Source organism: Pseudomonas sp. GP01-A4, from assembly GCF_058780865.1.
In genome coordinates this window covers 1-84,358 of sequence record NZ_JBYSWF010000026.1, presented here as the reverse complement: position 1 = coordinate 84,358, position 84,358 = coordinate 1, and the positions used below count along the sequence as shown (strand labels likewise).

At 61.6% G+C, this 84,358-nt stretch carries 76 protein-coding genes; 37 read left to right on the top strand and 39 right to left on the bottom strand.

The features are described from left to right. The 4 genes from AC3WKX_RS16775 to AC3WKX_RS16760 all read left to right on the top strand — a co-directional run. On the top strand, positions 1–656 hold a 656-nt coding region (locus AC3WKX_RS16775; RefSeq protein WP_102605923.1), incomplete at its 5' end, for an SDR family NAD(P)-dependent oxidoreductase. 142 nt (positions 657–798) lie between these two features. Then, the gene (locus tag AC3WKX_RS16770) at positions 799–1,176 is read left to right on the top strand and encodes a response regulator (RefSeq protein ID WP_003210361.1); all 378 of its coding nucleotides are present in this window, start codon (positions 799–801) and stop codon (positions 1,174–1,176) included. 101 nt (positions 1,177–1,277) lie between these two features. Continuing rightward, complete coding sequence (locus AC3WKX_RS16765; protein ID WP_102605924.1) at positions 1,278–1,892, top strand: biliverdin-producing heme oxygenase; 615 nt, start codon at positions 1,278–1,280, stop codon at positions 1,890–1,892. Continuing rightward, complete coding sequence (locus AC3WKX_RS16760; protein WP_102605925.1) at positions 1,889–4,117, top strand: ATP-binding protein; 2,229 nt, start codon at positions 1,889–1,891, stop codon at positions 4,115–4,117. Before AC3WKX_RS16765 ends, AC3WKX_RS16760 begins: the two co-directional genes overlap by 4 nt. A gap of 360 nt (positions 4,118–4,477) precedes the next feature. Here the strand turns inward: AC3WKX_RS16760 and AC3WKX_RS16755 are convergent, their stop codons facing one another. Both AC3WKX_RS16755 and AC3WKX_RS16750 read right to left on the bottom strand, forming a co-directional pair. Next, complete coding sequence (locus tag AC3WKX_RS16755; RefSeq protein ID WP_102368174.1) at positions 4,478–5,797, bottom strand: ATP-binding protein; 1,320 nt, start codon at positions 5,795–5,797, stop codon at positions 4,478–4,480. Further along, positions 5,794–6,504, bottom strand: a complete 711-nt coding sequence (locus AC3WKX_RS16750) for a response regulator (protein WP_023659139.1) — start codon at positions 6,502–6,504, stop codon at positions 5,794–5,796. The genes AC3WKX_RS16755 and AC3WKX_RS16750 overlap by 4 nt, the downstream gene beginning before the upstream one ends. Positions 6,505–6,668: 164 nt before the next feature. Here AC3WKX_RS16750 and AC3WKX_RS16745 point away from each other — a divergent pair, with 164 nt between their 5' ends. The 4 genes from AC3WKX_RS16745 (at position 6,669) to AC3WKX_RS16730 (ending at position 10,900) form a co-directional block, all read left to right on the top strand. After that, positions 6,669–7,457, top strand: coding sequence for an MlaA family lipoprotein (locus AC3WKX_RS16745; RefSeq protein ID WP_003210369.1), 789 nt, complete (start codon positions 6,669–6,671; stop codon positions 7,455–7,457). Continuing rightward, the gene (locus AC3WKX_RS16740; protein ID WP_003210371.1) at positions 7,447–7,692 is read left to right on the top strand and encodes a hypothetical protein; all 246 of its coding nucleotides are present in this window, start codon (positions 7,447–7,449) and stop codon (positions 7,690–7,692) included. The genes AC3WKX_RS16745 and AC3WKX_RS16740 overlap by 11 nt, the downstream gene beginning before the upstream one ends. 137 nt (positions 7,693–7,829) lie before the next feature. Beyond that, positions 7,830–9,749: an alkaline phosphatase D family protein gene (locus AC3WKX_RS16735; RefSeq protein WP_102605926.1), complete on the top strand. Its 1,920-nt coding sequence runs from the start codon at positions 7,830–7,832 to the stop codon at positions 9,747–9,749. 137 nt (positions 9,750–9,886) lie between these two features. Beyond that, complete coding sequence (locus tag AC3WKX_RS16730) at positions 9,887–10,900, top strand: sensor domain-containing diguanylate cyclase (protein WP_102605927.1); 1,014 nt, start codon at positions 9,887–9,889, stop codon at positions 10,898–10,900. A 4-nt stretch (positions 10,901–10,904) separates the two neighbouring features. Here the strand turns inward: AC3WKX_RS16730 and AC3WKX_RS16725 are convergent, their stop codons facing one another. Next, entirely contained in the window at positions 10,905–11,933 is a 1,029-nt protein-coding gene (locus tag AC3WKX_RS16725; RefSeq protein ID WP_003210376.1) for an amino acid ABC transporter substrate-binding protein, read from the bottom strand. A gap of 144 nt (positions 11,934–12,077) precedes the next feature. Here AC3WKX_RS16725 and AC3WKX_RS16720 point away from each other — a divergent pair, with 144 nt between their 5' ends. Next, complete coding sequence (locus tag AC3WKX_RS16720; protein ID WP_102605928.1) at positions 12,078–12,974, top strand: LysR substrate-binding domain-containing protein; 897 nt, start codon at positions 12,078–12,080, stop codon at positions 12,972–12,974. A 106-nt stretch (positions 12,975–13,080) separates the two neighbouring features. After that, positions 13,081–14,331 (top strand): 2-aminoadipate transaminase, encoded by a 1,251-nt coding sequence (locus AC3WKX_RS16715; protein WP_102605929.1) that lies wholly within the window; start codon positions 13,081–13,083, stop codon positions 14,329–14,331. A gap of 44 nt (positions 14,332–14,375) precedes the next feature. Here the strand turns inward: AC3WKX_RS16715 and AC3WKX_RS16710 are convergent, their stop codons facing one another. Continuing rightward, a complete protein-coding gene (locus tag AC3WKX_RS16710; RefSeq protein WP_102605930.1) occupies positions 14,376–14,759 on the bottom strand; it encodes a DUF1640 domain-containing protein in 384 nt (127 codons plus the stop codon). 1 nt (position 14,760) lies between these two features. Beyond that, positions 14,761–15,018, bottom strand: a complete 258-nt coding sequence (locus AC3WKX_RS16705) for a hypothetical protein (protein ID WP_003210383.1) — start codon at positions 15,016–15,018, stop codon at positions 14,761–14,763. A 294-nt stretch (positions 15,019–15,312) separates the two neighbouring features. Between AC3WKX_RS16705 and AC3WKX_RS16700 the strand changes: the two genes are divergently transcribed. The 4 genes from AC3WKX_RS16700 (at position 15,313) to AC3WKX_RS16685 (ending at position 21,742) form a co-directional block, all read left to right on the top strand. Further along, entirely contained in the window at positions 15,313–16,650 is a 1,338-nt protein-coding gene (locus tag AC3WKX_RS16700) for a carbohydrate porin (protein WP_102605931.1), read from the top strand. A 113-nt stretch (positions 16,651–16,763) separates the two neighbouring features. Next, a complete protein-coding gene (locus tag AC3WKX_RS16695; RefSeq protein ID WP_008438499.1) occupies positions 16,764–19,181 on the top strand; it encodes a glucose/quinate/shikimate family membrane-bound PQQ-dependent dehydrogenase in 2,418 nt (805 codons plus the stop codon). A gap of 244 nt (positions 19,182–19,425) precedes the next feature. Continuing rightward, the gene (locus tag AC3WKX_RS16690; protein ID WP_003210388.1) at positions 19,426–20,283 is read left to right on the top strand and encodes a 2OG-Fe(II) oxygenase; all 858 of its coding nucleotides are present in this window, start codon (positions 19,426–19,428) and stop codon (positions 20,281–20,283) included. A 34-nt stretch (positions 20,284–20,317) separates the two neighbouring features. After that, entirely contained in the window at positions 20,318–21,742 is a 1,425-nt protein-coding gene (locus AC3WKX_RS16685; protein WP_008438501.1) for a pyridoxal phosphate-dependent decarboxylase family protein, read from the top strand. A gap of 30 nt (positions 21,743–21,772) precedes the next feature. Here the strand turns inward: AC3WKX_RS16685 and AC3WKX_RS16680 are convergent, their stop codons facing one another. The 9 genes from AC3WKX_RS16680 to AC3WKX_RS16640 form a co-directional block, all read right to left on the bottom strand. Further along, positions 21,773–24,109 (bottom strand): putative bifunctional diguanylate cyclase/phosphodiesterase, encoded by a 2,337-nt coding sequence (locus AC3WKX_RS16680; RefSeq protein WP_008438502.1) that lies wholly within the window; start codon positions 24,107–24,109, stop codon positions 21,773–21,775. Between the two features lie 201 nt (positions 24,110–24,310). Further along, positions 24,311–25,486: an ABC transporter substrate-binding protein gene (locus AC3WKX_RS16675; RefSeq protein ID WP_102368164.1), complete on the bottom strand. Its 1,176-nt coding sequence runs from the start codon at positions 25,484–25,486 to the stop codon at positions 24,311–24,313. Continuing rightward, positions 25,483–26,457, bottom strand: a complete 975-nt coding sequence (locus AC3WKX_RS16670; protein WP_102605932.1) for a CobW family GTP-binding protein — start codon at positions 26,455–26,457, stop codon at positions 25,483–25,485. The genes AC3WKX_RS16675 and AC3WKX_RS16670 overlap by 4 nt, the downstream gene beginning before the upstream one ends. 85 nt (positions 26,458–26,542) lie before the next feature. Beyond that, entirely contained in the window at positions 26,543–26,836 is a 294-nt protein-coding gene (locus tag AC3WKX_RS16665; protein WP_003210398.1) for a hypothetical protein, read from the bottom strand. Positions 26,837–26,849: 13 nt separating this feature from the next. Continuing rightward, complete coding sequence (locus AC3WKX_RS16660; protein ID WP_102605933.1) at positions 26,850–27,599, bottom strand: SDR family NAD(P)-dependent oxidoreductase; 750 nt, start codon at positions 27,597–27,599, stop codon at positions 26,850–26,852. Between the two features lie 73 nt (positions 27,600–27,672). Beyond that, positions 27,673–28,434 (bottom strand): SDR family NAD(P)-dependent oxidoreductase, encoded by a 762-nt coding sequence (locus AC3WKX_RS16655; protein ID WP_003210402.1) that lies wholly within the window; start codon positions 28,432–28,434, stop codon positions 27,673–27,675. A 12-nt stretch (positions 28,435–28,446) separates the two neighbouring features. After that, positions 28,447–29,787, bottom strand: coding sequence for an MFS transporter (locus AC3WKX_RS16650; protein WP_003210404.1), 1,341 nt, complete (start codon positions 29,785–29,787; stop codon positions 28,447–28,449). 42 nt (positions 29,788–29,829) lie between these two features. Next, complete coding sequence (locus AC3WKX_RS16645) at positions 29,830–30,708, bottom strand: polysaccharide deacetylase family protein (protein WP_003210406.1); 879 nt, start codon at positions 30,706–30,708, stop codon at positions 29,830–29,832. Positions 30,709–30,720: 12 nt separating this feature from the next. After that, positions 30,721–32,064 carry an amidase gene (locus tag AC3WKX_RS16640; protein WP_102605934.1) on the bottom strand — a complete coding sequence of 448 codons (1,344 nt, stop codon included), beginning with the start codon at positions 32,062–32,064 and terminating at the stop codon, positions 30,721–30,723. Positions 32,065–32,400: 336 nt separating this feature from the next. Between AC3WKX_RS16640 and AC3WKX_RS16635 the strand changes: the two genes are divergently transcribed. From AC3WKX_RS16635 to cmoB, 6 genes are all read left to right on the top strand, one after another. Further along, positions 32,401–33,390 carry a GntR family transcriptional regulator gene (locus AC3WKX_RS16635; protein WP_003210410.1) on the top strand — a complete coding sequence of 330 codons (990 nt, stop codon included), beginning with the start codon at positions 32,401–32,403 and terminating at the stop codon, positions 33,388–33,390. A gap of 222 nt (positions 33,391–33,612) precedes the next feature. Next, the gene (lon, locus tag AC3WKX_RS16630; protein ID WP_003210412.1) at positions 33,613–36,033 is read left to right on the top strand and encodes an endopeptidase La; all 2,421 of its coding nucleotides are present in this window, start codon (positions 33,613–33,615) and stop codon (positions 36,031–36,033) included. Between the two features lie 199 nt (positions 36,034–36,232). Then, positions 36,233–36,625, top strand: a complete 393-nt coding sequence (locus tag AC3WKX_RS16625; protein WP_003210413.1) for a protease inhibitor I42 family protein — start codon at positions 36,233–36,235, stop codon at positions 36,623–36,625. Between the two features lies 1 nt (position 36,626). Further along, a complete protein-coding gene (locus AC3WKX_RS16620; protein ID WP_102605186.1) occupies positions 36,627–37,271 on the top strand; it encodes a lysoplasmalogenase in 645 nt (214 codons plus the stop codon). A gap of 136 nt (positions 37,272–37,407) precedes the next feature. Beyond that, entirely contained in the window at positions 37,408–38,151 is a 744-nt protein-coding gene (gene cmoA, locus AC3WKX_RS16615) for a carboxy-S-adenosyl-L-methionine synthase CmoA (protein WP_102605185.1), read from the top strand. Beyond that, positions 38,148–39,104, top strand: a complete 957-nt coding sequence (gene cmoB, locus AC3WKX_RS16610) for a tRNA 5-methoxyuridine(34)/uridine 5-oxyacetic acid(34) synthase CmoB (protein WP_003210420.1) — start codon at positions 38,148–38,150, stop codon at positions 39,102–39,104. Before cmoA ends, cmoB begins: the two co-directional genes overlap by 4 nt. Positions 39,105–39,242: 138 nt before the next feature. Here the strand turns inward: cmoB and tadA are convergent, their stop codons facing one another. The 10 genes from tadA to lptF all read right to left on the bottom strand — a co-directional run bounded on the left by tadA (position 39,243) and on the right by lptF (position 49,716). Then, positions 39,243–39,734 (bottom strand): tRNA adenosine(34) deaminase TadA, encoded by a 492-nt coding sequence (gene tadA, locus AC3WKX_RS16605; RefSeq protein WP_003210422.1) that lies wholly within the window; start codon positions 39,732–39,734, stop codon positions 39,243–39,245. Next, on the bottom strand, positions 39,734–41,113 hold the full coding sequence (locus AC3WKX_RS16600) for a multicopper oxidase family protein (protein ID WP_087695164.1): 1,380 nt from the start codon (positions 41,111–41,113) through the stop codon (positions 39,734–39,736). Before AC3WKX_RS16600 ends, tadA begins: the two co-directional genes overlap by 1 nt. Positions 41,114–41,331: 218 nt before the next feature. Continuing rightward, on the bottom strand, positions 41,332–42,075 hold the full coding sequence (pdxJ, locus tag AC3WKX_RS16595) for a pyridoxine 5'-phosphate synthase (RefSeq protein ID WP_003210427.1): 744 nt from the start codon (positions 42,073–42,075) through the stop codon (positions 41,332–41,334). Between the two features lie 52 nt (positions 42,076–42,127). Then, entirely contained in the window at positions 42,128–42,817 is a 690-nt protein-coding gene (gene recO, locus AC3WKX_RS16590) for a DNA repair protein RecO (protein WP_003210428.1), read from the bottom strand. Between the two features lie 164 nt (positions 42,818–42,981). Continuing rightward, positions 42,982–43,884 carry a GTPase Era gene (era, locus tag AC3WKX_RS16585; protein WP_003210432.1) on the bottom strand — a complete coding sequence of 301 codons (903 nt, stop codon included), beginning with the start codon at positions 43,882–43,884 and terminating at the stop codon, positions 42,982–42,984. After that, complete coding sequence (gene rnc, locus AC3WKX_RS16580) at positions 43,877–44,566, bottom strand: ribonuclease III (RefSeq protein WP_003210434.1); 690 nt, start codon at positions 44,564–44,566, stop codon at positions 43,877–43,879. Before rnc ends, era begins: the two co-directional genes overlap by 8 nt. A gap of 147 nt (positions 44,567–44,713) precedes the next feature. After that, complete coding sequence (gene lepB / locus AC3WKX_RS16575; RefSeq protein ID WP_102605184.1) at positions 44,714–45,568, bottom strand: signal peptidase I; 855 nt, start codon at positions 45,566–45,568, stop codon at positions 44,714–44,716. 5 nt (positions 45,569–45,573) lie between these two features. After that, a complete protein-coding gene (gene lepA / locus AC3WKX_RS16570) occupies positions 45,574–47,373 on the bottom strand; it encodes a translation elongation factor 4 (RefSeq protein ID WP_003210439.1) in 1,800 nt (599 codons plus the stop codon). 152 nt (positions 47,374–47,525) lie between these two features. Then, a complete protein-coding gene (gene lptG / locus AC3WKX_RS16565; protein ID WP_003210440.1) occupies positions 47,526–48,605 on the bottom strand; it encodes an LPS export ABC transporter permease LptG in 1,080 nt (359 codons plus the stop codon). Next, entirely contained in the window at positions 48,598–49,716 is a 1,119-nt protein-coding gene (gene lptF / locus AC3WKX_RS16560; protein ID WP_003210442.1) for an LPS export ABC transporter permease LptF, read from the bottom strand. Before lptF ends, lptG begins: the two co-directional genes overlap by 8 nt. A gap of 282 nt (positions 49,717–49,998) precedes the next feature. Here lptF and AC3WKX_RS16555 point away from each other — a divergent pair, with 282 nt between their 5' ends. From AC3WKX_RS16555 to rlmF, 5 genes are all read left to right on the top strand, one after another. Beyond that, the gene (locus AC3WKX_RS16555; RefSeq protein ID WP_003210444.1) at positions 49,999–51,489 is read left to right on the top strand and encodes a leucyl aminopeptidase; all 1,491 of its coding nucleotides are present in this window, start codon (positions 49,999–50,001) and stop codon (positions 51,487–51,489) included. A gap of 51 nt (positions 51,490–51,540) precedes the next feature. After that, positions 51,541–51,969, top strand: a complete 429-nt coding sequence (locus AC3WKX_RS16550; RefSeq protein WP_102605183.1) for a DNA polymerase III subunit chi — start codon at positions 51,541–51,543, stop codon at positions 51,967–51,969. A gap of 7 nt (positions 51,970–51,976) precedes the next feature. Next, entirely contained in the window at positions 51,977–52,381 is a 405-nt protein-coding gene (locus tag AC3WKX_RS16545) for a DNA polymerase III subunit chi (RefSeq protein ID WP_102605182.1), read from the top strand. 185 nt (positions 52,382–52,566) lie between these two features. After that, positions 52,567–55,413 carry a valine--tRNA ligase gene (locus AC3WKX_RS16540; RefSeq protein ID WP_087695167.1) on the top strand — a complete coding sequence of 949 codons (2,847 nt, stop codon included), beginning with the start codon at positions 52,567–52,569 and terminating at the stop codon, positions 55,411–55,413. 248 nt (positions 55,414–55,661) lie between these two features. After that, entirely contained in the window at positions 55,662–56,684 is a 1,023-nt protein-coding gene (gene rlmF / locus AC3WKX_RS16535) for a 23S rRNA (adenine(1618)-N(6))-methyltransferase RlmF (protein ID WP_087695168.1), read from the top strand. A gap of 64 nt (positions 56,685–56,748) precedes the next feature. Here the strand turns inward: rlmF and AC3WKX_RS16530 are convergent, their stop codons facing one another. Beyond that, the gene (locus AC3WKX_RS16530; RefSeq protein WP_003212743.1) at positions 56,749–57,030 is read right to left on the bottom strand and encodes an HU family DNA-binding protein; all 282 of its coding nucleotides are present in this window, start codon (positions 57,028–57,030) and stop codon (positions 56,749–56,751) included. A 397-nt stretch (positions 57,031–57,427) separates the two neighbouring features. On the opposite strand from AC3WKX_RS16530, the gene yejK reads away from it, so the two are divergent. Together yejK and AC3WKX_RS16520 are read left to right on the top strand one after the other, a co-directional pair. Beyond that, a complete protein-coding gene (yejK, locus tag AC3WKX_RS16525; RefSeq protein ID WP_003212745.1) occupies positions 57,428–58,432 on the top strand; it encodes a nucleoid-associated protein YejK in 1,005 nt (334 codons plus the stop codon). After that, positions 58,432–58,782: a glutaredoxin family protein gene (locus AC3WKX_RS16520; protein WP_003212747.1), complete on the top strand. Its 351-nt coding sequence runs from the start codon at positions 58,432–58,434 to the stop codon at positions 58,780–58,782. Before yejK ends, AC3WKX_RS16520 begins: the two co-directional genes overlap by 1 nt. A gap of 135 nt (positions 58,783–58,917) precedes the next feature. Here the strand turns inward: AC3WKX_RS16520 and AC3WKX_RS16515 are convergent, their stop codons facing one another. The 6 genes from AC3WKX_RS16515 to AC3WKX_RS16490 form a co-directional block, all read right to left on the bottom strand. Then, positions 58,918–61,158, bottom strand: coding sequence for a TonB-dependent receptor (locus AC3WKX_RS16515; protein WP_102605181.1), 2,241 nt, complete (start codon positions 61,156–61,158; stop codon positions 58,918–58,920). A gap of 273 nt (positions 61,159–61,431) precedes the next feature. Continuing rightward, positions 61,432–62,421, bottom strand: coding sequence for a FecR family protein (locus AC3WKX_RS16510; protein ID WP_102605180.1), 990 nt, complete (start codon positions 62,419–62,421; stop codon positions 61,432–61,434). Next, positions 62,418–62,978: an RNA polymerase sigma factor gene (locus AC3WKX_RS16505; protein WP_003212753.1), complete on the bottom strand. Its 561-nt coding sequence runs from the start codon at positions 62,976–62,978 to the stop codon at positions 62,418–62,420. Before AC3WKX_RS16505 ends, AC3WKX_RS16510 begins: the two co-directional genes overlap by 4 nt. Before the next feature lie 11 nt (positions 62,979–62,989). Then, positions 62,990–63,316 (bottom strand): DUF3325 domain-containing protein, encoded by a 327-nt coding sequence (locus AC3WKX_RS16500; RefSeq protein ID WP_003212755.1) that lies wholly within the window; start codon positions 63,314–63,316, stop codon positions 62,990–62,992. Then, positions 63,317–64,891, bottom strand: coding sequence for a PepSY-associated TM helix domain-containing protein (locus tag AC3WKX_RS16495; protein WP_102605179.1), 1,575 nt, complete (start codon positions 64,889–64,891; stop codon positions 63,317–63,319). It lies immediately after the preceding gene. After that, complete coding sequence (locus AC3WKX_RS16490) at positions 64,888–65,190, bottom strand: DUF3649 domain-containing protein (RefSeq protein WP_003212759.1); 303 nt, start codon at positions 65,188–65,190, stop codon at positions 64,888–64,890. Before AC3WKX_RS16490 ends, AC3WKX_RS16495 begins: the two co-directional genes overlap by 4 nt. 159 nt (positions 65,191–65,349) lie before the next feature. Here AC3WKX_RS16490 and AC3WKX_RS16485 point away from each other — a divergent pair, with 159 nt between their 5' ends. From AC3WKX_RS16485 to fecA, 3 genes are all read left to right on the top strand, one after another. Next, positions 65,350–65,838 carry a sigma-70 family RNA polymerase sigma factor gene (locus AC3WKX_RS16485; protein WP_087695173.1) on the top strand — a complete coding sequence of 163 codons (489 nt, stop codon included), beginning with the start codon at positions 65,350–65,352 and terminating at the stop codon, positions 65,836–65,838. Next, positions 65,835–66,776, top strand: a complete 942-nt coding sequence (locus AC3WKX_RS16480) for a FecR domain-containing protein (RefSeq protein ID WP_102605178.1) — start codon at positions 65,835–65,837, stop codon at positions 66,774–66,776. Before AC3WKX_RS16485 ends, AC3WKX_RS16480 begins: the two co-directional genes overlap by 4 nt. Positions 66,777–66,866: 90 nt before the next feature. Beyond that, a complete protein-coding gene (gene fecA, locus AC3WKX_RS16475) occupies positions 66,867–69,212 on the top strand; it encodes a TonB-dependent Fe(3+) dicitrate receptor FecA (protein ID WP_102605177.1) in 2,346 nt (781 codons plus the stop codon). Here fecA and AC3WKX_RS16470 read toward each other — a convergent pair whose 3' ends face one another. Continuing rightward, positions 69,213–70,085, bottom strand: coding sequence for a LysR family transcriptional regulator (locus AC3WKX_RS16470; protein ID WP_008438547.1), 873 nt, complete (start codon positions 70,083–70,085; stop codon positions 69,213–69,215). A 104-nt stretch (positions 70,086–70,189) separates the two neighbouring features. Here AC3WKX_RS16470 and AC3WKX_RS16465 point away from each other — a divergent pair, with 104 nt between their 5' ends. Next, on the top strand, positions 70,190–71,698 hold the full coding sequence (locus AC3WKX_RS16465) for an MFS transporter (RefSeq protein WP_102605176.1): 1,509 nt from the start codon (positions 70,190–70,192) through the stop codon (positions 71,696–71,698). Positions 71,699–71,770: 72 nt separating this feature from the next. On the opposite strand, the gene AC3WKX_RS16460 is transcribed toward AC3WKX_RS16465, so the two are convergent. Further along, positions 71,771–72,181: an HPF/RaiA family ribosome-associated protein gene (locus tag AC3WKX_RS16460; protein WP_003212772.1), complete on the bottom strand. Its 411-nt coding sequence runs from the start codon at positions 72,179–72,181 to the stop codon at positions 71,771–71,773. A gap of 211 nt (positions 72,182–72,392) precedes the next feature. Then, complete coding sequence (locus AC3WKX_RS16455; protein WP_003212775.1) at positions 72,393–73,340, bottom strand: LysR substrate-binding domain-containing protein; 948 nt, start codon at positions 73,338–73,340, stop codon at positions 72,393–72,395. A gap of 137 nt (positions 73,341–73,477) precedes the next feature. On the opposite strand from AC3WKX_RS16455, the gene AC3WKX_RS16450 reads away from it, so the two are divergent. The 3 genes from AC3WKX_RS16450 (at position 73,478) to AC3WKX_RS16440 (ending at position 76,828) form a co-directional block, all read left to right on the top strand. Then, complete coding sequence (locus AC3WKX_RS16450) at positions 73,478–74,854, top strand: L-serine ammonia-lyase (RefSeq protein WP_008438553.1); 1,377 nt, start codon at positions 73,478–73,480, stop codon at positions 74,852–74,854. Positions 74,855–74,914: 60 nt separating this feature from the next. Then, positions 74,915–76,210 (top strand): serine/threonine transporter, encoded by a 1,296-nt coding sequence (locus tag AC3WKX_RS16445; RefSeq protein WP_102605175.1) that lies wholly within the window; start codon positions 74,915–74,917, stop codon positions 76,208–76,210. A 300-nt stretch (positions 76,211–76,510) separates the two neighbouring features. Then, positions 76,511–76,828 carry a DUF3509 domain-containing protein gene (locus tag AC3WKX_RS16440; RefSeq protein WP_003212781.1) on the top strand — a complete coding sequence of 106 codons (318 nt, stop codon included), beginning with the start codon at positions 76,511–76,513 and terminating at the stop codon, positions 76,826–76,828. Here the strand turns inward: AC3WKX_RS16440 and AC3WKX_RS16435 are convergent. Together AC3WKX_RS16435 and AC3WKX_RS16430 are read right to left on the bottom strand one after the other, a co-directional pair. Then, positions 76,825–77,313 carry a phosphate-starvation-inducible protein PsiE gene (locus AC3WKX_RS16435; protein ID WP_003212783.1) on the bottom strand — a complete coding sequence of 163 codons (489 nt, stop codon included), beginning with the start codon at positions 77,311–77,313 and terminating at the stop codon, positions 76,825–76,827. The two genes, AC3WKX_RS16440 and AC3WKX_RS16435, sit on opposite strands and share 4 nt — an antisense overlap. Positions 77,314–77,600: 287 nt before the next feature. Continuing rightward, on the bottom strand, positions 77,601–77,858 hold the full coding sequence (locus tag AC3WKX_RS16430; RefSeq protein WP_008438570.1) for a DUF6124 family protein: 258 nt from the start codon (positions 77,856–77,858) through the stop codon (positions 77,601–77,603). Between the two features lie 305 nt (positions 77,859–78,163). On the opposite strand from AC3WKX_RS16430, the gene AC3WKX_RS16425 reads away from it, so the two are divergent. Then, positions 78,164–78,424: a YebG family protein gene (locus AC3WKX_RS16425; protein WP_003212789.1), complete on the top strand. Its 261-nt coding sequence runs from the start codon at positions 78,164–78,166 to the stop codon at positions 78,422–78,424. Between the two features lie 245 nt (positions 78,425–78,669). On the opposite strand, the gene AC3WKX_RS16420 is transcribed toward AC3WKX_RS16425, so the two are convergent. Further along, entirely contained in the window at positions 78,670–79,395 is a 726-nt protein-coding gene (locus AC3WKX_RS16420; RefSeq protein WP_102605174.1) for a dienelactone hydrolase family protein, read from the bottom strand. 217 nt (positions 79,396–79,612) lie between these two features. Between AC3WKX_RS16420 and AC3WKX_RS16415 the strand changes: the two genes are divergently transcribed. Beyond that, entirely contained in the window at positions 79,613–80,920 is a 1,308-nt protein-coding gene (locus tag AC3WKX_RS16415; protein WP_102605173.1) for an acetamidase/formamidase family protein, read from the top strand. Between the two features lie 6 nt (positions 80,921–80,926). Here AC3WKX_RS16415 and AC3WKX_RS16410 read toward each other — a convergent pair whose 3' ends face one another. Then, the gene (locus tag AC3WKX_RS16410; RefSeq protein ID WP_010176963.1) at positions 80,927–81,946 is read right to left on the bottom strand and encodes a Leu/Phe/Val dehydrogenase; all 1,020 of its coding nucleotides are present in this window, start codon (positions 81,944–81,946) and stop codon (positions 80,927–80,929) included. Between the two features lie 186 nt (positions 81,947–82,132). Here AC3WKX_RS16410 and AC3WKX_RS16405 point away from each other — a divergent pair, with 186 nt between their 5' ends. Beyond that, positions 82,133–82,936, top strand: coding sequence for a SirB1 family protein (locus tag AC3WKX_RS16405; RefSeq protein WP_003212796.1), 804 nt, complete (start codon positions 82,133–82,135; stop codon positions 82,934–82,936). Here the strand turns inward: AC3WKX_RS16405 and AC3WKX_RS16400 are convergent. Beyond that, positions 82,860–84,245, bottom strand: a complete 1,386-nt coding sequence (locus tag AC3WKX_RS16400; protein ID WP_087695182.1) for an MFS transporter — start codon at positions 84,243–84,245, stop codon at positions 82,860–82,862. The two genes, AC3WKX_RS16405 and AC3WKX_RS16400, sit on opposite strands and share 77 nt — an antisense overlap. Between the last annotated feature and the right edge of the window lie 113 nt (positions 84,246–84,358).

The window sequence follows — 84,358 nt, the reverse complement described above, 5'->3', positions numbered from 1 at the left end:
GGGTTGGGGATACGCTGATCGGGGTGTCCCGCAGTCGCCCTGATCCCTTGATGTGCAGCACTGGCGCCGAGGTGCGCTGGGTGGAAGCAGACCTTGGCGTGCCTGGCCAAGCGGCGCACGTCATCGAGCAGGCGGTGGCGGCAGGCGGGCTGGACACACTGATCTATAACCTGGGCATCTGGGAGGCGCGGGCGTTTGATCCGGCGTACAGCTATCTCACCGACGAGGACACGCAACTGGAAGCCATCGTCAGTTGCAACATCACCGCACCGCTGTTGTTGATCAAGCGGCTGCTGCCGGTGTTATTGAAGAGCCCACAGCCGCGCATCATCCTCACAGGCTCGACCTCAGGACTGCCCCAGAGCGGCCGGCCCGAAGTGGCGTTCGGCGCCTCGAAATTCGCCTTGCGCGGCATCGCCGATGCGCTGCGAGAAGGCTATCGCCAGCAGCGCCTGGGCGTCACTTGCCTGAACCTGGGTTATCTGAATACCGAAGATTCCTTGAGCACCTCACGCACCCAGGCCGAACAGCGCGGTGAGGGCCAATTGATTCCGGTGCATGACGTGGTGCAGGTGGTGCGTATGGTCTTGAGCCTGTCCGGCGCCAGTTTCGTCAAGGAGCTGACGTTGCCGGCGCTGCTGGATGAACGCTTCTAGCAGGTTTCGCCAGTGGGGCGCCCTGCCCTGACGCAATTCAAAGACAACCAAATGACCACCCATCGCAAAAAAAACATCCAATCGAACCTAATCGACGGCGCCCCACTCCACCTTACTTAACCCGGATGGTGGAGTAAGGATCATGGCTCAGCCATCGATATTGGTGCTGGAAGACGACGAAATCATTCGCTCGTTGATGGTAGATGTACTGGAGGATTTCGGCGCGGTGGTGACCTCGTTCCCGTCCGCAGACGAAGGAATGATTTTTCTTGAACGAGCCAGTGATCCGGTAGACTTGATTGTCAGCGATATCCAGATGCCCGGCCTGCTCAATGGCTACGACTTGAGCAAAGTAGTCGCCCATCGCTGGCCGACGCTGCCGGTGGTGCTGACCTCGGGCAACACCGCAATGGCCTCGCAGTTGGGCAGCACCGTGCGGTTCCTGCCCAAGCCGTGGACCACCAAGCGCCTGATCGACTGCGTGCAGTCGGCCCTGGTGCAGGGTTCGCCCATGCACTGATAGCATCGCGATATCAGCCAAAGCGAACTTCACGGCGACTCCTGCGGTCAGTTATTAAGCAACCTTACATGGCCAGCAGGCCCCCAGTTCGAGTTTACTGAATGCATTCACAGGCCCATGACGTTGGTGCGCCCCCTGTACTTGAAGCCCTGCGCTCGGGTACCGCTTTACTGCACGTCGCCCTGGAAAAGCGCTTGCCGTTTTTCTCCCCGCAGCTGGATCACACTCGGTATAAACGCCTGCTCCAGGCCTATTACGGGTTCTACAACCCTCTGGAAACGACGCTGCACGACAGCGGCTTGATACCCGTGGGGTTTGATCAGGTGCTGCGTCGCAAAACTCCCACCTTGCTGACGGATCTTCACGCCCTGGGCCTGGACGCCCGAGCCATCGCCGCCCTTCCCCATTGCATGTCGCTACCGCTCCTCGACACGCCGGCCGCCTGCCTGGGCGCGCTGTATGTGTTGGAAGGCGCCACCCTGGGCGGGCAAATCCTGCGCCGGGAAATGGCCCAGCGCCTGGGACTGGATGCCGACAACGGCGGCGCGTTTCTCAACGTGTACGGCGCTGAAACCGGTCGGCGCTGGAAAGACTTTCTCGACTACCTGAGCCATGTGCCCCTCGATGCGCACGCCAAACTGCGCGCCGTGAACGCGGCCCGCTCGACATTCAGCTGCTTTGAGCAATGGCTCGACAGCCAGGAGGTACTGCTATGAAACCCGAAGATTTTGAAGAGTTGCTTGCCAACTGTGCAGACGAACCCATCCGCTTCCCGGGGGCCATCCAGCCCCACGGTGCGCTGCTGACCCTGTCCGAGCCGGACCTGCATATCGTGCAGGTGAGCGCCAACGTAGCCGAACTGTTCAACCACTCACCGGAATCCTTGCTAGGCCAGCCGCTGCACACATTGATCGGCATTGAACATGCCGAAGCCGTCCGGGCCATGGTCACGCAAAACAGCTTTTTCGACGCCGCACCGCTGCACATGACCCTCAACGGCGCCGAGTTCGAAGGCTTGCTGCACCGCCATCAGGATGTACTGGTGCTGGAGTTCGAACCACGGCTCAAGGACTTCCAGCCGCGGGCACTCAATGGCCGGACCAGCAACCTGGGCAAGATGCTGCAACGCCTGCAGGCGGCGAAAACCCTGCAAGCATTGTATGAAATCAGCGTCAACGAAATCCAGGCCATGACCGGCTACGACCGGGTGCTGATTTATCGTTTCGAAGAGGAAGGCCACGGCCAGGTGATCGCCGAAGCGTCCGCCCCGTCGATGGAATTGTTCAACGGCCTGTTCTTCCCGGCGTCTGACATCCCCGAACAAGCCCGGGAGCTGTACCGCACCAATTGGCTGCGGATCATCCCCAATGCCGATTACGAGGCAGTGCCGCTGGTGCCCAGGTTGCGCCCGGACACCGGCCAGCCCCTGGACCTGAGCTTCGCCACCCTGCGCAGCGTGTCGCCGATTCACTGCCAGTACATGAAAAACATGGGGGTGCTGTCGTCCATGAGCATCTCCCTGATGGCCGGCGACAAACTCTGGGGCCTGATCAGTTGCGGCAACCGCCAGCCGCTGCTGGTGCCCAATGATTTGCGCACCGCGTGCCAGACCATCGGCCAGGTGCTGTCGTTGCAGATCAGCGCCATGGAGGCCCTGGACCTAAGCCGCCAGCGCGAAGAAAAAGTCGAGGCCCTGGCCTTGCTCAGCCAGGCCATGCAGGCCTCGCCCGCAAACGTCTTCGATGGCTTGGCGCAGCGTCCGCAATTGCTGATGGACCTGACCCTCGCAGGCGGGGTGGCGATCATCGAAGACAAGCAACTGCACCGTTACGGCAATTGCCCGGAACCTGCGCAGATTCGCGCCCTGCACAAGTGGCTGCAAGAGACCGGGCAGCCGGTGTTTGCCAGCCATAACCTGGCCTCGGTTTACCCGCCGGCGGCTGAATACCAGCACGTAGCCAGTGGCGTGCTGGCCATGAGCTTGCCCAAGCCGGTGGACAACGGCGTGTTGTGGTTTCGTCCCGAAGTGAAGGAAAACATCAACTGGAGCGGCGACCCGAACAAACCCCTGGACCTGGAAAGCACCGACGCGGGCCTGCACCTTCGCCCACGCACCTCGTTTGAAATCTGGAAGGTGGAGATGGCCGGCATTTCCACCAAATGGAGCCACGGTGACCGCTTCGCCGCCAACGACCTGCGCCGCTCGGCCCTGGAAAATGACCTGGCCCGCCAGGTGCTGCGTGAACAACAGGCGGTGCGCGCCCGGGATGAACTGGTGGCGGTGGTTTCCCACGACCTGCGCAACCCGATGACGGTGATCTCGATGCTCTGCGGCATGATGCAAAAGGCCTTCAGTTCCGATGGCCCACACACCTCGCGACGGATTTCCTCGGCCATCGATACCATGCAACAAGCCGCCGGGCGCATGAATGTGCTGCTGGAAGATTTGCTCGACACCTCGAAGATCGAAGCCGGGCGCTACACCGTCAAGCCGGTGGCCCTGGACGTGAGCCAGATGTTCGAGGAGGCCTATTCACTGCTCGCGCCCCTGGCGATGGAAAAGGGCATCGACCTGTCCTTCAATGCCGAACCCGGGCTGCAAATCCATGCCGACCCGGAACGGTTGTTCCAGGTGCTGTCGAACCTGATCGGCAACGCCATCAAGTTCACCCCGCGCCAGGGCAATATCGGCATCAGTGCGTTGAGCAATGGCGAAGAGATCGTGTTTTCGGTGCGTGACTCCGGCGAAGGGATCGCCCCTGATCAGTTGCCTCACGTGTTTGATCGCTACTGGACGCAAACCGAAAACAATCCCACCGGCAGCGGCCTGGGCCTGTACATCACCCAAGGCATCGTGCAGGCCCACGGCGGGCGGATCGAGGCTGAGAGTGAGTTGGGGCGAGGCAGCGAATTTCGGTTTACGGTGCCCAAGCCGGCTTGAAACGGCGCCTCATCGAGACGGCGAAGCATATGGAAACCCAAAGGCCCGGAACGCCGGACCGGGCCAGGGCCACTGATCAGGACGCACTCAAAGGGAGGTGAATGCGCACACTTCACGTCCTTTCTAATGAGAGCCAACATCTATGTCCTTTCCAATCATTGGCAGCGCTTTCCATATCCAATCCTTCAATCAACCCACTCATTCGCCTCAAGCCACTCAACCCGTCCAACCTGTTCAGCCGGCCCTCAAACCAAACGATGAGCCCTCGCGTAGCAGCTCCAACCAGCAAATTTTTCAGTCGAATAGCGGTAATCTGACTGATCTGGGAAAAGGCAATTTGCCGTGAGGGTTTAAGCCTTCCTAAACCGGCAACACCACCACGGCGGCCAACCCGCCACACGGGCGATTCTCCAACGTCAGCGTTCCACCGTGTTCCAGGACAATCGCCCGTGCCGTGGAAAGGCCCAAACCGACCCCGCCGGTACTTTTATTGCGTGAGCCTTCCAGCCGAAAGAACGGCAGGAACACCTGCTCATGCTGCTCCTGCGGGATGCCCGGGCCACGGTCCAGTACCCGTATCGTCACCACGCCCGGACTCTGTTGCAGTTCGATTTCCGGCGCCCGCCCGTAGTGGATCGCATTGTCCATCAGGTTGGTCATCACTCGCTTGAGCCCCAGCGGGCGACCGAAATACACCAGCCGTGGCGGGCCATTGAAGGTGATGTCGATGGACTGGTCGCGGTAATCGTCAATCAGCGTTTGCAGCAACTCAGCGAGGTCAAGTTGGGTAGCCTGTTCCAGACGCGCATCGTCGCGAAAGAATTCCAGCGCGGTGTTGATCATCGCCTGCATCTCGTCGACATCCCGGAACAGGCGGTGCTGCTGGTCGGCATCTTCGATGAATTCCCCCCGCAGGCGCAGGCGGGTCAGCGGCGCACGCAGGTCATGGGAAATCGCGGCGAGCATCTGGGTGCGGTCCTGGATGAAGTGCTGCAACTGCGCCTGCATGCCGTTGAACGCGAGAATCGCCTGGCGGATTTCCTGGGGGCCGACCGGCTCGATAGGCGGCGCACGAAAGTCGGCGCCGAAACGTCGCACACCCTGGGCGAAATACTGCAGCGGCCGGGCCAGGCGCCGGGTGGCGATCAGCGTGACCAGCGCGGTGGAAATCAGTACCAGCATCAGCACGATCAGGCTTCGCGGGCCTTCCGCCAGGCCCCAGCTGCGCGACGGCGCGCTGAACATCAGCCAGGATTCATCCACCAGCTGCACCACCAGCGCATAGCGCCCGCCGGGGCCAGGCCAGTCGGACGGTTCGTAGGCTTCCATTCGCCGCTCCGGCCCCTTGAGCAGCTGCTTGAACACCTGGTCGGAGTGAAACCCCGGGTCTTCCAGAACCGGCACATCAATGCCTGTGCGGGTGGCCGACCAACTCACATTGAAGCTGTCATCGGCCACTGCCCGAGTCAGTTGCGCGCGCTGGGACGGCTCTGCCGCTTCGATCATCCGCACGATCACCGCGACCTTCTCCAACAGGCCGGTTTCACCCAACGGCGGCCTGGCCCAAACGCCAGCCAGTTGCACAAACAGCGCATTGAAGGCCAGCGCAGTGAGCATCGCAATCAGGATAGTCAGGGCAATCCAGCGGGCCACGGTGTCCCGGGGTTTGAAGCGGCTCATGAGCGGGTCACCGCGACGGTGAACTGGTAACCACCGTTGCGCACCGTACGAATCATCGCCGGGCGCTTGGTGTCGAACTCCAGCTTGCGTCGCAGGCGGCTGACCTGCACGTCGATGCTGCGGTCGAACGCGTCGTGGCTATGGCCCCGCGCCAGGTTCAGCAATTGCTCGCGGGTGAGCACGCGCTGCGGGTGTTCGACGAACACCAGCAGCAGGTCGAACTCCCCGGACGACAACGGGATCATCACCTGGTCCGGCGAGCGCAACTCACGGCGCGTCAGGTCCAGTTGCCAGCCGGCGAAACGAATCAGCGGGCGCGACACGTCGCCCAACGTCGGCCGGTTTTCACCCGCCCGACGCAGTACGGCGCGCACCCGGGCAAGTAATTCACGGGCATCGAAAGGTTTGCTCAGGTAATCATCGGCGCCCATTTCCAGGCCCACCACGCGATCACTCAGTTCGCCCATGGCGGTCAGCATGATCACCGGTGTTGCGTATTGCTGGCGCAGGCGCTGGCACAGCAACAGGCCGTTATCCCCCGGCAGCATCAGGTCGAGGATGATCAGGTCGGCAGGTGTACGCTCCATGGCCGCCCACAGCTCGGCGCCATTGGCGGCGGTCTCGACCGTGTAGCCATGTTGCAGGAAGAATTTCTTCAGCAGGGCGAGGACCTCGAGGTCATCGTCCACGATTAAAAGATGGCTCACCGATGGGCATCACTTGGTCTTGTCGATGCGCCATCTAAAACCATTCGACGCGGCCCGTCATATATTTCAATCGTGCAATAAAGCGTCAACGGCGCAATAAAGCAGACATCTTTGCGCAAGCTGCGGCTGCCAGCATCGGCTTCCTTTTCCCGGAGACTGACCCCATGCGCTCGCTGACGTACCCCCAGCACCTGGCTCGCCAGGCGGTGTTGTTGCTGACTGTGTCTTACCTCACAGGCTGCGCGAGCCCGGCCAACGTAACGAGTACCACACGCTGCGCACAGGTTTCCTACCCGGTGTATGACCCCGCCGAACCAGTCAACCGGGGCGTGTTCGCCTTCAACCGCGCGGTGGATGACTACGCCCTGGCGCCTGTAGCCCGAGGCTACCGATACATGCCGGAGTTTTTCCAGCAGGGTGTGCATAACTTCGCCAGCAACTTCAGCGAGCCCAAGGTCTTCATCAACGACCTGCTGCAAGGCAACCCACGGCGCTCGATCAACACCCTGGGACGTTTTGCGGTGAACACCACCGTGGGGATCGTCGGCTTGATTGATGTCTCGGACCCGCTGGGCATCCCTCGCCACACCGCCGACTTCGGCCAGACCTTTGGCGTGTGGGGGATTGGCAACGGACCGATTGTCGAACTGCCGTTGCTGGGCACCGGCAACAGCCGCGATGCGGCGGGCAAGGTCCTGAACTTCCTGGTGGCGCCGCTGGGCGACAGCGATACCGTGCAAACCCTGGGCACCATCAGCCTGGTGGGTGGCACAGTGGACACGCGCGCCTCGTTGCTGCCGCTGACCGACAGCCTGCAAAAGCTGCCGGACTACTACAGTGCCTTGCGTAACGTGGTGGCCGAACACCGCGCGGCCTTTGTGCTGGAGGGCAAGCAGGGGGCGACGTCGCCTCAGGCCGATAATTGTGCACAGGGAGCCGGCGATGATTTCTGAATCAAGCTCACTGGTCCTGCAACGTCAGGTTCGTAAACGCGGGACCAGCGCCCTGCTCTGCCGGGAGACCCGCCTGAGCCTGTCGTCGGAGCAGGGCCGCCTGGTGCTGAGCCGCTATGTCGAACGGTACAGCCCGCAGGGTGTGCGCTGGGTCGAGCGCCAGCACAGTGTGGCCCTGGCCGAAGTGCTGCGCTGGATGATTGCCGAAGGCGAGACCTGCGCCACGCAGTCATGATTTGAGATGAAAGGTTTATAGCCCGGGCCAGTGGGCGCCGGGTAATTTGCCGCTCGCCCGGGTATCGCGCCTTAACAAAACGCTGACATTCAATGCGTTACCTTTTCGGCCCAACCTTGCCCAGAGCCGTTGCCTTGATGCCTCACCCCGACACACTTCTCGCTGTACTCGCCGGCCCGTTGCTGCGACGCCTGGAACCGCGGCGCCTGGTGATGTGGCTGGTGGGAAGTCGTCCCCTGGCATTGACCCTGAGGCTGCAAGTCGCCCAAGGCGCGGCGCTCGATATCGAGTTGGACGCCAGCCAATGCAAGGTGGTGCCCGTCGGGCGCCAGGCCTTTATCCACCTGATCGACGTACCGCTGGCGGAAGCCCTGCCCCAGGACGTGAGCATCGGCTACGACCTGCTGGTAAACCGTGCCGGTATCGCCGAATGGGCGCCGCACCTGCTCTACCCGGGCGCACAAGGCCCGCATTTCGTCCTGCACAGCCGCATCCACCAATTGGTCCACGGTTCCTGCCGCAAGCCCCATCACAGCGCAGCCGACGGTTTGCTGTGTGTCGACCGGCTGCTGGCCGCATCGAACACCCTGGAGGAACGCCCGGCCTTGTTAATGATGAGTGGCGACCAGGTCTACGCCGACGATGTCGCGGGGCCGATGCTGCGGGCCATTCATGCGCTGATCACGCGCCTCGGCCTGTTCGACGAACACCTCGACGGTGCCGTCGTCGACAACAGCGCCGCGCTTTATGAGCATGCCGCCAGCTACTACCATCGAGCCGACCTGTTGCCCGCCCTGAAGAGCAACGAGACCCTGCGCGAGCGTTTTTTTGGCGGGGTGAAGAAGCCTATTTTCACCAGCAGCAGCGCCGACAACCACCTGGTGACTTTTGCCGAAGTCATGGCGATGTACCTGCTGGCGTGGTCGCCCGTACCGTGGCAGCTGATCACCCCGCAAGCGCCGCAACTGCGCGCCGAAGGGCACGTACGCTATGGGCACGAGCAAGTGCAGATCGACACGTTCCGTGACGGCCTGGGTGGCGTGGCCAGGGTGTTCGCCCACCTCTCCTGCCTGATGATCTTCGACGATCACGACATCACCGACGACTGGAACCTCAGCGCCCAATGGGAAGAAACCGCCTACGGGCATCCGTTCTCCAAGCGCATCATCGGCAACGCACTGCTGGCCTACATGCTGTGCCAGGGCTGGGGCAATAACCCGGATGCGTTCGATACGGTGATCGGCAAAACCCTGGCGCTCACCACACAGGCCCACGACAACTACCTGCAGCCTGACGCTCAAGATGAGCTGGTGGATGACCTGCTGAAGTTCCAGCAATGGCATTACGTGCTGCCCACCACCCCCGCACTGGTAGTGCTCGACACCCGTACCCGGCGCTGGCGCAGCGAGTTCAACCTCAAGCAACCCTCCGGCCTGCTGGACTGGGAAGCACTGAGCGAACTGCAACAGGAGCTGCTGGATCACCCTTGCGCGATCATCGTTTCACCGGCGCCGATCTTCGGCGTCAAGCTGATCGAAACCGTGCAGAAGGCCTTCAGCTGGTGCGGCTACCCGCTGTTGGTGGACGCGGAAAACTGGATGGCCCATCGCGGCGCGGCACAGGTGATCCTCAACATCTTTCGTCACTCCCGCACACCGGGCAACTATGTGATCCTCTCGGGAGACGTGCACTACTCGTTCGTCTATGAAGTGCTGATTCGCCACCGCAATGCCGGTCCAAAAATCTGGCAGATCACCAGCAGCGGCATCAAGAACGAATTCCCGCCGCGCTTGCTGGAATGGTTCGACCGTCTCAATCGATGGCTCTACTCACCGCGCTCACCGCTGAACTGGTTCACCCGTCGCCGACTCATGCAGGTAGTGCCGCATATTCCGGAACACGCTGAAGCGGGCGAACGGCTCTGGAATTCTGCCGGGATCGGGCAGGTGTTTTTTAACCGGCAGGGGCAGCCTGAGGCGATTTATCAGCACAATGCCAATGGGGCGCCCAGGACCAGGATGGCGGCGCCTGATCAGAAGCTGAACCCAAGCAAGTAGTGGCTTTTAGCCACATTCTCACTAGACCAAAGACCCCCTTCTAAGCGCCAAGGCGCCGTTGTACAGTACCGCCAGCCACGGAGTATCGGCATCAATTTTGGCTGGCCCCAGGAGCCAGTCCACGCAGGGAGTGCGCAATGGACGATACATCCGGCAGCGAACCGTCAAGGAAGGACTTTTGCGACCTTAACGCCGACATGCTGCATGCCATCATGGAGCTGGTCAGCGACGGGATCTGGGACTGGAACGCCAACACCGGGTTCGTCTACCGCAACCCCGGCTGGTACGAAATGCTCGGCTATGCCCATCACTCCCTGGAAAACAGCGTATTCACCTGGGAAAACGTGATTCATCCCGATGACTATCCCCAAGTGATGGTGCTGTTTGATAACTACATCAACCGCCGCACCACTCACTATCAAGCCGAATACCGCTGCCGCAAGAAAGACGGCTCCTACCTGTGGATCGAAGACCGCGGCTACGTGATCGCACGTAACAGCGACGGCTCGGTGGCACGCATGGTCGGCGCCCACCGCAGTATCCAGGCGCGCAAACAGTCCATCGAACAGCTGGAGCGCCGCAATCAATCCCTTGAAGCCCTGGTGGCCGAGCGCACCCGCGAGCTGTCGCGGGTCAATCAACAACTGCAGTTGCAACTGGACGAGAATCGCTCCCTGGCCGAACGCGACGCCTTGACTCGCGTGGCCAATCGTTACCGCCTTGAACGCGTCCTGCTGGAAGAGTGCGCTCGCGCCCAACGGTTTCGCCTGCCGCTGTCGCTGATCGCCATGGACATTGACGACTTCAAGCCCATCAACGATCAGCACGGCCATGCCGTAGGCGATGAAACCCTGGTGCGCGTGGTGGAATGCCTGGAGGCCTGCATTCGCCACGGCGACTTGCTGGCCCGCTGGGGCGGCGATGAATTCATGGTCATCGTGCCCAAAAGCACGTTGGAGACCGCGCGGGAATTGGCCGAGCGGATGCGCTGTGCGCTCAAGGACTTGCCCGCCGTGGGCAGCTTCAAGGTGACGTTGAGCCTCGGCGTGGTAGAGCGACGCAACGATGAGTCACCCGCCTGCCTGATGGCCAGGGCCGATCAGGCGTTGTATCGCTCCAAGGCGGCGGGCAAGGACACGGTTTCTTCGTGAAACCTCAGCGAACCGGCGGCGCGTACTGGATCCCGCCGTTGCTCCACAGGGCATTAAGGCCGCGCTTGATCTTCAGCACGCTGCCCTGGCCGATGTTGCGCTCGAACACCTCGCTGTAGTTGCCCACTTGCTTGACGATCTGCACGACCCAGTCCTTGCGCAGTTTCAGGTCCTTGCCGTAGTCACCGTCTGCGCCGAGCAAACGGGCGACGTCCGGGTTCTTGCTGGACTTGGCTTGCTCTTCAACGTTCTGCGAAGTGATGCCCATTTCCTCGGCATTGAGCATGGCGAACAACGTCCACTTGACGATGCTGAACCACTCGTCGTCGCCCTTGCGCACCAGCGGGCCCAATGGCTCCTTGGAAATGACTTCAGGCAATACGACGAACTCATCCGGGTGAGCCATCTTGATCCGCTGGGCGTACAGCCCCGACTGGTCGGTGGTAAGCACGTCGCAGCGGCCCGCTTCGAGGCCCTTGGCACTTTCGTCAGCAGTATCGAAGGTAATCGGCGTGTACTTCAGGCCGTTGGCGCGGAAGTAATCCGAGACGTTCAGCTCGGTGGTGGTGCCGGCCTGGATGCAGATGGTCGCGCCGTCCAGGTCCTTGGCGCTCTTCACACCGAGCTTGGTGTTCACCAGGAACCCGATGCCGTCGTAGTAGGTCACGCCGGTGAACACCATGCCCATGCCCGCGTCACGGGAACTGGTCCAGGTGGTGTTGCGGGAAATCAGGTCGATCTCGCCGGATTGCAACGCAGTGAAACGCTCCTTGGCGGTCAACTGGCTGAACTTCACTTTCGACGCGTCACCAAAGAGTGCTGCGGCGACGGCGTGGCACACGTCCACATCAATGCCGGTCATCTTGCCGTTGGCGTCCGGCACGCCAAAACCCGGCAACCCATCACTGACCCCACACTGGATAAAACCCTTCTTCTGGATCGCATCCAGGGTCGCCCCTGCGTGGGCGCTCCCTGCCAGTCCCAGTAATGCTGCGGCGGTGAATGCCGCCAACGTGGATTTCATGTGCTTCATGCAAGGCGCTCCCTGTCGGTCTTTATTATTCGGCGCCACAAACCCGCGCCGTTTATAGTGTTGCCGGTCAGTATCAACGGCTTTACACCTTGGCCACAAACGACGTTTAGGCAAAGGCTCCTTCCGATTTGGAATGAACTTCTCATGATCTCGAAACGCTTGACCCCTTCGATGACCGCCCTGCAGTGCTTCGAAGCCGCCGCCCGCCACCTGAGTTTCACCCGCGCTGCCGAAGAACTGCACCTGACCCAGAGCGCGGTGAGCAAGCAGGTGGCACAGCTCGAAGAGATGCTCTGCCACCCGCTGTTCCAGCGAGTGCGCCAGCGCTTGTACCTGTCGCCGGCGGGCTCGCTGTACCTGGAGGAAGTACGCAAGATCCTCAACCAGGTAGATATTTCCAGCCGCTACATCCTCACCTACGGTGGCGAGACCGAAGTGCTGCGCATCGCCACCCAGCCGACCTTCGGTGACCGCTGGCTGGTGCCCAAGCTCAAGGATTTTGCCGCGCGCCATCCCAATATCCACCTGGACGTGCGCAACGAACTGGAGCCGTTCGACGTGTTGCAGGCCAAGGCGGATATCGCGTTTTTCTTCGGCCAGGGAGCGTGGCCGGGGGCAACTTGCATCGAGTTGTTTCGCGAAGCCGTGGTGCCGGTCTGTGCCCCCGGGTTTGTTGCCGCTGGCAGCGACGCCTCGTCCCGCCACACCTTGCTGCAATGCACCTCGCGCCCGGAAGCCTGGCACGAGTGGTTTCTGGAACAGGGCCTGCACTCGCAAAACAGCTACCACGGGCCGCGTTTCGACACGTTCTACATGTGCATCCGCGCCGCGCAATCGGGGTACGGCGTGGCGTTGGTGCCGCAGTATCTGGTGGCCGAGGAATTGGCGAACGCCAGCCTGATGATCCCCTGGGATTACAGAATGCCGAGTGCCGGCGCGCACTTTATCGCCCATGCCGAACATGCCGGGGAGATCCCGAAAGTGAAGGCGTTCCTGAACTGGATGGTGGATGTGGCGAAGGAGCTTGCTCCCTCGCCATAGCACATCCCGACTTTTAATAATGACCCGGCGACTTTATTTCGTTTGCGGGGCAAGGCGGCTCACGGCTTAGATAAAAGGACGCATCCTATTCTTGAGTCCCGGATCCATGAGCCGCGAAACCATCAGCCAGTCGATTTCCATCGTCCACCCCATCAGTCTCAGCCATGGCCGGAACGCCGAAGTCTGGGACACCACCGGCAAGCGCTTCATCGATTTCGTCGGCGGCATCGGCGTGCTCAACCTGGGCCACTGCCACCCGCGTGTGGTGGAGGCGATCCGCGACCAGGCCACCAGGCTCACCCACTACGCCTTCAATGCTGCGCCTCACGCGCCCTACATCGAACTGATGGACCGTCTTACCGCATTCATCCCGGTGGATTACCCGGTCAGTGGCATGCTCACCAACAGTGGTGCGGAAGCGGCGGAAAACGCCCTGAAAATTGTCCGCGGCGCCACTGGCCGCACCGCCGTCATCGCCTTTGACGGTGCGTTTCATGGGCGCACGCTGGCGACGCTCAATCTCAACGGCAAGGTCGCACCCTACAAGCAAAAAGTCGGCGTATTGCCGGGGCCGGTGTTCCACCTGCCCTACCCCAGCCGCGACAACGGCGTGACCTGCGGCGAAGCACTCAAGGCGATGGACCGCCTGTTCAGCGTGGAAATCGACGTCGACGACGTGGCCTGTTTCATCATCGAACCCGTGCAGGGCGAAGGTGGTTTCCTGGCGCTGGACGTGGAATTTGCCCAGGCCCTGCGACGCTTCTGCGATGAGAAAAACATCCTGTTGATTGCCGATGAAATCCAGTCCGGCTTCGGCCGCACCGGCCAGCGCTTCGCCTTCTCACGCCTGGGCATCGAACCGGACCTGATCCTGCTGGGCAAAAGCATCGCCGGCGGTGTGCCGTTGGGTGCGGTGGTGGGTCGCAAGACATTGCTCGACAACCTGCCCAAAGGCGGCCTCGGCGGCACCTACTCCGGTAACCCGATTGCCTGCGCGGCGGCCTTGGCCACCCTGGATGAAATGACGGACGAGCACCTGCAAGGTTGGGGCACGCAGCAGGAAGAAGCGATCATCAGTCGCTATGAATCATGGTGTTCGAAAAGGCTCTCCCCCTACCTCGGCCGCTTGACCGGCGTGGGCGCCATGCGTGGCATCGAACTGGCCAACGCCGACGGCAGCCCGGCGCCACAACAACTGACCCAGCTGCTGGCACTGGCCCGCGAGGCGGGTTTGTTGCTGATGCCCAGCGGCAAATCGCGGCATATCATCCGCCTGCTGGCGCCGTTGACGATTGAAGCGGCGGTGCTGGAGGAAGGGCTGGATATTCTTGAAGAGTGTTTGGCGAAGTTGGCTTAAAAACCAGAAAGCCCGGCGGGAAGCCGGGCTTCGAACGGAAAACGTCAGTGGACGAGTCGGGCGACGCCAAAGGCGATGGCAGACAAGGCGCCAGCTGTTCCGACAAACCATTTCAGCAGTCGGGTTTCCAACGATTGCATATCCGTTCTGAAATTGGCGATTGAGAGATTCAACCTGGAGGTTGCTTCGAGCAGGTCGATTTTGGTCTGCATCAGATCGGACTTGGTGGCCATGTGCTCCTGCATGCCATCCAGCTTCGTCTCGACGCGCTCCAATCTTGCCTCAACTTGTGAAATACGCTTTTCCAAATCGTTTTCTCCTCCGTTGCCCCCACCGCCTGCGCCGCCTTTGCGGTCGTAGCCTGATGACGAACCTTGACGGTACTCCTGGCGAAGATAGCTCACATTATCCTTGAGGTCATTCGCCATTTCAGGCCTCCTTCTTTTGGGTCAAAGCATTCAGTCCATCAGCTACACCTTCCATGCAGTCGATAAACTCATTCAGCTTCACCCATGCTTCATCTGCCGCCTGTTTTACATCCACGTCTTCACTATGTTTGAGCGCACCGGACAAGCTAATGATGCCGGAGCCGAGCCTAGCAATTGCACTGTGATACTGACCGAGAATAATGACTAGTTCCCCGGCTGTTACGGCCTTTGCCTCACCTACGTTGTCGTCGCCTTCCATGTCGACCCCCCATCTGTTTTGGTGACGCAGATAACCACGCCCTCAAACACAAACCAACGCACAGATTGCTACCAAATCCGACGATCCAGCGCACTATTACCAATTCCGAAAGAATCCATCTTCCGTTTAGCCCTTTCTCTCCCCGCGCCAGGGCTTTATCCTTGTCAGCAACAAACTGAAACGTTTCATCATTCCACCAAACCATCGACCGCCCGTGTTCAACGCCCTTGTGCGAACGCGCCAGGCCGCTGTTTGCGTTTCAAAACCATAAAATATTAAGACCCCATTTTGCCTATGCCTGCTTTCCCAAACCTGCGCCTGTGCGCTGCGCTGTTACCGTTCGGCCTGATCAACTGTGCCCAGGCCGCACCTGCCTTTGACGCTGAATCACCGTGGATGCTGGGTGATTTCGGCGGCACTCGGACAGCGCTGTCTCAACAAGGCTACGACTTCAAATTCGACTACACCGGCGAAATGGGCAGCAACCTGCACGGCGGCTCGGATCACGACCGCACTGCGCGCTACAGCGACCAATTCGGCCTGGGCACGCACCTGGATCTGCAGAAGATCCTCGGCTGGCACGACGCCGAGTTCCAGTTGACGGTAACCGAGCGCAGCGGCAACAACATCACCAATGACCGGGTCAACGATCCGCGTGTGGGCGGTTTTACCTCGTCCCAGGAAGTCTGGGGCCGTGGCCAGACCTGGCGCCTGACGCAGATGTGGTATCAGCAGAAATTCTTCGACCAGAAGCTCGACATCAAGGCCGGGCGCTTTGGCGAAGGTGAAGACTTCAACAGCTTCCCCTGCGACTTCCAGAACCTCGCATTCTGCGGCTCGCAGGTCGGTAACTGGGTTGGCAGCATCTGGTACAACTGGCCGGTGAGCCAGTGGGCGTTGCGGGTCAAATATCACCTGACGCCCGAGTTGTACGCCCAGGTCGGCGCCTACGAACAGAACCCGTCCAACCTCGATCGCGGCAATGGCTTCAAGCTCAGCGGCAGCGGCACCCAAGGCGCCCTGCTCCCGGTTGAACTGGTATGGACGCCTACGTTGAACGGCCTGCCCGGCGAATACCGCGCCGGCTATTACTACAGCAGCGCCAAGGCCAGCGATGTGTACAAAGACCGCAACGACCAGCCGGCAGCCCTCAGCGGCGAGGCCTATCGCAGCGCCTCCAGCAAGCACGGGGTGTGGCTGGGGGTGCAGCAGCAAGTCACCAGCCTGGCCAGCGACCATTCGCGGGGCTTGAACGTGTTCGCCAACGGCACGATGCACGACAAGAAAACCAACGCTGTGGATAACTACGTGCAAGCCGGCGTGGTCTACAAGGGCCTGTTCGACGCTCGCGCCAAGGACGATATCGGTTTCGCCGTGGCCCGGGTGCACGTCAACCCGGCCTACCGCAAGAATGCCGAGGCAAGCAACCAGGCCCACGCGGTATACGACTTCGATGACCCATCCTACCTGCCGATTCAACACACGGAATACAGCGCTGAGCTCTATTACGGCATCCATGTCACCCAGTGGCTGACGGTGCGCCCGAATCTGCAATACATCCGTCACCCCGGAGCCGTGGCCCAGGTGGATGACGCGCTCATCGGCGGGATCAAGCTGCAAAGCTCATTCTGACGGTGTAAGTAAATTCTGAAGAAAACGAATTAGCCCTGAACCAAGCCTGCGCCGGAACGTCATCTACAGTGAACTGTGCGCAATCAATTCAAAACGTAACGGAGAACCACACTATGAGCACTGATGGTGCTTCAAGTCCAAGTCGCCTGCTGCCCAGGCTGCTGGGGATCTTGCTGCTGATAATGGGCCTGGCCTTGTTGGCCGGGGGGATCAAGCTGAGCATGCTCGGCGGGTCGCTGTATTACCTGCTGGCCGGTCTCGGCATCACCGTCACAGGCCTGTTGCTGCTGGCTACACGCCGTGCGGCGCTGGGCTTGTACGCACTGGTGCTGTTTGCCAGCACCGTATGGGCGCTGTGGGAAGTCGGCCTGGACTGGTGGCAACTGGTACCGCGCCTGGCCCTGCTGTTTGCCCTCGGCATCGTCATGCTGCTCCCGTGGTTCCGCCGTCCGTTGCTGCGTGGCCAAGCCTCGCCGCTGGGCACTGGCGCGCTGAGCGTCGCCGTCGTACTGGCCGGCGCCGCTGCATTGGCCAGCCAATTCACCGACCCGGGCGCCATGGTCAAGAAAGGCCAGCTGGACCGCGATGCGGTACCGGGCATGGCCAGCACTGCGCCGGCCCAGGCTGATGGTGACTGGAACTCCTATGGCCGTTCGGCCTTCGGTGATCGTTACTCGCCACTCGCACAGATCACTCCGGAAAACGCCCACAAGCTGGTTCCAGCCTGGACCTTCCGTACGGGCGACATCCCTGGCCCAGGCGATCCCGGTGAAACCACCGCGGAAAACACCCCGCTGAAAGTCAACGGCATGCTCTACGTGTGCACGCCTCACAGCCAGGTGATTGCCCTGGACCCGGACACCGGCAAGGAAATCTGGCGTTTCGACCCGAAGATCAGCAGCGAAGGTGCTGCCAACTTCAAGGGTTGGGCGCACATGACCTGCCGTGGCGTGTCGTATCACGATGACGCGGTCTATGCCTCGGAACAGAGCCCGACTGGCAGCGCCAGCCCGGCCGCCGCGCCGAATGCCTGCCCGAAACGCATCTTCGTCCCTACCGCCGACACCCGTCTGATCGCCCTGAACGCCGACACCGGCAAGATGTGCGAAGACTTCGGTGACAAAGGCCAGATCGACTTGCGTGCCAACATCGGCACCTTCGCCCCGGGCGGTTACTACTCCACCTCGCCACCGGCCGTCACCAAGAACCTGGTGGTAATCGGCGGTCACGTGACCGACAACGTCTCCACCGACGAGCCTAGCGGCGTGATCCGTGCGTTCGACGTGCACACCGGCAAGCTGGTGTGGAACTGGGACAGCGGCAACCCGGACGACACCACCCCGTTGGCCGAGGGCAAGACTTACACCCGCAACTCGCCAAACATGTGGTCGATGTTCGCGGTGGACGAAAAACTCGGCATGCTCTACCTGCCGATGGGTAACCAGATGCCCGACCAGTACGGCGGCGACCGGACTCCGGACTCCGAGAAGTACAGCGCCGGCCTGACTGCCCTGGACATCGACAGCGGCCACGTGAAGTGGACCTTCCAGTTCACTCACCATGACCTGTGGGACATGGACGTGGGCGGCCAGCCTTCGCTGATCGACATCAAGACCGCTGACGGCGTGAAGCAAGCGGTGATGGCGTCGACCAAGCAAGGCAGCATCTACGTGATCGACCGCTCGAACGGTCAGCCTGTAGTGCCGATCAATGAAATCCCTGTACCGCAAGGCGCAGTGGCCGGCGATCACACCGCACCGACCCAACCGAAGTCCGACCTGAACTTCATGCCACCGCCCCTCAAGGAGCGTGACATGTGGGGCGTGACGCCGTTCGACCAGATGCTGTGCCGGATTGACTTCAAATCCATGCGCTACGACGGTCCGTTCACCCCGCCGTCGCTGCAGGGCTCGATCGTTTACCCAGGTAACTTCGGCGTGTTCGACTGGGGTGGCATTTCCGTCGACCCGGTTCGCCAGATCGCGTTCGTGAACCCAAGCTACATGGCGTTCAAATCGAAACTGATCCCGGCCGCCGACATTGCCAAGCAAGGTCCGCGTGTCAGCGAAACCGAAGGCGTGCAGCCGAACAAAGGCGCGCCGTACGGTGTGATCCTCGAAGCCATGCTGTCGCCACTGGGCCTGCCGTGCCAGGCGCCGGCGTGGGGTTATGTGGCCGCGGTCGACCTGACCAACCACCAGACCATCTGGATGCACAAGAACGGCACCGTGCGTGACAGCTCGCCGGTTCCGATTCCACTGACCATGGGCGTGCCAAGCCTGGGCGGGACTTTCACCACCGCCGGTGGCGTGTCCTTCCTCAGCGGTACCCTTGACCAGTACCTGCGTGCCTATGACGTGAAAAACGGCAAGCAGTTGTGGGAAGGCCGCCTGCCAGCAGGCGCGCAAACCACACCAATGACCTACACCGGCAAGGACGGCAAGCAGTACGTGCTGGTCATGGCCGGCGGTCATGGTTCCCTGGGCACCAAGCAGGGTGACTATGTGATGGCGTTCAAACTGCCGGATTAAGCAAAACCGGCAGTAAGAAAAAGGCGGCTACCTAAGTGGGTAGCCGCCTTTTTTTATGCGTGAAATAAAGCGATCCGATAGCGCCGATGTATTTAAAAGTTTACTCGGAAAAGTCCTATACCTCCCCAAAAGTCTTTCCCTCAACTTTGGCCCTGCGCCATCCGACGCTCACTGTCGCCAGTAAATCCCCAGCCAAACAAACGTTATCTATATGACGTGCTGTAACTAACATGGAGTTTTCATCATGACGGACCTCAACAGCGTTGAATCAATACCTGCAGTCCCGCATAGCCAGGTGCCCGGGATCCTGGCGCTCGAGCAACTCGACACACTCAGCCTGGAAAAACTTATTCGCGGAGAAATACTTGCCATCCGGGTACCTGACTACGCGAATGAACAAACCAGCGAAGTACTAAATAAACATATCAACGAAACGGCGACGCTCCAGGAATATAACCACGAGACCTATGAGCACGGAAAAGTTGTCCAGCATTTCTATGGTGTCCATCGCTGGGGAACACCGTTCAACTCCACCTACGGCAAGGCCGCAGACAGCTATTCGCAACAGAAATACTACGCAGACGCCACCCACATGCGCTGCGTGATCGATGACCTCTGTGCCCCGCGCAAACCACCCATCCATCTACTGATGGAGCATATCCGGCAGGTGTGGCCAGAAGGTGCGACAACCGCGGCGTTCCAGGGCCAGCCGATGTTCTGCGGCATTATCCGCGCCATGTTCCCGGAGACAGCCCACCTCTCCGAAACAGTCCCCCATGTCGATTGCCTGCCCTTGTCGATTGCCGAACTGGAACATCAATTCAGCGCGAATATTTACCTCGAAGTACCACCTTCCGGAGGTGAACTGGTCATTTGGGATACCGAGGCGTTTACCTACGACGAGGTCATCCGTTTCGAAGGGGCGGAACTGCCCGAAGATCGTTTGCAAAAACCGCTGCGCATCCAGCCGCAGAAAAACGAACTGGTGATTATCAATACTCGCCGTCCCCATGCCATTTGCGGTTTCGATTCAGGCAAGCGCATCAGCATCCAGTCGTTTATCGGCTATACCACTGGCCAGCCGTTTTACTTCTGGTGCTAACGCCTTTATTTCTCTTCCTGACGGACACCCTGATATGACACCTGAAGAATTCCGCCGACATGGCCACGCCATGATCGACCTGATTGCAGACTATCGACAAAACATCGAGCAACGCGGTGTGCAACCCACCACGGCCCCGGGCGAAATCAGGTCCGCATTGCCGGCCAGCCCGCCTGAGACAGCCGAACCGTTCGAACAGATCATGGGCGACGTCGAAACACTGATCATGCCCGGTCTGTTGCATTGGCAGCATCCAAGCTTCTTCGGGTTCTTCCCGTCGAATGTGGAACTGTCCTCCGTCCTCGGCGATTGCTTGAGTACCGGCCTGGGCGTAGTGGGATTGTCGTGGCAATCGAGCCCGGCCCTGACCGAAATCGAGGAAGTCACCACCGATTGGCTGCGCGACATGATCGGCCTGAGCGCCAACTGGAGCGGAGTGATCCAGGACTCGGCCTCGACCTCCACCCTGGTGGCGCTGATCAGCGCCCGCGAACGCAGCTCCCACTACGCGCTGATGCACGATGGCCTGCAAAACAGCGGCGCCCCCTTGATCGTCTACACCTCGGCCCACGCCCATAGTTCAGTGAACAAGGCCGCGATCCTGGCGGGGTTCGGCCAGAACAATATCCGTACCGTGGCAACCGACGAACACAATGCAATGTCACCGCATGCATTGGAGCGGGCAATCGAACAAGACCTGGCTGCCGGGAACAGACCCTGTGTGGTGATTGCGACCACCGGCACAACGGCAGCCATGGCCATCGACCCCCTGGAAGCCATCGGCGCCCTGACGCAACGCCACGGCCTGTGGTTGCATGTCGACTCAGCCATGGCCGGGGCCGCGATGATCCTCCCGGAATGCCGCGCGCTGTGGCACGGCATCGAGAACGCCGACTCGCTGGTCCTCAACCCTCACAAATGGCTGGGGGCGGCGTTTGATTGCTCGGTGTACTTTGTACGCGACCCCGAGCACTTGATTCGCATCATGACCACCAACCCCAGCTATCTACAGTCCAAGGCTGACGGCCAGGTCAGGAACTACCGCGACTGGCGGATCTCCCTGGGCAGCCGGTTCCGCGCGCTGAAGCTGTGGTTCCTGATCCGCGAGCAAGGCGTCAGCGGCCTGCAGGCCCGGCTGCGGCGTGACCTGGCGAATGCCCGCTGGCTGGCAGAACAGATTGAAGGCAGCAAACACTGGAAACTGGTAGCCGCCGTCACCCTGCAAACCTTGTGCATTCGCCACGAGCCACCAGGCCTTGATGGTGAGGCGCTGGATAACTACACCCGGGCCTGGGCGGAAAAGCTCAACCATTCAGGCAGCGCCTACGTCACTCCCGCCGTGCTCGACGAGCGCTGGATGGTACGCGTGTCCATTGGCGCGCTGGGGACGGAGCGCCACCACGTCGAAGGCTTGTGGGAACGGTTGCAAAGCCTGGTCGATGCAACGGTGGAACACTGAAAGACCGGCGTCGGTGCAGCCACCGACGCCCTAGACCGGCACGCGCTCGCGGCGCATCCACATCTCAAACGCCATGGCATTCAACGGCCGGCTGATCAGATAGCCCTGGGCCGTGTCGCACTTCCAGAGCTTGAGCAGCTTGAGGCTGGGCTCGAACTCCACCCCTTCGGCCACCACCTTGAGCCCCAGGTTGTGGCTCATTTCGATGGTCGAGCGCACGATCACGCCGTCGCCGGAAGTGCTGTCGAGGTTGCGCACAAACGACTGGTCGATCTTCAATTCCTGCACCGGCAGGCGTTGCAGTTGCGCCAGGGATGAATAGCCGGTGCCGAAGTCATCCACCGACAGGCTGATGCCACAAGCGCGCAGTTGCTCCAGCACGCTGAGGGCCTGGGCCGGGTTGTGCATGATCGCGCTTTCGGTGATTTCGAAAATCAGTTGCCGGGCCGATACCCGGTAGTGCGCCAGCAACTCGGTCACCCGCGGGGCCAGGCCGTCATCGGCGAGGTCATCCACCGAGATGTTCACCGACAACTGCACCTCCAACCCGCGCACCGCCCACTCGGCCAGTTGGCGAATGGCTTCTTCGATCACCCACTGGGTCAGGCTGCCCATGCTGCCGGTGCGCTCGGCCAGGGGAATGAACTCGGCCGGCGACACCAGGCCCAGGGTCGGGTGCTGCCAGCGCAACAGCGCTTCGGCCTGGCGCACATGGCCATGGTGCAGGTCGAGCTTGGGCTGGTAACACAGGTACAACTCGCCCTCCGTCGGCGCCCGGCGCAGGTCACGAATCAGGCTGATCTGGCGTTGATGGGCGAGGTCGCGGTCCTGCTGGTAGATCTGTAAGTAACCCGGGAACGCTGCCGCATCGTGGCGGGCAATCGCGGCGCGGCTGATCAGCTCTTCAACCTGCTGGCCGTCGGCCGGGTAGGCGGCGATGCCGATGCTCACTTCGTGGCGCAATTCATCGCCACCAATGCGCTGGGGTTCGGTGAGCAGCCCATACAAGCGGTCAGCCAGGGCCACCGCGCGGTCGATCGCAGTGTTTTCCAGCAGCAGCAAAAACTCGCTGCCGGTGATGCGCGCGGCGGTGTCGCTGGCCGACAGGCTCGACAGCAGGCAGCGGCTGGCTTCGCGGAGCATTTCTTCCACGCCTTCCGGGCCGTAGCCTTCGTTGATCACCCGGTAGTTTTCAATCCCCAGGTACAGCAACACCACCGGCCGGCCAGCGCTGATGGCGCTGCCCAGGCGCTCCATGGCCAGCGCGCGGTTAGGCAGGCCGGTGAGCGGGTCGTGCAAGGCGTTGTGGGCCAGTTGTCGCTCGCGTACCGCGATCCCGGTTTGCATGGCGTTGAAGGCCTGGGCCAGCAGGCCGAATTCATCGTGGCTGCGCACCTGTACCGGTGTGCGGTAGTCACCGGCCCCGATGCGTTCGGCCGCCTGCACCAACGCATTGAGTGGGCGTGAAACCCGCCGCGCCAGAAACAACGCACCCGCGAGCGACACCAGCAGCACCACCAGGGCGATCGCGAGAAATTGCCGGTCCAGCGGCGCGAAGGATTCAAGGGCGTGGTCCAGCGGGCTTTGCAGCAGCACCCGGACCTCGCCACCGTCTGCCGTGTTGCCCAACGGCAGCACCTGGCTGAGATAGCGCTGGCCGTGGAACAGGTTCAATTGCGCCACCGGAGTGATGTACGCGCCCTGCAGGTCGCTGGCAATCGAGGCCTGTAGCGCCTCGGGCTGAGTACTGAACAATTCGCCGGGCTGACCATGCTGCGCGCTGATGAACGACACTTCCAGGTTGCTCATGGAGCGCAATTCACTGGCAAAGATTTCGTCCATGGGAAAGCCCATGGCGACACGGGCGATCGGCGCGGGGTCGACGACTTCCTGTTGCACCAGCAGGAAAGGCCGGCCATCCAGGGCCACGATCAACATTTGCAGGCCGCTGCGCCGGGCCTGGCGCAAGGCATCGTTATAGGGAAAGGCCTGGCCGGACGTCAGCGCCGGTAACGTGCTGACCATCACGCGGCCGTCGAGCCCCAGCACAAATACCTCGCTGGAACTCAGGCCGGTACCATGCCGGCGCAGGGTCGCGAGAATCGCGTCGGGCTCGCCATCGGCGACAGCCTGGCGAAACGGCAGGTCCGCCGTCAGCCAGTTCAAGCCGTATTGCAGGCGCCGGCCACGCAGGTCGAGCAGGCGTTCGAACACCTGGCTGCCGGTTTCCAGCTGCACCTGGGCCTGGTTTTCCACGGCGCGATTGGTGGCGGTCTTCACCGCGAAATACACCGCCGCCACGACCACCAGCAACAGCAGCGCCAGCACCCCGGCAATCCGGGTTTGAAACGTATGGCGCCACCTCATTCTGTTGCCCTCTGGCAGCGCCTGCCCCCTCCAGCCGAAACGTCCCTTCGTCATACGCGTCCCTCGCGACAGCTGAACCGGCGTCAAATAAATATCCTTTTTACAGGGATATTTGAATTATCCAGATTAGCTGCGCAAGAGAAGAAGTGCACCCAATAAATACGGGAGTTTATATGTCATTAATTTGGCGACAGGCTGCCGTTACGACGTTCGCGCCCGCATGAAGTCCCCCCAACGCCGCACGAGATAGTTGTGCTCATCCATCACCGAGTTCCACACCGCGATATGCCCCATGCGCTGTTCATAGGAACCGCCGTCGCGCACGTCACCCACATCGATCAGCGGCAAGCCATCGCTGCCCAACAGCTCTTCCCGAGCGGGCAGCCCGGCGTACCAGTAGTCCCATTCGGCACTGCTCAGGTGATCACGGCTGCGAGCCGGGTTGCCGATGTAATAACCCTGGCGCGCCATCACCGCACCCGGCCAGCCGGACAGCCACCAGTTGAGGTAGGCATAGGCCGCATCCAGCACCGGGCCCTTGGCATGGCGCGACAGCGACAACCCGCCGAACCAGGCGCGATAGCCTTCACGGGGCACCGCCAGGCGGTATTTGACTCCGGCCCGATGCAGGCGCATCAGGGTCGGTGACCACAGGCTCTGGATATCGATGCTCGGGCTGAGCATCAGTTGCGCGGCTTCCTCGTCATCGGACCAGAACGCCGCGAAGTGGCCTTCCTTCTGTTTACGCACCAGGATATCGGCCAGTACATCGATCTCTTCGATGCTCATGTTGCCGATGTCCTTGAAGCTCGCGAGGCCCGCGCCTTGCACGGCCAGCGCCGCGTCCAGGGCGCCGATGGCGGCGTCGCTCTGCAACGCAGTGCGTGCGCCCCAGGCCGGGTCCAGCAACCAGCCCCAACTCTCGTTGCCGCGGTTGAACCCTTCGGGCAAGCGCTCGGGGCGGTAGGCGAAACTGTCGGCGTTGTGGGTCAGGGGCAGCATGCTGATGCGTTCGGTGACGGTGCTGCCGAGGCTGCCGTCGTGCTGCACGAAGAGGCGCTCGCTGGGCACACTGCCGCTGCCCAGACGGTCGTTGGCGGACAAGCGTCCGCGCTTGGGCAGGTCGTTGATCTCGTGCCACAGCGCAATGCGCCGGGTGTCGATCGGCTGGATCGCCCGCGCCGGCCACACGAAGTCGACGTTGTGAAACCACTGGTCGTAGAGGTCGTAGCTGTCAGGCTGCATCACCGCAATGCGCTGGGCCTGCTCGACATCATGCACCTGGTACACCAGGCGAATGCCCAGCTCTTTTTCCGCTCGCACACGCAAGGTTTCGAGCAAGGTCACCGAGGTGCCGAGGACGCGAAGCGTGATCATGCGGCGAACCTTCTGGAGAACACTTCAAAGGAGCGCCGCAGCAGAGTCGGGTCGAGCCCGCGCAGGATAAACACCAGGCGCGATTGCCGATCGGTCCCCGGCCAGGCAGGCAGGTGAACCGGGGCATGCAGGCAATGCTGCACGCCATGAATGACGATGGGAGCGTTACTGGCGTTCACGTTGAGCAGTCCTTTGACGCGAAGAATACGTTCGCCGTGGCATCTTAACAGCATCGATAACCAGACCCCGAAACCGACCCAATCCAGTGGCTGATCGAAGGTCAGGCAACAGACTTGCGCAGCGCCGTGGTTGGCGGCGGTGGTTTGATGGAGTTTCCAGCGGCGGACTTCTGCAGCGGGCTCGGCACTGCGCAGGCCTTCGCCAAGCAGCAGTTGTTCACCGCTGTCGATATCGCAGGTATTGAGGATCGGCGTGCCGGCGTTCAGTGCCTGCAAGTGCAAGCGCAACGGGCCACAGTCTTCGACGAGGTCGGTCTTGCTCAACAGCAGGCGATCGGCAGCGGCCACTTGCGCCAGCCATTCCGGGTGCAGGCGCTCTTGCAGGGCGGCGTGGCTGGCGTCCACCAGCGTCACCACCAGGCCGATATGAAAGCGCCCGCGCAGTTGCACGTCGTTGTTCAACGTGGCGAGGATTGGCGCCGGGTCGGCCAGGCCGGTGGTTTCCAGGATCACCCGCTTGAAGGGCGGAATCTCGCCCCGCTCACGACGCTGCAACAGGCCGAGCAAGGCGTCTTTCAACTCGCCGCGAATCGAACAGCACACGCAGCCGCTGGGCAGCAGTACGGTGTCGGGCGCGACTTCCTCCACCAGCAGGTGGTCGATGCCGACGTCGCCGAACTCATTGATCAGCAACGCTGTGTCGCCGAGGCTTTCACCTTGCAGCAGGCGCTTGAGCAAGGTGGTCTTGCCGCTGCCGAGGAAGCCGGTGATGACGTTTAGCGCGATGCTCATAGTTCTACCTCAATGATGCCCCTGCAGGAGTCCGGCTTGCCGGCGATGGCGATATCAAGGACGCCATCGCCGGCAAGCCGGGCTCCTACAGTTCCAGATGATCGAGCAGGCGCGGGTCCAACGGGTCCAGCGGTCGACCGAGCATGGTCTCTGCCGCCTGCCACAATTGATCCAGGCCGCTGGCCAGTTCCTGTTTGCCGGTGGCGCCCAGCAGCAGATAGGACGCGCCCTGGAAGTCTTCGACCTTGAGCCGGAACACCGCCAGCACCTGGTTGATCGCCGCGATTCGGCGCAGACGTTCGCGTCGGCGCGGCAATTCATCGCCCAAAGGGTCGCTCCAGTGCAGGTCTTCGCCCAACAGGCCGCAGAGTCCGCACATGCTTAATACCCGCTCATGGCATGACGTCGCCGGAGTTCGGGCCAAGGGTCTGGCCGACGAACAGATTGCCGCCCGGCTCGCTGGCCAGCAGCACGGCAGTCGGCGCGACTTCGTCCGCCAGGCCGAAACGACCCAGGGGCAACTCGGCGGCCTTGGCGCGTTTCCAGGTGTCGCTGATGCCGCCTACCAATGGCGTTTCGATGGGCCCGGGTGCGATGGCGTTGACCAGTACGTTGTCCTTGGCCACTTCCAGGGCCAGGGATTTAGTGAAGCCGATCACCCCGGCCTTGGCCGCCGCATAGTGCGTCAACTCGGCGCCGCCCTTGATCCCCAGTTGCGAGGCGACATTGATGATCCGGCCCCAGCGCTGGGCGATCATGTGAGGCAAGGCGCGCTGGCTGGCGACGAACACGCTGGTGAGGTCGACGCGCAGCATGTCGTTCCACATGTCCAGGGTCAGGTCGACGCAACGGGCCTGGGTCAGCATGCCGGCGTTGTTGACCAGGATGTCGATGCCGCCGTAGTGGGTGACGCAGGCATCGACGCTGGCCTGGGCGCCGTCGACGGTGCCGACATCGGCCACGCATTCGAGGACTTCGGCGCCGAGGTTGCGGCAGGTGATGGCGGTTTCGGCGAGGGTGGCGGCATCGCGGTCGGCCAGCAACAGGTGCGCGCCTTCGACGGCGTAGGCACGGGCGATGGCGGCGCCGATGCCGCTGCCGGCACCAGTGATCACGGCACGGCGGTTAGCGAGTTGGGGCATGGTGAACTCCTGAAATAATCAAACGGCGAACGCGGTCAAAAATGTGGGAGCGAGTCCGGCTTAAAACTGGGGGTTAGTCCGGCCAGCGCACGGTCAAGCCACCATCAATCACAATGCTCTGCCCGGTCAGGTAGCTCGACTCCTCACTGGTCAAAAACCGCACCAGGGACGCCACTTCATCCGCCCGCCCGACCCGGCCCAGCGGAATCGCCCGCGCCGCTTTCGCCAGCCCTTCCGGCCCGAGGGAGTTCTTCGCGTCCAGCGACTGGGGCGTCTCGATCAACCCCGGAATCACCGCGTTGCAACGAATCCCCAACGGCGCCAATTCCACCGCCAGCGACCGACACAACCCCGGCACACCGGCCTTGGCCGCCGCATAGTGCGCGTGCTCCTGCCAGCCATACACGCCACCGGCAATCGACGAAATCGCCACCAGCGCACCGCCTTCATGCATGTGCCGGGTTGCCGCCCGGAAGGTGCGCATCACCCCGGTCAGGTCGACGTTGAGCATCTCGTTCCACAGCTCGTCGGTCATTTCCAGCAGTGGCGCACGGCGTAACAAACCGGCGTTGGCCACCGCGTAATCGAGGCGACCGAAGTGCTGGACCGCCTGCGCCGCCAGGTTATCCACAGAGGTTGTATCGCCCACGTCCAGCGGCAACATCAGGCATTCACCGCCCGCCTCTTCCACCAGCGCAACCGTGTGATGCGGGTCATGGGGATCGGCCGGGTAATACCCACCCACCACCGCCACGCCGCTGCGGGCATACGCCACCGCGAGGGCCTGGCCGATGCCGCTGGCGGCACCGGTAATCAATGCAACTTTACGACTCATCGAATCAACTCCTTACTGGACGGTTTCCGGACGCACATGGCGCGCGGCAAACATCAACGCACCGGAGAGGAAGCACGGCACTGCGCCAAACCACAGCGCAGCGGTCTGCCAGTCACTCCCGGCCGACAACACCTGGGTCGCGCCGAACCCGGCGACCACCGCACCAATCGGCCCCATGGCATGGATGATCGCGCCACCGGTAGCCCGGATGCTGGTGGGGAAACTTTCACTGATGAAAAACAGCGCCGCCGAGTACGGCCCGATCAGGAAGAACAGGCCCAGGCTGTACAGCCCCACCACCATCGCCATGTTGCTCGGGCCAAACAGCATCCCGGCAAACGACAGCCCGCCGAGCATCCAGCCCAGGCCGATGACATTGCGCCGGCCGATCTTGTCGCCCATCCAGCCGTGGCTGAGGTAGCCGCAGTAGCCCACCAGGTTCGACAGCACGAGGATGATCAGCGAGTTCTCGAACGAGATGTGGTGCACGCTGACGATCACCGACGTACCCAGCACGCTGAACACCTGGATCGCCGCCCAGTTGAGCAGCAGCGCCGCACCGATCACCAGGGTTGCACGGCGGGCCGGGCCACGGAATGCGGCCTTGAGGCCGGCCTTGCTGTGTTCGTCATAGTCCACGCCGTAGGTCACGGCGACGTTTTGCGCTTCCTTCACCGCGCCGCTTTTACGCAGCTCGCTGATACGCTGGTGAATCTGGAACTGCGGGCTTTCCTTGAGCTTGCGCGCCATGACCGCGATCACAATCGCCGGGATCGCCGCAAACACGAAGCACCCCTGCCAGCCAATCACCGGCAGCAACAGCGCGGTCAAACCCGCCGCGATCAACGCGCCCACCGGCCAGCCGCCCTGCACCAGGCTGTAGATAAAGCCGCGACGCTTGGCCAATTTTGGATCATCGGAAGCCGCGTACAGCTCGCTCAAGTAAGTCGCGTTGACGGTTTCCTCGGCATAACCCAGGCCTCCCAGCGAACGGATCAGGATCAACGACGACTTGCCCCACGCGCCGCCAATGGCGGTGAGCGCCGAGCAGATCGCCGAACCGGCCACAGTGAAAATAATCCCTTTGCGCCGACCCAGTTTGTCCACGATCGGACCGATGGCCAGCGCGACCACGGCGGTGCCTACCGCCACCCATGTCGCAATCTCCGCCTGCTCCACTTCACCCCAGTTAAAGTGCCGCCCGATTTCCGGCAGCAAGGTGCCGAAAAGGATGAAGTCATACACCGCAAACACCCAGGCGAAAAACGCGATCCAGGTGGCGAAACGCACTTCCTTGGGCGTCAGTTGCCGGGGTTTCCAGCCAGTCAGATCAAGCTTGTTGTAGATAGACATGAATCGCGCCTCGGGAGGTTGGCCAGGGTTTAGGTACGGGTGTCAGGTACGCGGTTGGCGGCGGATAAAGTCATCGGCGATTTCGTCGAAGGTGACGAAGCGCACGCCGGCATGGCTCTGGATGTGTTCGATCAGCCGCTCAAGCATCAGCAGCACTTGCGGGCGGCCGGACACGTCGGGGTGGATGGTCATGGTGAACACCGCGTGTTCGTGCTCGCGGTAGACCCAGTCGAACTGGTCGCGCCACATTTCTTCGAGGTGACGCGGGTTGACGAAGCCGTGGCTGTTGGGGGCTTTCTTGATGAACATCATCGGCGGCAGGTCGTCGAGGTACCAGTTGGCCGGAATCTCCACCAGGTCGGTTTCTTCGCCGCGCACCAGGGGTTTCATCCAGGTGTCGGGGTGCTGGCTGTAGTCGATCTTGGTCCAGGTGTCGCCCTTGCGCACGTAGTACGGGTGGAAGTCGTTGTGCATCAGGCTGTGGTCGTACTTGATGCCTTTTTTCAGCAGCAGTTCGTTGGTGACCTTGCTGAATTCCCACCACGGCGCGACGTAGCCGGTGGGGCGTTTGCCGGTGACCTGGGTGATCAGCTCGATGGACTTGTCGAGGACGATTTCTTCCTGCTCGGCCGTCATCGCAATCGGGTTTTCGTGGCTGTAGCCGTGCACACCGATTTCGTGACCGGCGTCGGCCACCGCCTTCATCTGCTCGGGGAAGGTTTCCATCGAGTGGCCGGGAATAAACCAGGTGGTGCGCAGGCCGTAGCGCTCGAACAATTTGAGCAGGCGTGGCGCACCGATTTCACCGGCGAACAGGCCGCGGGAAATGTCGTCCGGGGAATCTTCGCCGCCATAGGAACCGAGCCAGCCGGCGACCGCGTCGACGTCGACGCCAAATGCACAGAGGATGTCTTTAGCCATGATTGTGTCTCCTTAAAAAATGAGTGCGGTTTCAACTGACAGCGCGGCCCGAAGCAACCGCGCGTCTTCGCCGCTGGGGGCGCTGAGCAGCAGGCCGGTGGGCAGGCCCAGGGCATCGCGGCCGCTGGGCAGGCTGACGCCGGACATGTCCAGCAGGCTGCCGGGCATGGTCAGGCGCAGGGTGGCGAGGTTGGTGCTGACGAACAGCTCAAAGTCGGCTTCCAACGGCGCCAGGGCCGGGGCCACATGGGCCACGGTGGGGGTGATGAGGATCGCGCCGTCGAGTTCGTCGACAAGCTGCTGTTGCAGACGGCGACGGGCGTCGTACAGCGCCAGCAGTTGGCTGGCCGGCAGTGTGCGGGCCGCTTCAAGGCGACGGCGAACGCGGGGGTCGAGTTGCTCGGCATCAGGGCTGTCGAGCAGGGCTTCGTGGAGGGCGAAGGCTTCGAAGGCGCCGAGCCAGCCCTGGTGCTGGATCAGGTCGAGGGTGGCCTGGAAGGTCTTCGAGGGGCGCACATCAATCAGTGCGCCGTGCGCCTTCAATCGGTCCACACAACGTTGCAGGTTGTCGCGCACCGCAGGTTCAACCCGTGCGTCTTCCAGCACACTTTGCTCGACCCAGAACCGCTGGCCATTGAGGCTGCGGGCCGGGCGTGGCGGGCGCTGCTCGCGACCATTGAGCAGGTCGTCGATGGCCAGTGCATCGCGCACGCTGCGGGTCAGCGGGCCGAGGCTGTCGAGGGTGTGAGCCAGCGGAAAAACGCCGTCGCGGCTGTAGCGCCGGCAACTGCTGCGATACCCCACCACGCCATTCAGCGCAGCGGGAATACGGATGGAGCCCGCGGTGTCGGTGCCCATGGCGATCGGCACGATGCCGGCCGCCACCGCGACGGCTGAACCCGACGACGAACCGCCGGGAATCCGCGGTTGGTCGACGCTGCTCGGGTTGTGCGGCGTGCCGAAATGCGGGTTCAGGCCCAGGCCGGAATAGGCCAGCTCGCTGAGGTTGGTCTTGCCGACGCTGACCATGCCGGCGCGGCACAACAGGCCCACACTTGGCGCGTCCAGCAAGGCGGCCGGCGCATTACGGCGATAGGCCGCGCCCGCCGTGGTAATGCTGCCGGCCACATCGAACAGATCTTTCCAGGCCAGTGGCACCCCGTCGAACACGCTCAACGGCTGGCCGGCACGCCAACGGGCGGCCGACGCTTCGGCCTCACGGCGAGCGCGCTCGGCGGTCAGGGAGATGAACACGCCGGGGGCCATGCTCGCGTGGGCAAGTGCCTGTTCCAGGACCTGCACCGGGTCGCTGCGACCGCTGGCGAAATCCTCGGCCATTGAAGTGGCGTCTGACATGGGAACGACCTTTAAAAAATGTACATATTAATAAAATGTACATTTTACAAAGGCAGCTTTCGTGCCAGTCTTGTGGACAGCTCGGTTGCCACACCTGGCACTTTGGAGCAGATCCACGGGCTAGATGGGTTTCAGGCATTAAAAGAAATATCGGCTGGTGTTTAAGGCTCGCCAGGAATGAAATAATGTATCTTTTATTAATAAATACATTTTGGTGCAGAAAAGTAACATCAACCCTCTGAAGGCCCCAAAAAAGTGCCACCGACGTGGCGCAGAGTGACAGGCGCAACTATGAGAGAATCCCCGGCCACCGACCCGTTTGCTCCAGAGAGCCCGATGAAAGCAGTGTCAGCCTCGGCTTCCCGTTACGCGATGATTCACCAGGTTCTGCGCGACGCCATCACCCACGGCACCGCCCGCCATGGCCTGGTGTTGCTGGAAGCGCCGCTGGCCGAATTGTTCGGCACCAGCCGGGTGCCGGTGCGCAAGGCGCTGAACCTGTTGCATGACGAAGGACTGATCTGCCGCTTCGATGGCCGGGGTTACCTGATCAACCCCGACGGCCTGGACATGGAGCCGCTGCGCCTGCCCCTGAGCCATGCGCACCTGGGCCTCAACGGTGAAGATGAATTGGTGGACACCCGGCCACTGGGGGAGCGCATCGTCGAGGAAATCGGCGCAGCGCTCTCGACCTGTATCGCCTTCGGGCATTATCGCCTCGATGAACAGGCCGCCGCCGAGCACTACAACGTCAGCCGCGCGGTGGTGCGTGAAGCGCTGATGCGCCTGCGGGACCGTGGCCTGGTAGAAAAGGAACCCTATTCCCAATGGCTGGCCGGGCCACTGACTGCCCGGGAAGTCACCGAAGACTACGAACTGCGCGCCTGCCTGGAGCCCGAAGCCCTGCGCCAGAGCGCGCCGAACCTCGACCGCGACCTGCTGCACGCCATGTTGCAGCGCGTGCTCGATGCGCAAAACAGCGCCCATTGCAGCCTGGAAGAGATCGAGCAGATCGAGGAAGACCTGCACCAGCACTGCCTCGCCGGCCTGCAAAATCGCAAGATCGCCGCGCTGATTCGCCAGGGGCAGAGCCCGATGATCATCAGCCGGATTTTCTACCGGCTGCTGGGCATCGGTGCCGATCCGGCGATGCTGGCCGAGCACCGGCTGATCCTTGAGCTGTTGCTGCATGGCGCCTTCGACGCCGCCGCACTGAACCTGCGCGAGCACCTGCAACGGGCCCGGCAGCGGATGTTGCAGCGTTTGAAGGTGCTGTCGGTGCTGCCTGAACAACCTTTACCGGCCTACTTGCACAAACTCAGCTGACGAAATGCAATCGAAAATGTGGGAGCGGGCTTGCTCGCGAAGGCGGCGCATCAGTCACAGATGCATCGACTGACAGACCGCCTTCGCGAGCAAGCCCGCTCCCACATTTGTTCAGCGGTGCTTTTGAAAATATTGTGCAATATGTTGCTATCTCACCCCCCCCATTGAAACCACTGCCGACCCGCCCCATCTAACTTGCATACTTCCCTATGCAGGTGCCCCATGAGCGACCAGCAAGAATTCCCGGACATCGACCTCAACGACTACGCCGACCCGGAAAACGCTGAACACACTTCCGCAAACACTGGCTTGGCCCTCCCAGGGCAAAACCTGCCCGACAAGGTCTACATCATCCCGATCCACAACCGGCCTTTCTTCCCGGCGCAAGTGTTGCCGGTGATCGTCAATGAAGAGCCGTGGGCCGAAACCCTGGAGCTGGTGAGCAAGTCCGACCACCACTCCCTTGCCCTGTTCTTCATGGAAACCCCGCCCGAAGATCCGCGCCACTTCGACACCTCCAGCCTGCCGCTGTACGGCACCCTGGTGAAGGTGCACCACGCCAGCCGCGAAAACGGCAAGCTGCAATTCGTCGCCCAGGGCCTGACCCGTGTGCGGATCAAGACCTGGCTCAAGCACCACCGCCCACCGTACCTGGTGGAAGTCGAATACCCGCACCAGCCGACCCAGCCGACCGACGAGGTCAAGGCCTACGGCATGGCGCTGATCAATGCGATCAAGGAACTGCTGCCGCTCAACCCGCTGTACAGCGAAGAACTGAAGAACTACCTCAACCGCTTCAGCCCCAACGACCCGTCGCCGCTGACCGACTTCGCCGCCGCCCTCACCTCGGCCACCGGCACTGAACTGCAGCAAGTGCTGGACTGCGTGCCCATGCTCAAGCGCATGGAAAAAGTCCTGCCGATGCTGCGCAAGGAAGTCGAAGTCGCGCGCCTGCAAAAAGAAATCTCCGCCGAAGTGAACCGCAAGATCGGCGAACACCAGCGCGAGTTCTTCCTCAAGGAACAACTCAAGGTCATCCAGCAAGAGCTGGGGCTGACCAAGGACGATCGCAGCGCCGACGTCGAGCAATTCGAACAACGCCTGGTGGACAAGGTCCTGCCGACCCAGGCGCAGAAACGCATCAGCGAAGAAATGAACAAGCTGTCGATCCTGGAAACCGGTTCGCCGGAGTACGCGGTCACCCGCAACTACCTGGACTGGGCCACCTCGGTGCCGTGGGGCGTGTATGGCGAGGACAAACTTGACCTCAAGCACGCCCGCAAAGTGCTCGACAAACACCACGCCGGCCTGGACGACATCAAGAGTCGCATCCTCGAGTTCCTCGCCGTCGGCGCCTATAAGGGCGAAGTCGCCGGCTCCATCGTGTTGCTGGTGGGACCGCCGGGCGTGGGCAAGACCAGTGTCGGCAAATCGATTGCCGAATCCCTCGGCCGGCCGTTCTACCGCTTCAGCGTCGGCGGCATGCGTGACGAGGCCGAGATCAAGGGCCATCGCCGCACCTACATCGGTGCGATGCCGGGCAAGTTGGTGCAAGCCCTCAAAGATGTGGAAGTGATGAACCCGGTGATCATGCTCGACGAGATCGACAAGATGGGCCAGAGCTACCAGGGCGACCCGGCCTCGGCCCTGCTCGAAACCCTCGACCCGGAACAGAATGTCGAATTCCTCGACCACTACCTGGACCTGCGCCTGGACCTGTCCAAAGTGCTGTTCGTGTGCACCGCCAACACCCTGGATTCGATCCCCGGCCCGTTGCTGGACCGGATGGAAGTGATTCGCCTGTCGGGCTACATCACCGAAGAAAAGGTCGCGATTGCCAAGCGTCACCTGTGGCCAAAGCAGCTGGAAAAAGCCGGCGTGTCGAAAAACAGCCTGTCCATCAGCGACGGCGCCCTGCGCGCCCTGATCGATGGTTACGCTCGCGAAGCCGGGGTGCGTCAGTTGGAGAAACAGCTGGGCAAACTGGTGCGCAAGGCGGTGGTCAAGCTGCTGGATGAGCCGGACTCGGTGATCAAGATCGGCAACAAGGACCTGGAAGCCTCCCTGGGCATGCCGGTGTTCCGTAACGAGCAAGTGCTGTCGGGCACCGGTGTGATCACCGGCCTGGCCTGGACCAGCATGGGCGGCGCGACCCTGCCGATCGAGGCGACGCGCATCCACACGCTGAACCGTGGCTTCAAGCTCACCGGGCAACTGGGTGAAGTGATGAAGGAATCGGCCGAGATTGCCTACAGCTACATCAGCTCGAACCTGAAGTCGTTTGGCGGTGACCCGAAGTTCTTCGATGAAGCCTTCGTGCACCTGCACGTGCCGGAAGGCGCCACGCCGAAAGACGGCCCGAGCGCGGGCGTGACCATGGCCAGTGCGCTGCTGTCGCTGGCGCGTAACCAGCCGCCGAAAAAAGGCGTGGCCATGACCGGTGAACTGACGCTGACCGGGCATGTGCTGCCGATTGGCGGGGTGCGCGAGAAGGTGATCGCGGCGCGGCGTCAGAAGATTCACGAGTTGATCTTGCCGGAGCCTAACCGGGGGAGCTTTGAAGAGCTGCCGGAGTACCTGAAGGAAGGGATGACGGTGCACTTTGCCAAGCGCTTTGCGGATGTGGCGAAGGTGTTGTTCTGATAGTTATGTAGCGCCTGAGCTGGCCTCTTCGCGAGCAAGCCCGCTCCCACACTTGACCGAGTCCATGCTTTGGAATGCGGTCGAATGTGGGAGCGGGCTTGCTCGCGAAGAGGCCGGTGCAGCCAACACAACGCCATCTGTCACACCTTGTCTCATCTTCGGTTATGCTCGCCCTTCGTCGTCAAACAACGGAGCCTCCATGACCGCTGCCCGTCTGCTTCTCCCCCTGAGCCTTTGCCTGCTCGCCGCCTGCGCCAGTGCGCCGAAGCAAAACGTCACCGTGGAAAAACAGAGCGCCTGCCCGCTGCAACTCAAGACCGGGCAAAACCTGATCCTGACCCTGCCCAGCAATCCCACCACCGGTTACCGCTGGGCCATCCAGGACTCGGCCGGCGGCGTGCTGCGCAGCCTGAGCCCCGAGGTCTACAGCAACACCGACGACACCGGCGTGGTCGGCAGTGGCGGCCAATCCACCTGGCGCTTCCAGGCCTTCAACGCCGGCCAGGGCCGTTTGCGCCTCACCTCACAACAACCCTGGGAGCCGGAAGCTGAACCGGCCGAAACCTTCGACTGCGCCATTACGGTGAACTGATATGCCATGGATGATCCTTGCGTTGATGGGGGCGGTAACCTTTATCTACGGCCTGAGCACCCACGCCACCCTGCTCTGCCTGTTGGTAAAGCCATTGCCGGTACTGGCGCTGCTGGGCTGGCTGCATGATGCGCCGCCCACTGACTATCGACGCTGGATCAGCCTGGGGCTGATTTTTTCCCTGGTGGGCGACGTGCTGCTGGCCTGGCCCGGCGACCTGTTCATCTTCGGCCTCGGTGCGTTTTTGTTCGCACACCTGGCGTACCTGAAAGCCTACTTGAGCGACTGCCGCCGCCCGGCGATTTTGCCGCTGGTACTGGCGCTGGTGGTGGGCGCGATCTTGCTGAGCATTCTGATTTCCCATGGCCTGGGCCCATTGCTGGTGCCGGTGGTGGTGTATGCGCTGGTGATCAGCGCGATGCTGTGGCGAGCGTTGGCGCGCTTGGGCAGCGAAGTGCCCAAGCGATCGGCGTACCTGGCGGCGGCAGGTGCGGCATCGTTCGTGTTCTCCGACACGCTGATCGGGATCAATCGGTTTGTGGTGGCGTTTGAAGCGGCGCCGTATTTGCTGATTGTCAGCTACTGGCTGGGGCAGTGGGGCATTACGGCCTCTTCCTTTCCTCAGAAAAAAACCGTCAACCTGTAGGAGCTGGCTTGCCAGCGAAAAAACCCACAGTTGCCGCGTTCATCCAGAAAGTCCGCGTCATCGTTAACGAACATCGCCGGCAAGCCAGCTCCTACGCTAAAATGCCCGGCTTTCCCCCTTCGTCGCCGGAACAGCCGTGAGCAAAGAACCCGATCGCCTATTCGCCCAGCCCCTGCCCCAGGTGCCGGACTTCGCCTTCAACGAAGACGTGGTGCGGGTTTTCCCGGACATGATCAAGCGCTCGGTGCCCGGCTACCCGACCATCGTCGAGAACCTCGGCGTACTCGCGGCGCAGTTTGCCCAGCCCAATAGTGTGCTCTACGACCTCGGTTCATCCCTCGGCGCGGTGACCCAGGCCCTGCGCCGTCACGTGCGCACCGACGGTTGCCGGGTGATCGCGGTGGATAACTCGGCGGCGATGGTCGAGCGTTGCCGCGAATACCTCAACGGCCAGGACTCGATGTTCCAGGAGTTGCTGCCGGTGGAGGTGATCGAGGGCGATATCCTCGCCCTGCAATTCCAGCCGGCTTCGGTAGTGGCGCTGAACTTCACCCTGCAATTTATCGCCCCCGAACAACGCCAGGCGTTGCTCTCGCGCATTCGCCAATCGCTGCTGCCGGGCGGAGCGCTGATCCTTTCGGAAAAGCTGCGCTTCAATGACCCGGACGAACATGCGCTGCTCACCGATTTGCACATCGCCTTCAAGCGTGCCAACGGCTACAGCGAACTGGAAATCGCCCAGAAGCGCAGCGCCATCGAAAACGTCATGAAGCCCGACAGCCTCGAAGAACACCGCGAACGCCTGCTGGCGGCCGGGTTCTCGAAAGTCGTGCCGTGGTTCCAGTGTCTTAACTTTGCCTCGTTGATTGCCTTGCCATGATTGATCTTTCTCCCCTCGCCCGCCACCTGGTCGGCACTCCCCTGGCCGTCTGGGCCCAGGGCCTGCAAGCGCAACTCGATGCGAAGATGGAAAAAGGCCATGGCGACCTGGAACGCTGGCAGAGCGCGCTGGATGCGCTGCCGAAGATCATGCCCAGTGAAATCGACCTGCTGAACGGCCTGGTGCTGGATACCGATTGCGACGACGACACCCGTGCGCAAATGCGTACTGCGCTGATGGGCCTTTGCCCGTGGCGCAAGGGGCCGTTCGATCTGTTCGGCGTGCACGTGGACACCGAATGGCGCTCGGACTGGAAGTGGTCACGGGTCGCGCCGCACCTGGACCTCAAGGGCAAACGCATCCTCGATGTGGGTTGCGGCAACGGCTATTACATGTGGCGCATGCTCGGCGCCGGCGCCGACAGTGTGATTGGCGTCGACCCGAACTGGTTGTTCTTCTGCCAGTTCCAGGCGGTGCAGCGTTATCTGCCGACGCCCAAGGCCTGGCACCTGCCGTTCCCGTTTGAAGACCTGCCGTCGAACATGGAAGGCTTCGACACGGTATTTTCCATGGGCGTGTTCTACCATCGCCGCTCGCCCATCGAGCATTTGCTGGCGCTGAAGGATTGCCTGGTCAAGGGTGGGGAGCTGGTGCTGGAGACGCTGGTGGTTGAAGGCGATCAGCAGCAAGTGCTGGTGCCGGAAGACCGCTACGCGCAGATGCGCAACGTTTGGTTCCTGCCGTCGGTGCCGGCGCTGATGCTGTGGCTGCGACGTGCGGGCTTCAGTGAGGTGCGCTGTGTGGACGTGAGCGTGACCACGGTCGAGGAACAGCGCGGCACGGAGTGGATGAAGTATCAGTCCCTCAGCGACTTCCTGGACCCTGAAGATCACAGCAAGACCATCGAAGGGCTGCCGGCGCCGATGCGGGCGGTGATTGTCGCGAAGAAATAAGACTGCTGTTGTGTTGAAGAAATAAGACTGCTGTTGTGGCGAGGGAGCTTGCTCCCGCTGGAGTGCGCAGCGCTCCCCAGATTTTGGGGCCGCTACGCAGCCCAGCGGGAGCAAGCTCCCTCGCCACAGGGTATCGCGTCAGCCTTTGGCTCTTCGCGCCTTGAAGAACTCGCTCAACACCGTCCCGCACTCCTCGGCCAACACCCCGCCCTCATACAGCACCCGATGGTTGAGAAAGCCCTGGGTAAAAAACTGCCCCTGGCTTTGCACAATCCCGGCTTTCGGCTCCAGCGCGCCGTACACCACCCGGGCAATCCGTGAATGCACGATCAGCCCGGCGCACATGCTGCACGGCTCCAGCGTGACGTAGAGCGTGCTGCCCGGCAGCCGGTAATTGCTGACAGCCTGAGCAGCGGCCCGAATCGCGACCATCTCGGCATGCGCACTGGGGTCGTTGCCGCTGATGGGGCAGTTGAAGCCGCGCCCGATTACTTCGCCATCCTGCACCAGCACCGCGCCCACCGGCACTTCGCCCAGCGCGGCACCCTGGGCAGCCAGGGCCAGCGCTTCACGCATGAAGTCCTGGTCGCGGCTGCGGTCGATAATCGCCGTGGGGCGAAACTGGCGCATCACGCCACCTCGATGGCGGCCATCAGGCCGGTTTCCATGTGGTCGATCACATGGCAGTGGAACATCCAGACACCCGGGTTATCCGCCACCAGCGCCACGCGGGCACGCTCGTTCTTGCCCAGCAGGTAGGTGTCGGTGAAGTACGGAATCACCTTGTGGCGGTTCGAGGCGATGACCTTGAAACTCATGCCGTGCAGGTGGATCGGGTGTTGGTACTGGGTCATGTTCTTCAATTCGAAAATGTAGCTCTTGCCCTTTGCAAGCTTGGCAATCGGGCGGTCGGCGCAGGTCTTGTCGGTGATGTCCCAGGCCTGGCCGTTGATCTGCCACAGGCTCGGTGGCTTATTGTCCACGTTCACCGAGACCGATCCAACCCATTCGAAATTGAAGTTGAGTTTCTCGGCATTGGCCAGGTCCGGCTCGGCAATCGGGTTCGCCGGCAACGCAGGCGGCCATTCGGTCGCCGTGTCGGTGCTGGCCACCGAGCGGAAGGTGCCCAGGCGTACCGGGCCGTTGCGGATCGACAATTCTTCACCGGCGGGCGGCGCCTTGATCGCCAGGCAGATGCGCATGCCAGGGCCGAGCCAGTATTCCTTGCCCAGCGGGCGCGGTTCGATGGGGTTGCCGTCCAGGGCATAGATCTGCGCTTCAACGTCGGGGATGTTGATGCGATAGGTCAGGGTGTTATCGAGGTTGAGCAGGCGCACACGGGTGATCTGCCCGGCCGGCAAATCGATCACCGCCTGGGACACGCCATTGATGGTCGACAGGCGTCCGGCGGTGCCGCCCCGGGCCGCTTCGCGGGGAATGCTGAAGGCGACAAAGGCGCCCTCTTCGTCCACGTGCCAGCTTTTCAGGCTCAGGGTGCGTTCGTGCTTGAAACCGGTGGGTTCGCGCTCCTCGATGATCAGCGGGCCCACCAGGCCACGGCCCAGTTCTTCGCTGCTGTTCACGTGGGGGTGATACCAATAGCTGCCGGCATCGGGCACGCGGAATTTGTAGTCGAAGTATTCGCCCGGCAGTACCGGCAATTGCGAGACATACGGCACGCCGTCCATTTCCAGCGGCAGGCGTATGCCATGCCAGTGGATGGTGGTGGCGACCGGCAGGTGGTTGATAAAGCGTACCCGCAGCCATTCACCCTGGCGCACTCGCAACTCGGTGCCCGGCGCCGAAGGGCCGAAGGCCCAGGCCTGGGTCTTGTGCCCCGGCACCAGCTCCACGTCCAGCGGCGCGGCGATCAGCTCGTAATCGTGCCCCGCCTCGGCCTCGGCCACCTTCCCGAGCCAGTAGCGATAGGCGCCACCGGCACCGACGCCCACCACCGCGAGACCGGCAAGACCACCCAGGATTTGTCGACGGGAAAACGATTGGGACACAACAACCTCACGTATCTGCCGCGGGTCCGAGACCCGCAAAGGGCAGATACCATACACCGGCATCACCTAAACAGTAAGGGTTCGCATTGCCACATGTGGGAGCGGGCTTGTGTGGGAGCGGGCTTGCTCGCGAAGGCGGTGGGTCTGTTACTCATGCATCGCCTGACACGCCGCCTTCGCGAGCAAGCCCGCTCCCACATTGGATCTTCAGCGCTCTTTTAATGTTTGGCGGCGGCCAGAATCAAGGCTTTCATCTCGGCGACGGCGCCTTTGAAGCCGACGAACAGCGCATGAGCCACCAGTGCATGGCCGATGTTCAGCTCGTTGATGCCCTTGATCGCAGCCACGGCTTCGACGTTATGGTAGTGCAGGCCGTGGCCGGCGTTGACGATCAGGCCTTCGCCCAGGCCGCAGTTGACGCCGTCGATGATGCGCTGCAATTCGTCGGCAACTTCGGTCGGCGTGGTCGCGTCGGCATAACGGCCGGTGTGCAGTTCGATGGCCGGGGCACCGACACGGCGCGAAGCTTCGATCTGGCGCTCATCGGCATCAATGAACAGCGAGACTTCACTGCCGATCTTCGACAGGCGCTCCACGGCAGCCTTGATCCGCGCTTCCTGGCCAGCCACATCGAGGCCGCCTTCGGTGGTCAGTTCCTGGCGGGTTTCCGGCACCAGGCATATATGCGCCGGGCGGATGCGCTCGGCGAACGCCATCATTTCCTCGGTGACGCCCATTTCGAAGTTCATGCGGGTTTGCAGCACGTCCTTGAGCAGCAGCACGTCGCGCTCCTGGATGTGGCGCCGGTCTTCGCGCAGGTGCACGGTGATGCCGTCGGCGCCCGCTTCTTCGGCGTCCAGCGCGGCCTTGACCGGGTCCGGGTAACGGGTGCCCCGGGCCTGGCGCAGGGTGGCTACGTGGTCGATGTTCACGCCGAGAAGAATGCGATTGCTGGTGGTCACGAAAAGCGCTCCTGAAGAGGGAAGGAATCGCTGTACAGCATACACGGGGATGTCAGGGCTTTCGAAACAACTCGCGGCTGACCAGTGGCCGACCGCCCAGATGCACGGCCAGGGCTTGGCGCATCAGGCGCTTGGCGGCGGACAGGGCGCCGGGGGCGGTCCAGTCGGCTTCACTCATGGCGAGCAATTCGGTGCCCTGGAACAAGCCGGGTTGCAGCAGGTAGACCCGCTCCAGGCCTGCGTCCACTTGCAGGCGATACATGCCGTCGGCGGCGATGGGCTCGCCGTGCAGGTCGTTGCTCAGTTCGAAGCCGTAGCCCAAGTCATCCAGCAGGCGCCATTCGAATGCGCGCAGCAGCGGCTCCAGGGGACGGCCTTCGGCGAGGGCGAGCAAGGTGGCGGCGTAGTGATCGAAGACGCCGGGGTGCGGGTCTTCGGCGGGGAGCAGGCGGATCAGCAATTCGTTGAGGTAAAGGCCGCTGAACAGCGCCTCACCGTTGAGCCAGTTGGAGGCGCCGGCAGCTTCCATGCGGCCGACGTTCTTCAGCTCGCCGCGTCCACGAAACTCCACTTCCAGGGCCACGAAGGGCCGCGCCAGGGTGCCGGCCTTGCCGCGCGCACTGCGCAAGACCGCGCGCAGGCGGCCTTGGGGCGTGAGGAAATCCACCAGGGCGCTGGTCTCGCGGTAGGCGCGGCTGTGCAAGACGTAGGCGGGTTGGCCGGTGGGTGGGGTTTGAGACATGGGGTTCTCGCTGCGGGAACACGGTCTGGAAAACAACGACTATCCAATGTGGGAGCGGGCTTGCTCGCGAATGCGGGGTGTCAGTCAACACATCTAGTGACTGATCCACTGCATTCGCGAGCAAGCCCGCTCCCACATTTGTCCTGCGGTGTTCCGGAGACCTGTTACAGGTCGCCGTAACCCAACGAACGCAACGCGCGCTCATCATCGGACCAACCACCCTTAACCTTCACCCACAGGTTGAGCATGATCTTGGAATCAAACAGCAATTCCATGTCCTTGCGCGCTTCGGTGCCGATGCGCTTGATGCGCTCGCCCTTGTCGCCAATGATGATTTTCTTCTGGCCGTCACGCTCGACGAGGATCAACGCATGGATATGCAGGGTCTTGCCCTGCTGCTTGAACTCTTCGATTTCGACGGTGATCTGGTACGGCAGCTCGGCACCCATCTGGCGCATGATTTTCTCGCGTACCAGTTCGGCGGCGAGGAAACGGCTGCTGCGGTCGGTGATCTGGTCTTCCGGGAAGAAGTGTTCGTTCTCCGGCAGGTAGCCAGCAATCACACGTTCCAGGGCTTCAAGGTTGTGCCCGTGCTGGGCCGAGATCGGCATGATCTGGGCGTTCGGCAGTTGTTCCTGCAGCCAGCTCAGGTGCGGCATCAGCTCGGCCTTGTCTTCGATGCGGTCGGTCTTGTTCAACGCGACGATCAACGGGCCGGTGACATACTGCACGCGCTCCAGAACCATCTGGTCTTCGTCGGTCCACTTGGTACGGTCGACCACGAAGATCACCACGTCGACGTCTTTCAACGCGGCCGAAGCGGTTTTGTTCATGTAGCGGTTGAGGGCCTTTTCGCCGCCTTTGTGCATGCCCGGGGTATCAACGTAGACAGCCTGTACGGCGCCTTCGGTCTTGATGCCCAGCATGTTGTGGCGGGTGGTCTGGGGCTTGCGCGAGGTGATCGCCAGCTTCTGTCCCAGGATGTGGTTCAGCAACGTGGACTTGCCCACGTTCGGACGGCCGACGATGGCAACATAGCCACAGCGAGTTGCGGTTGAATCAGTCATGGCCATTCTCCACGCCCAGGGCAATCAGTGCTGCAGCGGCCGCTACCTGTTCGGCAATACGACGGCTCACACCCTGACCTCGGCTTTTTTCATTCAGTAAGGTGATTTCGCATTCGACGAAGAAGACTCGGCAATGCGGTTCACCCTGGATATCCACCACTTCGTAACGCGGCAGGTCGCAACCACGGGACTGCAGGAATTCCTGCAGGCGGGTCTTTGGATCTTTGTTGGTGTCTACCAGCGTCAGGCTTTCGATTTCGGTCGACAGCCAGGCGACGACGCGCTCTTTCGCCGCTTCCATGCCCGCGTCGAGGTAGATCGCGCCGATCAGTGCCTCAAGGGCGTCGGCCAGGATCGACTCGCGACGGAAACCGCCGCTCTTCAGCTCGCCGGAGCCCAGGCGCAGGTAATCACCCAGGTCGAAACCACGGGCCAGTACAGCCAGGGTCTCGCCTTTCACCAGGCGCGCACGCAAGCGCGACAACTGGCCTTCGCGGGCCAGCGGGAAGCGATTGAACAGGGCTTCGCCGGCGACGAAATTGAGGATGGCATCACCGAGGAATTCCAGGCGCTCGTTGTTACGCCCGGCAAAACTGCGGTGTGTGAGGGCAAGGATCATCAATTCCTGATCCTTGAAGGTGTAGCCGAGCTGGCGCTCGAGACGGCTTAGAGAAACGCTCACGGTTTACCCACATTCAGTTCGAGGCACCGGTGGCCTGCGACGATTAACGCTGTGTTCAAATTCAAATCCTGGTGGTTGCTGCATGGGGCCTGGTTTTGTCCAAGCCCCAGAAAAGCATTCGGCGCTGTGTTCACAGCGCCGCATGGATTACTTGATCAGCCCGACCCGCGAGAAGTTCGGCAGGTGGCTGAGCTTGGGTTCCGGCCAACTCATCCATACCGCGAAGGCCTTGCCGACGATATTCTGGTCGGGGACCATGCCCAGCAGGTCCTTGGGAATATTCGGGTCATCCCAGTAGCGGCTGTCGTTGGAGTTGTCGCGGTTGTCGCCCATCATGAAGTAGTGCCCGGCAGGCACTGTCCACTGGTTGTCAGGCGGCGAACGGTAGCGGCTCATCTCCTTGCGGATTTCGTGCTCTACCGCCCCGAGTTTTTCCTGGTACAGCTCGGCGCTGCCCAGGGTGTTCGGCTCGGAACCGATCAGTTTTTCTGCCACCGACTCGCCGTTGACGAACAGGCGCTTTTCACTGGTGTAGCGAATCACGTCGCCCGGCAGGCCCACTACACGCTTGATGTAGTTGACGTTCGGGTCGCTTGGGTAGCGAAACACCATCACATCGCCGCGCTGCGGGTCACCGATCTCGATCACTTTCTTGTCGATCACCGGCAAGCGGATCCCGTAGGAAAACTTGTTCACCAGGATGAAGTCGCCCACGTCCAGGGTAGGTTTCATCGAGCCCGAAGGGATCTGAAACGGTTCCACCAGGAACGAACGCAGCACCAGCACGATGAACAACACCGGGAAGAACGACTTGCCGTATTCAACCAGCATCGGCTCTTTGTTCAGTTTCTCGATCACCGCCACATCGGGCTGGCTGACGCTGCCCTGATAGGACGCGATGGCTGCCCGGCGACGCGGGGCGAAGAACACCAGATCGAGCAACGCCAATAGACCGCAAACGGCAACGGCGATGACCAGCAACAGCGGGAAATTTAGTGACATAGGACCTAACTATCCAACCTGAGCACCGCAAGGAAGGCTTCTTGTGGAATTTCCACGTTACCCACTTGCTTCATGCGTTTTTTACCGGCCTTTTGCTTCTCGAGCAGCTTGCGCTTACGGCTGACGTCGCCGCCATAGCATTTGGCCAGTACGTTCTTTCTGAGTGCCTTGACGGAAGTCCGTGCAATGATCTGCCCGCCGATGGCGGCCTGGATCGCGACGTCGAACATCTGGCGCGGAATCAGTTCTTTCATCTTTTCGGTCAACTGGCGACCTTTGTAGTGCGCGTTGTCCTTGTGCACGATCAGCGCCAGGGCATCCACCTTGTCGCCGTTGATCAGTACATCCAGCTTCACCAGATTAGCTGATTGGTAACGGTCAAAATGGTAATCCAGCGAAGCATAGCCGCGGCTGGTGGATTTGAGACGGTCGAAGAAGTCCAGGACCACTTCGTTCATCGGCAAATCGTAGGTCACTTGCACCTGGGTACCGAGGAACAGCATGTCGTGCTGTACGCCACGCTTTTCGATACACAGGGTAATGACGTTGCCCAGATGCTCTTGTGGCACAAGAATATTGGCCCGCACGATCGGTTCGCGCATGTCTTCGATGGAAGACAGATCCGGAAGCTTGGACGGGTTGTCGACGTAAATCGTTTCACCGGTTTTCAGCGCCAGCTCAAAAATAACCGTCGGCGCGGTGGTGATCAGGTCCAGGTCGTATTCGCGCTCGAGGCGCTCCTGGATGATTTCCATGTGCAGCATGCCCAGGAACCCGCAGCGGAAGCCGAACCCGAGGGCGTCGGAGCTTTCCGGGGTGTACTGCAACGACGAGTCGTTGAGGGTCAGCTTCTGCAGGGCTTCGCGGAAGTCCTCGAAGTCATCGGAGCTGACCGGGAACAGGCCGGCGTAAACCTGCGGCTGGATGCGTTTGAAGCCCGGCAGCACGTCGACGTCAGGGGTGGAGCTCAAGGTCAGGGTGTCACCTACCGGTGCACCGTGGATGTCCTTGATACCGGCGATGATGAAGCCTACTTCGCCGGCTTTCAGATCAGTGGTAGCCGTGTGCTTCGGGTTGAATACACCGACGCTGTCCACCAGGTGGATCTTGCCGGTGGACTTGACCAGGATCTTGTCGCCCTTCTTCACACGGCCGTGGCGCACGCGTACCAGGGAAACAACGCCCAGGTAGTTGTCGAACCAGGAGTCGATGATCAACGCTTGCAGCGGATCTTCGTAGTTGCCGGTGGGGGCTGGAATGGTCTTGACCAGGCGCTCGAGCACTTCGTCGACGCCCAGGCCGGTCTTGGCGCTGCACTCGACGGCGTCGGTGGCGTCAATGCCGATGATCTTCTCGATCTCTTCCTTGACGCGGTCCGGATCGGCCTGAGGCAGGTCGATCTTGTTCAGCACCGGCATCACTTCCAGGCCTTGCTCGATGGCGGTGTAGCAGTTGGCCACGGACTGGGCTTCAACGCCCTGGCCCGCGTCCACTACCAGCAACGCACCTTCGCAGGCCGCCAGGGAACGGCTGACTTCATAGGTGAAGTCGACGTGGCCCGGGGTGTCAATGAAGTTGAGCTGGTACTTGATACCGTCTTTGGCGGTGTAGTACAGGGTTACGCTGTGGGCCTTGATGGTGATCCCGCGCTCGCGCTCGAGGTCCATGGAGTCCAGCACCTGGGCTTCCATTTCACGCTCGGCAAGGCCGCCGCACATCTGGATGAATCGATCGGCCAGCGTCGACTTGCCATGGTCAATGTGGGCGATGATGGAGAAATTGCGGATATGACTCAAATCACTCACGGATCAACACTCAAAAAGGCTGCAGGCAGACTGCCCGCTGAAAAATAGCCGGGAATTGTACCTGATGCGCAGACCAGACGTCATCCATGGCGACCAAGAACAAAAATGCCCCGGTCGTTCGAACGGGGCATTTTTTGTTCATAAGCGCGGGCTCAACCGGCCCGACGCAACAGCCAGAAGCCGGCCACAGCGCAGATCGCGGTCGGCACCAGCACCGCAAACAGCGGCGAGAAACCGAATACCAGGCTGGACGGCCCCAGCAGGTCCTGGGCGATACGGAAGGTGAAACCCACCAGTACGCCGGTAAACACGCGCTGGCCGAGGGTCACGGAACGCAACGGGCCAAAGATGAACGAGATCGCCATCAGCACCAGCGCAGCCGTCACCACCGGCTGCAACACCTTGACCCAAAACGCCAGCCAGTAACGGCCGTTGTTCAAGCCCTGGTCCTTGAGGTAATGGATATACCCCCACAGGCCGGAGATAGGCAGGCTTTCCGGGATCATCACCACGGTATTCAGCAATTCGGGCTTGAGGGAAATATCCCACTGCTCCGTCGGCACATTGATCACTTCGGTGGTCGATGCCGCACCCTTGCCGATATCACGGAAATAGGTGGTGGTCACATCGCTCAGTTGCCACTTTTCGTCGGCGTACTGTGCACGTTTGGCGAAGCTCGACGACAGCAGGTGACGTTCCTTGTCGAAGTGGTAGCGGGTGACACCCACCAGCAAGCCACCCGGCTGCACGGCGTTGATGTGGATAAACTCCTCACCCTGGCGGTGCCACAGGCCATGCTTGGAGCTCTGGGCATCGCCCGAACCCTGGGCCAGGGCACGATTGGCCTGGGCCGTGGACTCGGCTGGAGGCGCCACGTATTCACCGATCAGCACGCTGACCACCATCAGCAACAGCATGGGCTTCATGACCGCCCACACGATGCGACCGATGGAAACACCCGCCGCGCGCATGATGGTCAGCTCGCTGTTGCTGGCCAGGCTGCCCAGGCCGATCAGGCAGCCGATCAGCGCAGCCATCGGCATCATGTCGTACAGGCGACGGGGCGCCGTCAGCGCCACGTAGCTCAGGACGTCGGTAACGGTGTAGGTATCGCTGACGTTGCCGACTTCATCAATGAAGGCGAACAACGAGGCCAGCCCCAGAATAATGCCCAATACCGCAAGGATTGCGACCAGGACGCTGCTACCAATGTAGCGGTCGAGCTTAACCACGGGCCATCTCCTTCACGCTGCGACGACTCCGCATCTTCAACCGCATCGGTTCCCAATAAAGCAGCCCCAGGCCAATGGCCAGGAAGACCCCGTGGACCCACCACAACCCAAGGGCCGGCGGCAGTTTGCCCTTCTCCAGGGAGCCGCGGGCGGAAATCAGGATGGTCAGGTAAGCCATATAAAGCAGGATCGCCGGCAGCAGCTTGAGGAAGCGGCCCTGGCGCGGGTTGACCCGGGACAGCGGCACTGCCATCAAGGTCACGATAAACACCAGCAACGGCAGGGAAATCCGCCATTGCAGCTCGGCGATCGAACGCAGTTCCTTGCTGCCGATCAGGTCTGGGGTCGGGATCGCGTCGCGGTCGGTGACCTCATCGCTGACATCCGGCCGGGCCAGCATCACGCCATAGGTGTCGTACTTGATTGCGCGGTAATCGGCCTGACCGGGGCTGCCGTCATAGCGATAGCCATCTTCCAGGATCAGGTAACGGCTGCCATCCGGACGCACTTCCTGGCGCCCCTTGTCGGCCACCAGAATCGAAATACCACGGTCTTTCTGGTTCTGGCCGAGGTTTTTCTGGGAGATGAACACCCCTCCCAGGTTGGCACGGTCATCCGACATTTGCTCGGTATAGGTCACCCGGGTGCCGTCGTTGAGCGCTTGGAAGCGGCCCGGCTCCAGGGTGTCGAATTCGGTCATGGCGTCCTGTTTGTTCAGCACCAGCTGGAACTGCATGGCGCCCTGGGGTGCCAGGCTCAAGCTCAGCCAGGCCACCACCAGCGCGATACCGGTGGCCGGAACCATGGTCATGGCCAGCAAACGTTGCTGGCTCATGCCGGTGGCCGACAACACGGTCATTTCGCTTTCAAGGTACAAGCGGCCGTAGGCCAGCAGAATCCCGAGAAACAGGCCCAATGGCAGGATCAACTGCAGGAAGCCCGGCAGGCGAAAGCCCATGATCAGGAACAGCGAACCCGGATCCAGGGCACCCGAGGCAGCCTGGGCGAGGTATTTGACGAAGCGACCACTCATGATGATGACCAGCAATACCGCACTCACGGCACTCAGGGTCAACAGGACTTCGCGGGATAGATAACGGAAGACGATCAAACCAGACACTCCAGGGTTGTCAGGCTAAGGCGGCCAAACAAGCAAGCATATCGAGTCGACCCATTGCTGCAGGCCGGCTAAAAAGATGGCGCATTATCCTGTGATTGACCGCACCTGTCACTGAGCTTGCTCATACGCGTGCACAAAGCTGCCCGCAAGGGTTGTCAGGCTCGGGCGGCGAGGTTCAAACTGCGGCCTTTGTCGCGGGCGGCCTACAGGCTGCCAAGCTTACAAGCCGGAGTACAGACTCCTGGCTCACTGACCTTTATAAGGGACCCGAAAATGGAACTGGTTGTAAAAAGCGTTAGCCCCGAAACGTTGAAAACCGCCACCCTCGTGGTCGCTGTCGGCGAAGGCCGCAAGCTCGGCGTTGCCGCCAAGCAACTGGACGAACTGAGCGGCGGCGCCATCAGCGCAGTCCTCAAGCGCGGCGACCTGGCCGGCAAGGTCGGCCAAAGCCTGCTGCTGCAAAGCCTGCCTAACCTTAAAGCCGACCGCGTATTGCTGGTGGGCGTTGGTAAAGACGCCGAACTGGGCGACCGTCCGTTCCGCAAGATCATCGCCGGCATCCTCAACACCCTCAAGGGCCTGGGCGGCACCGACGCGGCCCTGGCGCTGGACGAAGTCGTGGTCAAGGGCCGCGACAGCTACGGCAAGACCCGCCTGCTGGCCGAAAGCCTGCTGGACGGCGGCTACGTCTTCGACCAGTTCAAGAGCACCAAGGCCGAACCCCGCGCCCTGAAGAAAGTCACCCTGCTGACCATCAAGGCGGCCCAGGCTGAAGTCGAACGCGCCGTGACCCACGCCCAGGCCATCGCCGGCGGCATGGCGTTCACCCGTGACCTGGGCAACCTGCCACCGAACATCTGCCACCCAACCTACCTGGGCGAGCAAGCCAAGGCGCTGGGCAAGGAATTCAAGGGCCTGAAAGTCGAAGTCCTGGATGAGAAGAAGATCAAGGAACTGGGCATGGGCTCGTTCTATGCCGTGGGCCAGGGCAGCGACCAGCCGCCACGCCTGATCGTGATGCAATACAACGGCGGCAAGAAGTCCGAGAAGCCATTTGCCCTGGTCGGCAAAGGCATCACCTTCGACACCGGCGGCATCAGCCTCAAGCCGGGCCTGGGCATGGACGAGATGAAGTACGACATGGGCGGCGCCGCCAGCGTGTTCGGCACCCTGCGTGCCGTGCTGGAACTCAAGCTGCCGATCAACCTGGTGTGCATCCTGGCCTGCGCCGAGAACATGCCGAGCGGCGGCGCGACCCGTCCGGGCGACATCGTCACCACCCTCAGCGGCCAGACCGTGGAAATCCTCAACACTGACGCCGAAGGCCGCCTGGTGCTGTGCGACGCCCTCACCTACGCCGAGCGCTTCAAGCCGCAAGCCGTGATCGACATCGCCACCCTGACCGGTGCCTGCGTGGTTGCCCTGGGCGCCCACACGTCGGGCCTGCTGGGCAACAGCGACGAACTGATCGGCCAACTGCTCAGCGCCGGCCAGGCTGCAGACGATCGCGCCTGGCAACTGCCGCTGTTCGATGAGTACCAGGAACAGCTGGACAGCCCGTTCGCCGACATCGCCAACATTGGCGGCCCGAAAGCCGGCACCATCACTGCGGCGTGCTTCCTGTCGCGTTTCGCCAAGAACTTCAACTGGGCCCACCTGGACATCGCCGGCACCGCCTGGACCAGCGGCGGCAAGGACAAGGGCGCCACTGGCCGTCCGGTTCCATTGCTGACCCAGTACCTGCTGGACCGCGCCAAAGCCTGAAAATGAAGATCCCCGGGCGCTTGTAAAGCCGCCCGGGGCTCAGGAACCGCAATGACCCAAGTCGACTTCTATATATTGCCCAGCGCCGATCCTTCCGCGCGCCTGGACTTTGCCTGCAAGCTCACCGAAAAAGCCTGGCGCATGGGCCACCGTATCTACCTGCATTGCAGCGATGCCGCCCAGCGTGACGACCTCGACGCCCGCCTGTGGCGCTTCAAGGGCGAAAGCTTCGTGCCCCACGGTCCCGCCGAATCAGAACCGGAAGGCCTGGTGGTACTGGGTTTGGGCGACAGCTGCGGCGATCACACAGACCTGCTGGTCAACCTTGACCTGAAAGTACCGGCCTTCGCCAAGGGTTTCGCCCGCGTGGCGGAAGTGGTGGTGGAAGACCCGGCTATTCGTCAGGCCGCGCGGGAGAGTTTCCGTTTCTACCGCGAACAGGGCTATTCTCTGCAAGATCACCGGCTACAACGACTTTGAGCACACGATGGACACTCCAAACCCGCTAAAAGACTCTGACCACCTGCTGGACGACCTTGAGTCGATCCGCAAGCTGCTCGGTGATGATGACCTGCAACCGCCATTGCTGACCGATGCGGTCAACGGTGACGTACAAATTCCCCTGCTGTTCGATATGGTGGGTGGCAAGCCGGTTACGCCGGAACCTTTCGAAACGCCCGCGGTGCAAGCTGCGCCGGCTGCGGCTGTTGCCGTACCTGCCGCCGAAAAAGCCCCCGACGCCCTGCTGCTGCACCTGGACAACGAACTGCGCGCCGCCGCGCAACTGATCATGCAAGACGTGATCGACGATTTTGCCCCGCATATCGAAACCGAAATCAAGCGCCGGCTGGATGCGCGCATGGAACGGTTGTTGAGCCAGTACCAGAACTAGGGCTGACACATATCCCCTGTGGGAGCGGGCTTGCTCGCGAAGGGCGTGAACGATAACGCGTACATCCTGAATGAACGCGCCGCCCTCAGGTTTTTCGCGAGCAAGCTCGCTCCTACCCCTCTCCCCTATCCCCCGTTATACTTGTCGGCTTTCCTGAATTAATGCCAACTAGGGTCCCGCCGCGCATGGATAAGACCTACCAGCCGCACGCTATTGAAACTTCCTGGTACCAGACCTGGGAGTCCGAGAATTATTTCGCTCCGCAAGGCGCGGGCGATGCCTACACCATCATGATTCCGCCACCGAACGTCACTGGCAGCCTGCACATGGGCCATGGCTTCAACAATGCGATCATGGATGCCCTGATTCGTTTCCGCCGCATGCAGGGTCGCAATACCCTATGGCAACCAGGTACAGACCACGCCGGTATCGCCACCCAGATGCTGGTGGAACGCCAACTGGAAGCCACCGGCCAGAACCGTCACGACCTGGGCCGCGAGAAATTCCTCGAGAAAATCTGGGAATGGAAGGATCAGTCCGGCGGCAATATCAGCCGTCAGATCCGTCGCCTGGGCTCGTCCGTCGACTGGAGCCGCGAGCGCTTCACCATGGACGATGGCCTGTCGGAAGCCGTGAAGGAAGCCTTCGTGCGCCTGCATGAAGACGGCCTGATCTACCGCGGCAAGCGCCTGGTCAACTGGGACACCAAGCTGCACACGGCGATTTCCGACCTTGAAGTGGAAAACCACGACGAAAAAGGTTTCCTGTGGAACCTCAAGTACCCGCTGGCTGACGGCGCCAAGACCGCCGAAGGCAATGATTACCTGATCGTCGCCACCACCCGTCCGGAAACCATGCTCGGCGACGCCGCCGTCGCGGTCAACCCGAATGACGAACGCTACCAGGCGCTGATCGGCAAATTCGTCGAGCTGCCGCTGGTTGGCCGTCGCATCCCGATTATCGCGGACGACTACTGCGACCCTGAATTCGGCACCGGCTGCGTGAAAATCACGCCGGCCCACGATTTCAACGACTACGAAGTCGGCAAGCGCCACAACCTGCCGCTGCTGAACATCTTCGACAAGAACGCCGCTGTTCTGCCGGCCTGCCAGGTGTTCAACCTCGACGGCACGCTGAACGAGAGCATCGACGGCAAGATCCCGGCTGAATACGCCGGCCTCGACCGTTTCGAAGCGCGCAAGCAGATCGTTGCCGCCTTCGACGCTGCCGGCCTGCTGGTGAGCGTTGACGACCACGGCCTGAAAGTGCCGAAGGGCGACCGCTCCGGCACCATCATCGAGCCCTGGCTGACCGACCAGTGGTACGTGTCCACCAAGCCTTTGGCTGAGCCGGCGATCGCTGCCGTGGAAGACGGCCGCATCGCGTTCGTGCCGAAACAGTACGAAAACATGTACTTCTCGTGGATGCGTGACATCCAGGATTGGTGCATCAGCCGCCAGCTGTGGTGGGGCCACCGGATTCCGGCCTGGTACGACGAGTCGGGCAAGGTCTATGTGGGCCGCGACGAAGCCGAAGTCCGTGCCAAGCACAACCTTGGCGCGGACGTGGCGCTGCAACAGGACAACGACGTACTGGACACCTGGTTCAGCTCGGGCCTGTGGACGTTCTCCACCCTCGGCTGGCCGCAACAGACCGAATTCCTGAAGAAATTCCATTCCACCGACGTGCTGGTCACCGGCTTCGACATCATTTTCTTCTGGGTTGCCCGGATGATCATGCTCACCATGCACTTGGTGAAGAACGAAGACGGTACGCCGCAGGTACCGTTCAAGACCGTGTACGTGCACGGCCTGGTGCGTGATGGCCAGGGCCAGAAGATGTCCAAGTCCAAGGGCAACGTCCTGGACCCGCTGGACATCATCGACGGCATCGACCTGGAAACCCTGGTGCAGAAACGCACCTCGGGCCTGATGCAGCCGAAACTGGCGAAGAAGATCGAGAAGCAGACCCGCGACGAGTTCGCCGATGGCATCGCCAGCTACGGCACCGACGCCCTGCGCTTTACCTTCTGCTCGCTGGCGTCCACCGGTCGCGACATCAAGTTCGACATGGGCCGCGTCGAAGGCTATCGCAACTTCTGCAACAAGATCTGGAATGCCGCGCGCTACGTGCTGGATAAAGGCGAAGACTGCGGCCAGAACGGCGAGGCCATCGAGCTGTCCCTGGCGGACCGCTGGATCATCTCCCAGCTGCAGCGCACCGAAGCCGAAGTGACCCGTCAACTCGACCAGTTCCGCTTCGACCTGGCGGCGCAGGCCCTGTACGAGTTCATCTGGAACCAGTATTGCGACTGGTACCTGGAACTGTCCAAGCCCGTGCTGTGGGACGAGAACTCGCCGATCGAACGTCAGCGCGGCACCCGTCAAACCCTGGTGCGCGTACTGGAAGTGGCGTTGCGCCTGGCGCATCCGTTCATGCCCTTCATCACCGAAGAAATCTGGCAGCGCATCGCGCCGCTGGCGGGCAAAGACGGCAAGACCATCATGCTGCAACCTTGGCCGGTGGCCAACGAAGCCCGCATTGACGAGGCAGCCGAAAGCGATATCGAGTGGCTCAAGACCCTGATGATGGGTACGCGCAACATCCGCGCCGAGATGAATATCGGTCCGGGCAAGCCACTGGCCGTGTTCGTGAAGAACGCCAGCAGCGAAGACCTGCGTCGCCTCACCGAGAACGACGCGCTGCTCAAGAAGCTGGCGAAGCTGGAGTCGATCACCGTATTGGCCGCTGGCGAAGAAGCACCGCTGTCCGCCACTGCACTGGTGGGCGAGATGGAAGTGCTGGTGCCGATGGCCGGCCTGATCGACAAGGGTGCCGAACTGGCGCGCCTGGACAAGGAAATCCTGCGCCTGCAAGGCGAAGTGCAGCGGGTGGGCGGCAAGCTGTCCAACGCGGCGTTCGTCGACAAGGCTCCGGCTGAAGTGATCGAGAAAGAACGCGCCAAACTGGCTGAGGCTGAACAGGCTTTGGGCAAGCTGGCGGAGCAACACGCACGGATTTCCAGCCTGTAAGAGGCTGCCCGTGCGGAAAAAGAGACCTTCGGGTCTCTTTTTTTTGCTTGGAAAAACACCGCTATTTCTCTTTGGAAACCCGATCAATGTGGGAGCTGGCTTGCCTGCGATGGCATCGCCTCGGTCTGGCAGATACACCGAGTCACCTGCATCGCAGGCAAGCCAGCTCCCACATTTGACCGAGTTCGACCAAGGAATGTGTGACAATACCCGCCACTTTTGAAACAAACGCAGAATCGACGCAGCCCATGACCGCCCCCAGCACACCCAAAGCACCGCGCAAGAAGCCAAAATCCAATACGCCGGCCAAGCCCGTCGTTCCGCGCAAAGAGGCCACCTTGCACCCGCGTAACCGCCACCAGGGCCGTTACGACTTCCAGGCGCTGATCAAGACCACGCCCGAACTGGCGCAATTCGTGATCATCAACCCGTACGGCAAGGAAAGCATCGACTTTGCCAGCCCAGACGCGGTGCGGGTGTTCAACCGGGCGTTGCTCAAGGCGTTCTACGGCATCAATCACTGGGATATCCCGGCTGACTACCTGTGCCCACCGGTACCGGGGCGTGCCGACTACGTGCACTTCCTCGCCGACCTGCTGGCGAGCGTCAACGAAGGCGTGATCCCCCGTGGCGCGCCGGTGAAGGTGCTGGACATCGGCATGGGCGCCAACTGCGTCTATCCGTTGATTGGCTACAGCGAGTACCGCTGGAACTTCCTCGGCTCGGAAGTCGACCCGACCGCCGTGGCCGCCGCCAAGGCGATCGTGCAGTCCAACGGGCTGAACAAGGCCATCCAGCTGCGCCAGCAAACCAACCCCAAGCAGATCCTGCTGGGTTTGCTGGAGCCGGGCGAGCGGTTTGACCTGACCATGTGCAACCCGCCCTTCCACGCGTCCATGGATGAAGCGACCAAGGGCAGCGAACGTAAATGGCGCGCACTGGGCAAGGCTGATCCGAAACGCAAGTTGCCGGTGCTGAACTTCGGTGGCCAGTCGGCGGAGTTGTGGTGTGAAGGCGGTGAAGCGCGGTTCGTGACGCAACTGATCGCTGAAAGCGCGCATTTCCAGCACAAGGTGCTGTGGTTCAGCACGCTGGTGTCGAAAGCGTCGAACTTGCCGGCCATTCAGACAGCGCTGAAAAAGGCCGGTGTGCTGGAAAGCCAGGTAGTGGAGATGTCCCAGGGCCAGAAGCAGAGCCGCTTCGTCGCCTGGACGTTCCAGACCCCGAGCGAGCAACAGGTGTGGCGCCAGCGTTGGGCCCGTAAAGACTGATAAATCGCAGGCAACAAAAAACCGTGCCCGGATCGCTCCGGAGCACGGTTTTTTTTGCTGCGTCTTACTTGTTAACAGCGTCGGTCAGGCCTTTGGCCACAACCAGCTTGATAACTTTCTTGGCAGCGATTTCGATGGCAGCGCCAGTCGAAGGGTTACGGCCAGTACGGGCAGGACGCTCGGTCACTTTCAGTTTGCCAACGCCTGGCAGAGTGATTTCGCCGCCGTTTTCCAGCTGATCAGCAACGATCTGGCTCAGTTGGTCCAGCAGAGCACGCACGGTGGTTTTCGGTGCGTCTACAGCTTCAGCCAGATCAGCGATCAGTTGGTCTTTAGTAATAGCCATTGTGGTGTTCCTTCCCTATCAAATTCATTTGGATTGCAGAGTGCAGTGTCAGCCATCGAGCCCTGCCATCAAGGCCTGGCACCCAAGGGCTATAACCACGAAGATCGGGGTTATAGATACCTGAAACCGGGTTTGGTTCGACCTGACAAATGCTGAATGCACGCTTAACGCCCAGACTGCGCGTAAGACGGGGCAAAACTAGCACAGAGACGGGGAAATATCCGCCTCAACATACCCATTTGGTCAGCTTTATCGCTCTAAACCGTGAAAAAAAGGCATATGGCCCGTCGGATGGCGCTCAAAACGCCCTCCGAACAGCGCCATCCCCAGCGGGTGCGGTACACTGGCGACTTTTTCCGGGAGCCCCACCCCTCCCCTTCAACCAGCCGAGAAGCCCATGCCGATCCGTCATTGCATCGTCCACCTGATCGACAAAAAACCCGACGGCACACCCGCAGTTCTCCACGCCCGCGACTCCGAGCTTGCCGAGTCTGCCGCGATCGAGAACATGCTTGCCGACCTCAACGAGAGCTACAACGCCAAACAAGGCAAGGCCTGGGGCTTTTTCCATGCCGAGTCCGGCGCGCACCCGTTCAGCGGCTGGTTGAAGGAGTATTTCGACGGCGGCAAGGATTTCACCGCCTTCAGCCGCATTGCGGTGGAACACCTGCAGAAGCTGATGGAAGAGTCCAACCTCTCCACCGGCGGCCACGTGCTGTTTGCCCACTATCAACAGGGCATGACCGATTACCTGGCGATCGCCCTGCTGCACCACAGTGAAGGCGTGGCCGTGACCGACCAGCTGGACGTGACGCCGTCGCGCCACCTGGATCTTGGCCAACTGCACCTCGCCGCGCGCATCAACGTGTCCGAGTGGCAGAACAACAAGCAATCCAAGCAGTACATCTCGTTTATCAAGGGCAAGAACGGCAAGAAGGTCTCGGAGTACTTCCGCGACTTTATCGGCTGCCAGGAAGGCGTCGACGGCCCGGGCGAGACCCGCACCCTGCTCAAGGCCTTCAGCGACTTCGTCGAAAGCGAAGACCTGCCGGACGAATCCGCCCGCGAGAAAACCAAGACCCTGGTGGACTACGCCAGCAGCCAGGCCAAGCTCGGCGAGCCGATGGGCCTGGAAGAGCTGTCCGGGTTGATCGATGAAGATCGGCCAAAAGCCTTCTACGATCACATCCGCAACAAGGACTACGGCCTGTCGCCGGAAATCCCGGCGGATAAACGCACCCTCAACCAGTTCCGCCGTTTCACCGGGCGTGCCGAAGGCTTGTCCATCAGCTTTGAAGCGCACCTGCTGGGCGACAAGATCGAATACGACGAAGCCGCCGGCACCTTGATCATCAAGGGCCTGCCGACCCAGTTGACCGACCAGCTCAAGCGTCGCAACTGATGCTGGGCGGGGTTCTGAAGAAAGTCCTGCTGGTGTTGCTGGTGGTGGTGGTTTTCCAGAACTGGGGCAAGATCGAGCGGTTGTTCAACCCCTCCCAGGTGGTGCCGGAGCAGACACGCGCGGCAGCGCGCGTGGTGCTGTATTCCACCGAGTGGTGCGGCTACTGCAAACAGATCCGGCGCTTTCTGGATTCCAAGGGGATTCCCTACCAGGCGTTTGATATCGAGAAGGACGCCCAGGCGCGCAAGGCGTACGAGGCGTTGGGGGGCGGCGGGATTCCGTTTGTGGACGTGAACGGCACGCTGATTCGCGACTACAACCCGGAAGCGATCATGGCGGCCCTGAAGTAACTCACTCTGTAAAATACCGCAGATCAAATGTGGGAGCGGGCTTGCTCGCGAATGCGCTGGTTCAGTCAATACATCTGGCGACTGATACACCGCTTTCGCGAGCAAGCCCGCTCCCACATTGGGTTTGCGTACGCGTTAGAAATTGGCCTCCAGGGAAACCATCGCCGTACGCTCTTCACCCACGTTGTAATACGCCGAGCTGGCCGCCAGGCCATTTACCGGCGCCGAGTTGAACGACACGGTGCGCGCCGAGCTCAAGTATTCCTTATCAAACACGTTGAGCATCGAGAAGCGCAGCGCGGCCGACTTGAAGACCTTCTTGTCCACCGGCAGGTAGATACCGGCGTTGAGGTCGAACACGGTGCGCCCGGAGATTTTCTCGTTGTTGGTCAAATCACCGTAGAACGCCCCGACATACTTGCCGGCAATGTTGCCGTAGTAGCGCTTGTCGTCGTAACCAAACACCAGGTTGAGCATGTTTTCCGGCACGTTGGCCAACTGGTTGCCCTTGGTCGGCAACAACACGTTCTTGCTGACAAAGTCGTCCTGCTGCTCGGACTTGGTATAGGTGTACGACGCGTAGTAGTTGAAGTTGTACGGCAGCAGGCCGCTCCACTCCAACTCCAGGCCTTTGTTGGTCACGTCACCGACGTTGGCCATCACGTAGTCACCGTTCAAGTCGGTGGTCGACAGCTGACGGTCCTTGAAGGTGATGTAGAACAGAGTGGCGCTCAGGGCCATTTTCTCTTCGGTGTAGCGCCAGCCCAGCTCCTGGTTCCAGCTCAGCTCGGGGTTGAGGTTGAGCGAGTCACCCTTGTTGTACAGCACGTAGTTCTGCGGTGTGCGCATGTTGCGAGTGACGTTGTAGAACGCCTGGTTGCTCTCGTCGACCTGGTACTTGGCGCTGAAGTTCGGCAGGAACTGATGGTAGCGGGCGTTACGCTTTTCCGGCTTGTCGTACAGGCTACCGAGGTTGTCGCCGTCACGCTCGACGTACTGGTACGCCAACCCGCCGACAAAGCTCAGGTCTGGCGTGGCTTGCCAGCTGTCCTGCACCCACAGCTTCTGGGCCGGGGTCACGGTGTATTGATGACGCCCCTGGACAGTCTTGCCGTTCTTGTCGACCACCTGGCCGCCGCTGTTGTAATCGCCCCAGACGTCGTCCGGTGCACCTTCGCTGTTGATCCCGATATACGGCTGGGTCTGGCGCTGGCGAGCGCGCTCGTACCAGTAGCCGTAATCCAGGCTGTGCTCCTCGTTGATGTCCCATTTCATTTTGACCGTCACGCCAGGGCGCCAGGTTTCGGTCCACGAGGGGCGATAGTAGTTGGCCGACTTGAGGTTGCTCAGGTCGTAGTTGCCACTCTTGTCGGACTTCGGCCCCAGGTTGGTCGCGGTCTGGCCGCTGAAGCTGCCGCCGTTGCCCCAGTAGTAGTAAGGCGCAACCGTCAGGGCCAGGTCATCACGCAGGCGCCAGCGCTGGGTGAAGGTGGTCATGACACTTTCGAAAGGGTTGCGGTTGAGCTTGTAGGAAGACGACAGCAAGCCGTTTTTGTAGACCGGGGTTTCCGAGTAATCCAGGCGCCGCCCCTGTTGTTGGAACTGGGCCTTGCTCAGGGTGTTGTAGTTGTAGTTTTCCTGCTTGTTGTACTTCATGGTGAAGTTGCTGGAGTTGCCATTGTCGTCTTCGAACAGCGTGCTCCACTCCACCTTGTCACCGCGCACAGTGCCCTTGCCGCGCCACTTGTCGCCTTCGGTGTGAGAGGCCGAGACCCAGCTCTTGAAGCCGCCCAGGTCGCCGGTGTTGAGCCGTGCGAAGGACTTTGTCAGGTTGTTCGAGCCGATGGATTGTTTGACGAACAAGCCTGGCTCTTTGGTCGGACGGATTGTGACCATGCCGATGTTGCCGCCGCTGGAACCAATGTGTGGGCCATCCGCTTCGGAGGAGCCCTGGGTGACAAATACTTCGCCGACGTTTTCCGGGTCGCCCAATTGGTTGGCGTAAACACCGTAGCTGCCGGAGTCGTTGATCGGCACGCCGTCCATGGAAACCCCGACCTGGTCGGAGTTCATGCCGCGCATGGTGAAGCTGGTGCCGCTCATGCCGCTGGCGTCGTCGTTGGAAACGTTGATTCCCGGGGTGTACTTGAGCTTGTCGATGGCGTTGGCCGTCGGGGACATTTCGTCCATGGCTTCCTTGGTCACCGTGGACCGGGCCTTGGCACTTTCTTCCTGAATCATGTGGCCGGTGCCCAGGGTACGTTCGCCGGCGACGTGCACCGAACCGACATCCTGGGAATCGTCTGCCAGAACCAGCGGCGCAAAGCCGCCCAGGCCCGATGCTAAAAGCAGGGCATAGAGTTTGTTGTAGGTCACGAGTAGATCCCTTACATGCATCTATCTGTTGTTATGGGGGAGGTATTGGCGATCTCGGCTGGGTGAACAGCGCCGCCAATCTTCCTGACCACCTGCTCAGGAATCCGAGGATCATCCGTGCATCACGTAACGATTTGGTTACAGGTTTTGGCGATTGCGATGAAGGTTAAATGAAAGGTCCACACACACGGATGTGCCAAGGCATGGGGATTTTCAAGGGAAGGTGGTGCAAGTAATGACAGCGCCACGCCATTGCGGCGTAGCGCTCTGTATCTAGCGCAATACGATCATCCGACCGAGCAGCGAGTGTTGTTCAAACCCCAAGACCGCCTGCAACGCATTGAGCACCGCCTGGGGGTCCTTGCTCGGGAAACTGCCGCTGACACGCCGGGCGCCGAGGTCTTCGTTGAGCAGCAGAATACGCCCGGGGTAGTAGCGACCGAGGTCTTGCACCACATCGGCCAGTGGTGCCTTGTAGTAATTGAGCCAACCGTCACGCCAGGCCAGGCGCGATTCGCTGTCGACCGCGTGCAGCTCATCGGCGACACCGTCGGCATAGGCCACTTGCTGGCCGGCCGTCAGAATCTGTTGCTGAGCATACTTCGACGCCGTTACCCCAACCCGACCGGACAACACCGTCACCTGCGCACCTGCCGGTTGCAGGCGCACCTCAAACTGCGTGCCGAGCACCCGTGCTTCGCCGCTGCCGGCCTCGACCACAAAGGATTCGCCAGTGTGGGTCACACTGAAAAAACCGGCGCCACGGCGTAGCTGGATATGGCGCTCGCCATGCTTGAAATCCACTGCGATCGCACTGTCGGCGTCCAGGGTGACCTGGCTTTGATCGGCCAGGGTCACGGTCTTCACCTCACCCGGCGCGGTGACGTAATCCGCGCCGAAGTCATCGACCCAGCGTGACGGCTGCCAGCCGGCGCCCATCGAGATCATCACCAGCAGGCAGGCGGCCATGGCCAGGGCACCAGACCAGCGCCGCACGCTGGAGCGTTTCGAGGTATTCATCGCGTTCAAGTAACCCTGCAGCGCCAGGGCATCCTCATCCGCCAACGTTCTGGCCGGTACTTCACTCAATTCCCACAGCACCTGGGCCTGGGCGTAGGCTTCCACATGCGCAGGATCGGCCCGCAGCCAACGGCTGAACGTGGCCTGGTCGCCACTGCTGGGTTGGTCATGCAACAGGCTCAACCAGGCCAGTGCGGCCTGTTCCTGGTCGGGCGTCGGGGTGACGCGGGCAGTGGCGTTCACGGGGCTTTCCTTGGCGATGGTTCACGAAGGCTGGCCTTGCAGGCTTCGAGGGCACGCATCATATGTTTTTCCACGGCGCTTTGGGACAGGCCCATGGCCTTGGCGATTTCCGCGTACTTGCGGCCATGGATGCGGTTGAGCAGGAAAATCTGCCGGGTACGTTCCGGCAGGCTGCGCAAGGCTGCTTCAACGTGACGCAGATCATTGCCCGCCTCCAGCGCGGCCTGGGGTTCGCAGCCCTGGTTATCCTGTTGTTCCGGCAGCCAGCCTTCGCTGCTGCGCACCCGGGCGCCTTCGCTGCGCAGGTGGTCGATGGCGATATTGCCGGCGCAGCGCAGCAGGTAGGTGCTGAGCTCCTCGACCTGCACCAGCGGCCGGCGCCAGAAGCGCAGGAACAAATCCTGCACCAGGTCCGCCGCCGTCGCACGGCAGCCCACGCGGCGGCTGACCAGCGCTTCCATCTGCGAGCGCTGGGACAGGAACACCTGCAGGAAATGCGCCCGTCCGCCCGCCGCGTCTGCGTGCTGCTCTGGATGTTCGGGGGGCGTGGTGATCATCAACGATGGACTCAAAGGGTCGCGAAGGCCGCAACCGGACTGGCCAGCAGGCCGAGGCCCGCCAGGATCAAGGCCAGCCTTGGCCGATACGGCAACAGCAACACCAGCAACAACCCGCTGAGCATCAAGACCGCGCACCACTCCACCAACCCCTGGCTCCACCCGGTCGCGAGCACCGCCGGCCAGATCGAGACAATCAACAGCAGCCAGCCGCCCACGCGCAAACCCAGGCGCCGACGAGGCGAAGGTTTACTGTGCAGCAGTTCGCCATGGTGCCGGTCCATGGACAGGCACAACGCGGTAAACCCTGCGTAACACAGCAATAGCGCCAGGAGCATTCAGTTCACCTCGCCCTTGAGGGTCAATGGCCGGGCACGTTCGGCCTTGGGCTGAGGGACGCGGCGGTGCTGCATTTTCCAGGCAGCCCAGGCGAGGAACACACCGCTGCCCAGGCACGTCAGGTCAAAACCGGCCATGGCCCAGTCGCCGTTGGCCAGAGACACACCCAAATGCTGGGTCGTGGTCAGCGCGTTGAGCACCGGCACGCCGATAAACAGCAGCGCGCCCACACTCAATTGCTCAACCCAGCCGCGGCGCCCCTGGCGAACAATCGCGTGCAGGACGCTCAAGCCCCAGGCAATAAAGAAGGCTTGTACTTCCCAGTCCGAGCGCCCGGCAAAGCTGGCTGGTAACAGGCGGTTGGCCCAGAAGAATGCAGCGATGGCGATCATCAAGCCGGACATGCTGGCGATGTTCAGCACTTCCACCAGCCGCAGCTCAAAGGGCATCACACCGGTTTTGGTGTGCTTGAGCTGACGCTTGCCCAGCCACATCACCAGCCCGGTGCCGATCATTGCCGTGCCCGCGAGGCCGCAGATGAAATACAGCCAGCGCAATACCGGGCCGGCGAAATGGCCCATGTGCAAACCGTAGAAGCTGCCACCAATCGCCGCCGGCAGCGACTGCTCGCCGCTCACCCGCAACAGTTCGCCGGTAGTGCCGTTGAATGAGACGGTGCTGCCAAAGTCATGCACCACTCGATCCGACCCGGCGCGGAACACATTGACCGAGGCGTTTACATCGCTTGGATTATTCACCACCAGCCGTCCGACATGCCCGCCGGCCCATTGCCCGCGCGCCTGCTCGTACATCGGGCCCAGTGGCAGCAATTGCCCCGGCTGGCCGAGGGCCGGCGCATTATCGGTGGCCGGAAACACATCGTTGAAGAACGCACGGGTGTCGTTGCCGTAGGAAGCGAGGATGCTCGCCGGCATCACCATGCTCATGAAAATCACCAGGCTGCTGTAGGTGATCATCAAGTGGAACGGCAACACCAGCACGCCCACGGCGTTGTGCCCGTCGAGCCAGGAACGCTGGCCCTTGCGCGGGCGGAAGGTGAAGAAGTCCTTGAAGATTTTCTTGTGGGTGATGATCCCGGTGATCAGCGCCACGAACATCACCATCGCGGCGATGGTCGACAGCCAGCGGCCCCACGGATAGGGCATTTGCAGCTGGAAGTGGAAACGATAGAAGAATTCGCCGCCCATGCTTTCCCGGGCGTGGACCGGCTGGCCGCTGACGGGATCGAGGAGTTTCTCGACGAAATTGCCGCGTTTGCCCGGGTCGACCTTGTCTTGCCACATCACCGACAGGCCCGGCTCACGGCTGCTTGGCAAGGTGATAAACCAGCGCGCGGCATTGGGCGCCTGGTGTTGCAGATAGGTTTGGGCGGCGGCCAGGCTACGGGCGTCATCGACGGGATGCGCCTGCACTTCGGGCTGCATCCAGTGGGTAATTTCGTCCTTGAAATACGACAGGGTGCCCGTCAGGAAAATCGCAAACAGCAGCCAGCCAAAGATCAGCCCGGCCCAGGTGTGCAACCAGGCCATGGCCTGGCGGAAGCCCTCTTTCATGTGCGCGCCATCCAGTACGCCAACCCGGCGAACGTGGCCATTATCGCGCTGGGCAGCAACACGCCAAACCAGGCGCGCCAGGCCGTGCGGCAGGCGAAGCACCAGATGACCGCCAACAGGTAGAACACAAACGAACTCAGCATGCCGCTGATCACCGCATCGGCGCGGCTGGTGGGCAGCCACAGCGTCATGCACACGCTGGCCAGCGAGGCCAGCAGGTAACCGCCGACCACAGCCGCCAGCACCCGCGACGTCACGGCAAGACGGTAGGAAACGGGAAGTGAGGTTTTGCGTTTCATGCACAAGGCGCCAGGTTGGTCAGTGCGCAATATTAATGATAAAGGTTCTCATAAGCAAAAGAGAACGCATCACTGGCAATTGCCGAACCCGCCTGCGCGCCCTACAATGCGAACAATTCTTGTTCTCTAAAGCATGCCCATGCTGCCGGAGTGTGCGCGTTGCAGCCGTCCAACACCGTCGAAGTCCTGTACCACGACCATCACCACTGGCTTACCGGCTGGTTGCGACGCAAGCTCGGCTGCCCGGAAAGCGCCGCCGACCTGGCCCAGGACACCTTCATCCGCGTGCTCACCGCACGGGAAACACCGACGCTGATCGAACCTCGCGCCTTCCTCACCACCATCGCCAAGCGTGTGCTGTGCAACCATTACCGCCGCCAGGACCTGGAGCGCGCCTACATCGACGCCCTGGCGCAAATGCCCGAACACGTGGCGCCGTCGGAGGAAGAGCGGGCAATCATCCTGCAAACCCTGATGGAGCTGGACCAGTTGCTGGATGGCCTGGCGCCCCTGGTCAAACGCGCGTTCCTGCTGTCCCAGCTCGACGGCCTGACCTATGCGCAAATCGGCGCGGAACTGGGCATCTCCATCGCCACGGTCAAGCGCCATCTGAATAAAGCGGCGATGCGCTGCTACTTCGCCCTATGAGTTTCTCAACGCAAGTCGCCGAACAAGCGGTGCACTGGCTGATGGAAATGCAGCAGGGCCCGCTCAACCCACGCAAACAGGCGGCCTGGCAACAGTGGCTGGACGCCCACAGCGAACATCAGCGGGCCTGGGAGCACATCCAGCGAGTGAATCAGCGCTTGCGCGGGATGCCATCACCCCTGGCCCACGCCGCCTTGAATGCACCGAAATCCAACAGTCGTCGTCAGGCCCTGAAGTTGTTGCTGATACTCGGCGCCGGGTCGGCAGCGGCCTGGGGTTTGCGCCAGCAACATATATTGCCGCCGTTGAGTGCCGACTACCGCAGCCCCATCGGCCAACGGCGCAAGTTCCAGCTGGCGGATGGCAGCCAGTTGCAGCTCAACACCGGCAGTGCGGTGGATGTGCATTTTGAGGGCCAGCAACGCTTGATCCGCCTGCTCGAAGGCGAAATCCTGCTGACCGCCAAACCCGGCAACGCCCCGCTGCGGGTCATCACGTCCCAGGGCCTGCTCAGCGCCCAGGCCGCGCGGCTGAACGTGCGGCAATTCAACGATCACACACAACTGGCGGTGTTTGATGGGCACGTTGACGTGATGCCCAACACCTATAGCGGTTTGCCGCTGACCGTCGAAAAAGCCCATCAAGTCAATTTCACCCGCAAAGGCTGGGACACCGCCCGCCCCACCGACGCCGGCAGCGGCGCCTGGGCCGACGGCATGCTGGTGGCGGCCCACATGCGCCTGGAAGATTTCCTCGCCGAATTGAGCCGTTATCGCCGTGGCCAGCTCAATTGCGACCCGCAGGTGGCCAACCTGCTGATTTCCGGCAGCTACCCGCTGGACGACAGCGAACGAATCCTGGACCTGCTGCAAGTCAGCCTGCCGGTCAGGGTTCGGCGGTTTACCCGCTACTGGGTCACTGTCGAAGCGCGTGCCTGAAATATTTTCAAACCCCGTGAGCCGTTTTCCGCACCTCGCGTGACAGAGAAGGAAAGCCACCTTGATCCTTCCTTCTCAGGACCGCACTTCATGCCCCAGCAACCGACTCGCCTGACGCCACTCGCCCGCACCCTGCGCCACTTGTTGCTGGGGGCCAGCCTCAGTTTCAGCACCGTTCCCTACGTAATGGCGGCCGACGCCAAGCCCTACCGCATCGCCCCTACGTCACTGGAAGCGGCGCTGAATCAATTTGGCCGGGAAGCCGGCGTGCTGATTTCATTTGGCTCGGACGTGACTGCCGGCGTGCAAAGCCACGGCCTGTCGGGCAACTACACCGCTGAAGAAGGCTTGAATGCGTTGCTCAAAGGCACCGGCCTGCAAGCCCGTGCCGAGGGCAACAACGCCTTCAGCCTGCAACCGGCGAATGCTCCGGCCACCCTCGAATTGGGCACCTCCAACGTGGTCGGCGACTGGCTGGGGGACGCGGCGCAAACCAACGTCTTCGAGCACCCTGGCGCCCGGGACGTGATCCGCCGCGAAGAATTCGAACGCCAGGGCGCCACCCAGGCCCGCGACGTGCTCAACCGCATTCCCGGGGTCAACGCCCCGGAAAACAACGGCACCGGCAGCCACGACATGGCGCTGAACTTCGGCATTCGCGGGCTCAACCCACGCCTGGCCTCGCGCTCCACGGTCTTGATGGACGGCATCCCGGTGCCGTTCGCGCCGTATGGCCAGCCGCAGTTGTCGTTCGCGCCCATCAGCATGGGCAACATGGATGCCGTGGACGTGGTACGCGGCGGCGGCGCAGTGCGTTATGGCCCGCAGAACGTCGGCGGCATCGTCAACTTCGTCACGCGCGCGATTCCCGATGCGCCAACGGTGAAAGGCGGCCTGCAAACCGAAACCAGCCCGTCTTCCAGCCACGATGGCTTCAAGACCACCGGCAACCTGCTGGCCGGCGGCACGGCGGACAACGGCCTGGGCGGCGCGATCCTGTATTCCGGCACCCGTGGTGGTGATTGGCGCGAGAACAGCGACACCCGCATCGACGACCTGATCCTCAAGGGCAAATACCAGCTGGACGACGCCAACAGCTTCAACGCCATGGCGCAGTACTACGAAGGCAAAGCCGATATGCCCGGTGGTTTGAGCACTGCGGCCTACAAGGCCGACCCGTATCAGTCCACCCGCCCCTACGACCAGTTCTGGGGCCGGCGTACCATGTTCAACGCGGGCTATCGCTACCAGGAAGATCGCCGGGAATTCACGGTCAACAGCTTCTTCACCACCACCCTGCGCAGCGGTTACCTGGACCAGGGCAACTTCCTCTCCCTGTCGCCCCGCGAGTATTGGGTACGCGGCCTGGAAACCCGTTTCGCCCAAGGCTTCGACCTCGGCCCAACCAGCCACGAAGTCGGCGTGGGCTACCGCTACATCAACGAGGCCGGCCACGAACTGCGCTACCGCACGCCGATTTCCGCCAATCAGCAACTGCCGACCACCGACAGCCGCAACGACCGCGACACCCGAGGCAGCACCGAAGCCAATGCGTTCTTCGTCGACGACCGGATAGATATCGGCAAGTGGACCATCACCCCGGGCATCCGCTACGAGATGATCGAGTCCCAGCAGACCAACAACCTCAGCAACGTCAAATACAAAGGCGACTACAACACCGCCCTGCCGGCGCTGAACGTGCTCTACCACCTGACCGACGACTGGAACCTCTACGCCAACACCGAAGGTTCGTTCGGCAGCGTGCAGTACAGCCAGATGCCCAACCGCGTGACCAGTGGCGAAGTGAAGCCGGAAAAAGCCCGCACCTGGGAACTCGGCACACGCTATGACAACGGCACCTTGCGCGCCGAGATCGGCGCGTTCCTGATCAACTTCGACAACCAGTACGACAGCAACCAGACCAACGACACCGTGATCGCCCGCGGCGAAACCCGCCATCAGGGCATCGAGTCCAGCATCAACTACGCCCTCGACGGCTTGAGCCCGGCGCTCGCCGGTTTTGATGTGTACGCCACCTACGCCTACGTCGACGCCACCATCCGCGAAGACGGCCCTAACAAAGGCAACCGCGTACCCTTCTCCTCCAAGCACAAGGGCACCCTGGGTGTGGGTTACACCGAAGGTCGCTGGAAGTTGAACGTGGACAGCAGCTACCAGAGCAGCCAGTTTGCCGACAACGCCAACACTGAAGCAGAAAGTGCTGATGGCAGCACCGGACGCATTCCTGGCTACATGCTGTTCAGCAGCCGCGCGGCGTACGACTTTGGCCCGCAGCTGTCGGATTTGAACGTGGCGGTGGGTGTGAAAAACATCTTCAACAAACAGTACTACACCCGCTCGTTTGACGATAACAACAAGGGCAAATACGTCGGCGAGCCGCGCACGCTGTATGTGCAGACGTCCATCGCGTTCTGATCAACTGCCCGCCAGGCACGACGGTGTGCCGGCCACCAACGCGTCGATGGCGCACCGGGTCTTGGCCGGCATGTGCGTCGCCGTGGGCCAGATGACATGGATCGGCATCGGTTGCTCGCGGTGGCCCGGCAGCACCGCCTGCAATTGCCCGCGCAACACGTAGTGGGCGATCAGCCAACTGGGCAACCAGGCCAGGCCGACCCCGGCGATGGCGGCATCGGCCACGGCCTGCAGGTCATCGAGGATCAACGGCGAGGCGACTCGCTCGCGGTGCGGGGCATTGCTGCGATAGGCAATGCCCCGGTGCCCGGCCAGGTCGTCGATGGAGTCAATACGAGGTGTGCGCTGCAAGTACGCGGGTGACGCCGCCAGGGCAATCGCCTGTTCGCCGAGGCGACGTGCACTCAAGCGGTCGGTGTCAGGCAATGCGCCAATGCGCACCGCCAGGTCGAAGCCTTCCTGGGCCAGGTCGATCAGTCGGTCGGAAAAGGAAATTTCAATCTCCAGTTGTGGAAAACGGTCCATCAGCCCCCACAACGCAGGCGCCGCATAGTGGTGACCGAACGCCAAAGGCAAGCTGGCCCTTAACCGTCCACGTGGCTGCTGACGGCCACTTTCCAGCACGGATTCAGCCGCTTCCAGCTCTGCCAGTGCACGCAGGCAATGCTCGTAATAGGCCTGCCCGTCCTCGGTCAAACGCTGGCGCCGGGTGGAGCGTTGCAACAGCGACGTCCCCAACCGCGCCTCCAGCCGCGCCAGGCCTTTGCCCACCGCCGAGCGCGTGAGGTTCAGCCGTTCGGCGGCCTCCGTCAGATTGCCGCTCTCGACGATCTGCAAAAACAGTTCAACACCATCAAAACGCGGAGTGGCCATGGTCGTTTGTCGCCCTATATTCCCTTATCACAGGAAGAAGTATCGCTAATAAAGAATCAGATTCCCGTGAAAATGACACCTTCCCCCATTGAAAGGAAGAGGCCATGCCACCCGACGCCGTTGTATCTGCCATCAACCCGCCACGTACCGCCCGGGACGGCCTTGCGCTCACCGCCGTGTGCCTGGTGGCGCTGATGTTCGGGCTGGAGATTTCCAGCGTGCCGGTCATCCTGCCCACCCTTGAGCAGCAACTGGGCACCGGCTTTCAGGACGCCCAATGGATCATGAACGCCTACACCCTGGCCTGCACCAGCGTGCTGATGGCCGCCGGCACATTGGCCGATCGTTTTGGCCGCCGACGCATGCTGGTGCTGTGCCTGTGGGTATTCGGGCTGGCTTCGCTCGCCTGCGGGCTGGCGAACGATGCGTCCACGCTGATCGCGGCGCGTTTTGTCCAGGGCGTGGGTGGCGGGGCGATGATGATCTGCCAGTTCGCGATCCTGTCGCACCAGTTCCGCGAGCCGGCGACCCGGGCCCGGGCCTTTGCGGTGTGGGGCGTGATCGCCGGGGTGGGCCTGGGTTTCGGGCCGATGGTGGGGGCATTGATCCTGGCGGTGGCGGATTGGCGCTGGGTGTTCCTGGTGCATGTGCCGTTGACCTTGTTCACCCTGGTGTTGCTGCGCATCAGCGTGCAGGAATCCCGTGACCCGGCGGCCCATCGCCTCGATATAGCCGGTATGGCCACCCTCACCCTGGCAGTGTTCGCCCTGGTCTATTTCATCACCCAGGGCACCGAGAGCGGCTTTGCCACCCCGGCCATGCTCGGTTGGGCCGGGTTGTCGGTGGGCAGCCTGTTGTTGTTCGTGGTTGTCGAGCGGCGCAGCCCGCATCCGATGTTCGACTTCTCGGTGTTTCGCATCCCGCGCTTCAACGGCGCACTGATGGGCTCGATCGGCATGAACTTCAGCTTCTGGCCCTTCATGATCTACCTGCCGCTGTATTTCCAGGCCGGCCTGGGCTACGACACCATGCTCACCGGGCTCGCCCTGCTCGCCTATACCCTGCCCACGTTGGTGGTGCCGCCGCTGGCTGAACGCCTGGCCCTGCGCTATGGCGCCGAACGCATCATTCCATTGGGCCTGGGCCTGATGGGCGTGGGGTTTGTGACAATGGCGGCGATCAATCATAGCGGCCAGCCCAGTGTGGTATGGGTCCTGATCGCCTGTGGGATTGCCGGCAGCGGCTTGGCGTTTACCAACTCGCCCACCACCAACACCACCACCGGATCAGTTTCATCCGACCGCGCGGGGATGGCCTCGGGCATCGACTTCAGTGCAAGGCTGATCACCCTGGCGCTGAATATCGCGTTGATGGGGTTGGTGTTGATACTCGGGATCGCTCATTACCTGGCTGGCATATTGCCTGGCACGGCACAGTTGGCCACCCTCAGTCAGGACATCGCCGCCGGCAGGCTGGACGTGTTGCCGCAGGGCCCACTGATCGCCCAGGCCGCGCTGCGCAACGGTGCGGGCTGGGCCATGTTGTATGCCGGCGTTGGAGCGTGCGCACTGGCGGCCTTGAGCGCCTGTTTTTTCCGGCGCAGCCCGCGCTGACCTTTTGCGCATAAAAAAACGGGCCTGCATCTGCAGGCCCGTTTTCAGTGGGGTTGAAAAAAGTATCAGCTATCAGCCGTTAAGCGCAGCCTGTTCGTTTTCCAGGAATTCCTCTTCTAGCTCGGCCTCGTCGGCCTTGGTATTGGGCAGGCTTTGACCCGCGGCGCGTGGTTTGCCGCGCAGTTTGCCGTACAGATGCTCCAGGGCATGCTCCAGCTTGGTCGCTGCGCCATCGATCGCCTGTTCCAGCGTATCGGCTTTATGGAGGACCGAAAGCGGTTGATGGCCTTTTGGCCGTGCTTCCAGTCGGCAACTCAGATCGTGTGGGCCGGGCTTGTCACCGTTCTCGTCCCGCAGGTAAACCTCGACGCGGGTCAGATCTTCTTCGTAACGTTCGAGCGTGCTCTCAATGGTGGTACGTACCCACTCCTCCAGTCGGATGCTGCTTTCAATATGGTTATCGCTATTGACTTGGATTTGCATAGTTTTCCCTTATTTCAGCTAGCTCGCCGAAGGCCATTCCTGCTTCACCGGATGGGTGAAAACCATGACCTCCTGATTACACAATTGAGCAGACAGAGGAACATTTCAACCCCTTTGCAAAGATAAATCCCACATTACAAATTAACCCTGACTACAACCAAAAACGCTGTTAGGGTGGGGAGTTGGTTACATCTTCTTACCGCCAACTTCCTTACAATTGCCCCTCTCCCAACGGGTGCAATCCGCGAAAAATCTCCGCTTCCTCCACCAGCCAGTCATGCACCGCCCGCACGCCCGGATGGCTCAACGCACCCGGCGCGTACAGCAGCACATAGCGTTTGTGGTTGGGAACGGCGAGGCCGAATGGCACGATCAAGGTGCCGCGTTCCAGTTCGTCATTGAGCAAGGTTCGCCGGGCAATCGCCACGCCCATGCCCGCAATCGCCGCCTCGATGGTCAGGTGGTTGCGGTTGAAGGTATGCCCGCGCCGTACGTCGGCGGCGTCATAGCCGATGGCGTTCAGGTAGAACTCCCACTCTGCGTACTCATAACTCCCACGCCAGGCAGTGATGTCGTGCAGCAGCGGGAAATGCACCAGGTCAGCGGGGCCATGCAGTGGCGGTCGCCCCCGCAGCAGGCTCGGTGCGCACACCGGGAAAATCTGCTCGTCCAGCAAGGCTGTGGATAACAAGCCGGGATAGCTGCCGTCGTTAAGGTCGATGGCCAGGTCGAAGTCGCCCTCGTGCAGGGCGACGCTGCTGTCTTCGGCAACCATGCGCAACTGGATATCCGGGAAGCGCTGCTGCAAACGCGGCAAACGCGGGGTCAGCCATTTGCCGAGAAACGACGGGATCGAACGCAGGCGCAAGGTGCCGCTGATCATCCCGGCGTCCAGCCGCTGCAGCTCGGCATCGATGCTGCCATAGGCCTCGCCCACGGTGATCGCCAACCGCTGGCCCTCTGCACTCAGCTCAACCCCGCGTGCGCGCCGATGGAACAGGCGAAAGCCCAGGCGCTCCTCCAACTGACGGATTTGCTGGCTGACCGCGCCCGGGGTGATGTGCAGTTCCTCGGCGCAACGGGTGAACGACAAATGCCGTGCCGCGCAGGAAAAAACGTGCAACCAGACGTAGGTCTGGCCATGAAGCGGGCGAGCCATAGGGTTTAGTCCTGCTAAAGGGTGTCTTAGGATAATTCGTTGGTCAGTGCCGATCCAGAGGCTCAGTATCGCGCCGATTCCGCTTGTCCTACAAAACATGGCAGCGATTTCTACTCCATTGCTTGTAAGGGTTTAGCATGGCTATCAGTGTTTTCGATCTATTCAAAGTGGGCATCGGTCCTTCCAGCTCCCATACCGTCGGCCCGATGCGGGCCGCGGCGACCTTCGTCCAAGCGCTGATCGACCAGCAATTGCTCGACGAAACCCGTCGCGTAGAGGTGCGTTTGTACGGCTCGCTGTCCGCCACCGGTGTCGGCCACGCCACCGACCGCGCCTGTGTGATGGGCCTGATGGGCGAATGGCCAGACAGCATCGACCCCACCAGCATCGGCCCACGCATCCAGCAACTGCGCGAGTCCGGCCAATTGCTGCTCGGCGGCCGCACGTCGATTGCCTTCAACTGGCAACACGACCTCCTGCTGCTGGACGAAAGCCTGCCCTACCACCCCAACGCCATGTCCCTGCATGCCTACGGCGAAAACGGCCCGTTGAGCGAGCAAACGTACTACTCGGTGGGCGGCGGTTTCATCATCGAAGCGGCAGAAGCCGAGTCCGGCATCGCGCCTACCAGCGAAGTGCAATTGCCCTACGACTTTTCGAGCGCCGTCGAACTGCTGGCCTTGTGCAACAAGCACGGCCTGCGGGTTTCCGAGCTGATGATGGCCAACGAGCGGGCCTGGCGCAGCGATGCCGAGATCCGCAGCGGCCTGCTGCATATCTGGTCGGTGATGCGTGAATGCGTCGAACAAGGCCTGCGCCACGAAGGCATCCTGCCCGGCGGTCTGGATGTGCCACGGCGCGCCGCGAAATTGCACCGCAGCCTGCTGGAAATCGGCAAACCCAACGTCATCACCTCGACCTTGTCGGCCATGGAATGGGTCAACCTGTTCGCCCTCGCCGTCAACGAAGAAAACGCCGCCGGCGGGCGCATGGTGACGGCGCCGACCAATGGCGCGGCGGGAATCATCCCGGCGGTGCTGCACTACTACATGAAGTTCAACCCGGACGCGTCCGACGATGACGTGGTGAATTTCTTCCTGGCTGCCGCCGCCGTCGGCATCCTCTGCAAGAAAAACGCCTCGATCTCCGGCGCCGAAGTCGGCTGCCAGGGCGAAGTGGGTTCCGCCTGCGCCATGGCCGCTGCCGGCCTTGCAGACGTGCTCGGCGCATCCCCGGAGCAACTGGAAAACGCCGCCGAAATCGGCCTGGAACATAACCTGGGGTTGACCTGCGACCCGGTTGGCGGGTTGGTCCAGGTGCCGTGCATCGAGCGCAACGCCATCGCCGCGGTCAAGGCGATCAACGCCACGCAAATGGCCCTGCGCGGCGACGGCAAACACTTCATCTCCCTGGACCGGGTGATCCGCACCATGCGCGACACCGGCGCCGACATGCACGACAAATACAAAGAAACTTCACGGGGCGGCCTGGCCGTCAGCTGGGTGGAGTGCTGATCGGAGCACTCCTGCCGCCCCAACGTGAGCCCGCGCAAAAATAATAACGAGGCAATAACGATGACCGATGTACGTACACCTGCTGCCGAAAATCCCGCTGTAGACCTGACGCCGACCACCGTTACACAAGGCTGGAACAAACACGACACCACCTGGATGCTCGGCCTCTACGGCACCGCCATCGGTGCCGGCACCTTGTTCCTGCCGATCAACGCTGGCGTGGGCGGCTTCTGGCCGTTGATCGTGCTGGCGCTGCTGGCCTTCCCGATGACCTTCTTCGCCCACCGTGGGCTGACGCGCTTTGTGTTGTCGGGCAAATCCGGCGACATCACCGAAGTGGTGGAAGAACACTTCGGCATCGGCGCCGGCAAGCTGATCACCCTGCTGTACTTCTTCGCGATCTTCCCGATTTTGCTGGTGTACAGCGTGGCGCTGACCAACACCCTGACCAGCTTTATGGAACACCAACTGCACCTGGCTGCACCGCCCCGGGCAATCCTGTCGCTGGTGCTGATCCTCGGCCTGATGGCCATTGTGCGCTGCGGCCAGGGCGTGATCGTCAAGGCCATGAGCGTGCTGGTGTACCCCTTCGTCGCCGCCCTGCTGCTGTTGGCGGTGAGCCTGATCCCCAACTGGAACGGCGCATTCTTCGCCTCCGCCAGCGAAGGCATGCCCGTGCCGGCCTTCTTCAAGACCTTGTGGCTGGCGATCCCGGTGATGGTGTTTTCCTTCAACCACTCGCCGATCATCTCCGCCTTCGCCGTCGACCAGAAACGCGTGTACGGCCCGCAAGCCGAACGCAAAAGCAGCGGCATCCTGGCCATGGCCCACAGCATGATGGTGCTGACGGTGATGTTCTTCTGCTTCAGCTGCGTGCTGGCCCTGTCGCCGGCTGACCTCGCCGCCGCCAAGGCGCAGAACATCTCGATCCTGTCGTACCTGGCGAACCACTTCCAGACCCCGGTCATCGCCTACGCCGCACCGTTGATCGCGCTGGTGGCGATCACCAAATCCTTCCTGGGCCACTACATCGGCGCCAGCGAAGGCTTCCAGGGCCTGATCGTCAAATCCCTGCGCGGGCGCAACCGCAGCATGTCGGCCAAGTGGCTGGAGCGCTGCACCGCGCTGTTCATGGTGCTCACCTGCTGGGCCGTGGCCACCTTCAACCCGAGCATCCTCGGCATGATCGAAACCATGGGCGGGCCGATCATCGCCTGCCTGTTGTTCTTGATGCCGATGTACGCCATCCGCCGAGTGCCATCCCTGCGCCAGTACTCGGGCCAGGCGTCCAACGTGTTTGTGGTGTTGATCGGTTTGATTGCGCTGTCTGCGATCGTTTTTTCGGTCATGCCCTGAAACGGATCACCGAACTCAAAAACACCACCCACCCACTGTGGGAGCGGGCTTGCTCGCGAAAGCGGTCGTTCAGCCGAGTAATCATTGGCTGACACACCGCATTCGCGAGCAAGCCCGCTCCCACAGTGGAAATTTGATGGCAGGCAGATTGCTGTACGGCACGCCCCTTGCTGTACAGCTACTGAGGAAAACGGACCTTGTGAAAACCTCAGCGAGCGAATGGCCGGTGGTCAGGAAACGCGAACTAATCCCGACACCGGTCGTCAATGACTGCATGTTCTTATCAGGCGGTAACGCACCATGGACAACCCTTTTCAGATCATCACCGACACCTTCGCCCCGAAATACCGGGTCAATTTAAGCATCCAGCGGCTGGACGGCAGCATCATGCTGACCCTGTCCGATGAAGACGGCGTCGTGGCCAAACGCATGATCAGCGCCGAACAACGCAACGACCCCCAGCGCCTGAAACGGCTGGTGCAGAGTGTGCAATTCGGGATTGCGATCGAGCAGGGGCACAGCGCGATGGAGATATTGGCGGTGATGACCGATGGGGACAGCCACCAGGTACTGCAGCGGCCGCCGGTCAGCAGGCCGCCGCTCAACGCAGGGTTCTAGAGCTCGCCCTTCTCTGTTTCAAGGCTCGCTTCACCCTTGCGGCGCGGGCCTTCGACCTTCACCGACGGAAATGCCGACGACGCATACCGCACCACCAGAATCGCGAACGCCAGCAGCAGAATCCCACCGCACAGGTAGATGATGCCGATGTCGGGCGGGTTGTGGTGGGACACGTTGGAAATCAGCAGACGGGTCAGCGCCGTGATCGCCACGTAGATCAGGAAACGCACCGGCATGTGGTTGGTCTTGAAATAAATCCCGACCATCGCCCCCAGTTCCAGGTAGATGAACAGCAGCAAGATGTCATCGATCTTGATGTGCCCCGTCTCCAGCATCCCCAGAAATTCCATCACCGCGGCATAGGCGGTCACCGCACCAATGGCGAACAGTGCCAGGTAGTGGAAGGTCTCGACGAACAGATTTCCCAAGGACTCGGCCAGTTGGTGCACGGTCTTGCGCAGGTTTTCAGCCCAGTTGATTTTCACGATGATGCTTCCTTAGGTCGGCTCGACCGGATAATGCGGGTTGGACGTGACGGTTTCTCTGCATGCAGAAAAAAGGCCAGGGAACAGGAAGTGAGATGGTGGCGGGGTGATATGAGGCACTTATCTTGCTGCTTGATGATCGTTCCCACGCTCTGCGTGGGAATGCCGCCCCGGACGCTCCGCGTCCCATGCCCTATGGTTTCGGGTAGGGGTGACGCGGAGCGTCACGGTATGCATTCCCACGCAGAGCGTGGGAACGATCCATCTAGGTGACCGGGTGATTCAGGTCAGGTCGGGGCGACTTGATCCAACGCTTGATCGACCAATAAACCACTCATTTCCAGCAGTTGATGGATCGCCAGAAGCAAACTTCGCTGTGGTCCTTCAAGCTCAAAAGCCAGGCTACTGGCCATTTCACGGGCACTGTTCAAGGTTTCGCTGGCATTGGCGAGTAATGTTTCAGTGTCAGTATTTGGGGTCACAGCGAAAAGCGCGGTAGGCGGCTTTATAGGCGATTCAGAAAAACAGGCAGTCATTTTTACCATGGTGCATTCCTTGGATTTACAAGATGTTTGCTCCTTAAATTCGAGCCGCCAAACTCGTGTACCGCATAAGCGAAGCCCGGAGAAGGTAAGCCACTGAATGACGCTCCTGCAACCCCACCAACCTGTGAGAAGTTTCCGATAGGGCAAACCAGCATTTGCCAGCTACATTGAAAAGCCACTACCCAAAGCCCATGGATTGGCTTATGCTTTTAGCTGTATATAAATACAGTAGTCGCGAGAACGCTTGGCGACATTCGAACCAAGGGCAACTCCCTTCAATACTGCACCGATGACGAGGCCGAAAAATGGCTGTTGAAACCCTGTATCGCAGTACCCGTGACCTGGAGACTACATTCGTGGATCGCAAACTTGCCGACGCACACGACCAGATGCTTGAACTGGCAGAGTCCCTGATGGAAGTGCTGTTGAAAAACGTCGAAGGCTTGAGCGAGAAGCAGGCTGAAGATGCCGGTATTTTCATGGCCAAGAACCGCGCGGCGTTTGCGGCGGCGTTCAAGAACAATGCGAGTGCATTGGCGGAGATTGGGCAGCCAGCGGCTGAGTGATGCATTGCCAGTAGTGGCGAAAGGGCTTGCTGTGGCAGAGGGCGCTTGCTTTGAGCAAGGGCGCTTGCTGTGGCAGAGGGAGCTTGCTGTGGCGAGGGAGCTTGCTCCCGCTGGGCTGCGCAGCAGACCCAAAAGCTTGGGAGCGCTGCGCACTCCAGCGGGAGCAAGCTCCCTCGCCACAGCAAGCTCCCTCACCACAACAAGCTCCCTCGCCACAGGTTAAGCGTTGATGCCTTTCACATGTGTCATGCCTGCCACAAGGTCTTGCCGAAGAACGTCAACGTGCGGTCCCACGCCAGTTGCGACCATGCGGCATCGTATTGCGTGTCTGCAATCCGACCATCACCAATCGCCGTCTCGTTGGCAAACGCATGGCGCGCCAGGTAGCGATGGAAAGTCGCGTCTACACCCGCAGCATGCAGTTTTGACTCCAGCTCCGCCACGGTGTCGATATTGAAGAAGGCATCCTGCGTGCCCCAATGCCCGATCAGCGACGCCTTGATCTTCGAAGCATCCAGATACTCCAGCGGCGGGAAGCCGTACCACACCACGCCCGCAGCCACTTCCGGAATCGCGTTCAACGCCAGCAACGTCAACGCCCCGCCCATGCAGTAACCGGTCACACCGACTTTTTTCGAATCCGCCTGCAAGTACTGCACAGCACCCTTGATGTCTTGGGAAACCGCGTCACCAAAATCCAGCCCATCCATCAGGTGGTGAGCCTCTTCCTCTTCCACGGTCGACGCGCCGCGATAAAGGTCCGGCACCAACACGCGGTAACCGCATTCGGCCAGTCGATTGGCCACGCCCTTGATCTGATCGTTTACGCCCCACCATTCCTGGATCACCACGATCGCCGGCGCGCCTTCGAGTACCGCCGGGCTGGCCAGGTAGCCGTTGACGTCCGCGCCATCCGGGCGTTTGAAGGTAATCATGCGCCCGCTGGAGCGCCCTGCTGTTTGTTTGGACATGCCAACCTCGTTCTGATGGGTTTGAAAAAATAAGCCTGCAACAGAGATATCTGTATTTGCACGTGTCCGCCACTGCGGGTGTATCAGAGTGTGTATGGATGCCCCTGAGATACACACGTACCGGCAATCGCGGCAGCGCGACACACGACAGATACACATCGGCGCTTAAGTGATGAAGCCTGTTCAACATTCAATCACCCAGGGCCCGGAAAATAAAATGAATAACCTCCCATCTGTCGACCGTCTCACCGTCACCTCCTACACCAATGGGCTGCTCGGCCCCAGCCAGAAAATGCTCGGCCCGCTGGCCGACGGTGGCACCTTGATCACCGGCACCCCGCCCGGTTGCTGGGGCCCGATGATCACGCCGGCCTTTGAGGGTGGCCATGAAGTGACCCAGCCCGTGTTCATCGCCGGCGCCGAAATCGGCGACGCGGTGGCGCTGAAGATCAAGCGCATGCGCGTCACCTCCCTGGCCACGTCCTCGGGGGTCATGAGTTTTGTCGAAGGGCGTTACCACGGCGACCCGTTCGTCGCGAAGTTCTGCTCCAACTGCGGGCAAGAGCATCCCGCCAGCCACGTCGAAGGCATTGGCGATGACGCCATTCGTTGCGATGCCTGTGGCGCCGAGGTCAGTGCGTTTCGTTTCAGCAATGGTTACGTGATCGTTCTGGATGCCGAGCATCAGGTGAGCCTGACGGTCAACCAGGCCGTGGCGGATCGCCTGGCCGGCAAGGCATCGGACCTGTCGGCGCTGCCCGAACTGTCTGCCCAGCACTCGATCCTGTCCCTGGCCCGCGCCGATATCCCGGGCCTGGCCGCGCATATGCGCCCATTCCTGGGCAACATCGGCACCACGCCTTCACGGGATCTGCCGGATTCCCACAACTGCGGCGACTTCGGCCAGTACCTGGTGGGCGCGCCCCATCGCTACAGCATGACCCATGATGAACTGCACGCCGCGAAAACCGATGGCCACATGGACACCAATTCCGTGCGCGAAGGCTGCATCCTGATCTGCCCGGTGAAGGTCCCCGGCGCCGGCGTATACATGGGCGATATGCATGCTCAACAGGGCAATGGCGAAATTGCCGGGCATGCCACCGATGTGTCGGGGGAAACCGAACTGACGGTGCAGGTGATCAAGGGCCTGAGCCTGGACGGGCCGATCCTGCTGCAAAACCTCGATGACCTGCCGCCCATGGCGCGCCCGATGACCGCGGAGCAACGCCTGCGGGTGAAGGCACTGGGGGAGCGCTGGGGCCAGGTGGAGATCGAGGAGAACGCGCCCATCACCTTCATCGGCAGTGGGACCAATCTCAACGTCGCGACAGACAACGGACTGGAACGCGCCGCCGCCGTGACCGGGCTGCCGCTCGACGAAGTGCGCAACCGCGCGACCATCAACGGCTCAATTGAAATCAGCCGCCTGCCGGGAACCGTGCGGGTCACGATTCTGTGCCCGATGCACATCCTTGATCGTATGGGCGTGGGCCAACTGGCCCGGGAGAAATATCAGCTTTGACCCGCCTCAGCGGTACAGCAAGCGCTCCGCCAGCTCATCCGCTACCCGCGCGGGTGAGCGCTTTTCAGCCTGGGCATGGGCGAAGATTTCGGTCAGGCGTGTGCCGATGTTCGACAGGTGCGCGGTGATGGTTTCCAGCTCCGCGCCGCCGTGCTTGAGGGCCACGTAGATCAGCCCACCGGAGTTGATCACGTAGTCCGGCGCGTAAAGAATCCCACGCCCTTCCAACTGATCGGCCACTTGCAGGTTGGTCAGTTGCGCACTGGCGGAGCCGGCCACCGCTGCGCATCGCAACTGCGCGACCGTGTAGCGGTTGAACACCGCGCCCACACCGCAGGGCGCAAGGATATCGCACGGAGTGCTGAGCAAGGCTTCGTTGGCAATCGGGTGCGCACCCAGTTGTTCCATCGCCAGTTGCACCTTGCCGTGGTCGATGTCGCTCACCAGCAATTCAGCCCCGGCGGCGTGCAGCTGCTCGGCCAGGGCATAACCGACGTTGCCCAGGCCCTGGATCGCCACGCGCAGACCTTCCAGATTATCGCTGCCCAGGCGAGCCATCGCGGTGGTGCGGATGCCGGCGAACACGCCCATCGCCGCGTGGGGCGAGGGATCGCCGGCCGCCGTGGTGCTGGTGACATAGCGGGTCTGCTGGGCGATGCAATCCATGTCGGCCACCGAGGTGCCGCTGTCGATGGCGGTGATGTAGCGGCCATCCAACTGCTCGATGCAGCGGCCGAAGGCTTCAAACAATGCCGCGCGGCTTTCCACATGGGCGGGGCGGATGATCACCGCATTGCCGCCACCCACCGGCAAACCGGCCAGCGCGGCCTTGTAGCTCATGCCCTGGGCCAGGCGCGCGGCATCCGCCACGGCACTTTCATCGTCGGGGTAAGAGAGATAGCGGCAGCCTCCAAGGGCGGGACCCAGGCGGCTGTTGTGGATGGCAATGACCGCCTTCAACCCGGTGGCCGGGTCAACGCTCAGGTGCAGCGATTCAAGGCGGGTGCTGTGCATGAGCGCAAACATCGTCAAGCTCCCGAATCACTTCTGGTAGGCGCCAAGTATAGGACTGCCAGCGAAACCCTGCTGAAGCGCGCAGGAATAAGACCACCGGTTTTAAAGGGTTTGCGACATAAACAGGTAGGACCTGTCTTAAGGCACTGGACGAAAGTTCACAGCAAGGCTAAAACGAGACATCCGCCGGAGAACCCAATGAAGCCCCGCGACGCCTTTTTTGCCTGCCTGGAACGCTCACCGCCCGCGCTGTTTGAAGCCGCGCTGTGGATGGCGGCCGAGCACGACCCGGCGGTGGACCCCTTGGCCATCCTGCAGGACTTCAAGGTATTGCAGCAATTGGTCAGCCTCAGCATGCCGATGCTGCCGGCGGATGAACTCGGACAACCGTTGCTGCGGCGCATGAACGACCTGGGGTTCGCCCAGGATGACCACACCCCGCTGCGCCCCGCCGCCGCGCTGCTGGACAAGGTGTTGAAACGTAAACGCGGCCAGCCACTGGCCTTGGGGCTGATCGCCCTGGAGCTGGCGCGGCGCCTGGACATCCCCTTGGTCGGCGTCAACTTCCCGGGGCACTTCCTGTTGCGCGTGCCGGGCGCCGATCACCTGCTCGACCCCTGCGGCGGCCGACGCCTGTACCCCAACGATTGCCGCGACCTGCTGACCCGCCAATACGGGCCCAATCTCAAGTTGCAGGCCGACCACCTGCACACCGCCGAGCCGCGATCGATCCTGCAACGGCTGTCGCGTAATCTGCGGCAGTTGCACCTCTCCAACGACGACCACCTGGCCGCTCTGGTGGATGCCGAACGCGTGCTGGAGCTGGGCAATGCCAGCGCCGCCGATTACCTGGCCCGGGCCAGTTTGTATCAGCGCCTGGATTGCCCGAACGCCGAGCGTTTTGACCTGGAACACGCATTGATGCTCAGCGAAGACCCGATCCAGCGTCTACGCCTGACCGAACGGCTGGGGCATTTGCCGCCGAACTCTGTGGTGCATTGACTGGCGAGCGCACCTGGATAATCAACAACGCCGCTATCACCGCCGGAATCGCGCAGAAGAAGAAAATCTGCTGCACCGGTATGTGCATCGCCAGCAGCAGGCTGCCGAACAGCGGCCCCAGGATCGACCCGAACCGCCCGACACCCAGTGCCCAGCCTGTACCGGTGGCCCGCACGTGAGCCGGGTAGAAGTTACTGGCGAACGCGTTCAGGGTCAGTTGACCGCCGATGATGCAGAAGCCCGCAGCAAACACGCAGGCCACCAGATAGCGCGGATTGTCGTGATTCAGCCCCAGCAGGATGGTGCACACCGCAGCCGCTGCCAGCACGCCGGACAGTAGGCGCACTTTGCTTTTGAGCCGGTCGGCAAACCAGGCCATGCCGATGGCGCCCAGTGTCCCGGCGAACAGGAACATCGAGGTCACCAGATTGGCTTCGTTCAGGCCCAGGCCGCTTTCCAGCAACAGCGAAGGCAGCCAGCTGATCATGAAATACAGCAGGATCAGGCTGACAAAAAACGTCGCCCACAGCAGCAAGGTCGGGCGCGCATAACCATGGCGGAACAGCTCCACCACCGTCAGTTTGCTGCCTTGCTCCTGGCGGTTTTCAGCCTCGCTCGCTGGCGGCGGTTGCCAGCCTGGCAGCATTCGCGCGGTGACTTTTTGCAGGCGCGCATACGGCGGTGCATCACGCAGCAGGCGTGGCAGGGATTCGGGCAACATCCAGGCAAGAAACGGAAACAACAGCAATGGCGTCACACCACCGGCGAGGAACACCGCCTGCCAGCCGAAACTGTCGATAAACCCGGCCGCGACAAAACCTCCGGCCGCACCGCCGAAAGAAAAGCCACAGGCGGCGAGCGTCACCATCAATGTTCGCAGGCGGGGTGGTGAGTATTCCGACATGAGGGCCATGGCGCTGGGCATTGCACCGCCCATGCCGATGCCGCAGATAAAGCGGGCGGCCATCAAGGTATTGAGAGAGTTGGCGAACACCATCAGCACCGTGAGGCTGGCGTAGATCAACACACAGCACAGCAGGATTCGCCGCACCCCGAAGCGATCCGCCAGCGGCGTGACGGCCAGGGAGCCCAGCGTCAGCCCCAGCAGGTTGGCGCTGAACACCGGGCCGAACGCGGCTTTTTCCAGGCCCCAGTCCTTGGCCAGCGCCGGTACTACGTAGCCCAGGACCTGGGCGTCGTAGCCATCGGTGACCAGCAACAGTGCCAGCAACAGGAGAATCAACCACTGATAGCGCGACACCGGACGGGCGTCGAGTGCCGCACGAAAGCTGGCAATCTGATTGTGCATCGCAAGGGACCTGTATTGTTTTTATATATTTTGGACACGCTGAAGATCACATGTGGGAGCGGGCTTGCTCGCGAAAGCGGTACGCCAGTCAATACATCTGCTGACTGATACAC

Excerpts from the sequence above, each read along its gene's own strand:
- AC3WKX_RS16705 (WP_003210383.1), bottom strand. The coding sequence starts at position 15,018 with ATGGAAGGCGACGACAACGTAGGTGAGGCAAAGGCCGTAACAGCCGGG.
- AC3WKX_RS16670 (WP_102605932.1), bottom strand. The coding sequence starts at position 26,457 with ATGAGCATCGCGCTAAACGTCATCACCGGCTTCCTCGGCAGCGGCAAG.
- AC3WKX_RS16455 (WP_003212775.1), bottom strand. The coding sequence starts at position 73,340 with ATGGCTCGCCCGCTTCATGGCCAGACCTACGTCTGGTTGCACGTTTTT.
- AC3WKX_RS16410 (WP_010176963.1), bottom strand. The coding sequence starts at position 81,946 with ATGTTTGCGCTCATGCACAGCACCCGCCTTGAATCGCTGCACCTGAGC.
- AC3WKX_RS16625 (WP_003210413.1), top strand. The coding sequence starts at position 36,233 with ATGACCGCTGCCCGTCTGCTTCTCCCCCTGAGCCTTTGCCTGCTCGCC.
- AC3WKX_RS16415 (WP_102605173.1), top strand. The coding sequence starts at position 79,613 with ATGAATAACCTCCCATCTGTCGACCGTCTCACCGTCACCTCCTACACC.
- AC3WKX_RS16650 (WP_003210404.1), bottom strand. The coding sequence starts at position 29,787 with ATGTCTATCTACAACAAGCTTGATCTGACTGGCTGGAAACCCCGGCAA.
- AC3WKX_RS16655 (WP_003210402.1), bottom strand. The coding sequence starts at position 28,434 with ATGAGTCGTAAAGTTGCATTGATTACCGGTGCCGCCAGCGGCATCGGC.
- AC3WKX_RS16495 (WP_102605179.1), bottom strand. The coding sequence starts at position 64,891 with ATGAAAGAGGGCTTCCGCCAGGCCATGGCCTGGTTGCACACCTGGGCC.
- AC3WKX_RS16735 (WP_102605926.1), top strand. The coding sequence starts at position 7,830 with ATGCCTCACCCCGACACACTTCTCGCTGTACTCGCCGGCCCGTTGCTG.
- AC3WKX_RS16755 (WP_102368174.1), bottom strand. The coding sequence starts at position 5,797 with ATGAGCCGCTTCAAACCCCGGGACACCGTGGCCCGCTGGATTGCCCTG.
- cmoB (WP_003210420.1), top strand. The coding sequence starts at position 38,148 with ATGATTGATCTTTCTCCCCTCGCCCGCCACCTGGTCGGCACTCCCCTG.
- AC3WKX_RS16555 (WP_003210444.1), top strand. The coding sequence starts at position 49,999 with ATGGAACTGGTTGTAAAAAGCGTTAGCCCCGAAACGTTGAAAACCGCC.
- AC3WKX_RS16490 (WP_003212759.1), bottom strand. The coding sequence starts at position 65,190 with ATGAAACGCAAAACCTCACTTCCCGTTTCCTACCGTCTTGCCGTGACG.
- AC3WKX_RS16645 (WP_003210406.1), bottom strand. The coding sequence starts at position 30,708 with ATGGCTAAAGACATCCTCTGTGCATTTGGCGTCGACGTCGACGCGGTC.
- AC3WKX_RS16420 (WP_102605174.1), bottom strand. The coding sequence starts at position 79,395 with ATGTCCAAACAAACAGCAGGGCGCTCCAGCGGGCGCATGATTACCTTC.
- AC3WKX_RS16695 (WP_008438499.1), top strand. The coding sequence starts at position 16,764 with ATGAGCACTGATGGTGCTTCAAGTCCAAGTCGCCTGCTGCCCAGGCTG.
- AC3WKX_RS16465 (WP_102605176.1), top strand. The coding sequence starts at position 70,190 with ATGCCACCCGACGCCGTTGTATCTGCCATCAACCCGCCACGTACCGCC.
- rlmF (WP_087695168.1), top strand. The coding sequence starts at position 55,662 with ATGACCGCCCCCAGCACACCCAAAGCACCGCGCAAGAAGCCAAAATCC.
- lepB (WP_102605184.1), bottom strand. The coding sequence starts at position 45,568 with ATGTCACTAAATTTCCCGCTGTTGCTGGTCATCGCCGTTGCCGTTTGC.
- AC3WKX_RS16520 (WP_003212747.1), top strand. The coding sequence starts at position 58,432 with ATGCTGGGCGGGGTTCTGAAGAAAGTCCTGCTGGTGTTGCTGGTGGTG.
- AC3WKX_RS16445 (WP_102605175.1), top strand. The coding sequence starts at position 74,915 with ATGACCGATGTACGTACACCTGCTGCCGAAAATCCCGCTGTAGACCTG.
- yejK (WP_003212745.1), top strand. The coding sequence starts at position 57,428 with ATGCCGATCCGTCATTGCATCGTCCACCTGATCGACAAAAAACCCGAC.
- AC3WKX_RS16505 (WP_003212753.1), bottom strand. The coding sequence starts at position 62,978 with ATGATCACCACGCCCCCCGAACATCCAGAGCAGCACGCAGACGCGGCG.
- AC3WKX_RS16530 (WP_003212743.1), bottom strand. The coding sequence starts at position 57,030 with ATGGCTATTACTAAAGACCAACTGATCGCTGATCTGGCTGAAGCTGTA.
- AC3WKX_RS16660 (WP_102605933.1), bottom strand. The coding sequence starts at position 27,599 with ATGCCCCAACTCGCTAACCGCCGTGCCGTGATCACTGGTGCCGGCAGC.
- AC3WKX_RS16540 (WP_087695167.1), top strand. The coding sequence starts at position 52,567 with ATGGATAAGACCTACCAGCCGCACGCTATTGAAACTTCCTGGTACCAG.
- AC3WKX_RS16440 (WP_003212781.1), top strand. The coding sequence starts at position 76,511 with ATGGACAACCCTTTTCAGATCATCACCGACACCTTCGCCCCGAAATAC.
- AC3WKX_RS16690 (WP_003210388.1), top strand. The coding sequence starts at position 19,426 with ATGACGGACCTCAACAGCGTTGAATCAATACCTGCAGTCCCGCATAGC.
- AC3WKX_RS16430 (WP_008438570.1), bottom strand. The coding sequence starts at position 77,858 with ATGGTAAAAATGACTGCCTGTTTTTCTGAATCGCCTATAAAGCCGCCT.
- AC3WKX_RS16480 (WP_102605178.1), top strand. The coding sequence starts at position 65,835 with ATGAGTTTCTCAACGCAAGTCGCCGAACAAGCGGTGCACTGGCTGATG.
- AC3WKX_RS16545 (WP_102605182.1), top strand. The coding sequence starts at position 51,977 with ATGGACACTCCAAACCCGCTAAAAGACTCTGACCACCTGCTGGACGAC.
- AC3WKX_RS16710 (WP_102605930.1), bottom strand. The coding sequence starts at position 14,759 with ATGGCGAATGACCTCAAGGATAATGTGAGCTATCTTCGCCAGGAGTAC.
- lon (WP_003210412.1), top strand. The coding sequence starts at position 33,613 with ATGAGCGACCAGCAAGAATTCCCGGACATCGACCTCAACGACTACGCC.
- AC3WKX_RS16725 (WP_003210376.1), bottom strand. The coding sequence starts at position 11,933 with ATGAAGCACATGAAATCCACGTTGGCGGCATTCACCGCCGCAGCATTA.
- AC3WKX_RS16760 (WP_102605925.1), top strand. The coding sequence starts at position 1,889 with ATGAAACCCGAAGATTTTGAAGAGTTGCTTGCCAACTGTGCAGACGAA.
- AC3WKX_RS16715 (WP_102605929.1), top strand. The coding sequence starts at position 13,081 with ATGAGCCGCGAAACCATCAGCCAGTCGATTTCCATCGTCCACCCCATC.
- AC3WKX_RS16450 (WP_008438553.1), top strand. The coding sequence starts at position 73,478 with ATGGCTATCAGTGTTTTCGATCTATTCAAAGTGGGCATCGGTCCTTCC.
- AC3WKX_RS16700 (WP_102605931.1), top strand. The coding sequence starts at position 15,313 with ATGCCTGCTTTCCCAAACCTGCGCCTGTGCGCTGCGCTGTTACCGTTC.
- AC3WKX_RS16470 (WP_008438547.1), bottom strand. The coding sequence starts at position 70,085 with ATGGCCACTCCGCGTTTTGATGGTGTTGAACTGTTTTTGCAGATCGTC.
- AC3WKX_RS16730 (WP_102605927.1), top strand. The coding sequence starts at position 9,887 with ATGGACGATACATCCGGCAGCGAACCGTCAAGGAAGGACTTTTGCGAC.
- recO (WP_003210428.1), bottom strand. The coding sequence starts at position 42,817 with ATGTCTCAAACCCCACCCACCGGCCAACCCGCCTACGTCTTGCACAGC.
- AC3WKX_RS16635 (WP_003210410.1), top strand. The coding sequence starts at position 32,401 with ATGAAAGCAGTGTCAGCCTCGGCTTCCCGTTACGCGATGATTCACCAG.
- AC3WKX_RS16680 (WP_008438502.1), bottom strand. The coding sequence starts at position 24,109 with ATGAGGTGGCGCCATACGTTTCAAACCCGGATTGCCGGGGTGCTGGCG.
- AC3WKX_RS16460 (WP_003212772.1), bottom strand. The coding sequence starts at position 72,181 with ATGCAAATCCAAGTCAATAGCGATAACCATATTGAAAGCAGCATCCGA.
- AC3WKX_RS16500 (WP_003212755.1), bottom strand. The coding sequence starts at position 63,316 with ATGCTCCTGGCGCTATTGCTGTGTTACGCAGGGTTTACCGCGTTGTGC.
- AC3WKX_RS16675 (WP_102368164.1), bottom strand. The coding sequence starts at position 25,486 with ATGATCACGCTTCGCGTCCTCGGCACCTCGGTGACCTTGCTCGAAACC.
- AC3WKX_RS16425 (WP_003212789.1), top strand. The coding sequence starts at position 78,164 with ATGGCTGTTGAAACCCTGTATCGCAGTACCCGTGACCTGGAGACTACA.
- AC3WKX_RS16745 (WP_003210369.1), top strand. The coding sequence starts at position 6,669 with ATGCGCTCGCTGACGTACCCCCAGCACCTGGCTCGCCAGGCGGTGTTG.
- AC3WKX_RS16620 (WP_102605186.1), top strand. The coding sequence starts at position 36,627 with ATGCCATGGATGATCCTTGCGTTGATGGGGGCGGTAACCTTTATCTAC.
- AC3WKX_RS16400 (WP_087695182.1), bottom strand. The coding sequence starts at position 84,245 with ATGCACAATCAGATTGCCAGCTTTCGTGCGGCACTCGACGCCCGTCCG.
- AC3WKX_RS16720 (WP_102605928.1), top strand. The coding sequence starts at position 12,078 with ATGATCTCGAAACGCTTGACCCCTTCGATGACCGCCCTGCAGTGCTTC.
- AC3WKX_RS16740 (WP_003210371.1), top strand. The coding sequence starts at position 7,447 with ATGATTTCTGAATCAAGCTCACTGGTCCTGCAACGTCAGGTTCGTAAA.
- tadA (WP_003210422.1), bottom strand. The coding sequence starts at position 39,734 with ATGCGCCAGTTTCGCCCCACGGCGATTATCGACCGCAGCCGCGACCAG.
- AC3WKX_RS16640 (WP_102605934.1), bottom strand. The coding sequence starts at position 32,064 with ATGTCAGACGCCACTTCAATGGCCGAGGATTTCGCCAGCGGTCGCAGC.
- era (WP_003210432.1), bottom strand. The coding sequence starts at position 43,884 with ATGACTGATTCAACCGCAACTCGCTGTGGCTATGTTGCCATCGTCGGC.
- AC3WKX_RS16765 (WP_102605924.1), top strand. The coding sequence starts at position 1,278 with ATGCATTCACAGGCCCATGACGTTGGTGCGCCCCCTGTACTTGAAGCC.
- AC3WKX_RS16405 (WP_003212796.1), top strand. The coding sequence starts at position 82,133 with ATGAAGCCCCGCGACGCCTTTTTTGCCTGCCTGGAACGCTCACCGCCC.
- AC3WKX_RS16550 (WP_102605183.1), top strand. The coding sequence starts at position 51,541 with ATGACCCAAGTCGACTTCTATATATTGCCCAGCGCCGATCCTTCCGCG.
- AC3WKX_RS16685 (WP_008438501.1), top strand. The coding sequence starts at position 20,318 with ATGACACCTGAAGAATTCCGCCGACATGGCCACGCCATGATCGACCTG.
- AC3WKX_RS16665 (WP_003210398.1), bottom strand. The coding sequence starts at position 26,836 with ATGTGCGGACTCTGCGGCCTGTTGGGCGAAGACCTGCACTGGAGCGAC.
- fecA (WP_102605177.1), top strand. The coding sequence starts at position 66,867 with ATGCCCCAGCAACCGACTCGCCTGACGCCACTCGCCCGCACCCTGCGC.
- AC3WKX_RS16770 (WP_003210361.1), top strand. The coding sequence starts at position 799 with ATGGCTCAGCCATCGATATTGGTGCTGGAAGACGACGAAATCATTCGC.